This is a genomic window from Reichenbachiella sp. (genome assembly GCF_039941815.1).
In the GTDB taxonomy this organism is placed as follows: domain Bacteria; phylum Bacteroidota; class Bacteroidia; order Cytophagales; family Cyclobacteriaceae; genus Reichenbachiella.
In genome coordinates, this window is record NZ_JBDVDW010000059.1 from 1 (window position 1) to 115343 (window position 115343).

Here is a 115343-nt window from a genome sequence, read left to right on the forward strand (position 1 = left end):
CAATCATAAAGCACTTTGAAATAGACACTTAACATATATTTATTGAATCACCATAGCGGTGCTATGCCTCTTCAATATAAGTGCCTCTTTCTTTGCGCTTTATGCTTTCATCACGATTCCTAATGCATAATCCAGGTTTAATACGCTCAAAAAAGGCTGTCAACGCTTGCATTTGAAGCGATACACACCAATTTCAATTCGTATCAGTGACTTTAATTTACTGGTAAGCTATGCTGAAAGAGTCTTCTATACCATGACTTCGGTCAAAGGGCATTCTGATCATTGTCACCGAAAAATACCGAGCCTCATAACCTCTGAGATGGCTAACCAAAATCCTAAACTAGATTGATAAATGTCATTCGTTTTAAGGTGCGACAGTTGTAATTTGCCCGTGTCTGATAACAATCTTAATTCCTCCTAGGAATACAACAGACTACATAATTATCAAATGGAGATGGACTACAAGGACTACTATAAAACACTGGATGTAGCAAAAAAAGCCAGTCAACAAGAAATAAAGAAAGCCTATCGAAAACTGGCCGTGAAATACCATCCTGATAAAAATCCAGACAATAAAGCAGCTGAAGAAAAGTTCAAAGAAATCAGCGAGGCTTACGACGTGTTGGGTGATGCGGAAAAGCGAAAAAAAATATGATGAACTCGGACAAAACTGGCGTCATTTCCAACAAGGCAACTCACAAGGTGATTTTGACTGGTCTCAATGGCAGCAGAATCAGCCTGGAGGAGGAAGTTATTCGTTTGAGGGTGATCCTACTGGTTTTGGACAGGGTGATTTTTCTGACTTTTTCAATAATATTTTTGGAGGACGTGCAACGGGAAGAGAAAGAAGTCAGTCTGCAGCTTTTAAGGGGCAGGATTATCAAACGAAGATGGACCTGACACTAGAAGAGGCTTATCACGGCACCACAAAAATTCTCCAACTACATGACCAAAAAATAAGAATGACACTGAAACCAGGTGTGAGAGATGAACAAAACCTTCGCGTAAGAGGCAAAGGAGCTCCAGGTATCAATGGTGGGCCAGCAGGTGACCTTTATGTTCGAATCCATATTCCGAAACATCATCTCTATCAGAGAAAAGGTGCTAATCTCGAACAAACCGTAAATGTCGATCTATACACCGCGATTCTCGGGGGGAAAGTGCAGGTAAATACATTTACAGGTAGTTTGAATGTTACTATACCTGCTGGTACGCAAAATGACAAACTGCTCAGGCTCAAGGAAAAAGGGATGCCTGTTTATCAAAAGAAAGGAAAATTTGGAGATATGTTGGCGAGAGTAAAAGTAAAAATCCCAACTTCTCTTAGCTCTCAAGAAAAAGAGCTTTTCAAAGAATTGAAAGAAATTTCTAACCCAAAATCTAAAAGTTATGTTTAAAGTAGAATTTTATGATGATCTCACCAGGCACTTATATTCACCGTGGTGGATGTATTTGGTTTTGGGATTGAATTTTATGCTTCTGGCAGTATTAATTTTCATGTTTCCAGAATTTCTTTCCTGGCTGGTGGCTGCGTTTTTACTAGCCAACGGTTTCATTTTTTTGGTTATTGCCTGGAACGTTTGGCGTATTCGCCGCAGGTATCACAACTGGAAGAGAAAACATACTATTCCTGTGGAACAATAATCAAGAATCTCTTCACTCTTAACTATTTAGGAACTTGGTATTCTGATTTCTTTCATCCGGTGAATTGATGAAAGTCATTCCCATCCTACATGGTGTTCAATACATTTGAATAGAGTTAAAAAAGACGATTATGGCTACCTATCCGATTATCCCTACATCAAAGTCTTATGGCACGCCAAAAGCCATTGAGCATTTCATGGAGGCGGTCAGTCAATCCTACCTCATATTTTATGCATCTGATCTGTTATCGGATTTAGGATATTCTGAACTGTCAGAACTGAATGAAGGCCTGGCACGAGCAGTTGCCATTTGTGAAACTGTAGATATACCAGTCGATGAGAATATAAAATTAGTATTTAGAGATAATCAGGCCCAGCTCTTTCAAGATTGGAAACTGTCCAGGTTGAGTCGCTATCTGCTGATGGTAAATGGTCAACCATCCAACCCTACTGTAGGACACACCCAGGTTGATATGTATTACAAATTAGACAAACTCAATAAAACACTATCAAAATGAAAAATTTAAAGCATGCAGGCTATGATTATCTTCTTGAAGAAAGCCTGGAAGCCCTTCACAGAGAAAGCCAAATCTGGTCATCAGAATTGAAGCTGTGGGAAATTGAATTGGCATTTTTCCAAAAGTTATTGGATAGAAACTCTCAAAATTTCACTTCTAACGAGGAGAAAAAAAAGATGGGTCATTTTCAAAATCTGGTCTCCTACTATACTGGAGAGGTCTTAGACAGGTTTGACCAAAAGATAAAACAACACGAAAAATACCTGGCCGGAGAATTGGCAAACAAGGAACAACTCGATGAGTCGGTTTATAGAAAAAAGCATGCCGAGATTGCCAGCCATATTGGTGCTTTTCGTATTGAGTTTATTATGTACAAACGTGAGTTTTTCAATTTTATAGAAAGGGTCATGTAGCGATTAATTCATTAAAATATTGCGTCATGCAACGGATCATATTCATCAATACTCTCGCAATCGTATGAATAGGAATTCGACATTGAAACATGGCTGAAAATGTAAATTATACACTCATGAAAATTAACAACATACTAGTACCTACAGATTTTTCTGACTGCTCTATTCGTGCACTCAAATTTGCCATAGAATTGGCCAAAAAAGCTGATGCACACGTTCAAGTCGTTCACGCACTCTCCATGTCTATTGCCTATAATGAAATTGCCATACCACAAGAATACGAGTATACCGAGGCTCAGGCGTTTGACAGGTTCAACGAACTGAAAGAAGATTTGACTGAGCTGGATTCGATCACGCACAGCTTTTTAGTGAATAGCGCAGCTACGGCTGAAGTCATCGGCGAAACCGCGGAAATGAGAAAAGCAGATCTGGTCATAATGGGAACTTCTGGTGCATTTGGCTTAGATGAAATTCTACTTGGAACTAATGCCTTTAATGCAATAAAATCCACTGACTGCCCAGTAATTGTTATTCCCGAAAAAGCCAGTTTCACCTCACCGTCGAGTATTGGTCTGGCAGCTGACTACCACAAAGTGCCTGTAAAATCAGTATTTGAACCGATCATTGTTCTTGCCAAAATGTATGGCTCACAAGTACATATATTGAATGTGAGCAAGACCAACAAAATAGGTAATCAGGAATCTCATCAAGCCAAAAAATTCGAACAGTACTTCAAGAATATTCAACACACGTACCACTTCGAAATAGAAAAGAACGTGGAAGAAGGTATCAATAATTACTTATCAAATCACAAAATTGACTTGATGGTGATAGTAAAGCGCCAACACAGCCTGATGGAAAAACTATCCAAAACCAGTGTACTGAAAAAAATGGTTTTTCATACCCATATCCCTTTACTCATATTACCTGATCGTCCAGAAGATTAGGTGTTTTGTAGGTCGACATTCGGCCTCAATGCTGATATCAAAACAGTAATATGATGTTTAGAATTTTATTTGCATTTGTGCTTTTAATACACGGCATGATCCATTTTTTGGGCTTTGTGAAGGCCTTCGGTTTTTTTCCGGTGGATCAACTTTCTCAGCCTATCTCCAAACCTCTCGGTCTGATTTGGTTAATACTAGGTACGCTTTTTCTAGTCGGTATATTCAGTCTTCTGACCAATAAGGAGTGGTGGATGTTGTTGCCAGTAGTCGCCGTACTTTCGCAAATATTGATCTCTATCTATTGGCAAGATGCTAAATATGGGACCATTATTAATGCACTGATCCTTTTGGTTTGTATAGTTGCGTATGGATCATGGAGCTTTGATCGTAAGGTGGACAATGAAATAAGTATACTTATGGACCCGAACGGTAACTCAGAAAAGGTGATTACGAAAGAAAGTATAAATCACTTACCTCCTATTGTCCAAAAGTGGATGGACCGCTCGAAGACGCTTGACAAGCCTCCAATACAATTGGCATATATGAGGCAAACAGGAAGAATGAGGACTACTCCAGACGGCAGATGGATGGTTTTTTCGGCCCGACAATTTATCAACGCCGAGAAGCCGGGTTTTGTCTGGCAAGCCCATGCCAAGGTCTTACCGCTTCTTCATATTTCGGCACGAGACAAGTATATCAACGGCCGTGGTAACATGCTAGTTAAATTTCTCTCATTGGCTAACCTTGCCGACGTAAATGGAAATGAAATAGACCAAGGGGCCTTGTCCAGGTTCCTTGCTGAAATGATCTGGTACCCATCGGCTGCTCTAAATGAGGCGATCACTTGGAAAGCAATTGACCAGCATACTGCTGAGGCGATCATAAAATACAAGGATGGGTCAGCATCCGGTATATTTAGTTTCACACCTCAAGGGGATGCAATAAGTTTTGACGCGCTTAGATACTACGTTAACAACAATCAATCTTCACTAGAGAAATGGCACATCGAAATAGATGAAAACAGCTATCAGGATTTTGAAGACAGAAGAATACCAACAAAGGCCTCCGTCACCTGGAAGCTGAATTCAGGAGATTTTACATGGTACAAACTTGAAGTGGAAGAGGCCATATATGATGTCTCCTACGACGACTAAGCGTACTCATTGTATCTAAAAGCTCTGATCATAATCATCCCTTCACTTGACAGTTATCCTTCAAGAGAGGGTTTGCATTTCCTAGCTTTAAGCTAAAAAGTCATGGACAATATCAACCACTTAATCAAGCAATCAGAATCACCGGTCTTGGTAGATTTCTATACCAACTGGTGTCAACCGTGTCATCATATGACCCCGGTAATAGATGAGATAGCCCATGAAATGGCTGGTAAAATAGAGGTTCTTAAGGTCGATGTGGACAGAAATATGACCTTAGCTACGGAGTACAAAGTGAGAAGTATTCCTACTTTCATCCTCTTCTACAAAGGAGCCATATTGTGGCAGCAATCCGGCATCATCGCCAGACACGTGATGGAGGCAGAAATTCGGAAATCCCTTATCCCACAATCATGAATAGAATATTGATACCTGTTGATTTTTCCTCTAGCTCGGATAAGGCTGCAGCATTTGGCATTCGAATAGCCAATGCCATCAAAGCGGACGTTACCTTCATCTACGTAAGTCCTGTTCCGGCTGGAGGGGATGTCACTTTCTTCATCGATGAGCCTATCTATGAAGCGAGTAAATCCAGAGCCACACAAGAATTTGAAAAACTGAAATCAAGAATACCCGAGTTAAAGGGCACGAACTATGATTTCAAATTTGAAATTGGCTTTCCTGTAAAGTCTATTGCTAAAACCGTGGAAGACATTGATGCTGATTTGATCATATTGGGTTCCTCAGGTGTCAATAATAAACTCGATGAAATATTCGGTAGCACTGCCTACAAAACCATGAAGCATGCCCGTTGTCCGGTACTCATTGTCCCTGAGGGTTTTGAGCCCACTGTGACAAAACACATTGCAATTGCCACAAATTTTAAGGCTAAAATTGACTTCGATATTGTTGAAATCATGTACTTAATTGCCAAGGCACTGAATTCAGAAATTCATGTAGTAACAGTTGTAGACGAGCCCAAACCTCATAGAGATAAATTCATCAAGCAGCAAATGACACTATGGGCCGAAATACTAAAGGAGGTTCGCCATCATTTTCACTTTATCGAAAACGGAAATGTGGAAGAAAGAATGCTTGACTATGTGGAAAAAAATGGTATTGAAATGCTTGTAGTAATGCCTTCCAAACTCAACTTTGTAGAAAATCTATTTCACAAAAGTGTCTCCAAAAAGCTGGCTTATCATACGCAGGTACCGTTGCTTGCCTAAATGACAACCACCCCTTGACCACTACCGAATACTTTGATAGTCGATCGGGGCATCGATTTTAGAGAATACAATCTGCCAAAGCTGATTTTGCCCTGCTTTAAAGGTACCAGCACTGCTCAGCAAGTAGAAGTTCCACATTCTCTTAAAACTGACCCCGTATTGGTCTTTAATTTTTTCCCAATTGTTGTTAAAATTTTGATTCCAGGCATGCAACGTTTTTTCATAATATGAGGGAAAATTATGCCAATCCTCAATTTTCATAAGATCCACTGATGCTTTCGTGATCTGATGAGCAGATGGAAGTACGGCATTTGGAAAAATGTACTTATTGATCCATGGATCTAAATGTGTAGACTTCTTGTTGCTGCCAATGGTATGTAGTAAAAATAGACCATCATCTTCCAAACACCGATCTACCGTTTTGAAGTATTCCCGGTAATTTTTATAGCCGACATGTTCAAACATGCCGATAGATACCGCTCGCTCGAATTTCTCATTTAAATCACGATAATCTTGCAGCCTGATGTCAACGTCCAATCCAGCGCAATTCTCTTTGGCCAATGCCAGTTGTTTTTTGGATATCGTAATTCCCGTGACTTTTGCCCCATACTGCTCTGCAGCATATTTTGCAAAACTACCCCAGCCGCATCCTATGTCTAGGACCTTCATACCCGGAGCAAGTTGCATTTTTCGGCATATTAGATTCAATTTGGCCTCCTGCGCCTCATCCAATGTATTGGCGTTTTTCCAATAGGCACAGCTATAGTTCATTCTTTTGTCTAGCATGAGTTCGTAGAGATCATTACCCAGGTCATAGTGCTTCTCGCCTACCTGGAATGCTCTATTCCTACTCTGAAGATTAAACAACCTGGCCTTGATAGTATTCCATATTACCTCTTTCGAGCGTCTTATTTTTTTGTCTAATCTGGCTCGCCAAATACGATCAATTAATTGGTCCAAAGCCTCACAATCCCACCATTGATCCATATAAGATTCGCCAAAAGCCATAGATGATCCAGCCAACAATCTGGAATAGAAGTCCGGATGGTATACCTTTATATCCCAAGGTCTTTGTCCGTCTATTTTCACATCTGAGATCGACAATATGTCTTCAACCGTTTGCTTTACTGATTTATGTTTCATGATCTTCAATAGTCTGTTTAAACCAAATTTAAGCCTGACATTAACACCTTGAAATGACAGAAATCAAACGATTCAATGATTTCTACAAGGTTGATTCCTAATCTGGATGGCAGTTTTATTTGATCAAATGCGACGATTCAATTCCCTACTTGCTATCAACTGATACATCTTGGCTCTCTGCCTGACAACGGTCATTGTCGCTCCTATGATTACATTTTATATTGTATAACAAAATGGAAAAATGTCTACAAAATGTTAAGTGTTAAAAAAGAAGGCATACTGCTTGAAAAAACGAACAATGGATTTGAAAATGAATCGGTTTGCAATCCCGCAGCCATCAGAGAAGGAAATCATGTCCACTTGTATTATAGGGCCATAAGACAGGGCAACTACTCTTCTGTTGGCTACTGTAAAATGGATGGGCCGCTAAGAATTATTGAGCGAAGAGAAAAGCCTATTCTATTCCCCGAAGAACCTTATGAGTCGCAAGGCACCGAGGACTCTCGTATCACAAAAATCGAAGACACCTATTATCTCACCTATTCTGCCTACGATAAAGTCAATGTTTTTGGGGCCTATGCTACTTCACAGGATTTAATCACCTTTGAAAAGCACGGAATCATTACTCCTAAATTTACTTATCGTGAATTCAAACATTTCATCGAATGCTGTAGTGGTCTCAGTGACAAATATCTCTTCCATTATAAACTGTTCAAAGAACACGGATTGGGAGAAGAGCTATCAAGGAAACTGTTTGTGTGGGATAAAAATATCTTTTTCTTTCCAAAGAAAATAAATGGGGATTATGCGATGATACATCGCATCCACCCTGGTATTCAAATTGTCTATTTCAAAGACTTCTCAGAACTGACCTACGACTTCTGGAAGGATTATATGATGAATCTGGAGCAATACATTATTATGGATCCCAAGCTCCACCACGAATCCAGTCATATCGGTGGGGGCTGTCCGCCCATAGAAACCGAAGACGGGTGGTTACTTATTTACCATGCTGCCGAGGACACGCCCGAAGGATTGGTATATCATGCTTCTGCGGCATTATTAGATCTGAAGGACCCTCAAAAAGAACTTGGCAGATTGTCACAACCGATGATCTCCCCTACCTATCAATGGGAGAAAGAAGGTGTAGTGAAAAACATCATTTTCCCGAGCGGTGCAGTCGTTTTTGATGATGTCGTCTACATATACTATGGCGCGGCAGATTCGAGAGTGGCCACAGCGTCTGTAGAGTTGAGTGAATTATTAAATGAATTGAAAAAACCTGAAAATCAAAACCATGAATAACACTAACCTAAACACCGGAAACGAGATACTGTTTATCACATCTTATCCTCCCAGGGCTTGTGGAATAGCCACCTATAGTCAGGATTTGATTGAGGCGATAAGAGAAAAATTTGGTTCTTTTTCCTTGAAAGTATGTGCGCTGCAAGAAGACAACACGACCAGAAATTATCCCGAGGAGGTAAAGTACATCCTCAATTCATCGGATTTTAGCGCCTATCTACAATTGGCTAAAAAAATCAACGAAGATGAAGCGATTAAGATCGTATTTGTTCAGCATGAATTTGGCCTATATGGTGGTCAGTATGGTGAGTTTCTTTTGAGTCTACTACACGCTCTTGAAAAACCTGCTTTGGTTACATTTCATACCGTCCTTCCAAAACCCGATGGCAAACGGAAAAAGACTGTGCAAGCCATAGTTGATGCCTGTGCTCAGTCGATCGTAATGACCAAACACTCGTCAGCTCTCTTGCAAAAAGCCTACGAGATTGGCGAAGAAAAAATCACAATAATACCTCATGGCACGCACATGGTGTCATGGAAAAACAAACTACAAGTCAAAAAAGCTAATCATCTGGAAAACAGACTTGTACTAACAACATTCGGGTTACTAAGCCCGAACAAGAGTATTGAAACAGCCTTGGACGCACTGCCCAAAATCGTCGAAAAATTTCCCAACGTACTCTATTTGATTCTGGGAAAAACACATCCGGGCGTGGTCCGCAATGAGGGCGAAATCTATAGAGAATCTCTGGAATCCAAAGTAGATAAATTGGGGCTTAGAAACAATGTGCAATTTGTAAACAAATACCTCAGCCTTGCGGAATTGTTGGAATACTTACGCCTGACAGATGTCTATCTGTTCACTTCAAAAGACCCCAATCAGGCGGTCAGCGGAACTTTTGCATACGCCATGAGTAGCGCATGCCCCGTGATCTCAACGCCGATCCCTCATGCCGTAGAAATGCTAAATGACAATGCGGGTATCATTGTAGACTTTCAAAATCCGGAACAGTTGTCCAATGCGACTATCCGATTGTTGGAAAACAAGGCCTTGAGGGAAGAATTCGGGCTAAACGCTTTTCATCAGACAAGAGCTTCCGTCTGGGAAAATGCTGCAATTTCTCATGCTAAAGTTTTTAATCGATATCTGGATGACAAAAAGCCTCTTTTATATAATACGCCAAAGATAAATCTCGATCACATCCATTCTCTGACTGATCAAATGGGGATGATACAATTTTCTATCATTAGCGATCCCGACATCAATTCCGGATATACACTGGATGACAATGCCAGAGCACTGATTGCCATTTGCCTACATTATGACCAAACCAGAGATGCTAAAGATCTAGACCTTATTACCACCTATCTAAATTTCATTGATCATTGCCAACAGCCTGAGGGAGATTTCCTCAATTATGTAGATATAAAGGGAAATTTTCACGATCAAAATAATTACACCAACCTGGAAGATTCTAACGGGCGCGCCATTTGGGCACTTGGTACCACGATCGCACATCATGAAGTGCTACCCAGCGCATTAGTCGATCAGGCCGAAGCTATACTTCGAAGGTCACTAGTCGCTGTCTCGAAAATAAAATCACCGAGAGCCATCGCGTTTGCGATAAAGGGACTGTATCAGGCCTATCAAAAAGATAGAGCAGAACAAATCTTGCACTTGCTCGACGGACTGGCCAGCGTGTTGCAAGACAAGTACTTCACGGTATCTGATTCAAAGTGGAAGTGGTTTGAAGAATACCTAACCTATGCTAACAGTGTACTACCGGAAGCTATGTTATATGCATATTTAGCCACAAAAAGAACATGCTATAAAGAAACCGCAATCACTTCATTCGATTTTCTCCTGTATCACTTATTCAAGGCGGGATCTATCAGGGTAATTTCAAATAGAGGATGGCTCCAAAAAGGAAGCATTCCCAATAGGTATGGTGAGCAACCCATCGAACTTTCCTATACGATCCAGGCACTGGACCTGTTCTATCAAGTATTCAACAACAAATCCTATCTAAAAAGATTGGAAATAGCCTTCAACTGGTTTTTAGGTAATAATCACCTGAATCAGATCATTTATAATCCGTTAACCGGAGGGTGCTGCGACGGACTGGAAAAAGATGGTATCAACCTAAATCAGGGAGCCGAATCCACTGTATGCTATTTAATCGCCCGTCTGATTGTTGAAAAGAACAAAAATGCTCTTCGAGACAAGCGAGCAAAAAGGGTTCGATTAAACAAAAAGAAAGTCTTTGGCACTCACCAACTGGTACCTAAAATCCCACAGGAGGCAAAGGCTAACCCCGTAAGAAGAGTATAGACTCTAATGCAGACATCTACGATGCTGGAACGACAGAAGCATTTCAGCTGCTCAGTTTTTCTCATCTCAAAAAGAAAGAAAAACATAAGTCAATACTGGTTTTTGACAGGATAGGAAAATGGCAAATTTATCTTATCAATTTCCATATAAGCATCAAATAAATTAATTTTCATTTTTGACAAAATGCGCATCAGGAAAGATATTAGCTATTCGCAGAGTATCTGACCAATTATCGGAGAAATCGCATAGTCGTCAAACCCTTCTGACGGTAATTTGAGAAGGGATAAAACGATCAAAACACCTTTTTTCCATATTGGCTTATTTTGACAAGATTTTTACTTTATGACACAAAACTGTCATGAGTTTCAATACAACCAAATATGGACTTAGACATAGTTGAGATTATATTAATCACTAGTCTGGTGAACTCTATTTTGCTTATGCTAATGGTATTCCTCAATAAGAGGAAGCAAAATAAAGTCAATATAATCCTTACCCTCTTTATTTTCCTGACCTCTCTCAACTTCGCCAGTTGGATCATTGTTCCTTACCTGAGCTATACTTATCCTTGGTTTTGTCTGGATCACTTTCCGGTCGTGTTTTTTCTAGGACCGCTGTTTTATGAGTTTTCTAGCATTATCAATCCAAAAAATCCCCAAAGAAGGAATTTTTTGAGCTCTAAAATTCTGTTTGTAGGATATTTTGATGTCCTACTGACCAGTGCAGTTTGGATCTATCTATACTTCATTGATCCAGAGAAAAAATTTGAGGTCCTGTTTGACGTTTTCGCCTTGCATATCTACGAAGCACTGGCTGTTTTGTACAATGGATACTTCGTTTATAAAGCCATAAAAACTTTCAACAGAAGTACCAGCAAACCACAGAATCTTAGACACGTGTTTATGGTCATAGTAATCATCTTTTTTTTGTGGATCGGTTCATTCCTTGCTGATCTTTCAGTTTACCCATCTCAGATTCCAGATAGCGCATTTTACCCTTTGTGGTTGATGATGTTTTATCTGAATATATACTTGGTCTATAATTTCCTATTGGGTCCGACGAAGTCCATCCCCTCCGCCTCCAACTCCTCAAGAAAGGAATCTGAGAAAGATGGTGCCCTGGCACATCAGTTGGAAATACTCATGACAACAAACAAGCTCTTTAGAAATCCAAAGATTACACTGGCCTCACTGGGTGCCGAGCTAGGCGTTAGTTCTGCGCGTACTACATCAATCTTGAAGGATCATTTCAAAATGAACTACTATGATTTCATTAACAAATATCGAGTTCTGGATACGATCGAGCGTATTAAAGCAGGAGATAATGAGAAGTTTACGATTAAAACTATAGCGGATGCATCCGGATTTAGATCCAAGACTACCTTCACCAAAGCTTTTAAAAAAGAAACCGGTATGCTCCCAAAGGAATATATCGGTACAATCAATACATAAAAGTCCAACTAAAGATGAACTGGACTTATTCCTGTTTCAGTGGTAAGAAATAATCGATTTGGCGTCTATAGCTTTGTCAAAAAGCAACCAAATGAAAAAGACCTTAGCCACCCCGATTGTATTACTTGCCTTGTTCGTAAATAACATCTCCATATTTGGGCAAGCAATATCAGCCGATCCCGAAATAATTAATGAACTTATCAATCGTACGCTCATTGTAGAACAACTTGAGCCTGATGAAGAAATAGTGGCTTCATTTGATAAAAGGATAGCTAAAGCCAAAAAACAGGTTCTCGTAGACAAATATGCAGCCGAAAAGGAAGAGTACTTATTGTTCGCAGAACAGTATAATGAGCTTATCTCTCGTGCAGCTAGCGAGGTGTTGAAATCTCACGAGTCGATTGAATATAAAACATCATCTGAGGTAAAAAAACTACGTGAAGATGGCTCCACAGATTACACAGTTTTGTATTATTCTCCATACACCATCGCAATTTCCAATCTTCATATTAAGTCATTGAAGTATTCGAGAATAGAAAACAAGAAAACAGACTATTCTTTTTTCTTACCTGCTATTGCTCACCGCGATGAGGCGGAAATAATGAAATACGGTGATTATAAAATTGCCCTAAAACTCATGGTGAATCACCTCGAAGGGATCCGAACGACACAGAAAAAGAATTACCCATTTATTAACTACGCAAAAGATCAGGCAAAACTGAATTGTGAAGAAAAGGCTGGGAATGTCTTGACCATCGATCAGCAAATGATACAGAAGAACCAATCTGAAGAGGCAATGAGCAAGGCTTTTGGAAATTCGGTCAATCTAGGGCCTACCTCTGCTCTCATGGACTTAATCGAAAATGATACAGACCAGTTGGTTGCTCTGGCAATACCTCTTAGTATCGTTACCGGGACATCCCCATCTGGTTCGGCGCTGAATGTATCTACGTCCAAGATAAATGTGATCAAGTGCCTGGTGAATGCCAAGACTGGAAAGATTCTGGCCTCAACAGGGCAAAAGGCATTTGCATATTTCAATGCCAAAGACTTGAAGAAAATGAGTTCCTGTCAATAAGAACTGAAATTGATTTATACTGACTCAGATCAGAAAATGATCTATTTGTAGAGGTCAGAAATTCTGAGGCTAACTCAAATCTTCTTTGGCCTGATGTGAGTGTTTTGAAACCATGACAATAAGGTTATCGAAAACGATATAACAAGCTGATATTCAATAGTTTGAAAGTAATAATATTGATTAACAAGCAACCATCCCAGCTCAAAAAAGCAGAAGTTTTTCTTTTCATTATCCCCGTTGATTTAAGTCATTGAGCCTATTGATAGACGTCATTGTGTGCTATGATTAAGGCCCTTACATTTAAGCATAATTAAACAGTATGTGCTCATATAATTTGAGCTCATTGAGCAGTGAAATGTAAATTAACAATCAATAGATTCTTTAAAATGAAAACTATAGCGCTTCTTATTATGACGTGTTTTTCAACATGGTCGTTTGCACAGTCTGAAAGAATTATTATTCAGAATAAACAACAAGATGATACTTATCGCGCAGGAGAAACCATAAAGGTAAATGCTGCCATACAAGGGGACTTAGTCGTAGCTGGAGGAACTCTTACGTTCAATGATAGTATCAATGGAGACTTGACAGCAGCTGGGGGCGAGTTATTTCTCAACGGCTATATAGAAGATGATGTACGTATAGCTGCGGGAAGGGTAACTATAGACTCAGAAATAGGCGACGACTTAGTTGTTTTTGGTGGAGAGGTCATCCTTGCCAGGGACGCTATTGTACGTGGGAATCTTATTTGTTTTGGAGGGAATATTGAAATAAATGGCGAGGTACATGGAAAACTTGACGTTAGAGGAGGCGATATTTTGATTGATGGAACCATAAGAGAAACCTCAAAAATAGTCGGCGATGGGATCACTATCGGATCGAACGCTAAGTTCTACAAAGAACTTCAGTACTGGAATAGTGAGGGGGAAATTGATTTTGAAGAATCCCTGATCAATACTAATGCCCAGTTCAATGAAGACCTCAAGGAAGAAAAATCAGAATCATCCTTAACCACTTTTGGTACCACTTCGGTGAAACTATGGGTGTTCTATGTTTTGTCCGCCTTTCTAGTTATCCTGGTATTACACGCACTCTTTAGAAAAGCATTTTCAGGTGCAGTCGAAGGTATAGAAAATAACTTATTGAAAAGTTTTGGTTTTGGGTTGATTTATCTCCTTGGAATTCCACTATTAATCATCCTTGCCCTGCTCATGATTGTTGGCATTCCCTTGGGACTCTTCGCGACTGTTATATTCATATTTAGTCTTCTTTTCGGACATTTAATCGCTGCTTTGCTTGTAGTTTATTATTTCAAGCACAAAAATGAAAAGGATTGGGGTTTTTGGAGCATTACGTTCCTAGCCTTGTTGTGCGCTGTCCTATTGCGTCTGCTCACCATCATTCCGCTTGCTGGAATATTACTTTCTGTAGTTATACTTTCAATCACCTATGGTGCATTGACTTTGAAGGTACTGCAGTCTCAGAAAGAACTGATTACAACTTAGTATCGTGAATGCTGAACATCCAAATATCAGTATTTTAAAGAGGTTTGATCCTGCCAGTCCGAGAACTGCTGCTGATTTATTAGCTGAAGATTTCGTCTGGCATTATATCAATCCTAAGCTGCCTGAGATGCAAGGAGACTATTTTGGCCTCGCAGGACTGACAGACTTATTCAAAAGAATAGCAGGTCATACCAGCGGTTCCTTTCAGGTAAATCCTATATCCATAGCTCCAATGGGAGATCATCTGGTCATCACACATGTCAAAGACAAGGTGATACTAGAGGGCAAAAACACGGAAATTGATGCCGTGGTTACCTGGTGCATTATTGATGGTAAGATCAAGGAAGCCTGGGATATCCCGGTGAGTCATACCGCAAAGTTTCTAAAATGATAAAAGAGAGGCCATGAATTTAGTAGAGGTAACACCAAAAAATGTAATTAAAGAAACATTCTTCTGTATAAAGGACACAAAAAAACAGGGGTTTGAAGATAAGCTCCAGTGGTTTGAAAAACGCCACAAGGAAGGTTTGAAAATTAAAATCCTCAAAAATGATGAGGACAAAATGATCGGGTTCATTGAGTACGTACCAGCCAAATATGCATGGCGACCTATAGATGCCGACAATCACATGTTTATTCATTGTGCATACATATACTCTAAATCAGATAGAAATAACGGCTCTGGTTCTATGCTGATAGAAGATGCCGAACAGGAAGCGAAGGCCAAAGATATGGATGGTGTCTGTGTGATGACGAGTAAAGGTGGATGGCTAGCTGATAAGTCTCTTTTTGAAAAGAATGGCTTCAAGCAAATTGAGGCAAAGGACAGGTTTGAGTTAATGTCAAAAACATGGAATGACGGTGCTAGAGAACCAAGATTTCACAATTGGACCAACCAGCAAAAAAGGTTCAAGGGCTGGCATCTACTTTATGCAGATCAGTGTCCGTGGAGTGAAAAGTCTGTTGAAGCCTTACTCAACGTAGCTATGGATCATGGCATTGACTTGAAAGTCTCCAAAATCAATACCGTAAAAGAAGCAAAGATGGCCCCCTCAGGCTTTGGGGTTTTCAATCTTTTGCATGATGGTGAATTATTAGAAGACCATTATTTAAGTGCCACTCGATTTAAAAATATTTTGAAAAAAGAACTCAGTATTTAATAATCAAAAGCAACCTAAGGTCATGAACAATCTTACGGAAAAACAACTGCGACAGAATGCAATAAAGCGTGTTAAGTTCAAACAGCACTTTTCAATCTATGTAGTGGTTATTGCCTTATTGTGGATTATCTGGGCAATTTCGGGAAATCAATATATGTGGCCTGTTTGGCCAACAGGAGGTTGGGGAATCGCAATTTTTTTTCATTACAATGGTTTTTTCAACTCCTTTGGTCTTTTTTCTGTTGAAAAGGAATTTGAAAAATTTAAAAAGGAAAGAGACAAGCAATAATCAGAAATAACGTGATGATTGAAGGCCGCACTTATAGTACCCATTGATGTTGCATATTGAGTAAATAATAATACGTCATGAGAACAGAGAAAGAGTATAAAACGATATTCACATTAATACTTGTCTTCGTTTCAACGTCAGTTTTCTCTCAAGAGATGAACACAATCATTTCAAAAGAAGATTCAAGCTGGACTTCTATTAGCGCTTATGGAGGCCCATTTATTGGCGCAACACAGTTAAACAAAAATTGGGGTGTTTCTATAGGAGGCAAAGGAGGATTTATTCTCAACCGGAAGTTTGCTTTTGGTGGAATAGGTATGGGGACGGCAAGTGACTATAGTTTCGTGGGCAACAATTTGACTGGCAATACGGATGCCTCATTAGAGGTAAGCTACGGTGCCGGAGGAGTTTTTGTTGAATACATTTCTCAAATCACAAAGGCCGTTCATTTTTCTGTGCCATTAAACTTAATGGTGGGGGGAGTTTCAATTAAAGATAGCGATATGGATGTTGAATCATCAAGGGCTTTTATTCTCGAACCTGGTGTCAATCTGGAGTTCAATCTGACAAAGTCTTTTATTCCATGCATCAACTTTTCCTACAGACGATTTTTTGGCAGTTCTTTAGACAATTTGGGAGACCAGGATCTCTCAGGGTTTAACCTGGGGTTAGTATTCAAGTTTGGATACTTCTCGGATGACCAACCATGACGTTTTTCTATTGAAAATTATTTACCTACAGATGTTCTATATGATGAGTCTGAGGTCACATCTGGCTACGCATGCTCCCAGATCATGAAAACGGTGCCTTAGTGCATAATCCCCTTTTCTTTTAGGAGCTTATACTTCTCCCCGCAATTCATACTTGTCAATTCAGAACTACCAGAACCTTTGGCCTTACGATATTGAGCTTTGTTTTCGGCAACGAAAGAGACCCAGAAAGCCTGAGCCTCCTCTCTAAAAATGTCAATCACATGTCCATCTACCTCCTGGTTGTGTGCATCATTGTCAGGATAGGTTTTGATTAGTTTGGTCAGTTCATTGTCTATCTGATTCAGGTCATTTATGTTCAGTTCTCCATGATTAAATCTTGGTACACCAAGTACAAATTTGGTAATATACTGAACGGCATAAATATCTGAAGCGTCCAGCGCAGTTCCTTTTACTTCTAGTTCCTTTTGCATCGGTAGCGCAAATGTTTCTGCAATAAATGAGCGCTCCGTACCATCGAGTACTACTAGCTCATCGTATTTTTCTTGCAACTTCTTTGTTCCCGATAATGGGTCTTTGCCTTTCTGCCTGTTTTCTTTCTTTTTGATTTCCAAAACTTTAGCTGCAGGTTTTAGTTTCGGAGCTGTGACATTCCATGTACTTAGAAATTCATAGAGCGGTTTTCTGATTTTGCTTTTTTCAGAGTGATGAAGTGTGGCTACTTTATCCGAAATGGTCTCCTGTCCGTAACTTTGCCATGCAAAAAGGGAAACCATCAAAAACACTATTGGGGCTTTAGCGCTAATCATGAGTAAACGTTGTGAGATTCGAATGATCAATTTAAAAAAGAATAATAAAAACGTCCTCTTCTTATAAGAAATTTCCTTTCAGACTTCCCATCTTTTCATCAGATGGGAAATGAATGAGAAATTGTCCATACCTATCAAACCAGCAAGATCAAAGGCGTGGCATGCACACGGTTAGCCCAGTAGTATGACAAAGTAGAGAAAGCTGGATTTAAATCATTTCATAGTGTGGCCAGAACAATTCAAAACCACTACATTTCGACCCTCAACTTCTTCTACAACAGAGGTACCAGCGCCTCAGCAGAATCTTTCAATGCTAAAATTAAAGCCTTCAGAGCGCAGTTCAGGGGTGTTACAAATGTGGAGTTCTTCTTGTTTAGACTAGTAAAGAATTATGCATGAATTTTCCAATCTCTCAGAAATACCGACTGATTCGTGCTGCTGCTTAGCGTCATATTTTCTATTAATGCATCAGGAGTTGCCCAAAACTAAAAGACCCTCACCATGCGGTGAGGGTCTTAATCGGAACGAATTTTTATGAACTTGGCAGCTCTATAATTATCCATTCAATTAAACCTATCTTTTATAGTTAGGTAGGTTAAACGAGCAGGTAGTTGAGAAATATAATTATAGCATTTTGAGAGATTCTACCTGCTAATCATAATTCAAAAGTAGGTGGTGTCGTTTTGAAGCGCAATAGGTAAAAACGCCCAAATTCATACTAGGCATAAAGCTTAGAACGGATCTAAAAAAAATCCCTTACTGTGCGAAGCAAGGGATTTTAGATTAACAAGTGGTTGGTGTGATTTATAGTGGTTGTGATTTAGAAGTACTATGCTTATCACTCGTAGACACAAAAGTAAAAATCAATAATACAGCTGTCAATAGGTAGTACTGCCAGAATTGGATCTAGGCAATTGACTTATATCATTAGTGGGTAGTAAGCTATTGTTCTTTTTTTACTGGTACTTTTTGACCCACCTTATGCAAACCTACTTCCGGAGGAGAAAAAGAAGTTAAATACTTGACTATCATTCATTTACTAGAGAATCACCTAATGCTCTTTCTAAGTTTTTTATTGTTTTCAAATTTTCACTGAAATCAAAAATTGTTGTTGGCAAAATGGGTTTGCTGGAAACCTTCAACTGAAGATTTTTTTTACCATTCGATAAAAACTCTACTATCGTTTTGTTCCAGCCATACCAATTAGAGGTTTTTATTACAATCATATTATCAGAAACATGGATTGATTTCTTATTGAAAAAGTTTTCTACCTTTTTTATACTTTCTTCACGAGAATATGAAGTATTAATCATTGTGGTTTGGGAAGTGAGAAGATCTTCCTTGGTTAAATCGTTTATACCAATTTTTAATCTTTTAAGTCTATAGTAATGAATAACTGAAAGCACTAAAGCGACACATGATCCCATAATTAGGGAGCCAAACACGTAGAACTGCCAACTAAACCATTCATTGGAGATCAAAGAAGGAACTAGTTGCGCTGTGGCGATTATTGAAGCCCATAAAAATATGGACTTCAATTGTTTTTTATAAAATTCCATCAGCAACCTCCTAAATAAAATTGGCAAGGCGAAGTGATCAATTGGCCTTTGTAGGTCGTAGAACCGGTTGGTGTAGACGGTTTTATATTTGAAATATTACCCGTTGACAATTGACATCTTATATCATAAGAAGCACAAGCAGGGACAGTATATTCCCAAAGGCCAATAGTCATTTCATTGTGTCTTTCACCTGCATTTTCAATGGTTAATTCTGAATCTAATGACTGTGGATCTAAACTGGACTCGCATTGAAAAAAAATCAAAGAAACCAATAGATAGGTTGATTTTAAAAAAATGTTCATTTTAAAGTTAAAAATTATAGTTTGCCCTACCTTGTTTTCTAGAGTGATCAGGTCAAATTTTTCTCTATTGTCATAGGGGCGATGAACTTAATGAAATACTAGAAACGCGCTAAACCGCTTCAAATAGTCTTCATATTTCAAAAGTAGGCGGTGTTGTTTTGAAGTGCAATAGGTGAAAATGCCCGAATTCATGCTAGGCATAAAGCTTAGAACGGATCTGAAAAAATCCCTTATTGTGAGAAGCAAGGGATTTTAGATTAACAAGTGGTTGGTGTAATTTATAGTGGTTGTAATTTAGAAGTTCTATACTTATCACTTGTAGACACAAAATCAAAAATCAATAATTTATGAAAATCAGACTCACACTACTCGTACTTATTCTTCTCTCCTATTCATCATTTGGCCAGGACCTCTCCTATGCAAAGGAGATTGTGGAGCAACTCGCCTCGCCCGATTTCTATGGAAGAGGCTATGTAGCCAAAGGAGATAAACTAGCAGCTGAGTACATTAGTAATGAATTTGAAGGCTTCGGTCTCCAGACCTTTGGTAAAAATTATTTCCAGAAATTTAAGACTTCGGTCAATACCTTCCCATCGAACATGAAACTGGTGTTGAACGATGAGGAGAAAATTGCCGGCACTGATTATTTGGTTCATGCAGGTTCACCCGCCATTAAAGGGAAGTTTTCTACCGTTAGGTTAAGCATTGATGAGATGTTAGACCCGAATACTCTTTCTCAGAAACTGAGAAGTGCAGCAGGCCAATTCCTTGTAATTCCAGCCTACGATCCAAAGGAATTCAGCAAAGAACAGCAAGATCGAATCACGGAGGTACTCAACTTCATCCAATATCATCCGGACAATCCTGCGGCTGGGACTCTTCTTCTGACCAAGGGAAAACTGACCTGGAGTGCCTCAACTACCGTATACTCCAAACCAACCTTCACTGTGAAAATCAATGATTCACAACAAGGAATTCAAGAGGTCTCTGTGGATGTGACTAACAAGTACTTTGACCAATACCAATCACAAAATATAGTAGGATACATTGATGGTCAGAATACCGATTCGCTGATCGTCTTAGTTGCGCACTACGACCATCTGGGTATGATGGGATCCGCTGCCTTATTTCCAGGTGCCAATGACAACGCCAGTGGCGTAGCCATGCTACTCAACCTAGCTAAGTACTATAGTACTAACAAGCCAAAATACAACACCGTATTTATTGCTTTTGGCGCAGAAGAGCTCGGATTGATTGGTGCAAAATATTTTGTGGACCACCCACTAATTGAATTATCAAAGATTAAATTTTTAATCAACTTTGATATCTCCGGCACCGGTGATGATGGCATTCAGGTAGTAAATGGAAAGGTTTACAAAGACAGGTTTGATCGCCTTGTAGAAATTAATGCCGAACAAGAATTATTAAAGCAAGTAAAAATACGAGGAGAAGCGTGTAACAGTGACCATTGTATGTTTCATATGAAAAAAGTGCCCTGCTTTTTTATCTACACCCTTGGCGGTATACAAGCCTACCATGATATTTACGACAAGTCAGAGACACTTCCGTTGACCGAATTTGAAGACTATTTCAAGTTGATTACCCTATTTGTCGATGAATTGTAAGGTGTCCTATTTCTATTGCAACCAAAATAATTTGATGATCTTCTAAATACAGTTGGTAATAACACACCCATCAGCTGTTTAAACGGACTGTTCCTTAGCCACCTTTCTAACTTCCTGATTCATCTCATCGCTTTCGATCAATCCATCTCGAAGTCGAATTACTCGATGAGCATATTGAGCAATATCCTCCTCGTGTGTCACCATAATAATGGTATTGCCCAAATTGTGCAATTGCTCAAATAGTTCCATTATATCATAAGAAGTCTTAGTATCGAGATTTCCGGTAGGTTCGTCGGCCAAAATAATACTTGGCCGATTGACTAGCGCCCTGGCTATCGCCACCCTTTGTCTCTGTCCACCAGAGAGCTCATTTGGCTTGTGCAATGCACGATCCCCTAAACCGACCCCCTCTAGCACTTCCATCGCTCGCTCCTCTCTATCAGATTTACCCATACCTGCGTAGACCAATGGCAAAGCCACATTCTCCAACGCAGTAGATCTGGGAAGCAGATTGAAAGTTTGAAATACAAATCCTATTTCTTTGTTTCGGATTTCTGCCAGCTCATTTTCATCAAGATCCGATACATCATGGTTGTTGAGAATATATAGGCCTGAGCTAGGCGTGTCCAAACATCCTATGATGTTCATGAGTGTAGATTTTCCTGAGCCAGAAGGCCCCATAAAAGCCACATACTCGCCCTTATTGATAGAGATACTAATCGATTTGAGTGCATGTATGGTCTCTGCCCCCATCACATATCTTCTGGATATCTCTCTGGTTTTAATTATTTCAGACATAAATATTCTTTTTTAAAGGACGAAGTTTAGTTCATTCCGTTACTCCATGTTACCAAGCTCATCGTCGGGTTCGGTAAATCCGGAAATCATACTACCAAGTAGATCATCGATGCGCAAGCCATTCTCTAAAGGATGTTTGCTCAAATAACTGTATTCTACAAGGCCAAACAGAACAAATTCCATCAGAAAAAGTTTAAAGTCTTCATCACGATTATCATGAATCTGCTCTTTCACCAATTCTGCGAGGCCTGGTACTTTGCTCAATTCTTTCTCATATTCTTTATTTGAATAATCATGAAGTAGGTCTAGCATATTGCCATTACCAAACCAGTCAGCAATTGGTTTGAAAGGATCACGCATCTCGCGATTCTTCCTGACCTGATCCGGATCGGTGAAATAGTCTACAAACAAGCTCCTAATCGCCTTACCGATAAGATTCTGAGCGACTATACCAGCACCTTCTTGCTCGCCTTCATAAACCAGCTCAATTTTGCCAGTAATAGATGGTACGACACCCACGAAGTCAGCTATTCGAACGTGTCCTTCAGACTCCTTGTTCTTAAGCATTCTGCGCTCAACAGCACTCACCAAATTCTCATACGAAGATATAGTCAGACGAGCCGAAACACCGCTTTTCACATCTACGTATTCGCTGGATCGAGCCTCGATCGCAATTTGTTCTATGAGTAGCTTCGCCAGTTCATTTATTACAATCGGCCCGGTAGAATTTTTAGCCAGGCTGGCTTCTTGCTGAGTTATCTTCAGTCCAGTTTCCACAGATTTTGGATAGTGCGTAATGATCTGACTACCCAATCGATCTTTGAGAGGAGTCACTATACTTCCTCGGTTGGTATAATCTTCGGGATTCGCAGTAAAAACAAACTGAATTTCCAATGGCAATCTCAATCGGAATCCCCGGATTTGAATGTCGCCTTCTTGTAAAATATTAAAGAGCGCCACCTGAATTCTAGGCTGCAAATCTGGTAGCTCGTTGATCACAAAAATGCCACGGTGAGATCGAGGCACCAAGCCATAGTGAATAACTCGCTCATCAGAATAGGGTAGTTTTAGTGTAGCAGCCTTAATAGGGTCTACATCTCCAATCAAGTCGGCGATAGACACGTCAGGTGTAGCCAATTTCTCGGTAAATCGATCCTCTCGATTTAGCCACTCCACAGGCGTATCAGCCCCCATTTCCTCGATCAGGTCTAGGGCATATTTCGATAGTGGGTCCATAGGGTCATCGTTAAGATCGCTACCTTGTACTACCGGCACCCACTCATCCAATAGCCCCACCATCAACCGTGCTATTCTGGTCTTAGCTTGTCCCCTTAGCCCAAGTAAATTGATATTGTGCCGTGACAATATGGCTCGTTCAATGTCGGGTATTACCGTGTCCTCATATCCCCAAATCCCCTCGAAGACATTGTCCCCAGCTTGAATGGAAGTGATCAAATTAGATCTTAATTCATCTTTTATAGACTGTGGATGATATCCCGAAGACTGTAGCTCGCCCAAGGTACTGATAGCCTGCTTTTCATCGGCTTTCAGGTTTGCATATGCTTTTGCCATTTATAAATTCTTTCTTCTGTTTTTTTTGAAATCTTCGAACACCAGGTTTCCTAATCCCTGCAAGTCGCTATAATACGCGTTGCCATTGTTCACGGCAGTGAATTCTTTTACAAATTGCTTGAGGTATGGATCAGAGGCGATCATAAAGGTGGTAATGGGAATGTTCAACCTTCGGCATGCGGCACTCAAATTCATTGTTTTCTTCAAGATTTTGGGATCCAGGCCGAAGCTGTTTTTATAGTATTTAATTCCGACTTTCATGCACGTGGGTTTTCCGTCAGTGATCATAAAAATCTGTTTGTTTTGATTTTTTCGCTTTCGCAAAATATCCATGGCTAGTTCAAGCCCTGCTACTGTGTTGGTATGATATGGTCCCACGCTTAGATAAGGCAGGTCCTTTATGCTGATTTGCCAGGCATCATTACCAAAGACAATGACATCAAGTGTATCTTTTTTATACTTACTCAAAATCAACTCAGAAAGCGCCATGGCTACCTTCTTTGCGGGAGTGATTCGATCTTCTCCGTAGAGAATCATAGAATGACTGATGTCTATCATCAATACCGTAGAGGTCTGTGTTTTGTATTCATTGTCTACTACCTCAAGATCATTTTCTGTAAGCATAAACTCACCAAAACCGTGATTGATCTGAGCATTACGCAAGCTGTCGGTTACCGAAATATGATCAGGTGAGTCTCCAAACTGGAAATCTCTTATATCCACCCCTTTCTCTTCGCCTCTTCCTGATATAAACGTATTATGATCTCCCTTTCCGGATTTTTTTAATTTGCCAAAGACCTCTTCCAACGCACTCTTTCGAAAATCATTCTCAGTCTTGGCGGTAATTTTGAGCTTACCGGTTTTCCCCTCTTCATCTAGGTATCCCTTCTCTCTCAGTTCAGATATAAAATCTCCAATGCCATAACCTTCACTTGTTATATTGTACTGCTTGTCAAGATTAGTGAGCCAGCTTAGCGCCTCATTTGGATCGCCGGAAGTAATCAGCAGTAGCTCTCTGAAAATATTCCAAAGGTTATCGAACGTATCACTCGATTCCTTCTTTTCTGGTATGTATTCCGTAAATCTGTAGCCTTTCATACTCCTTCTATCAATATAGACACAAAACATTAAACTGGATAAACCATTTAATGTTGGGTAATTTTAATAAATTTAATGAGCCTACCCTGCAAGAAAAAATTCAGATGAGAAAATGGCTGGACGCAGACCTATATTAGCCTCACTTGTACAAGACACGATCTTGTTTATAAGGGATTACACATTTAAGCTCCTGCTTGAACCCAAAAAAAAATCAAAGAAGGACAGCTAATCTAAGTCGAACTACTTAGTCGGCATAGTTTTAAAGATCAAATCCCAAATTGGGGTAGTCACACCAAACGCTCGCTGAGGTTGCTTGTAATGATGGATGCCATGATGAACCCAGAAGAACTTGAAGAATCTTTTGGGTGGTTGAAAAGTATGAATCATGAAGTGCACCCAAAGGTATCCTGCATATCCCATAAGGAAACCTGGCAGGAATCCCCAAACTAACTCTCCCATGATTAATCTAAAGAAAAGGAAAAAGACAAAAGAAATAGTCAAACTCAATGGCACCGGCATAGCCAATCTTTCTTTGTCTTTTGGATGATCATGATGTACACCGTGCATAGTATAAACCACTTTTTTTCTAATCGGTGTGGTTTCAGGCATATGAAACAAAAATCTGTGCATCAGATACTCAACAAAAGTAAAAGCTAGTACGCCACCTAAAAATAATATCATTAGTTGAATAGCACTAAGTCCATATTCCGTACTACCAGTATATATCAAATAAGTCGATACGATAGAAAAGGCTATCAGCGGCAAGGAAATATGCGTTCTGGTCAGCCTTTCCAAAATTGGGTTATTGAATACCCTCCCAGTCCCTGTATTTTTTGCTTTATTTTCCATTAATCCTAAAGACTATTTAAATTGAAATGCAAACATATCTATAAACCTAAAACAAATACAATATCCGACACCCATTTTTGATCCATGATGTTCATCATATTTCACTTTACAGACACTTTATCCTTATAATCCTCCACCACTTTATTGTAAAAATCTTCATACATAGGTAGTATGTTGGACAGTTCAAATTCTTGTGCACGCTTTAGTGCCGCCTTCTTAAATTGAGGTAAATTGTTATCATCAAGTATTATCAAGGCCTTTTTGGACATTGTTTCCACATCTCCGACATCACAAATAAAGCCCGTGATTCCATCCTGATTCAGCTCCGGGAGCCCTCCTGCATTGGTCGAAATCAGTGGAACTTCACATGCCATAGCTTCGAGGGCTGCGAGGCCAAAACTTTCTTTTTCCGAGGTCATCAAAAACAAATCTGAAACGCTAAGCACTTCCTCTACAGCCTCCAACTTACCTAGAAACCTGACATCATCAATACTACAAGTCTGCTCAGCAAGCTTCTCAATAGCCGATCTCTCAGGTCCATCACCCACCAGCAATAGCTTTGCAGGCGTGGTCTTTCTAATTTCATTAAACACTTTGACCACATCATCCACACGTTTTACTTTTCTAAAGTTGGAAGTATGAACGATCAATTTCTCGTCATTTGGGCAAATAGCCTTTTTGAAATGATCTTTCTTTTGTTTTTTAAATCGATCTAAATCAATAAAGTTTGGAATAACCTTGATCTCTTTTGTTACTTTAAAGTGGTCATACGTATCTTTTTTCAGATCACTCGATACTGCGGTAATTCCATCAGATTGATTGATCGAGAAGGTAACCACCGGCTCCAAGGAGGCATCCTTTCCTACAATAGTTATATCCGTGCCGTGCAGTGTGGTAATGAAAGGGATGTGTACGCCTTCGACCTTCAATATTTCTCTTGCCATATATGCAGCAGAAGCGTGAGGCACCGCATAGTGTACATGAAAAAGATCTAGATTTTCTTTCTTAGCCACATCCACCATTTTGCTAGACAAAGCGATTTCATAAGGTGGATACTGAAACAATGGGTAAGGTTTGATATCTACTTCGTGATAAAAAAGGTTCTCATTGAAGAAATCAAGACGAGTGGGTTGAGAGTAAGTGATAAAATGCACTTTGTGTCCTTCTAAGGCCATTGCCTTCCCCAACTCCGTGGCCACCACTCCTGATCCACCGTAGGTCGGATAGCAAACAACTCCTATATTCATAAATGGCTAAATGTTTTGTTCATAATTATGGATTGGTTTGCTCTTCTGCGAAATTATACCTGTTAAACTTAGCAACATCAAAAACACCAACAATAAATCAACTTCCATCGTTCGGCTGGTCCCCCAACTTCAGAAACGATTTGTACATTAAATCGTGAATTTTAGTACGAGTATTGCTTTCTATTAGTTTATAATTCTGAGGATCGGGGTAAATCCTGTTTGAAAGGAAAATGTAAATCAAATTGTATTTTGGGTCTGCCCAAACTAAAGTACCAGTAAAGCCTGAATGCCCATATGACTCATCAGAAGCATAAATTGAGGAATTTCCAACTGATCGATTAGGTTTGTCCCAGCCTAATGCTCGCCTATCTTTTTCGTTATTTTTCGAAGTAAAAACTTTGATCAACGAATCTGAAAAATACTGAACCCCACCGTAGTATCCGTTCTGAATCATCATTTGCATGTACTTTGCCAGATCATTTGCATTAGAAAATAGACCGGCATGGCCGCTTACCCCGTCAAGAAGAGCAGCGTTCTTGTCATGTACCACCCCTTGAAGTAAAGTAGATCTAAAACTCCGATCTCTCTCCGTAGGTGCAATTTGATTTTTTTGAAATTTTTCTAGCGGATTAAAGGAAGTATGATCCATGCCCATCGGCCCATATACCTGCTCCTGAATAGATTGATCCAAAGGACATGAACAATGTTCTTCAACCAGATCCTTCATCGCCATAAATCCCAAATCACTGTACAGATATCTATAGGTGCCATCCTCATTGGATAGGCTATTGTATTGAGACCTCCCTATCCATGACTGAATAGAATCAGACCAATCCACTGAAAGATAATTATGAGTTCTTTTTCTTTTTTTGTAGAGGAAGGTTGCGCTGTCAGCATCGTATTTTGCATATCGCCAAAATGGAATGTAAGATTTAAGACCTGATTTGTGAATCAGCAAATCATTAACGGTCAACTCTGACTTATCCGTAGATCTATAGGCGGTAAGATAATCTCCCAATCGACTTGCTAATGACAAACTACCTTCCTGCATGCGATCCATCAATGCAGGAACTGTCGCGACCGTCTTGGTCACTGAGGCAATATCATACATATGATTCCATTCCACCGGGGTAATACTATCATAAGTCAAATAACCGAAATTTTTGTCATAGAGCACCTTTCCATCCTTTATCATTAGAATCTGACATCCAGGTATCATTCCTTTTCTAATGGCAGAGGCGACTAAGGTATCAATACTGTTGAGACAGGTTGTATCCACGAGGCTGAATCGCTCGCGCTCATAACTGATTCTGCCGATTGCATTTCTTGTATGTCCTCGATTGACAGCACTCTTGTCAAAATATCCTGGCAAAACTCCCTCTATTGTATGCACTCCAAATGCCATTTCCACCATCATGCCTAAGTGATCCTTGGGTGATCGAACTGTCCACATTAAAGCAGGGAGTTCGTCTCGGTTTTTGATGAAATTTGCATTTCCACCGTAAAACAAAATCAGGGATCGGCTTCGATTTAGTGCTACGCATTGAGACTTGATCCGCTCAAACATCTCATCGTCTTCTATCGAAGTCAGATCAATCAAGACTAAGGCATCTGCCGGAAAAACATCAACAAGTGAATCAGTTGGAAGGTCCAATATGGCGAGTGAAAAGTGTTGTGCGGATTGATATCGATCTACTCTAGACTGAAAAATATTATTATCTGCTGAAAGCGTATAAAGCTTTCTGTTTTGTAAATGCTGTATTGGAATCAACTGGTAGTCATCAGCGACCAGGGTGATAGCGGACTTTTCAAAATCATCTCTCAGCTCGACAGGTAGCACTTGCTCTTCTATCGGAAGACGTAATTGGCTTTGAACAAATCTCAACAAACCAAAATACTCTTTTACACTTCGTTTGAAATACCCCTTAGCAAGCATGTTTTCTAATAGGAGGCTATTGATCAGCGATTGTGATTTGGCATGTCCGGATAGGACTGTGAGGTCGACGCCTCTTTCGATTTGTATCAGGCTTAATTCTTCTTGCCTTACCTTATCAATGACCAATCGTTTGTCTTCAGTAAGTTTTCTATATTTCTTAAGTGACTTTTTATCCAATAATCCACCGGACGCCACTCCTTCTACATGCAAAAGAGAAATTTGATCAGTCGATACTAACCCACTCCTATCTAAGAAATCTTGCCAGAGCTGGTCTTGAAAAAAAAAGGATACATTGCCAATTTTCAGTCCATTGAGATAACTCAATACTTTCTGCAAATCATCTGAAGTATAATGTCGGGGAAAAGCTGGAAGCTGAACCAGAGCCACACCCATACTTCGTAAAACGGTGGCGTGAATACGACCCAGCTCATGAGTTTTGGCAGTATCTCTTTGACATTCTACAATAGATTTTGTAGGAAAGTCCAACTCGTCAAAAGGGAGCTCAAAAATGCTTGACATTTTCGTTATGTATAATAGCGGTGACGATCCCAAAGCCTGGTTCTTCTCTATCCATCGTTTGACATCCAGATGATTACCATCCTGCAGCACTATGCCACCAATACCGTAGGTGCGAATCAGACTTTCAGCTTCTATACGGTCTGCAAAGTCGTTAAAATCTTCTATTTGGTATAGCAGTGTAGGCAATCTAGTCTTGTCCTTTGACCATTGGGCGTAGAGACTATCCCCATCCATAGGATTAGGAGTGAATTCGAGTGCCCACGCCGAATAGTTCAAAACAATTAGGCAACTGATGAAACCAACTCTATTCACAATTGTCCGTAATAAATTAGAAACTAAGTAAGTTTGCATAGTGAATAATAAAAGTAGTTACTACAGGTGGATATTTGCAGTCATGCTAAAATTATTCAGATAATATTTAACCAACGAATGCCTTGCATAAAGAGTGCCATTTTTTCCATAAATGGTAATTTATGATTTGATTTGTTGGACACATAGAACCATACTTTATGAAATTACCCTCTTTGATTCGTACCAGTAAATTTAGCCGCTTTCATTACGAGCCTCGCTATTATGATCCGATCAAGGAGGAGATTGAAGGCAAGCTAAGAGCCGCAAGGGCCAACCAAGGCTCAGATAATCAGAATAGTTACGACACCTCCAGTATAAGTGCCGCTTTTAGTAAGAGGCAGAGAAAATCGAGTCATGCATCTGTTGTTCAGCTGCTTTTTGCAGCAGCCATGATAGGCACAGCTATAGGATGGTATTTTTATGGCAATGATATTTTCTATGTCTACCTGGCGCTCTCCCCTATCTATTTTTATTTTAGAATAAAAGGAAGAAATAAACCAAGAGATTAATGCCTGACATCATCAATCTTCTTCCCGACGCTATTGCCAATCAAATAGCTGCTGGTGAAGTAGTACAAAGACCCGCCTCGGTAGTAAAAGAATTATTAGAAAACAGCATTGACGCTGACAGTATGACTGTACAACTGATTATTTCAGATGCGGGGAAGGTATTGATTCAGGTGATCGACAATGGTTTGGGTATGTCTGAGACCGATGCTCGGATGTGCTTCGAGCGACATGCCACTTCCAAAATTTCGACCTCCGAGGATCTTTTCAAAATTAGAACTATGGGTTTTCGTGGCGAAGCACTGGCTTCTATAGCAGCAGTCTCCCGAGTGGAACTCAAATCCAAAACTGCGGAAGCCGAATTGGGCACCTTTCTCCACATTGAAGCTTCAGAAACAAAAAAACAAGAACCTGTCTCCACAAATCAAGGCACTTCTATTGCTGTTAAGAACCTATTTTACAACGTACCAGCCAGGAGAAATTTTCTTAAAAGCAATCCTGTTGAGATGCGCCATATCCTGGACGAGTTTCATCGAGTAGCTTTATCCAACCCTAATGTCGCATTTACCCTGACGCAAAATGATAAGGAAATCTATCAGCTGCCAGCTGGTAAACTAAGCCAACGCATTGTTTCAATCTTTGGTAAGAACTATCAGAAACAATTGATTACTTGCCAGGAAGAGACTCATTGGCTAAAAGTTCAGGGTTACATCGGAACACCAGAGTTCTGTAAGAAAACACGCGGTGAGCAATTTTTCTTCATCAACAATAGATTTATAAAAAGCAGCTATCTCAATCATGCGGTGCAAGGAGCCTATGAAGGCATGATTCAGGAAGGTCAATTTCCTTTTTACGCACTATTCGTTGAAATGGACCCCATTCATATCGACATCAATGTGCACCCGACCAAAACAGAGGTTAAATTTGACGATGAGAGAAGTGTTTATGGAATTATAAAGGCGGCAGTCAAACAAGCCCTTGGTAAACACAACGTCACTCCGAGTCTTGATTTTGGATCAGATGTAAACTTTAAAAACCTCGCCATTGACAACTCCCATTTCAATACTCCTACACGTTCGGAGAACAGTTATGGAAGCTTCAAATCCTTAGACAAACAAGGCAAGAGTACGAGATGGGATGAAATGTATGAGCAAGCCATAGATGAATCCAAACCCACTCCGGCCGAAATCAGACAAGAGGAATTGGCAGGATTGGAAAATCAAATGACATTTCAGAGTGAGGCCAACCAACAACAATCCGTTGAACTCGACCTCGAAGAATCAAGTGCGCAACCGATGCTTATGCATGAACGGTATGTTCTAAAGCAGGTGAAAAAAGGCGTGATGGTGGTGGACGTTATTTTGGCTCATGAACGAATCCTGTATGAGAGATATTTGGAGCAACTTCGTAAAAAATCCGGCGCGTCTCAACGCAGCCTATTTCCCGTGAGTCTAGAGCTGAATCCTGCCGATTATTCGCTGGTTGTGGAACTGCAAGATGAAATCGGTGCTTTAGGATTTGAATTCGAAGAGTTTGGAAAAAATACTATTGCCATCAATGGGATACCAGCCGAAATAAAAAATGTAAATGAGAAAGAGCTTTTCGAGGGCTTTCTGGAGCAGTTCAAATTCAACAAATCAGAATTATCACTCAGTACTCAAGAAAATATGGCGCGTTCTATTGCAAAACGCTCCGCAAGTAGAACAAAAATCTCAAATGACAGTATAGAGTTAAGGACATTGATCGATCGATTATTTGCCTGTCATCAACCCAACTATACGCCGAGCGGCACCCCAACATTTATTATATTGGGACTTGAAAAAATTGTAGAGTTTTTTAATCAGTAACTCATGTTTCAACTGACACCTATTGTCAAAAATATTCTAATTATCAATGCGGTTCTTTTGCTGCTGGAGACTATTGTCAACATCAGTCTTGCTCCAATATTTGGAGTACACAGCCTGTATTCTGACCAGTTTTTTATATTTCAATATGTGAGCTATATGTGGCTCCATGCTGGTTTATGGCATTTAATTGGCAATATGATCGTGATATTTTTCTTTGGTCCAATGCTCGAACGCATTTGGGGACCCAAGCGATTTCTTACTTTTTATTTGATTGTTGGTATCGGAGCCGGACTAATCTATGGCATCGCTGATCTAATCGACAAAAATGGGATAAAAAACGATGCCATCGAGTTTTCTGCCAATCCCAATCCAGATGATTTTTATATATACATTCAAAATTATGGCGAAGGATACGATATCGCTGCGCTAACAGATATTGCAGACACCTACTTTGACAATGCAGAACATCCAGGCAGAATCAACGAGGCTGTGATGATCGTAAATAAAATCTACGACAACAAGTTGAATAATCGAATGATCGGCGCGTCTGGTGCTGTTTTTGGCGTGCTGTTGGCTTTCGCCATACTATTTCCAAATACAGAGATCATGTTGTTGTTTCTTCCTGTGCCCATCAAAGCAAAATATTTAGTGTTTGCGTATGGCTCTTGGGAAATTTATTCCGAAATTTTTAAGAAGACAGGAGACAACATTTCGCATATCACGCATTTAGGTGGGATTATTGTCGCTTTTATCGTATTAAAAGTTTGGCAAAAACAGCGTGGTGATTTTTATTAATACTTTATTTGTATAAGAATATGATGGACAATATGCTATACGAGTTTAAAGATGCATGGCGCAAACCCAACAACGCCCTGCCACAAATTATCATCCTCAACGTGGTGATATTTTTGTTCTTAGTCATATTAAACTTGTTTGGAAAGATTAGCGCACTAGCCGAAATCAATCTATTCATCCAAAGACAATTTGCAATTCCTGCTCAATTTTCAGAATTCATCTATCGACCTTGGACAATTATTACATATGCTTTTGCTCACAGTCTCAGTGGAGTGATGCATATTCTGATGAACATGCTTTTTCTATACTGGTTTGGTAAACTGATCGTGGAGTACCTTGGCAATCAGAAGCTTATCAATATCTATGTAATGGGTGCAATAACAGGTGCTCTCTTATATTTATTAGCCTACAACACCATCCCTGGACTTGTAGGAACCAGAGCACAGATGGTAGGTGCATCGGGTGCTGTCTATGCAGTAGTTCTAGCCGCGGCTACCTTGATTCCAAACTACACCTTCTTCCTTTTCTTCTTTGGACCTGTAAAGATTAAGTACATCGCTCTTTTCTTCCTGGCCACGTCGCTCATAGACTTAAATGGTCCCAATATTGGTGGTAACATCGCACATATTGGAGGGGGATTGATTGGAATCATTTACATCAAGCAACTTCAAGCAGGAACGGATTGGGGTGCCTGGGTGGGTGTAGTCATGAGATTTTTCAAAAGCTTCTTCGTCACCCAGCCGAAGATGAAGGTGTCGAGTCAAAAAAAATCAAAAGCTTCCCGAGGTACATTTACAGGAAGCTCAAGTTCGACCGCCAGCAACATAGCTGATCAGGCAGAGATCGATAAGATTCTAGACAAAATTTCACAATCAGGATACGACAGTCTGAGCAAGGAGGAAAAGCAAAAACTCTTTAATGCTAGTAAAAAAGGATGACCTTCTTTTTTGAAATCAGAAATCTGTCAATCGCAATTTTCCTTTCAGGAGTAATAGTCTTGTCATTTTCTTCTTGTAAAGAAGAAGGCGATGTGATCTTCCATGACAGTTTCGAATATTATGACATAGGTGTACCCCCCACTGGTCCCTGGACAGGATCTGGTAAGGGGGTAATCAGAGTAGATTCGACCAGGAGTCATACTGGAGACTTAGCCATATATTTTGAATCTGGCGAAGGTTTTAGTGAGCGGGCTTTTCTGAAATTGGTAGGCACGCCTGTGTTTCCTTTTGCATACAATCGAATGAGAGGGTCATTTTACCTCTGGTTGGAAGAAGCCTCTCCAGACGGCATACATTGGACGATGATTCAAGCGAGTGGCCCAAATAAAGATGGGTATAGCAGTGATGTTCGCTACGGTGGTCAGCACGAAAAAAGACTAATGGCTAACTATGATACGAAAGGCCGCAATACTGACTGCTGGCAGCACTCGGCTGTTTCGATTCCTGAAAGGCAATGGATCAAAATAGGTTGGCAATTTGATGGATCAAAAAATTCTGCCAGATTTTGGCTGGATGATCAATTGATTGAGGATCTTTCAATAGATGGCAAAGGACAAGACTGTCTTGCTGATGACTTAGCAGGTGATTGGGTATTTCCGAGGTTTGATGAGCTGTTGATTGGATGGGTGGACTACCAAACCGGTGGCGGGACTCGACGATTTTGGATAGACGATGTGAAGCTCTACCACTGAGTTTTCGGTTTGATCCGAACAGTAAATGTAAATTTGGTACCTGCTCCGAGAGAGGATTCTACCCATATATTGCCTCCCGCCTCATTGATGATCTTCTTTACCGTGGCTAGTCCTACACCTGAACTGTCCTTGGCTTTATCTTGATTGACTTTATTGAATAGTTTAAACATTTCTTCCTGATGCTTTTCAGCCACCCCAGGCCCATTATCAGCTATTGATATATGGTAGTAATGATCATCCATTCTACTAGAAAATTCAATCGTACATTGTTCTTTATCATTAAACTTGATGGCATTGCTCATCAGGTTGGAGATGACCTGTCTCAACACGGTAGTGTTATAACTAATTTCTGGCAGATCATTCTTAAAGATAATTTTCGCATTGCCTTTGGCAGTAAGCGTATCCCCCACTTCTTGAATGAAGGGCTGCAAGTCGATCCTATCGAGTTTGGCATCTCGTCCGCTTGCCTTAGAATATTGCAATATCCCGTCTATCAAAGAGCGCATCTTATCATTGGTCTCATTGAGTAAGCTCAGGTATTGTCTCACTTCTTCGGGTTGATCTTCTCCTAGTGAGCTTTCGATAATGGATACCAGGCCTTTGGCGTTATTGAGTGGGGATTTTAGATCGTGCGAAACGGTATGAGCAAACTGCTCCAGGTTCTTATTGATGCTTTCGAGCTGCAAATGGTATTCCTTGGCCTCCTCTTCCTGTAGTTTGCGCTTTGTTATATCATGGCCCATCGAAAGGTAGTTCACAATTTTTCCCTGGCTATTAAAGAAGGGCACTATTGTAGTATCTACCCAATAGCCGATACCCTCTTTATTCAGGTTCATGATTTCGTTGTGCCAGATATTGCCTTGACTGATAATCTGCCACATCCCATCCCAAAACATTCTTTTGTGATGATCTGATTTCAGCAGGTTATGATTTTGGCCAATCAACTCACTTTTGGTATAGCCAGATATCTGGCAGAACATATCGTTGACATAAGTGATATTACCGTTTTCATCCGCAATACTTACAATGGATGATATGTCTAAGGCAGATTGATAGCGGCTGACTTCCTGTAAGGAAAGCAGTAAATCCTTGTTGGTTTCTTTCAGGTTGTCAATGTCCGACTGTCTGTCTTCGAGAGCCACAGTGACTATATTGAGCGCATCAACAATAGAAGCGCTGGCATCATTTTTATCAAATTGGGGGATCTCCTTTTGGGATCGAACCACCTCCATATTGACTATGATATCAAACACCTCCTTTATCGTCTCTTCGCTCATTCCGAAATAATTAACCCATTGAAGCCTCACCAGGAATGGCGCGTCCTTGCAACTTCTTTTATACCTACCCTAATTACCGCATTTTTTGAAAGCTTTCAAAAAGAAACATTCAATTCTTTACTAGCGACGTTCATTTTCTTTCCAGTACTCAGTAGCGTATCTATCCACACATAACCCTAAAGTAAACTGAATCCAAATAAAGGCGTCCAAAGCCAATACTTTATAAACATTGCCTTCCTGAAACCTTCGAGCCGACGTCAACACCTTTGATTTTATCAATCCTACTCTTCCGTATTTTCGCATTGCTCTACAGAAATATGCGGCTTCCATAATTGGTTTGGATGGGAAGCCTTTCGTCTTCTCAAATACACTCTTATTACAAAAAATGGCTTGATCACCAAAATATTTACCATCCAGTCGATATCGAATTCTATTCAGCCATTCTGTGAATCGATAAATTACCCCTTTGCCGTCCATTTCAAATTCAAAGGCTCCACCCACCGTGTTTGGACGATTGAGATACTCAGAGATAAGCAAATCAAAATCTATAGGCACGTGGCTATCAGCATCCAAGAATAGGAGCACTTTCCCATTGGCTAAATTCCCTCCTCTGTTCAGAGACTTGTATTTGGCACCCTTCAATGCAGGGTCCTGATCTAGGATATCAACTTTGCCCTTTACCATACCCATGGTATCATCGCTACTCCCGGCATCTATTACTATTATCTCTAAATCAAGTTGTCCGGATTTCTTCTGATGAAGCGTATCAAGAGTTTTCCCGATATAACCAGCTTCGTTCAACGTAGGAATAATGATACTTAGATCCATGTAATAAAGATAATCAAGATAAATAGAGATTGATCAAACAAGGAGAGGTCTTAAAGAGTTGATAGCAGTTTCAGAGAATAAATCTCATTGTCATTAAAATGATTTAGTTGTATTAGGTTTGCCCAGATGACTAAGGCAACGATACTGGATCTGGATAAGGTAGAACAGGAAGAAAAATCCGGCTCAATATTCTGCCTCCGTGGATCTCAAAAATTCGATTCTGTTCCTGAACTTGAAGATGGATTAATCAAGGCGATAAACTATGAAGTCCGCGAGGAACTTTTGAAACTACCTGAGCAAAAACTCGATGGGCAATCTTTTCTCAGAGCTTTAGGCTGGAACAACACCAGTATTTGGTTTTACCACAAATTTAGATTGTATTTTGATGTTAGAAATGTGCTTTATGACATAAGGAGAATTGAAATATTAGCAGAGAAATTTGATTCATTACTGATTATCACGGAGCAGTCACTATTCAAAGAATATAACTTTCCAAATCATGTTGTTGTAGAGTATCGTCCAAGAAAAAACAGAATCAACAAGGTCGCATTATTCAACTTTCTTTTTACCTCTTTCCTAAGATTGTTATTGGGGTGGGTAAATCAGAAGACGATTTCCAATAAAACGGTACTTATTGACAATAGAGCTAGCTATCGACATACGCTATCAAGTAAAGGCACGACCGCATTCCTAAACTCATATTTTTTTGAATTAAGCTCACTTTTTAAGAAAAGTGAATTGATCAATCTGGATATTTTGCCTATACCCAAATTTGACAAGGTTTTTCCGTTCTCTTGGAAGAATATTATTGCACCTGATGATCGTCATAGAATTTTTGAAGAATCAATACTGTTTAGAGGTTGGTTTAGCGCGTCAGTCAATCAGTTAACTGAAAGTACAAGCAGTACAATAAAAAGTCAGCTTGAAAGTGCTAAAGAAACGGTTTCTTTCACGTCTATACAAAAATTATTTATTGCTCGATTGCTAGAATTACAGCCAACCACTCGTCTATATCTAAAAAAATACTTTTGCTATGATAAATATTTGAACCGAAAAAGACCGAAAAAGATTGTTGGCATAGATGAGTATAGTCCCAACATGAGACTGATTCATGAGTCGGCAAAACAAAATGGTTCTACTTCTATCGGGGTTCAACATGGCACTATGCATGAACTACATCCAGGCTATTTGTATTCAACTATTGAAATGGATATGATGCCTATTCCTAATAAAACTTTGGTTTGGGGGGATAGATGGAAAAGATTTCTTACTTCTGATGGAAATTATCCTCCGGACAGACTATCAATAGTTGGTCAGTTGAGAACTGACCTCATAAGCACTCTTCCCGAATCCGAACACAAGGATCAGTTGGTGGTACTTTTTGCCAGTCAGCCTCAAAGAGATTTCAGGCTAAGAAGGCTGACTGCTGAAAGTGTCTTTAAAGCCGCTAAACAATTCACCAATTGTACGCTGATCCTAAAACCACACCCATTGGAAACTGACCTTGACTACTATAGACAAATTGCAGATAAGTGTGGATGTCAAAATTATGAAATAGACCAGAAAACCGATTTGTATGTATTATTAAAAAAATGCGACGTGCTTATTACAAGTTTTTCGACTGTCGGAACAGAGGCAGTATACTTCAAAAAACCACTTATTATTTTTGATCCTCTGGATCAGGATGTAATGAAATACATGTCAGATGGAGTTGGACTACAGGCCAAAAATGCATTTGACATCGAGCAACACCTTCAACACATTAGTGACGGTAAAATAGTTGTTTCACCGACTAGTCAGAATATTTTCATAAGCGAAAACGCATATAAAATAGATGGCAACGTTGGCAATCGTGTGGTTCAAGAAATCAGCCTTATCTGATTTTCATTACTCTTGATAGTGCTTCTTCTAAGAGTCCGTGTTCTTCCAGGAGCGACTCAACAAATTCCCTAAACACGCCCTCTCCTCCTTTTTTGGTCAAAACCTTATCTGCAAATTTTGCAAAATATTTAGGTGCACTTGAAGGCAGGGCAGAATATCCAACCTTTTCCAAAACCTTTAAATCGTTGAAATCATCTCCTATATAAGCCACATTTGAAAGGTCTATTTTAAGATCATTACACAATTTGGTCAAAGTTTCCAGTTTGTTTTTCTGTGCTTGAAATACGTAGTCTATTTTGAGCTTTGCAGCTCTATTCTCTACTATGGTAGTATGTTCTCCTGTAAGGATACAAACTGGAATATCCATCACTTTGGCAAGAAGGACACCTCCTCCATCGTAGACATGGAATTTTTTAAGCTCTCCGCCTGCATTATCATAATACATTCCACCATCGGTCCATACCCCATCAATATCAGTTGCAATAAGTTTAATATTCATACTACTGGATTTGATCCTTATATATTATTTCATCCTTTTCAATGTCGTCAAGTGCAACTTTACCTATAACCTGATCTTTGTCAATCCATTTAAATCCATCTCCTGGGCTCAAAAGATGTAAATCACTTTTTTCGATTTTCTCGCCCTTCCTAATTGGCCGCTTACTTGCTATAGAACGCTCAAGTTTTGTTCGAGTAGACTTGATGGAATTTTCCACATACATTTCATGTTTTCCAAAACTCATTTCTAGATTTCGAATATCTCTCATCATCCGATGAATTCCATCTGGGGCAAGGGAGCCTGCCTGATCTGATCCCTTCATTGATCTATCCAAAGTGATGTGTTTTTCAACAATCTCTGCCCCCATAGCAACCGCTGCCACCGGCACCATTATTCCAATAGAATGATCGGAATATCCAATCTTATATTCGGGGTAATTCTCTTTTAAATAGGGAATTGTGTTCAAATTAATATTTTGGTACTCTGAGGGGTACTGAGACAAACAGTGCAGTATTGAGATTTTTTCGTGAAACTTATTAATTACTTCCAAGGCCTGATCGAGTTCTTCTTTACCGGCCATTCCTGTCGACAGAATTATTGGAATCTCAGTCTGCGCGAGTGCCTCAAGGAGAGGTAAATTGGTTAGGTCACGTGAGGCCACTTTCAAGAAATCTGGTTGGCACTTATCTAGTAAACTTAAGCATCCAATTGCACAGAACGTTTCGATGAAATCCAAACCTTTTGACTTGGCATATTGATAAAGTTCATAGTGTTGGACATCGTCCAATTCTAACGCCGCTCTATGCTCACCATAAGTATTACCAAAAGAGTGCTCAGATGTATAAGGTTGGCGCATTGCACTACCAGACAACTCTTCTTTGAGATCTCTTTTGGTCAACTTGACGGCATCCATTTTCTTCAGTTCTCTATTGAAGAGATCATCTATCACAGGTCGTGCCGCTACATCAATGAGCTGGCGTGCCACATCCATAGAGCCATTGTGATTTTGTCCGATTTCGCCAATTACATAGGTCATAATTATTTCTTATTCCTTTCGATTTCAATTTTCATACGTGACGACAATTCCGGACTCTGATTTACTAGCTGACAAATCTCTGCAGCTGTGGCCTTCAAAGGAGTAGTAAAGTTTTGCAATACTTCTTGAATGTTTATCAAATCTATTTCTGAATCAAAGGTAAGTCTGATTCCTCTATCTTGATCTATGAACAATGGGGTATTAAGCCATTTAACCCTGAACCTTTCAGGATATTCATAAAAATAATTAGTCACGTGTTCCAGATAAATTACTTCGTTAGTATCGTGCATGATCTTTTCCAGTCCTTCTCTAGATACAAATTCTGCAAAAAAACCATAATGCGATTTTATAGCAGGTAAATCTCCTTGTAGCTTGTACCCCAGATAATCAACTGGGTCCGATTTTCCGTGGTGAAATAAATCTTTGAGCAAATCCACATCCAAAAAAGGATTATCCGCACAGACCCTGATGGCATGTGTGAGTTTTTTCGAATCCATCGCCATAGCAAATCTTTGAAGTACATTGTGCTCACTTCCCCTATAAACATCAACCTCCATTTTTTTGGCTATATCCACCAATACATCATCCAGTTTGTTGACTGTGGTGGCTAGTATAATGGGAAGCTTCTTGTCGACTCTTCTAAGCTTATCAATTATTAGCTCGATCAACGTTTGGCCAGGAACAATTTCCGTAAGCATTTTCCCTGGAAACCTGCTTGATCCCATTCGAGCCTGGATTACAAAGCCGTAGCTAGTTTTCATTAGATGATTTAACCTGCATGAAAATTGATCCAAAAAAAGCAAGAATAATCAATACACTAAATAGGAGTGTGATTGTATTTCCTATGGCATAAGAGCTTGGCTCAAATCTGAATTCAATAATGTGTTCACCTTCAGGTATTTCTAAGGCTCGTAAAACGTAATTAGCTCTTAAAATGGGTGCTTCCTTACCATCAATGGTAGCTATCCAACCTTCAGGATAGAAAATTTCAGAGAACACTGCCAATCCATAACCTGTATTATTCGATTGATACTTCAGGTAGTTGGTTTGATATTCCAGGAGGGAAATTTCTCCATCGACTGATGTGACCTGGTCTGATATACTAAACTTCGAAACATCAATCACGGCAGTAGTTTTTGTGTTCAAATGACTGAGTTCATTGATTTCCTCGTCAGCAGATTCCACTTCTAATATTTCTTCAACAAACCAAGCATTACCATTAGCTGAAATATTTGGCAAAACAGCTTCAGCAGAAGTTCCTGCAATTAAATACTTCGTATTAAGCATATTCAACACACCAAGATTGCCGAAGTTGTAAGATCCTGATTGCAAAGCGCTTATAATTCTTGATTGTTCTGGAGCGATGCATCGCTCAATGAGTTCTTGATACCGACCTAGCTTGGCACCGTGATACCCCCCTATTGATTTATGATAGTATGAAGTTTTTGCATCATTAAAAGGGTTAAGAAGATTCATTACTCTGTAGTTTGAATCTGTATCTCTCAATATGGATTTGTCGGCTTCGGTTAGCTGGAATTCATTGTTAGCAGTCTTACGAACATATGAGTCGCTATCAATAAATCGCTTCGCAACCCCGAACATATCAATAAATACCAATAGAATCAAAATTGGAAAGGCAACCGATTTCGAGATTTTATTTTTTATCATCAACCAAACAACTCCGGCAAATAATAAAACGAAAATCAAACTTCTTAGCGCATCCATTCTTAAGAGGCTTGCCCTATCTGCTCTCAATGCAGTCAAATACCAGTCAGGGTAATTTGCAAGTTGAACATCTATTGCTCCACGATAGCTACCCAGACCCGCAAACAATACACATAGCATAGCAAAACCTCCCACTACTGCTATTGATAGAAAAAAGTACTTTTGATTTCGTTTATTAAAATCTGAAAGGACTTTCTCTAGCCCTAAAGCACCTCCTAAGATTATGGCAAAAACAGCCATTATAATTACGAAGGTCACCGAGCGGAATTTATTGTACCCTGGTAAATAGTCAAATATTACATAGTTGAGGTTAAAGTTGCTACCCCATGATAGGATAATCGCTATTAGAACGACAAGTCCCAACCATATTCTGTATTTGTTATCCAACACAAATAAGCCAAGCACAAACAAAAATATGACTATAGCTCCGGCATAATATGGGGCAGTCAATGGCTGATCTCCCCAATAAGCTGGAGCAGACTTTACTTGTTGTTTGATTTGTTGGCGATTAGCTCCGTTTTTCCTCAATGCCTCCTCTAGGTTCGAATTTTTACCAAGGTCCTCGCTCGCAGAGCCACCGTAAAAATTTGGTATAAATAGAAAAAGGGGTTCGAAAATTCCGTTGCTGTATTGAAACGCATAATCCTTATCCAGACCTGATTTTGCATCACCAGCTACCGTCAATTCTGATTTGCCTCTTGTGGAATATTTACCGTATTCAATTGTAGTAATTAATCTTCCAAAATTAGCTCCCACTGCCATCAATGCAGCAATAATTAGCACTACAGATGTCTTAGCAAAATCTGGAAGTGTCTTTTCTTTTATTGCATAAATTAATTGAGATACCCCAAATGCCAGCACCATCAATAATAGATAATACGTAATCTGAAGGTGATTTGGCCTGAGATGTAGGGCTAATCCCAAGGCGGTGACTGCTAATCCCCACAGTTTTTTTCCATCAAAAGTCCATTTCATACCAGCTAAAACCAGCGGCATATACGCTACTGCTACCACTTTTGAATTGTGACCAGCCATAATTCCTATTATCGAAAAAGCAGTAAACCCAAAAGCCAACCCTCCAATAATTGCTATCCATGACCGAACTCCAAAGGCAATCAACATAATGTAGAAGCACAGACATGCCACAAATACAATACTGGCAGGATGAGGAAGGTACAAACTGACTAGTTTATGTATTGGTTTTGTAAGCTCACCTGAGAATTGGGTATTGACCATGTAGCCAGGCATTCCTCCAAACATGGAATTAGTCCATAGCCCCTCCTCTCCGGTCTTCTCTCTGTAATCCTGTAATTCTTTTGCTCCACCTTGCCACTGTGTAATGTCATGTTGGGGCAATACCTTGCCTTCGAAGACAACGGGTGCAAAGAAAATAATGGAAGCAAAAAGAAATATTAATGGACCTAAAAGGTGCGATAGAATTGTTTTATAATTGCCAATCATTGAACTGTATTGAATGAAAAGCAATAATAACTTATGTTCTTTAAAGATCAATATCAAAAGTAGATTGATTGTACCTCTACAAAGCGGCTATATATTTCTTCGTTTATTGTTATTATTATTTTGTCTAAACGGTTCTCTTAAGACTTACTCGCAATCCAGTTTTCTTCGTAGTATTGGAGATAGTCAAGACCAGGAAGCTTCTATCGTCAAAGTTGGATCCGACGTCTTTGCTTTCGGTATTCAAGGAACAAATCCAAGCTTATTTGTAAGTAAACTTGATGCTAATCTCCTTCCCATTTGGACGAAAACCTATTCTTCAAACAATGCACTTCATCGTGATTTTGTCCTTTTACCTGATGGAAACCTCTTGTTTTCAGGTCTCGAGAACAATAATTTTAGTACTAGTCTTATAAAAATTGATGAAGACGGCAATGTACTCTTAAGTCAGAGCTATGGCTCGTTTGCTGACCGGCTAAAAAATCTGCTTGTCTCAAGTGATGGTTTCATTTACCACTCTGGAGAGTTAGAGGGGCTCGTCTCGGGTAGAAATAAGGTTACAGTACAAAAACTGAATTCCAATTTAGAACCGCAATGGGGGTTCTACTTGAACTATGAAGATGTCGAGTCAAATGTGGTTGACTCTGAAGCGTATGAAAGAGATATGGTTGAGCTGTCAGATGGGTCTCTAATCTTGGTTTTTACCTATTCTAATATAAGTGGAACCAATAGAAAAATTAGATTGGCCAAATTCAATTCCGACGGAGACGTGGAATGGGTCAAAGGCTATAATGGAGGTATATATGACCTACCACAAAGAATGGTCCGATCCGACGAAGATGATTTATACATTGTTTCGACCAGCAGCAGTTTTTCGCCTCAATTAAATATTTTACTCACAAAAGTAGACTCCAATGGCAATCATTTATGGTCTAAAGAATATCAATATGCCGGGGATCAAAATCCAGTGGAACTCATAATTGATTCTAATGATAATATTGTGCTAACCGGTAATACCACGAGTGGCACCCCTTTCTGGATGGGTATCAACCTTGAAGGCGTTCTACAATTTGCTTATCAACTCGAAACGGACGAGCAGGTCCAAGCAACGAAGATCATCGAATATGACCCTGGATACATTATATCAGGATCAATCTCTGATGGAGACGAGGATGTGCTATTGATAAGATTGGATGAAAATGGTGAGCTCACTACTCGTTGTATTTCGAATATTCTAGGAAATATCACTACAAACTCTGTCAATCTCACCACTGTAAATCTTAACTATACAAAAACTGATATTTCAGTGGCTGCAACTTCATCGTTAACTACCAATACTCTAACATATACTGATTCAGATATAGAATGTAAACTTTGTAATCAGCCGAACTATCTTGAGTATAATTTTTGCGAAGGAGAATTTGTTGAGTTGGATTATTCCATTTACGGATCCGACGTTGAGTGGAATGATGGCTCTACTCTAAAAATAAGGAAGTTATATGATCAAGGCTTTTATTGGGTCGAATATACTAATTCAGGTTGTTTGATTCGTGATGAAATTGAACTAATAGTCGCAAGTGTCGTTCCTGATTTCACTTTAGGTAATGACATCACATTTTGCACAGAAGGCACTATCATTCCCGATCTTATCAGTAATCCTTCTTTTACATATAATTGGAGCACCGGTTCAAATCAGGAAAACATCAGCGTTTCAGAATCTGGTGAATATTGGTGTAAGGTGACAGGTGAGTGTAATTCTAATTCGGACACCATTATAGTAACTGTGATTGATCCCATAAACTATGAACCATTAGAAGATACATTTTTATGCAAAGGTGATCTTCTAAATCTAACCCTGCCAAATGAATATAATTATGAATGGAGTAATGGCTCATTCTCATCATATCAAATATTCGATTCAGAAGGGAATTATTGGGTTGAAATTAGTACAGTCTGCCAATCAATTGTTGACAATTTTTCAATCAGTTTTAACCCAGAGGTTCCTTCGTTTTCATTAGGCAATGACACCACCATATGCACACAAGGCATAATCAGTCCGACCTTAGACAATGAGCCATCATTTTCATATACGTGGAATGTTGGCTCAAATCAAGAGAGCATTTCTGTGACTGAATCAGGACAGTATTGGTGCAGGGTCAGTGGTGAGTGCAATTCAATGGCTGATACGATCTCGGTTGAGGTCATTCCTCCAATTGTTTATTCTGCAATTAATGACACTCTCATCTGCAATGTTGATGAATACCGCCTCGACTTGCCAAAAGATTATAATTATTTATGGAGTACCGGATCTGTTAGTTCTGAAGAACAATTTGAGTCCAACGGAATGTACTGGGTTGAAATTAGTACTTATTGTGAAACAGTTTACAATGAATTTGAAGTTAAAATCTCCAACACCAAAGAAATCATTTTACCAAATGCCTTTAGTCCTAACAGTGATGGGATCAATGACTTCTTTGAGTTGCCAGAAGATTTATCCGGCTCAGATTTTACTGTTATTAACCGATATGGTAAAGTATTGTACAAGTCTGGGGACTATCAAAATGACTGGAATGGTAAAGAATTGGAATCAGGCAATTACTTTATTCTGATTTCGCACATTTGCCTTGAAAAAGACATCAAAGGGTCGCTCAATATATTAAAGTAATTGATCGATCAAATAATTAATATCCCCCTCATCATTATAAAAGTAGGCTCCCAACCGGATCAACCCATGTCGATGGGTAAACTCTACATCAGCATTCTTTAACTTCTCAATACGATCATCTGTCGCTTCTATCATAAGAATATTTGCACTTGCAGGATTGGGACTCATTATCTCTACGCCATTGGCCAGCAACTTCTCTCGAAGCAGGTTTCCAAGCTGGGCAGTTCGCTGCAAGATGTTGCTAAAACCTATGGCCTTAAGCTCGAGTAAGGCATTTTCCAACGCAAGGACTTGTTGGATTTTTGCATGACCCAGCTCAAAGCGCTCTATCCCCGCTCTATAGTTGGATAAGTCGTTGGCCTCCTTTTCAGCACTGATCATTGTGTTTTGCCCTGCGGCAATCACTTCATATCTGGAAGTGAATTCATGACTTGCAATGGCCAGAGCGATCCCATATCCTGCCACCATCCATTTGAATGCTGAAGCGAGTAGTACATCCAGATGCACTTCTGTCAGATCCAATGGGTTGGCAGCCAGTCCCTGAGTGGCATCAACAATAAATACAACGTCATATTTCCTACACAGCGTGCCAATGGCTCGTAGGTCAAGAAGGGCACCTGTATTGTACATCACCCAGCTCAGTACCAATACCTCCGCTCCATTTATGATCGCCTGCTCTATATCTTCGATTTCATATCCGAGCTCGTTTCTCTCAATCCACTCGATATCAAATCCGCGTAACATCCATGGCGCACTAGTCGCAGGATAGTCGGATTTCAACAGGGCCACTTTCTTCTTTTCGCTAAGCATTTCAGCCAGGTGATTCATGGCCGTACTTACATCAGGGATAATGGCAATTTCGTGATGCTGAGCGTTAGTCATTTCATGCATAAGTTGCCTCACGACTTTGGATGCTTCAGCAGCTCTTTCATTCAACTGGTTGCCTCGCGTCTGCAATAAATCGATACAGTCCTTCTGGACCTTTGCAGTCTGATCCGACATGGCACCAAAGGATGGTGTATTAAAATATATGCGTTGATTAGCCAACTGGTATTTTGCTCTAATTTGTTCCCAATTTGTGGTCTGCTGCATTAGGTATGTTATTTGATGGCCGTTTGCTGCCGTTGATAAGTCAAATACGGTTGTACATCACGAAGAAATAAATTTGCAGGCTCTTTTTCTTATATTTATTGAGATATTTTAATCAATAATTAATTGCACAAAGGTAATATGACTCAAAAATTCAGGATCGTCGGCAAATACAATTACTTGCCTGCACTAGTTTCTGTGATATTACTTTTCGCAAATGTGATGATCAGTCAGGCTCAGACTTTGAAGGAAAGTATGGCTCGGGGCCAAGAAATATATGGTAACGAATGCATGGTTTGCCATATGGAGAACGGGCAAGGATTGTCAGGCGCCTTTCCTCCGTTGGCATCATCAGATTATTTTGCAGACGACGTTTCCAAAGCCATAGATGCAATTGTAAATGGATTAGAAGGTGAGCTAACTGTAAACGATAATACGTACTTCGGTGTAATGGACCCGGTAGAGCTATCTGATCAGGAAATAGCCGACGTGCTCAATTACATTAGAAATAGCTGGGGTAGTGCCTCTTCAGCCATTTCAAGCGAAGAAGTAGCAAGCATTAAGCAAAATTTATGAGCAAAAAATCGAATTGGAACTAACATATGAAGGAATTTAAAACCATACTAGAAGCATATAGCAAGATAGATTTCTCTCAACGCAAGGCTGCCCTTGCTACAGTAGTTCAAGTGAAAGGATCATCCTATCGAAGTCCTGGGGCCCGAATGCTCATGATGGACAATGGCCGATGGGTAGGCTCTATTAGTGGAGGCTGTCTTGAAGGCGATGCGCTAAGAAAAGCACGGCAGGTGATTTTGAATAAGACCTCACGTACGGTGACCTACGACACCTCGAACGACGATGACAATCAATTAGGTATTGGGCTGGGTTGCAACGGGATCATCGATATTCTAATAGAACCTATCGACCCAGAGGATGAGAACAACCCCATATCTCAACTGAAGTCCTTTTTAGAATATGGGAATCTCGGAGTCAGTGCTTCCATCTTCGAATCCGACGATTCAGAATTGCCGGTCGGCACCAAAATAGATTTAAATGACAAGAACGAGATCGTAAGCAGCTCAATGCTTCTCAAGGAACTATTGGCCAACGATCTCACCAAGGTGGCCATCAATCAAAAGCCAAAAGTAGAGACCTACAAAACAGAAAGAGGAAATGTAAAAATATTTCTAGAGTTGATTCAACCGGGAATAGATCTACTTGTATTTGGTGGTGGATTCGATGCTCAGCCGGTGACCGAGCTGGCACATGTGCTCGGGTGGAATGTACGTGTCACCGATGAATGCGTCGCACACCTTGTACCCATTAATTTCCCTAAAGTAGATCAGATGCAATCTTGCAAGCGAGAGTATGTACAAAAGGAAATAAAAATCACTCCTTTCACCGCGGTGGTGCTTATGTCTCACAATCTCAAGTATGACGAAGAAGTGCTAAGCCAAATCATAGATAGTCCGGCCCCATACATAGGGATCCTTGGTCCAAAAAAACGGGCAGACAAGCTCTTTATAACACTAAAGGAAAAGTATAAGATAGAAGTCACTAACGAACAATTGGATAAAATTCACGCACCCATTGGATTAGATATAGGTGCTGAAACACCAGATGAAATCGCAGTTTCTATTATCAGTGAGATTCAAGCAAAATTCACCAATCGATCCGGTGGGTTTATCAAATATAGAACCGGCCCAATCCACCAGCGCGATGGAAAAGAGGATCAAGTATTCAAACAGGTCTATTTAAAGAACTTTTTTCCAAAACGAAAGACTAATTAATCAAGCACCAACCATATTGATACTAGCCGCAGGCAGCTCGAGCCGATTGGGTCAACCCAAGCAGTTGCTCCATTTCAAAAGCAGAACGCTCATTGAAAATGTTGTGGATATTGCAACCGGCTTATCAGATAAAGTCTTTGTTGTATTGGGATGTCACCACGAGCAAATTGCTCCAAAAGTCTCCGGTAGCAAAGCTACACTGGTCTGCTTTGATGATTGGGAGTTGGGTATGGGAAGCACCATTTCATATGGAATTCAACAAATACTCAACAAGGATCGATATACCAAAGAGGTGCTCATCCTACTCTGCGATCAGTTGCATGTGACATCACAGATGCTAACCGAGCTGATCTTCTTCCATGATGAGTCTGATCATCTTATTACAGCCTGTGGATATGATCAATCCTATGGTGTACCGGCTATCTTCAACAGAAAGACATTCATCGATCTGTTAAATCTAAGTGGTGAAAATGGGGCTAAAAAAGTTATTCACAAACACTTCAAGAATGTACAGGTCATTTCCTACCCAGACGCGCAAGTAGATATCGATACGCCTAAAGATTTGGCATTACTGAAGTAGTCATCATTTCTGTTTTTAAAGAATTGATTATTTTCACGTCGAACTAAATCCGATCTAAAATGTCGAAATGGGATAGCGATAAAATATTTAGTGTATCAGCCTTTCTAATCAGTGTAGCCACCTTGGCCACCTTAGTATATCAATCGCAGATCATGCGTGAACATCAGGAGAAAACCTCTTTTCCCAAGTTGGAATTGTGGAACAACAATAGTGACACTAGATATCAGCTAGAGCTAAAAAATACAGGGATGGGGCCGGCTATTCTCGAAGAAATTAAGGTAGTTTTCAATGACTCCACCTACGAGTTGGATCCGGCACAGTTTGCCCACCGATACAAGGACACACTCAATGCATTGTATCCGTTGGGCACCTCATCGCTAAGAAAGGGCAGAGTAATCGAGCCTGGAGTTAGAGCGTGGCCCATCAACATCAGTTATGATTCTATCAGAAATCATCCTATAGCCAATATTTTTAGAAGCGAAGAGGCAACTGTAATTATCAGATACTCATCGGTCTATCAGCATCAATGGGAAATCATAGGTACAGGTACCGCTCCTACCTTGTTGGACGAAGAGCCTCAAGTGATAAAAAAGCTATTGGGTGACTAAAAGAACCAAAGCTTGACAGCCATAATCAGGACTGTCACGATCAGAAAGTACCGAATCCATCGATCCCCTTTGTCCACAGACCATCTGCTCGCAGACCACCCGCCTATCGACGTCCCTGCTGCAAGTGTAATGCCCAGCACCCAATCTACCTGACCTTCCCATGCAAATACACCTAAAGCAAAAATGGTATAGATCAGAGCTACAAAAACTTTAATACTATTCGTCTTTACAAGTGAGATATTATTGATTAGTGTCAGTGAAGCTATAATAATAAACCCTACACCCGCCTGAATAAACCCACCATAGATGCCTACGAAAAAGAAGGCAAAGACACTTAATGCTTGTCTACCTCTGCTCATAAGCTCATGGCCTGAATTATTCTTCTTCAAAGGATTCGCTACCGTAATTCCTATCACCATGACCATGACAATCGCCAGTATTCGATTGAACAATTCTCCACTGATGTCAACTGCAATCTTTGCACCTATGATTGCGCCGACTAATGCTGATATCGAGAGCCAGATAGAGAATGGGAAAGCGGACACTCCTTTGCTTTTGAATCCACCTACAGCAAATACATTTTGAAGGAAAATACCCACTCGATTAGTTCCATTGGCTGTCGCTGGTGGGAGTCCCAAGAATATCAAAATGGGCAAAGTAAGCAGTGACCCTCCGCCAGCCACTACATTGATGAAACCAGCAATCACTCCAGATCCGAAAATCAGTAGGTACTCATAGTAGGCTAAATCTGTTGCTGCTTCCATATTTTATTGTTTAGTCACTGTGAGAAGGTCTGTGCAATCTTCAAGCAGCGTTAGGTTTGTTTTTTTCAATTTCGGGTGATAAAAATCTGGCGCTATTTCTACCAAAGGTACAAGTGTGAATCTTCTATTTTGGAGTTCCGGATGCGGAATAGTCAAATCATCCTGAGCCACTACCCTATCTTCAAAATATAAGATATCAATATCAATAAGTCTCTCACCCCATCTTTCAAATCTGATTCGACCCAACTGTTTTTCTATATTGAGGCATGCATCAAGTAGTTCTTCTGGTTTGAGTATGGATTCAATACAAATTACCTGATTAAGAAAATCCTCCTGATCCTCTTTCCCCCATGCAGCAGTTCTATATATAGAGGAGACCCTTTTCATGGTCCCAACCGTATTAGATAATAATTCCTGTGCTTGTAATAAATTAAGCTCTTTGTTACCAATATTGGTACCCAACAGCAAGAAGCATTGGCTCATAAAATAAAATTGAATAAGAGTAAGCGTAAAGCTGAAATTAATAGTTTTGCAATAATAGAAAATAAAAGAATTTAACATCTATGTCCTTCTTTAAATCTGTCTTATCGACAATCACTGCGCTGATTATTTTCAGCTTCCTTTTCCTAGTTCTAATCGTTCCGGTAACCATTGGAATATTAGCGGCTGGGTCGGATGAGGTGCCAACTGTAGAAGCTAACTCAGTGCTCTACATTAACCTGAGCGGCATGATCGTCGAAAGAATACCGGAAGACCCACTGGCAGATCTATTTCCTGATGAAGGAGATACTCAAATCGCATTGCTGCAAACGTTGGAGACTATTGAAGCGGCTAAGTATGATGAAAACATCGAAGGTATCTACCTCGAACATGGTTTTGTCTCAGGCGGATACGGCTCATTAGAAGAAATCAGAATGGCTCTGGAGGACTTCAAAAGTAGTGGAAAGTTCATCTACAGCTATGGTGAATATATATCAGAAGCCAACTATTATGTGGCCTCGGTAGCAGATGAAATCGTCCTTAATCCTATCGGTTCACTGGAATTTAATGGACTTGCGGCCAATGTCACTTTCTTCAAGGGACTTTTTGAGAAATTGGATATAGAAGCACAAATATTCAGAGTGGGGACTTATAAAAGCGCCGTCGAGCCATTCTTTAGAAAAAGCATGAGCGAGGCGAGTAAAGAACAAACTGCTTCTTTTATCAACAACATATATGATCACGTACTACAAAATGTGAGTGCTTCGAGAAATGTCGAGATCGATCGATTAAAGACTATTTCGAATCAAATGATGGTGAGAAAGGCTGAAGATGCAAAAGAGTTCGGATTGGTCACGAAGATCGCCTATGAAAATGAAGTCAAAGATATGATCAGACTACAGATCGGTCTCACATCCGATGATGATATCAATTTCATAAACATAAATAACTACATGAAAACTGTAAGTTCAGGCTATTCTTCCAACAAGGTAGCTGTTATTGTGGCGGACGGAGAGATCGTTTCCGGCAACGGGGATATAGAAAGTGTAGGGTCCGACAAATTTGTAAAGGCTATAAGAAATGCAAGAGAAAGCAAGCGGGTAAAGGCAGTAGTCATCAGGGTAAATTCACCTGGTGGGTCTATGATTGCTTCAGATGTAATCTGGAATGAAATCATACTTACCAAAAAAGAAAAACCCGTAATCGCTTCGATGTCCTCTGTGGCAGCATCAGGTGGCTATTATTTATCCATGCCTTGTGATACCATTGTCGCACAGCCCACCACGATCACCGGATCAATCGGTATTTTTGGAATGATTCCAAACCTGGGAGGTTTTCTTGAAAACAAATTGGGTATCACCAATGACGGGGTGTCCACAGGAGAATTCTCCGATATCTATCGAGTCTCCAGCGCACTAAGCGACTATGAAAAAAGCATCATTCAGACTTCTGTTGAGCGTGGTTACGAGACCTTCACATCCAAAGCTGCAGAAGGTCGGGGTATGTCTCAAGACGATATCAAAGAAGTAGCATCAGGGCGAGTTTGGACTGGCAGTCAAGCCAAAGAAAAAGGATTGGTAGATGTGTTGGGTAGTTACAAAGATGCCGTGGAGTTAGCTGCAAATGCAGCAGGTATAACTGATGACTATGCTGTCTCATATTATCCTCAACTCAAATCTAAATGGGCAGAATTATTTAGCAATGTGATGGAAGAAACAGAAAGTCGGATCTTCCATAAAAACTATGGCGAAATGGCTAAGTACGTAGACGCCATCAAGCAGATAGAGAAGTATCAAGGTATTCAGGCTAGAATGCCCTATGAGCTGGAACTGAGATAAATCATTCCGATTCATTTTTAAACCTGAAATCTGCATTAGATAATCTATTCCAATCATAAAGCACTTTGAAATAGACACTTAACATATATTTATTGAATCACCATAGCGGTGCTATGCCTCTTCAATATAAGTGCCCCTTTCTTTGCACTTTATGCTTTCATCACGATTCCTAATGCATAATCCAGGTTAAACCAAAAATTGCTTAATCCTCTCGGCCATCAACCTTGATCAAAAAGGCAATCCGTATCTCTGATTCTATAAAAAATACTCTTAATGAATTGGAAGATGCCTTTCCTCCCTGTGTTTGTCCAGATGAAAATCTAAATGATGATATAAACTCAGTCTGAAAATATGGCGATTTTCATATTTGTATGGAGCTCCATAGTGCCTAAAGCTATACATATATCCGGCCTGGACCTGTAGTTGCTCGCTCAGGTTGTAACCCAAACCAGCGAAAAGTCGGTTATCCTCGAGGTGATTGTAGACTATTGATTTGCCCGCCTGAATAAATATCTCCTCATACATACTCAAAAACAACGTGTGATTTTCGAATGCAGGTTTGTTGAGAGGCACATACAAAGTAAGCTTATATCTAAACCTATGCGTCAATTTAAATTCTGAGCCCTTTTCATAATCTCGTTTAAATCGTTGCTCGATTCGAATCTGATGAAAGAGCTTGATATGATCAAAAGGAGTAGCAAAAACCATCTGCTCCCAGGTTCTAAACTGCGGAACCACATTGTCTACATTTGGATCATCCTGATCTGGTGCCCAATAATAAGGATTCACAAACCCAACTGTGACATCAACATATTTGGCAAGTGTATAGGTCGCTCCAAATCTTAGATAGATTTGAGCCATGTCATTAAATCCGTCGCGCTTACGAATATGATATTCGCCGTAGTAAGCCCATTTATCATTGAAATGGTATTTGGTATAGAAGCCTAGCCATACACCATTGCTTGTAATCTTTTCTTTTTCATCAGGCAGCGAGCCTACTTGTGCTTTCGTAGTAAGGGCAATTGCAAAAATTAGAGTTATGGTAAAGAAGTGCTTGAGTGAGTTGATCATCTAAGAATAGCTGGAAATATTCTAATGTTAGTTTGACTTATTTGAAGTAAATAAATCAATAATTAAGTGATAAGAAAGCAATTCAGTTATAATGTCGCATTTCGGCTAACCAATACATTACAATTCGCCCAGGACAAGATGGTCTTGCTAATCCGATTACTTGAACCTAGAAAATCTGGATTGAATCTATAAAACCTAATTTGACCAGGGAACAAGAATAAAAGATTGTACCGGTCTTGAAATTCTGATCAACGTCCCCAAAGAATTAGATTCTCTCGGTGCAAGAATCAGCTCATGCTAGTGTAATTCAAAATATCTACATAATCTTCATATTACAAGTAAGGAATCAGGCAAGATTAGGACTTGAAATAAGCAAAATATTCTAATTTAGCGCAACCATAATATTAATCCTCAACAAAAGAATTTTTAGCATGATCATACGAAACGACTGGACCAGAGAAGAAATTAGCGAGATATACAATACATCCATCATGGATTTGGTCTATCGTGCTGCCACAGTGCACAGAGCCTATCACGACCCAAACGAAGTGCAGGTATGTACGCTTCTCTCTGTAAAAACCGGTGGATGCCCTGAAGACTGCGCCTACTGTCCTCAAGCTGCCAGATATCATACAGATGTAAAGGTGCACAAGCTGATGGAAGTCGATGAGGTCCTAGACTCTGCCAAAGCTGCAAAGGACAGCGGAAGCACTAGATTTTGTATGGGAGCTGCATGGAGAGAAGTCCGTGACAATCGCGATTTCGACAAAGTGCTAGAAATGGTAAAAGGTGTGAATGGTATGGGCATGGAAGTATGCTGCACACTCGGAATGCTGACCGAAGATCAAGCTGAAAAGCTTAAAAATGCAGGACTATACGCCTACAATCACAATTTGGATACCAGTGAGGAACACTATGAAGAAATCATCTCTACGAGAACGTACGACGACAGATTAGATACGCTTAACAATGTAAGAAAAGCCAAAATTTCAGTTTGCTCTGGTGGAATTATTGGGCTTGGCGAAAGCCACAACGACCGTGTAGGCATGCTGCACACTCTGGCCACACTTGAAGAGCATCCTGAATCCGTGCCAGTCAACGCACTCGTGCCTGTAGAAGGCACTCCACTGGAAGACCAACCGCGAGTGTCAATATGGGAAATGATAAGAATGATAGCCACCGCTCGTATTATTATGCCCAACGCCATGGTGAGGCTATCTGCTGGCCGGGTAAGAATGAGCGTAGAAGAACAAGCGATGTGTTTCCTTGCAGGTGCCAATTCAATATTTGCCGGTGACAAACTGCTCACAACTCCAAATCCTGAGGAAGATATGGACAAGCAAATGTTCCAAACCTTAAATCTAAAGCCAAGAGCCTCTTTCAAAGACAACGAAGCACCTGTAGAATTTCAGACTATTCCGCAGTAAAAATGAGACCTCTGCTCGTAGTACTTTTCTTGACTTCACTGATTTCCTGTAATGCGAAAATGGAGACGAAAAGTACAGTTGATAAATATGAAAACATCAAAAAAGGCCGCTACAATGTGGCCTTTTTGGTAATGGATGGTACATTCAACACCGAATTGACTGCACCATTTGATATCTATCATCACACCATATTCAGGGATAACATTAAACCCATGAATGTGTTCTTGGTTGCAAATACCTCTAATCCTATCACTACATTCGAAGGCATAAAACTGTTGCCGGATTTCAACTATCTACAGGACAGCTTGCCTCCTATCGACATACTGGTGATACCCAGTGCTGATGGGCATCTTACCACGGATTTGGAAGATGAGAAAATGCTAACCTTCGTAAAGAATGTTTCTAGTGAGGCAAAGTTTGTCACCTCACATTGTGACGGAGCATTTGTACTTGCCGAAGCCGGATTATTGGATGATGCTGCTTCTACGACTTTTCCGGCAGATATCGATGCCTATAGGGCTAAATACCCGAAGCACGTTGTCCACGATTCTGTACTTTTTGTTCATGATGGAAAATACATTACCTCAGCCGGCGGAGCTAAATCTTTTGAAGCGTCCCTTTATCTTTGTCAAGTGCTTTATGGTAAAAGTGTAGCCATGGAATTAGCTGAAGGATTGGTCATCGAGTGGGACCTTAGTAAGGTGCCACATCTCGTAGTGGAGTAATACTGTCAGGATTCTATTACTGAGGCTACTGATACTATATAACTATCAAAAACCGACTTATTATCTTCTAGCGGAAGTTGATAAAAGATAGCATATTCCCCTGATTCCGGGTTTTCAATATGTAGCGTATCCACAATTTCTTCTTCGTCAAAATTGATTTCTACGGTCGTTTGTTTCTTGGCTCCCGTCAGCTGTTTTGCTGAAACGTAGGGATAAAACTCTGTGCCTAAGGGTATAAAATACTTCACGCTCAAATAACGAATTACCAATTCAAAAACCTTATTCGCAAGAGCAACCATCTGCAGAAATATCGCGAGCAAGACAATTTCTGAAAATGATTGAATGAGACGGTAGTTCGATTTGTCCATTAATAATCATACTGGCACCAATTTTAATATGGTTATTCATTTCTCAGAACACATAAAATTCAGTACCTTATTATACCGTCCAAAAATGAGCTCAGAATATAAGTCAGCTATGAGAATTCTCTTTGTCCTCCTATACCTAGTTTCCATACTACCCGCACCCGCCTATGGTCAGGAAAGTGGCCTTAAAAAAGGGTTCAACCCTAAGTATCGGATCAAAGATCTAGCCATGGATACCTGGACCAACAAAAATGGACTGATATCCAACAATGTGATTTCTGTGCTACAGGCGGAGGATGACTATCTATGGATTACCTCCTACAACGGTCTTCAAAAGTTCGATGGTGATAAGTTTGAAATTTACGATCAGACCAACGTGCCCTATTTGTCCTCCAACACAATTTATGAAGGCACACAGGATAAAAATGGCAATCTATGGTTTTGCACCGGATCTAGCGGAATCGTAGGCTACAACGGCAAGTCCTTTATCAAACTGCTTCAACAGGATTCCCTTCCCATATCTGTCGTTTCCATTTTTTCCGATAGCAAGGATAATCTTTGGGTTGGCACCAAAAACAATGGATTGTATAAGATTAACACATCAGGTGGAACCAACAAGATAAACCAAATACCAGATCTAACCATTCATGATATCGCTGAAGATGAGATGGGAAACATCTGGGTGGCAACAGACACCAAAGGTGTGTTCAAAATCACAAGCAAATCCATCCATCGATTTGCTCAGTCCAATGGAATGTCAAGCAATCTCATCAGTACCGTATTTCCGAAAGAAGGGACCCTATATGCCGGCACTCTCAGTGGAGTGAACCTTATTCGGAATGGCCAAGTCGAAAATTTGAAAATTCTAAAAGGAGAAATTATCAATGATCTGTTGGTGGATGATTATGGTGTCTTGTGGATAGGGTCAGAGCGTGGCCTGATCCGACATATGCTTGGATCTGATACGTATGAGCTATTCTCCGAAGAAGATGGACTTCCCAGCAAAAGAGTCGTAGATCTGTTCTTTGACAACGAAGGTAGTCTATGGGTCTGTACCTATGAAGGTGGGCTTGTTCGGTTCAAAGCAGGGATCATTACTAATCTCACCATCAAGGACGGTCTTCCGACCAATCAGGTACATATTATCAACAAGCAAGATGACATACATTATATAGGTACTCAGGATGGTTCAGTAAATCTGTATGACGGCGAAAAAATAAGCCAACTGAAACTGAATGATGATTTCAAAAAAGATGTGATAAGAGATATTCTATTTGAAGATGACGTCACCTGGATAGCTAACTACAAGGGATTAGTAAAGATTCAAAATGACAAACAGACCTATTTCAATGAAAAATCTGGTCTTCCCGACAATAATATCAGAACCATATTCAAGGATTCGCAAGGCATAAAATGGCTAGGGTCGAGAACTGGAGGCTTGATTAGATTTGACGAAGCGGGCAACCACGAGGTCTATGACAAAGATTCAGGGCTCTTGACCAACTATGTCTTGTGCGTGGATGAAGACAGCAAGGGCAATTTGTATATAGGTACAAATGCCGGTGGACTCAGCATACTATCCAGATCGGGTGAGTTGGAACAGCATGCTATTTTAAAGGATAACTCCGGTACCCTGATTTTCAATATGCAAGTGGACGAGAATGACAATGCCTGGCTGTGTACAAATCTGGGACTATTCCGCTATGCAAATGGAAAGATCGAAAAGGTGAACTTTGATCCCACCCTTAAAATGGAGAAGTTCTTTGATATCGTGAATGATCAGGAGCAGCACTTTTGGCTGACCTCACCAATAGGAGTATTAAAAGTCAAAAAATCAGCACTAAATCAGTTCTTTGATAAAGCCGAACCATTCGTCGGTTATGAATTATTCGGAGAAGAAGATGGTATGGAGAGTCAGGAGTGTACTGGTGCTACAAAAGGCTACTATGACCCAGAAACCAAGAAAATATGGGTACCAACCTTTGAGGGCGTGGCGATCATAGATCCAAATCAAAAAATCCTGAACCAAAAAGTACCAAAAGTTTATATTACGAAGGTGCAAATTGACAACAGTTCCATCTTTCCAATTGAAGATGGTGTGAAAATCAAACCTGGCACCTTTAGATATCTATTCGACGTAACAGCACTAAGCTTTCTTGCTCCGTCAAAAGTAAATTTCAAATACAAGCTTGAGGGTATCGATGAGCATTGGAGCGAGCCTACGAAGAATAGGAGAATAGAATACACCAATCTTCCTTATGGTGACTATACCTTGCTGGTCCAAGCTTCCAATAATGATGGTATATGGAATTCTACTGGTGCAAAGTTATCCTTCACCGTCCTGCCCCACTTTTTTGAAGCGTTCTGGTTCAGATTTGCCGTAGTCGTCTTCCTAATCCTGCTCATATGGGGCCTTTACACCTGGCGTGTCCACGACATCAAAAAAACCAATCGCATGCTCAGAAAGATGAATAGCGAGCTCGATCGATTTGTTTATAGTGCCTCTCACGACTTACGAGGCCCGCTGACATCCACCATGGGACTGGTAAACTTGGCCTTGGACGAAGACGATCCTAAACAAAACAAAGAGTATTTTAGACTCATCAAGCAATGCACAGATAAAATGAATCATTTTATCAACGAGCTTATTAACTATTCAAAAAATAAGAACGATGCCGTAGAGTACCGAGAATTCAAACTTAAGACACTCGTCGACAATATATGGAGTGGCTTGAAAGAGCGTGGAACACTTCAACAAATATCACTTGAAAGTGAATTCAATGAGGAAGAAAGCGTAACTGGAGACGAAACAAGAATAAAAGTGATTCTAAGAAATTTGATGCACAATGCAATCATTTTTGCTGATCCCAAAAAACCTGATCCAACGGTGAAAATTGAGCTCAGTCAAACCGATCGCTTCGTAACACTTTCTGTATCAGACAACGGACTGGGAATTCCTAAATTCGCAATCGAAAGAATCTTCGATATGTTTTTCCGAGCCAACGACAATAGCATTGGTTCGGGACTCGGACTCTATGTAGTTCAAGAAACTGCACAAAAACTTGACGCCTTGGTTGAAGTTAAATCTGAAGAAGGTAAAGGCTCAACTTTTACAATCAATATTCCTAAGCCAAAAAAGCGATAATCCTCACTTATGAGTCGTACAAAAAAACACTATCTGGTCGCTGTTTTTATAGTGACGGCACTGTCAATGATTACTCGAATTGGATCAGCTCAGCAGTCTCCCTTGTGGAAAATTGTGGTACTAGGTATGGCTCAGGATGCCGGATACCCTCAAGCAGGCTGCAAAAAATCCTGCTGCGAATCATATTGGACCGGAGAGCAGGAGAAAAGAAGTGTCACATGTTTAGGCCTACTCAATACGGCGTCAAAAAAAGCCTGGCTGTTTGAAGCTACACCTGATATTAAACATCAGCTGCATGTGCTGGATACCCTGGGTTATGAGCTAGAGGGTATATTTATTACGCATGCGCATATTGGTCACTATGCAGGCCTCATCCATCTTGGTCGGGAAGTGATGGGCGCGAACAATATTCCAGTTTATGTCATGCCCAAAATGAAGAACTTCCTTGAGAGCAATGGCCCTTGGGACCAACTGGTCGCCCTACAAAATATATCCCTGATTCCGCTTCAAAATGAGCGTGCTGTAAGGCTGGCCAGCAACATGAACGTGACTCCAATACTAGTGCCACACCGGGACGAGTATTCGGAAACGGTCGGATACAGAATTAGCACGAGCAACAATAACCTACTTTTTATTCCCGATATCAACAAATGGCAGACCTGGGACAAATCGCTGGCTGATGAAATCAATGCAGTAGACTATGCGCTGCTAGATGCAGCCTTCTTTGCAGATGGAGAGCTACCAGGTCGGGATATGAGTAAGATTCCACACCCATTTACTACAGAAACCATGAATCTTTTGAAGGAGCTGCCAAAAGAGCAAAAATCCAAAGTCCACTTCATTCATTTCAATCATACCAACCCTGCAATGTTTGAATCTCCACAGAGAAGTCAAGTACTGAACCGAGGCTTTAATATAGTCCTTGAAGGCATGGTTTTCGATTTGTAAAAACTGCCTTTCATATTCACAGCATTTGAATTTTCAATGATCGTCCTTGAGTAGTTCAGGAAATTTTTGTTTGAATCGATTCAATCGCGGAATAGATACGCCTCTGATATATCCCTGGTTGGGATGCAGCCTTTCATAGTTTTGATGGTAGTCTTCCCCGATCCAAAATTTATCAAATGGCATGATCTCGGCGGCAACCTTTTGAGGACTTAATTGGGCATTGAGCGCCGCAACTTTTGATTCGATGATATTTTTTTCTTCCTCAGACTGATAGAATATAATCGAACGATACTGCGATCCTCGATCAGGTCCTTGTCCATTGACCTGAGTGATATTTTGCGATCCAAAGTAGACATCTACCAGTGTACTAAAACTCACGATCTCCGGATCATAGTATATTTCTACTGCTTCCGCATGACCTGTTCTTCCCGTGTTGGAGTCTTCATAGCTCGGGTTTTTAGTGTGCCCACCAGCATATCCAGATATGGATTCCTCTACTCCTTTTACACTTTCGTAAACAGCTTCCACGCACCAAAAACATCCAGAGGCAAAATAGGCCTTCTTCAGCTTGGAGTTCTTGGAGAGTTTTTTAGCCACTTGCGTAGTTGCAACATTGCTCGCTTGATTTTGTGCCTGTGTACAACTAGATGAGACAGCAAAAATTATTAGGAGGACAAATGTGGAATATTTCATATCTATTATAATTTCAAAAAAGGTAAAATAGTTAATTATGAGGCAAGAATACTTTCAAGCGTGCCTTTCATACGGTCATAATCAGAATATCCCATGCTCACAGCGAAGTACTCATCACCCTTTTGCATGACAACAGCTGGAAACCCACGAACACCCATTTGCTGTGCTCGAGCAAAATCCTGATAAACTAGCTGTTTATAACCTGCGGAAAGAAACAGTGACTCAAACGTCACATAGTTCAATCCCTGTTCATTGCAAATAAGCTCATAAGTTTTGAGATCATGAACGTCCTTGTTCTCAGCGTAGAATGCACTTTGCAGTCGCTTATAAAACTTCCATTCTTTCGAAGCATCCAAATCTCTGACCACACGTACTGCCCTTGCCGAAGGTTCTGTGTCATAGTCAAATTGCTCACGATCAAAAAATCTGTAATCAAACGGTTGGCCAGAAGCCGACTCAACATGCTCCCAATGCGACCTGATCATGCTTTTGAATTCATCAGTCCACTCTTCTCCTCCGCCTGGGCGTAGTCCACCCATCACAAGTTCAAAGTCCAGCACATCAGCATATTCTTTTTTTATTTGATCCAGATGATTCGTAATACCCCAACACCAAGAGCACATCGGATCTCCGATGTATATAAGCTTATTTTTTAGAGAATCATGATTAGCCACTGTAGACGTAGGTGCCCCGTCAGGCACTTCGCACGATCCATCTTCGCAATTCAATTTTTTTTCTTTCACGGGTTCTTTTATTTACTAATCAGAATACTTCTAAATCGAACTAAAAGTTCATTTCTGTAAGAAAATTTACCAATTCGCAACCAATCATAAAAATATTTTAGTACTCATTGTAACCGCACCCTACCGCAGGCGTCTCCTTAGCAACATGACTACAGAACAGTTTAAAAAAGAAGTCTTATCAGGCAAGAACAAATTGTATCGATACGCCCTGAGTATCGTGTGCAATGTGGAATTGGCTGAGGACATTGTTCAGGAGGTATTCATGAAGCTTTGGAACCAACGTGAAAAGCTTAGCAAGATTCATAACATAGAAGCCTGGAGCATGACGCTTACTCGCAATCAATGTTTGGATAAGCTAAGAAAAAAGAAGCTGCAAGTGGTGGATTTATCAGAAGCAAAATACCAGATTTCAGGGCATCAGGTAGCCGACCACCTCAGCATCAACAATGATTTAATGGAAAAAATTGAATCTACGTTGGCACTGCTTCCCGAAAAACAAAGAGAGATTTTTCGGCTGCGGGAATTACTGGGATACTCCAATCAGGAAATAGAAAAAATCCTGAATCTGGACGATTCACAGGTAAAAGTGTACTTGTTCAGGGCAAGGCAAAAAGTAAGGGCATCATTGAGCAAAATATTGGACTATGGAGTGGAAACAAATCAAGCAGCTGGCTGATAAATATTGGAAGGCTGAAACAACGCCGGAAGAAGAGCGCGAGCTAAAAAAACACATCACATCCTCTTACGATTCTACAATGGATCAGCGGGAGGTCGAATACTTCAAGACATTAAGTCAGTTCTCTTCTCAAAAGCTTACAGATGATTTTGACGATCGCTTTTTCGCAAATATCGAAAAAGAATCAAAAGTCAGAAATATCTATCAGCACAAATGGTTTCAATTAGCCGCCTCCGTACTTCTGGTTTTAGGAGTGGTTGGTGGATTCGAATTCCAAACCTATAGAAGCGAACAACTCGCTCGGCAGCAAGAGGCTCGTGAAGCCTTCGAAGTTGCAAAAAGTGCCCTTTTTATGGTTTCTGAGAAAATGAATAAAGGCAGTCAATATACCATGGACGGTCTTAGCAAATTCGAAGAAACCCATCAAAAAATTAAGATTCAGAATTATAACAATTAATAAAGATGAAAAAATTAACGGTAATAGCCATAGCTATGATGTGGAGCGTATCCAGCATGGCACAAGACAATGCCATCACTAAGTACTTTTCAAAGTACGTGGCTGACACATCCTTCACTAAAGTGACTGTCACAAGTAAAATGTTCTCTTTGTTTACAGAAATAGAAGGTGAGGACGAGGCAGAGAAAGAAGTCTTGGAAGCATTAAGCAAATTGAAAGGCATCAAAGTGCTAAGAAGCGAGAATCCAACTAATCCTAAGTCTTTGTACATGGGAGCCGTAGGCACCATTGATAAAGACAGCAGCTATGAGGAACTGATGTCGGTAGAAGATGGAGATGAGAACGTGAAATTTCTAATTCGGGACAAAGGCAGCATCATTAACGAGCTACTCATGGTCGTAGGCGGAAAAGAAGAATTTATTATCATGAGCCTCTTTGGAGAAATAGATTTGAAGCAAATAGCCAAGCTTTCCAAAGTAATGAAAATGAAAGGAATGAATCATCTAAAAGTATTGGACAGCGACGATGAATAGAATTTTTAAAGGTCACTCACTCATATACTCTGCTCTTTATAAAAGGGGCAGAGTATGCCTGCTTATGGCACTTTTTATCATTATCGCTCAAGGATCGCAAGCCCAATGCGATATCATAACTGATCTCAAAAAGGATAAGCTTACAGAATTGAGTTTATATTTCTACCCAAGCACACTGAGAATGGCTAACCTCGACAAAAACGAGGAGTTTAACCGACTCATTCAGGACATCAAAAAACTGGTTTTCTATCGTATGAATGGGAAGTTCGAAATGATAGATCTTTATAACATTTATCAGGAGCTTCAAAGCAACGACTTTGAAGAATATGTGGTAGTAGACGGCCCAAAGCAAAAATTTTACCTACTCGGACGGGAAAAGCCCACCGAGACTATCGGGCTTGCCCTTATAGAAGGTCAATATTACATATTTGATATCGCAGGTAGCCTGGAGGTAAAAGAGATACCGAAGCTCTATAAGTATATCTCACAAAACGACTCAACATTCAAAAACAAGTTTTCGCAACTTCTAGATCTGGCCGCAGTTGGTCAGAACATGGCAGAAAACAATCACAGATAAAATCAACATCTTTGGATTACATACTCGAAACAAAACAACTCACCAAGCAGTACGGCAGACTCACCGCGCTCAATCAGCTGGACCTGAGCATCAAAAAAGGAATGGTCTTTGGATTGCTAGGGCCCAATGGTAGCGGCAAAACAACTACGCTGGGTATGATACTCGATGTCATAAAACCTAACTCAGGCAGCTACGAATGGTTCGGTAAAGCTCCCCATGCGGACAGTAGAAAAAAAATAGGTGCCATTCTTGAAACACCCTGTTTTTATCCATACCTATCAGCAGAGAGGAATCTTCAAATCATTGCAAAAATCAAGGAATGTCCGACCTCTAGAATAGATCACGTCCTGAAAGAAGTAGGTCTATTTGAGCGTAAAAATGACTCATTCAAAACCTACTCACTCGGCATGAAACAAAGGCTGGCGATTGCTTCTGCCCTGCTGGCAGACCCACCAGTAATGATCCTGGACGAACCTACAAATGGATTGGATCCACAGGGCATTGTAGAGATCAGAGAAATCATCCAACAGATCGCAGCCACTGGCAAGACCATTGTGTTGGCCAGCCATCTACTGGACGAAGTTCAAAAAGTATGCACTGATTTTTGTGTGTTGAGAAAGGGAGAAAAGCTATATCAAGGAAGCGTAGAAGAAGCCCTGTCTGATCAAAAAACCATAGAGGTAGCCGCCTCCGATCTTTCATCGCTAGCTCAACTACTGGAAAACCTTGAAGGTGTAAAAAAAATAGAAAAACTGCCAGAGTCGTTATCCTTGACCACAGATCCATCAATCACCACTGAGCAGATCAACGCCTACCTATTCGAACATGGAATCACCGCATCTCTCCTGGCCAAAAAAGGCGGCAGTCTCGAAAAACAATTCCTCAAAATACTCAACGAAAATGATTAGACTCTTACAGATAGAATGGCTCAAATTAAAATACAACAGAGCCTTTTGGATCCTGATAGCCATGTATACCATCAGTGTCACCATAGTATGCTCAGGAGGGATGCTCTTTCTCGAATTTCTAAAAAATCAGGGAGCAGATTTTAATGGCATAGACCCGACCATCATTCCGCTATACGATTTTCCCGATGTGTGGCACAATATTACCTACGTTGCCAGCTTCTTCAAGGTGCTGCTCGGATTCATTATGGTCATATCAATAGCCAATGAATCCGTCTATCGCACCATGCGGCAAAATATCATTGATGGACTCAGCAAGAGAGAGTTTTTACAAACTAAGCTACTGATCAGTTTCATAATAGCATGCAGTGCCACTCTCCTTCTGTTTCTAATCGGCTTAATCACCGGAAGTATTTATTCACATGTGATTGGCTGGAGTTACATCTTCTCCAATTTGGAATTTCTACTCGCCTATGGGTTTGAGGTATTCGTCTATCTCACTTTTGCTCTGATGATCGCATTGTTTGTAAGAAAGGCCGGATTGGTTATCGTTGGGCTTCTGATGTACACCTTGATCTTCGATCCTGTACTCTCCAAGTTGCTGGAGCACTTTCCCTACTTCTGGGATGAAATACGATTTCTTAAGGACTACTTACCTGTCACGGCACTCAACAACTTGATTCATGTCCCATTCTTGAAATATGTCTTTCAGGAAATACAGGATTATATCTCGCTGAAAGAGTTTGCCATTGTCACTGGATGGTTGATAGTAAATGTCAGCATGAGTTATTGGATATTGAAAAAAAGAGATTTGTAATTAAGAGCCTTTGACAACGATCATACTTGTAGATTCTTGATCAAACAAAGAATGAGGGATACACGGACATTCTATTTATTATTCTAAGTAGACCAAAGGTGGCCATCCTTTGTCAGGAGGTAAACAAAAGATAAAAAACTTATTTGACGTCTCTGAGGAAGATTTTGCGGTTTACCATATTGGAAGAAACTCTAATAGCCGAACGACCAATTTTTTAACCTAAATTATGCATTAGATAATCTATTTCAGGTTTAAATTCAGATCACTCATAATCTTGTAGACTAATATCAAATCATAAAAAAACCAGCAATTCGATTGCTGGTTTTCAAATTCTTTAATTTTGGTTTTGCTTTAATTAAGCAGCTACACGTTGAAGTTTGCGGTATTCTCTAAAAGTGATCATCCGCTGAGAATCTTCATCCCAAAGCTTATGATTCATGTATTTCAAGCTTTCCCAGAAGGTAACTATTGTGGTATACTTACTAAACTGTGGATTCTCTTTGATGCATCGAATCAGATTGTAATTAGGAATGGCAGCATACAGATGATGGATATGATGTACACCAATATTACCAGTGAGCCAGTTGACCAGTGAAGGTAGTTTGTAATAGGTGCTTCCTTTGACAGCCGACACAAAATGATCCCAATTGTTTTCCCATCTCTTGTACCCATCTTCATGCTGGTGCTGAACAAAGAAAAACCAGATAGCTATGATGGAGAATAAATAAAGTACAGTCACATACGTGGCCAAAATTGCCTGCCAATCAAAGATCAGACATAAAGCAATTAACCCTCCTATGACCACCACGTTGTTGATCATTACGCTCCAAAAGGCCCTGCCTTTTTTCCCATCCAGTACCACCAACGGAAGTCTCATATTTCTTACAAAATAGATGATTGGGCCTATAAAAAATGTGACTATCGGGAATCTGAAAATTTTATATTTCATTCTATCCCAGCTTCCCATCTCTTCGTACTCCTTTACCGTGAGTGTATTGATGTCTCCTATATCTCTAGTCTCAAGTTTGCCATTGTGATTGTGATGGAAAGCATGAGCATCCGCCCAATACTTATAGGGCATAGCGCTAAACACACTGCACAGGAACCCAATAGCATCTCTCCACTTTTTGGACTTTACAAAAGAATGGTGTCCGCAATCATGTTGAATAATGAAGATCCTGACCAGGAAAAACGAATTAATTATTCCCAATCCAAAAAACAACAACAAATTGTAAGAGAAAGCCCAATACATAGCAATCCATATGCCCACGAAGGGAATCATAGAATTGCACATTTGCCAAATAGCCTTACGATAAGACGTCTGCTTATACTTCTGAAGTGATGCCATCATCTCCTTCGCAAAAGCCTTAATTTCAATATCACTCATATTTAAAAATTCCTATTAATCAGTCAATATCAAGGACAAGATTGCCCCTTTGTTGTGACAAAGATCGCACTTTTTTTTATGCGTACTTAAATTTCATCAGCCTATATAACCGTTTATATGAAATATATTGGTTCAGTTTAACAAAAGTAAATTGGACTCATTTTTGCAAAGCCCTTTGCATCCTAAATTGAAAAGAATAAAAAAGATGAAAAAGTTAATCCTACTCGCTCTAATCGGTTTTCTAATAAACCCGGCTTTTGCTCAGCTCAATATCACCGGCACAGCAACTATGAATGTCGCCCCGGAAGAGACAATCGTCAGCTATAGCATCAGCTCTACTCATGACAATTATGAAGAAGCGATTGGCACCATGACTTCCCGAATTGATGCACTAACAAGAGCATTGAGCAGAATCGGATTCAAAAAAGAAGAAATCAAAACCGCAAATTTCAATATCAGACAGAGTAGAAAGTACAAACAAGGTGAACTTAGAGGTCATGAGTACACGGCTTCACAGCAACTGGAAATTCAATTCGACTACTCTACCAAGCGACTGCTGGAAGTACTTAACAGCACGGCAGCAGACGATGCATCCCCTGCTGTATCTATCACCTTTGGCATGTCCGATGCTCAAGAGAAAGAAGTAAAAACTCAACTCCTAAAGTTAGCTGTTGCAGATGCGAAGGCCAAGGCGGAGCTACTTGCTCAAGAAACAGGCTACAAGATCACTGGAATCCGTGAAATCAACTACGGTAGCTCAAGTCCACAGGTCCCAAGGCAGTCAGCCAATGTAGGAATGATGAAGACCTTCGCGGAAAGTGATATGTCTAACTTCGAAGCCAAGGACCTTACTGTATCTGATCAAGTCTATATTTCCTATCAGATCGGCAATGAATAGCGTTTGTCAATCAGGATGGTGAATCAAGGATTTCATTCAAAGGTCGGATTACCTGGCGTAATCTGACCTTTTTTATCCTAAAATTCTTCGGATATCATATATTTCGGAATTCGAAAGGAGCTCGCAACCAAATTCAAAATTTTTATTTTTTCCACCCTTCTATTGCGAATCGTCTAATTTTTATTCAAAATGTTGTTCGCACAATAGATTCATCTATCTTTGTCTCACTTATCAAGAAAGACTGAGGGACTGGGCCCGATGACGTCTTGGCAACATATCCAAAGCCGCAATACTGGATGTTGTGCCAAATCCCATTCCAATTGAAAAATCAATAGGAAGAAGATAGGTTATCTCAATAAGATTTCTTTTTTGATAAGCAGCGTGCCAGAAGGCAGGCTAATGGTATGAAAATGAGTTGGGCTTTTGGCTAAGCTTTGGTTGAGCTTTTGGTCGGACTCTTATCATTTGAAAGAATTGAAAATTATGAATATTCAAGATATTCTAAAAGAAAGAATATTGGTATTGGACGGAGCCATGGGCACGATGATCCAGCGATATGATCTGTCAGAGGAAGATTTTCGAAACGATAGTCTGAAAGATCATCCCTCCTCTTTGAAAGGCAACAATGATTTGCTGGCACTGACCAGACCAGATGTACTATTCGAAATTCATTGTGAGTACCTCGAGGCCGGAGCTGATATTATCGAAACCAACACTTTTAGCAGTACGACCATAGCCCAAGCCGATTATGGATTGGAACATTTGGCCTATGATCTAAACTTCGAATCAGCCCGTATGGCTAAAAAGGCCTGCGATGAGTATAACACCAAAACGCCTAATAAACCTCGCTTTGTAGCCGGATCAATTGGGCCGACAAACCGTACAGCCTCCATGTCTCCGGATGTAAACGATCCTGGTTTTAGGGCTGTGTCGTTCGACGAGCTCAAAGTCGCCTATTTGGAGCAGGTAAAAGGGCTCATCAAAGGCGGTTCGGATATCTTGCTGGTAGAGACCATTTTCGATACACTCAATGCCAAAGCAGCCCTCGTTGCCATACAAGAAGCGTTCGATGAACTGGGAACTGAAGTTCCAATCATGGTATCAGGGACAATTACGGATGCCAGTGGGAGAACGCTTTCCGGCCAAACCACTGAGGCATTTCTCATTTCTGTTTCGCATTTCAACTTATTAGCCGTAGGCCTCAACTGCGCCCTGGGTGCTAGTCAGCTGAAACCCTACCTCGAAATTCTGGCCAAAAATGCTGACTTCAATGTAAGTGCGCACCCTAATGCAGGACTGCCCAATGAATTTGGCGAATACGATGAGACCCCAGAAATATTAGGTAAACAGATTAAGGATTTTCTGGACGATGGGCTAGTCAATATAATCGGTGGGTGCTGTGGCACTACTCCTGATCATATCAGGGTAATTGCTGATCTGGTGCAGAGCTATCAACCAAGAGCAAGTGAGAGTCAAAAACTAGCAGAAACGAATCCAGAAAGTATCATTGATACTTGAAAAAAGAAAATAAACGGTTAGCTCTGCTAATAACTCCGCGAGATAAATAAAGCTACTAAATGGCATACAAATTCGAAATATTAGACACTTGGCAAAACACAAATCACTATTCATTTGAGGTGTGCCAATTGACTGAAAAAACAATATGAGTCTACATCCAGATTACAACGGGAAATATGAATTCAAATGGCAAAATTATGCGCCATTAAAACTGAGCGGATTAGAACCGCTCATTTTCACCCCAGAGACCAATTTTGTCAACGTTGGTGAAAGAACCAATGTGGCAGGATCAAAAAAATTTCTTCGCTTGATCATAGATGAAAACTATGAACAAGCCCTTGAGATAGCCAGACATCAGGTCGATGGTGGAGCACAGATCATAGACATCAATATGGATGAAGCCATGCTGGATGGAGTGAATGCCATGCGAGAATTTATCAATCTAATCGCTGCCGAACCGGACATTGCACGTGTACCAATCATGATTGATTCATCCGATTGGGAGATTATTGAAGAAGGACTAAAATGCACGCAAGGCAAATGTGTAGTCAACTCTATAAGCCTGAAAGGCGGCGAAGACGAGTTTATCCGTCAGGCCAAAACGATCAAACTATTTGGCGCCGCAGCCATAGTAATGGCTTTTGACGAAGAGGGACAGGCTGACAACTATGAGAGACGGATAGAAATAACCAAACGATCCTATGAAATATTGACTGGTCCGCTGGTCAACTTTCCTCCACAAGATATCATATTCGATTTGAATATTTTCCCTGTGGCTACAGGTATGGATGAGCACAAGCTCAATGCGCTAGATTTCTTTCAGGCGACTCGGTGGGTACGAGAAAATCTACCTGCTGCACACGTAAGCGGCGGAGTAAGCAACGTGTCCTTTTCGTTTCGGGGCAATAACACGGTTCGTGAGGCCATGCACTCAGCTTTTCTGTATCATGCAATCAAAGAGGGGATGGATATGGGTATCGTAAACCCAGCCATGTTAGAGGTCTATGATGACATACCCAAGGAGCTCCTGGACAAAGTAGAAGACGTACTACTCAACCGGACTGAGGATGCAACAGAAGTGCTACTCGAATATGCCGAAACGGTGAAAGGTTCGAAGAAGGACGAAACTAAGACGCTGGAGTGGAGAAATGATTCTGTAGAAAAAAGATTAGAACATGCCCTTGTCAAGGGGATCATTGAATTTATCGAAGAGGATACCCTCGAAGTCTACCAGCAGTACAAGGATGCATTAAAAGTGATCGAAGGGCCTCTAATGGATGGAATGAATGTCGTGGGAGATCTTTTTGGCTCAGGTAAAATGTTTTTGCCTCAGGTAGTGAAAAGTGCACGCGTTATGAAAAAATCAGTCGCTGTACTCCTGCCATATCTAGAAGAAGAAAAGAAGAAATCTGGCGATTCCGCTAAAGCCAAAATCTTGCTGGCTACAGTTAAGGGAGATGTGCATGACATTGGCAAAAATATAGTCGGCGTCGTCATGGCGTGCAACAACTTCGAAATCATTGATTTAGGAGTGATGGTACCCAAACAGAAAATTCTTGAGACTGCCATTAGTGAGCAAGTAGATGTGATTGGCTTGAGTGGGTTGATCACCCCGTCGCTCAAAGAAATGGTGGAAGTGGCCGAGGAGATGGAAAAGAGAGGAATGAAAACTCCGCTGTTGATCGGTGGAGCCACCACGTCACGTATTCATACTGCCGTAAAAATCGACCCGGTTTACTCTGGCCCGACTGTACATGTACTGGATGCATCGAGAGCTGTACCTGTGGTGAACGATCTCGGTAAAAAGAACAGTACCTTCGCCGCCGATGTCAAGGAAGAGTACATAGGTTTGAGAGAAACGCACCAAAACAAGCAGAACGAAAAAAAGCTGATCCCGATAAGTCAGGCCATTAACAACAAATTTCAACTGCCTGCTACAAGCATCAAGCACCCAAACTTTCTCGGAAATCTAACATTCAAAGATTTTGATTTGAGTGAAATCAGGAAATATATCGACTGGACGCCATTTTTCTCAACCTGGATGCTGAAAGGAAAATATCCAAAGATCTTTCAAAACGAAACGATTGGTTCAGAAGCTAAAAAACTCTTTGATGATGCTAATCGGCTATTGGATGAAATCATAGAAAAAGAGTTGCTGCATGCAAACGCAGTGATAGGTATCTATCCTGCACAGAATGTAGGTGAATCAGTCAAAATATTTGACCCCAAAAACCCGGAACAGGAAGTCGAAGTATTTCACTTCCTAAGACAGCAGGGCAAAAAATCCTCCAGGCTGCCTAATCTATCCCTTGCTGATTTTATTTCATCTGAGGCGCAAAACGATTATCTCGGATTCTTCGCTGTTACTGCCGGACTGGGCATAGAGCCTCTGATTGAAAAATATCAGGCCGACCACGACGATTACCACACCATCATGATCAAGGCGCTAGCAGATCGACTAGCAGAAGCCTTCGCTGAGCTGATGCATGAAAAAGTCCGAAAGGAGCTTTGGGGATATGCTGCTGATGAACATCTCGACAACGAAGCACTTATCAAGGAGGATTATAGCGGCATCAGACCCGCACCTGGCTATCCAGCCTGCCCTGATCATACCGAAAAGGCTAAACTTTTTGAATTGCTGAATGCAGAAAAAGAAGCCGGTATCATTCTAACTGAGTCCTACGCGATGTACCCAGCTGCCGCGGTATCTGGGTTCTATTTCGGAAGGCCGGAAGCAAAGTATTTTGGGTTGGGCAAAATTGGGCAAGATCAGATTACTGCTTATGCAGAACGAAAGAAAATGAAAGTGAATGAAGCTGAAGATTGGATGAAGGAGAACTTGGGTTACTAATATATATCCTCACTTCTCAGACTGAAAAAGCATTTTAAAAAATAACAAAGGAAGGCCTTATAAGCTGCTATAGCATGAAAGTAACGGAACATATTAAACAAGCCAACGGCAATACGCTCTTTTCATTGGAGATAATTCCTCCTAGAAAAGGAGAGAATATTCAAAACATTTTCGATCATCTTGATCCGTTGATGGAATTCAACCCGCCGTTTATCGATGTGACTTATCATCGTGAGGAGTATGTCTACAAAAAGCACCCGAATGGCCTACTTGAGAAGAAAACAACTAGAAAGCGACCAGGAACAGTAGGAATTTGTGCGGCTTTAAAACATAGATATAATGTGGATCCCGTACCTCACATTATCTGCGGAGGATTTACAAAAGAGGAAACTGAAAATGCGCTAATCGATCTTAACTTTCTGGGCATTGACAATGTATTGGTTTTGCGTGGAGATGCCATCAAATCTGAACCTAGTTTTATACCTGAACCAGGGGGCAACAATTATGCAATAGACCTTCTACATCAAGTACGTGGAATGAACGAAGGGTTCTACCTGGATGATGAAATGGAAAATGCAAACCCAACAGATTTCTGTATTGGTGTGGCCGGATATCCAGAAAAGCATTTTGAAGCACCCAGCCTTAATTCTGATTTAAAATTTTTGAAGCAAAAGGTAGATGCAGGTGCAGAATACATAGTGACACAAATGTTCTTTGATAATCAGAAGTTTTTCGATTTTGAAAAAAAATGCAGAGCCATTGGCATCGAGGTACCCATTATACCAGGATTGAAGCCCTTTAAAACCAAAAGCCAGCTTAGCGTACTCCCTAGTTTTTTTAAGATAGACTTACCGGATGCGCTTGTGGATGCAGTGGAAAACTGCGAAGACAATAAGGAAGTACAGCAGGTCGGTGTCGAATGGGGTATTCAGCAGTCCAAAGAGCTCAAGGCTCACGGAGTCCCCGTACTCCACTATTATTCAATGGGCAAGTCTTCAAGTGTTCAAAAAATAGCTGCAGAGATTTTCTAATTTTTTTTAGATATTTACTCGTGATGAAAACGACTTGTAATTTTTTATTATTTTGTGTACTAAGCCTTTTGTCGTTCCAAACAATGGCTCAAAATCCAGATTCACTGGATCAATTGTCCTTTACCGGTGATTTTAGAATCAGAGTTGAAGAAGACTGGAATTCTCGGAAGTCTGATGGCTCCTATCGAACAGACCGAACCAGACTACGATATCGAATGAGGTTTGGTGCGGCCTATCAATACAATGAGCACTGGAAGCTAGCGACTAGAATCAGGACCGGTAATCCACGTAAGCAACAAGACCCGCAACTAACGCTTGGTGACGAAAGTGAGTTTGGCACACTCTCCCTTGGTTTTGAGAAACTCTATGTTAGTACCGTGTATGGAGGTTTTGGTGCTTGGGCTGGGAAAAATACTTTTCCTTTCACTAAGCAGAACGAGCTTTTTTGGAGTGATAATGTATATCCAGAAGGACTATTTGCCTCACAGTCCATCGATCTGCAATCAGCTTGGGTGGATAGAATCAAATTAGGGATCGGCCACTTTATAATTACCTCAAATAATGAGTCGTTGGGTCAAGACAACTACTTCCAGGGCATCCAATTTACCACCTCACATTTCAACGAACGTCTCGAATTATTCCCTTCCTTTTATTATTTCAAAAACACACCTGACCTGCCCGATGGAGGTGCAAACTATACGTTTAATTATAGTTTCTTTCATTTTGGATCTTCCGCTAAGATTTCAAAAAAGCCCATAATAGAAGTTGAACTGGACTATTATTTAAACTTACAAGATTATGAGTCTAACGATTCCATTCCCCAGGTCCTCAAAAATCAAAAAACGGGATTTACGGCAGCTATCAGTATAGGACAACTCAAAGAAAAAAACGACTGGAAGGTCAAACTCACATATATCTATTTGGAGCGATATGCAGCTGTAGATTTCTTGGCTCAAAACGACTGGGCACGCTGGGATTATTCTGCTGATAACTCGCCAGATGGCCGTCTGACTAATTTGAAAGGTTTAGAGCTCATGATGGGTTATTCATTCAATGAAAAGTTCACCCTCAACATGCGCAGTTTTTTCGTAGATCAGCTCATAGCCATGGGACCGGTCAAAGAATCCAACAGTCGTATCAGGCTTGATCTTGATATTGGATTTTAATTGCTAAAATTTTGATCAAAGAATGAGCAAGAAAGACCAGTTAGAAATGTACAAGCCACTCATTTTCACTCCATTCCAAAATGGGATCCGCATGAATTTTCCAGCAACATACTGCTGAAAAAATAAATCGTTGTTGCCATGGCACATCGAGTCATTTTGAACAAACAAGCGCAGTTTTTCGAATATCTGCTTATTTTACTTCCAAGTCAATAGGAAAACAACACACAGAATGGATAATGAAAATACCTATCTCTTTGAATCGGAAAGGCTTGGTTTTCGAAACTGGAAGGATAGTGATTTACCTCTTATGTCGGCCGTCAGCGCAGATCCAGAAGTCATGGAATTTTTCCCTTCAATAACTACCACTGAACAAAGCAAGGAGTTTATCTCTAGAATGAATACCATGTTTGATGAAAGAGGCTATTGCTACTTTGCGGTAGAGGAAATTAGTAGCAGTAGGTTCATTGGATTTATTGGACTCTGTTACCAAAATTATGAGTCAGAAATTACTCCATGCGTAGATATTGGCTGGCGATTAGACAAGAGATTTTGGCAGAGAGGTTATGCTACGGAAGGTGCTCAGGCTTGCCTTAGATATGGATTTGAGGTCTTGAAATTGGAAAGCATTAAATCCATCGCCTCGCTCATCAATATCAAGTCGATAAATGTCATGAAAAAAATAGGCATGAAAAAGATTACGGAATTCAATCACCCCAACTTGATCGAACATGAAAAATTGAAGCGTTGCGCTTGTTATGAAATACATAGATAACATACCAGCCAATATGTAATCCAAAACACCACTGTCTATCTCATCTCATAAATAGAAAGCGTACTAACTACTTCGCCCCTATTTCTCCAATCATTTTAAAAGAGACAAAAGCGAGTATCAATCCTACAGCACCTATGACCACCCAGATCAAATAAGGAGAATTGAGCAGGCCATCTTCGGTGTTCTCTACTACTTCTTCCTTGAGACTTATCATATTTCCATGTGTTATCCGCTTTGCATCATTAGGTATTTGATTTGCAAATTTGATTATATCATAATCCGGAGATTTTAAATTCTGATCACCAAATTTCAGTGTATACTTTTCTCCAGGATTCAGCGCTACTACTAAGTAGCGGTTCAGAAAAGAGCCTTTGATACTATCCACTTTGAGTGGTTGATTGTCACGATTTTCCATTTCAACGTACAAAGTTTTGACCGATTCACCACCGAGATCAACTTCGTTTATACTGTTGGAGTTGAGATTAAATGAGCCTAAAGTTTCAAAGTATTGGATGGTCTTCTTTTTTCTATTCAGACGCTCCTTTTTCATTTTGATAGTCGTATGTCTGGAAAAAAAGTCCGCCTCACTCACTTCAAAATTGAGTTTTTCCACATAGGTATCTTCTGGAAATTCTATAGTGAAATATGATTTTTTCAGGCTGTCCTTTTGCTCTGAGATAGGACATATAAAACTAGTCGTCAGTCCTTTTTCTCTTCTAGTATCATAGTTGCCAACTTTGAGAATATTGATTGGCAATTTCCAATTGTCATTGATCTCAAGTTTAAAATATGAATAATCACTCATGGGGAAATTAAGGATTTTAAATTCCGAGGTCTCCTCTTCGCTCCTCATGGAATGAAGTAAGTAGTTGTTCTTTATCACAAACCAACGCTCTCCATCCTCGCTACCGCTAAGTCTCGCTCGTTTTTGTACGTCTGTATTTTTCACCAAAAATGTGATATTATCGATAGGTTCATTGTCAGGATTTTTGAAAATGAGATGGGAAATTTGATCCTCCTTATAAATCTTCTCAGTAATCTCATATTCGTTGAATAGCGAAGTAGTCGATACAGCTTGTTCTTTTCGCAAGAGATAAGGTTGCTCTTTGCCATCTGCTGTATAAATTCTAATATCAGAAAAGTCTGCCCGTAACTTTGCCAGTAGCTCAGGGGACAAGACCACAGAATAATAACCTGAAGCAGATACGGGTTCAATACCAGCCTCGTAGGTAAACTCTTGTGCTTGAGAAGAAAAACTTATTAATAGTCCAAACAGCCAGCTAATCTTTCTTTTCATCATCTTCGATAATAAATTTTAGTTTCTGATATAGGAAGGAGATCAACAATAAAATGACTCCCAATAAAATGAAGGATATGATTTTTCCTGTCGAATTTCCGGCCAGGTCGTACAAAAATAATTTGAGGATGGTAACAGAAAACAAAACCAATGATCCTATCCTGATCGGTTTGAGTCTAAACTTCATCCCGGCAATCATCAGGATCAGCGCAGACAGTGCCCATACTGCCGGATAAACTGACCTTACGGCTGCTTCATGAGCTGCAATTTCGGAGCGACCCGATCCAAATTGATACAACATAGAAAGATGTCCTATTTCGGCAGAACACACAAAAACACCAATAAATGCGAGGATATAAAGTGCTATAGTTCCTTCTTTTGATTTAAATGAATACTTCTTCTGAATGTGTTGATACAATCTAATCAGTATCACAATAAACAATATCAGCAAAACATAGTGCCAATAAAATCCAGTATTCCCTCCTTCGGTCAAAAGATAATAACTCCGGGAAATGCTGACCTGATTTAGATAAAAAGTCAAATAAGAGAAGACGGCAAGGACAGACAAGACGAAACTAGCCTTATTCAACCATTCACTTGGTTTAACTCGATTCGCAACCAAGACCAAACACACATATGAAAAGTTGTAAATCCCAAGGAGTATGATTCTAGAAGAGTCTAAATATTCGAAACGAATAAATTGATAATTCAACTCCAAAAGAAATCCAAGGTAAAGAACCACTGCGAAAATCACCCTGGTATTGATTCGCTTCCATAGAAGACTTATTCCTTTGAACTCTATGGTTATGTCTTCTTTCATTAAAAACATTGAACTCAATAGTGAGCCTACAGCTACCAGTGAGGTAATAAATACCTTGTTCAGGAAGACATGGAGGACTACATAGTCGTACCTCGGAAAGTAACTTTGTTGCCAATCCATGCTAAGACTGATCAGCATCAATAGGGTAATAATTAACGAAGCAGTCGCCATCAGTTTGATCCCTGACTTCTGAGAAAGCCAGAGGAGTAATACACTTTCAATCGCCCAAAATAAGGTGATGTAATTTCCTTCTAGTTGGATGGGTGCTATCAGACTGACAAAAGTCAATACGAGACCTATTAATAGGAATAACAGATTCCTGTCTATGTCTTTTCTTTTATAAAGAACGAAGGCAAATCCAAAATTAAATACGGCCACGAGTGTAGTAAAAAGTCCGCTCAGTAAGCCGTCTTTGTAGCCATGAACCAACGCCAGCCCTAATCCAAAATACAACCCTGAATTGGTGAGTAACATCCCGATCTCAGGTGCTCGGAATTTTATGGCATTTCTTACATTGTGAACAATGGTCATCAAAAAGAAAATCAAATAGAAACCAGTCAAAAATAGAAATAAGGGCACTCGCGTATGCTCTTCATTCTCAATAAACTTGGAGAAGAAGACACCTAAAAATAAAATGTAGGTAAACCCATAGGCCAGATAGTTAATTATATTCCACTTCTTGAAATAGACGAGCGTGAGCATGCCAATGTCAAGAATTAAGATGTAGGTCAATAACACAATGAAATTTCCAGATCCGGTACTGATGAAAAAAGGTGTCCCGAACCCCCCGATGATGGCCAAAACCGCAAGCTCTTTACGATCATAAGCAATAGAAAGTAGCACGCCAAAGGAGGTAATAATCACCATGATAATGAACGCAGCAGTTTGCGGCAATAAAGCATATTCGTGAAAAGCCAGCGCAATGGTAAAATATAGCACTGACAAAGCACCTCCGATTAGGATAGAGCTAAATTTCGCAAAAGAAGTCCTTAAATAATGAGCTAGACCAATCATGCCTCCACCGATCAATACCCCTATCACCACACGCATGCTTTCTGTGATTATCTCATTGTCAATTCCTAGTTTCACCAGAAACCCCATGCCTATCACAAAAATCACTATGCCAATTTTGCTTAATAAGTTTTCTCCGATGAATTTCTCTAAATCTGGATTGCGTTCCATAAAAGACGGTCTTGGAGGCCTGTCAGGCTTGGTCTTTTTTGCAACAGGAGCAATATTTCTTGCCTGAGATTGAGCGACTACTTGTTTTTCAACCGCTCGTGTTTTCTGCTCTAGAGGTTTCTTCTCTTCATTTGGAACGTTCTCTACTACCCGAGGAGCAGACGATTGATTCGTAACCTCAATGCTTTTAGATACACCGGGCACAACTTTTTTGGTTGATACGGCTTCTCCTCCGACTTCTTTTTGAATGGTTTTGACTTTGGAGTCAATTTGGTCGACTTTGTCCATCAACTTGACAACCATAATCAAGAGAACAATTAAAAGCAGTATAATAAATCCTTCCATACTATTGATTTTATAGGTGTCTTTAAAGAAATAACCGTGTGATCAAAACTTCAAATACTCCTATTTAAAATTGAATTCGACAATTTAGCTTTTTCTTCGTAATTGTTGTGCCACGTCGCTTCCAACTCTTCCCCTTTTGGCGATCTGTCCTACAATTAATATCGCTAGCTTTGCCAGCTAATAGCAACACGTACCATGGATAAGTTTTCTTCGAGCAATATTAATTCGGACATCAAAAAAGCAATAGACGAAAAAGGCATAGATGTACCCAGTGAAATCCAAGCCCAAACCATTCCCGTTCTGATGTCCCACGAAGGAGACTTTATTGGAAGATCAGCGACAGGGACAGGAAAGACCTATGCCTATGGAGTGCCTCTGCTCTCCAGAATCGATACTACGGTAGGCAAAGTGCAAGCGGTCGTATTGGTGCCTACAAGGGAGCTGTGCGAACAAGTGGGAAAAGAGCTCAGTTTTCTTTCAAAATACATTCCAGAGCTAAAGACAGAATCCATCTATGGAGGTGTCTCGTTGAAAACACAAATTCATGATTTGAGCAACGGCACACATGTAGTGGTCGCGACGCCTGGTAGACTCATGGATCTGGTCCAGAGAAATGTAGTACATCTGGAAACACTCAAGTATGTGGTCTTTGATGAGGCTGATGAAATGCTCTTTCGAGGATTTCAGGGTGATATTGACAAAATTTTGGCTACAGCCAGCCGCAGTTACTCGTCCTGGCTGTTTTCAGCTACAATGCCGGATGAGGTGAATACCATCATTAAAAAATATCTCAATAAAGACCTTGTAAAGGTGCTCGTTGGGAAAGCCGAAACGCCAAATAAAGGAATCAAACATCAGATGATAGAGCTGCCCGCAGAGGCAAAACTGGATGTATTGTTGCACTATCTGAAAAAGTATAGCAACGAAAAAAGCATCATTTTCTGTCGTACCAAATCTGGTGTTCAAAAATTGTACAAGCAACTCTCTGCGAATAAGTTTAGCAGTGGCGCCATCCACGGTGATTTGCCACAAGGCCTTCGAAACAAAGTGATGGATCAGTTTAGAGCAGGGAGTATCAACACACTCATCGCCACAGATGTAGCCTCGCGTGGGGTGGATGTAGATAATGTTGGCGTGGTCTTCCAATATCACCTTCCCGACTCCAAAGAATCATATACGCATCGTAGCGGACGAACATCCAGAGCTGGCAAAACAGGCGTGAGCTTGAGCTTTGTTTTTCCAGAAGAAAAAGAAAAACTCAAACTGATTGAAAAGGAATTAAACCTAGATTTTCATGTTCTTGCGCTGCCCAGTGCCAAAGATCAGTTGGTCAACAAAGCAATCTTATGGGGTCGGAAAATTGCAAAATCAAAACCAGTAGGTGACAAATTAGATATCCAAACCAGGCAGGAGTTCAAAGATCAACTCAAGCATCTTTCTAAGGAGGAGCTGCTAGAAAAACTATTAGCCACCTATCTAAGAGAGCAACAAGGGTAAGCATACGATGGCAGGCAAAAAGAAAAAGGAAAAGAAGGCAATATCACGCTTGCATGTGCGCAACAAACATGTGGGACGATATGATTTTGATGCACTTACAGCATGCGAACCTGACCTGAGTGCATTTGTAAGGCCGAATCTATATGGGGACGATTCTATTGATTTCGCCGATCCGGCTGGGGTGAAAATGTTGAATAAAGCGTTGCTCAAATATCATTATCAAGTTGAAGGTTGGGATATTCCTGATGGCTATCTCTGCCCACCTATTCCAGGACGAGCAGACTACATCCATCACATGGCGGATCTTTTGTGTAGCCACAATTTTGGCAGAATCCCAACAGGCGATACTGTACTTGCCTTAGATATAGGTGTAGGTGCCAGCTGCATCTATCCAATCCTTGGACAAAAAGAGTATGGTTGGTCGTTTATCGCTACGGATATTGATGAAAATGCGCTCGCGTCCTCTGGTCAGATTATAGAAAAGAATCCTACTTTGAAAAATAGGGTTGAATTCAGGCTCCAGAAGGAGCCGAAGGACATTATTTATGGAATTATCACTAAAGAGGAGCGAGTAGATTTGACCCTTTGCAATCCGCCTTTTCATGCATCGGCTGAGGAAGCGCAAAAAGGATCACTACGAAAGGTAAACAATTTGGGCAGCAAAAAATCAAAGGTTCCTGTGCTCAACTTCGGAGGTCAAAGTAACGAGCTTTGGTGTGATGGTGGCGAGAAGAAATTTATCCGTGAGATGATACGCCAAAGTAGTAAATTTCCTGAATCCTGCTATTGGTATTCATCTTTGGTGTCTAAACAGTCCAGCCTTACCAGCATCTATGATGCACTCGACAAAGCCAAGGCGACAAAAGTTGAAACCATACCAATGGGTCAAGGCAATAAATCAAGTCGCATCGTAGCCTGGAGCTTTCTTACAAAAGAGCAGCAGAAATCGTGGAAGGAGTTAAGATGGAAAAAGAAATGAAGTTGGCCCTATTGACTATCTGTGATCACTCTATTAACGCCAATCTCATTCGTACCCGATTGGAGCACGATGGTATCCCATGTTTTCTATTCAACGAACATTTTACTAATCTGATGCCTACCTACTACCACATGCTCGGTAGTGGTGTGCGAGTCATGATTCCCGAAGAGCGTCTGGATGAGGCCAAACAACTACTGCAAATATCGGATGGTAGAATCACTTGTCCGAATTGCCATTCAGAAAACGTAGTCAACGAAAACGAATCATTCTTCAAAAAGGTGGTTTTGTTATTCATTGGTATATTTATGGTTTCACCAATAGGCAATCTTATAAATGACTTCTTTTGTAAAGATTGTGGTTGTGCATTCAAAAAATAATTATGATTATTAGCTACATTTTCAGTGTTGTGCTGGCTTTGACTATAGCCCCTACTCAATCAATCTCTACAGATCAGGACACAAAAGACTGTGCCAGATTCAAAACGGGCACGTTTGACAATATCGATCCTGAAGATGAAATTGTAAACACTCGAATCATTAGATCCGAAAGATATCAACTCGAAAAATACTACAAATATGAAGCTGAGTGCAGATTTAAGATCAAATGGTTGGATGAATGCACTTACGAATTGGCATTCGATTCGGGTAATGAAGGGTGCTTGAAAATAGTAGATCCAAATATAAAAGTGATAGTTGAAATAGTCTCTACCTCGGAAGATTCTCACATCGCTGAGGGATGGCTTGATGGCTCTACACAAAGAATGAGAAGCAAACTTGTGACGGTCAAAAAATAGTGTGCACTCTACGCCTAGAGTGGACTGAGGCGGTCGTCATTTGTGGAAATAAGTTCGCTTGAGATTTGTAATATCTGAGCACATTTCTTCAGCAATCCTTTACTTGTAAATGGCTTGTTTAGATATTCGCTGGCTCCTAGTTTCAGTGCTTTGGCTCGATTTTCATCATCTGCCAGAGAGGTCAGCACAATCACTGGAATGGCTTGCAGCTGAGGGTCGGACTTCATATGCATTAGCAGCTCAAAACCATCCATTTCAGGCATTTTTGCATCGGTGATTACCAAATCCATGTTTCCTTCATTGGCTTTTAGTAGTTTCAATGCCAGTCTGCCATTAGACTCAGCCAATACTTCGTATTCGTCTTCTAACACATCTGTGATGTATTCGAGCATTTCGAGGTCGTCATCGACAACTACTACTTTGGGTTTTCCTGACCCCAGCTTGTCGGTTGCAGGCTTTATTTCTCTTACTACTTCCTGGTTTTCCTTGACTAATTCTATCGAACGAGCCTCCGGTTCAAAAATGATTTTGGGCAATTTTACAACAAATGTTGAGCCCTTACCCAGCTCACTTTGCAATTTTAGTTTGCCTCCCAGCACTTCTGTAAGCTCCTGCGCTAAAGACAACCCTATCCCTACACCTCCCCGCAAGAGTTCTTTGGCATTTTGAGCTTGATAATATCGCTTGAAAACATGTGACTGATCCTTACTCGGTATCCCAGGACCGGTATCTTCTACTTCGAATACCATTTGCTCACGATCTTCTCTCACCCTGAGGGTAACTGTATCTCCTCTACTGCAATATTTCATGGCATTGCTAATGAGTATAGACATGATCTTTTCAAATTTGATTTTGTCCATCACCCAAATAAAGTCCTCTTCTATCTGCTGATCAAAGAAATAGGAAATTTGCTTTTCTTCTGCTTGCATTTCAAAACTGACATAGATACTCTCCAACACCTTCCTAAATGGTATTTTTTGCGAATGCAGTACCACTTTGTCTGTTTTCATTTTAGAAGTCTGAAGTATTTCTTCAGCCATCACAACCAACTTTTCACTGTTCTTGGTGATTCTGTTAAAACACCTTTTTTGATAGTCAGTAAAATTATCTCCGTTCTTAATATCTTTTAATGGCCCTAAGAGCATGGTAAGCGGCGTGCGCAGTTCATGCGCAATATTGAGATAAAAATCAGATTTCATCTCCTCCAGCTTTTTTCTATCCTGGATCCTATTCCAAATGTATACGAACCCGCCCATCGCAAAAAACAAAACCAGGGCTGCAATTGATAAAAATATATTTCGCTGAAATTCTGAAAGTTGTTTTTCTTTTTCAACCAGCAACTTTTCACTGGCAAGCAGATCAATCTCCCTTTTCTGCTGGACTAAAGTATGCGCAGATTCCATTCTGCCTATCGCCTGTGATTTGTTAGTGCTCAGCACTTGTCTTTTCAACGCCATAAGCCTTCGATAGGAACTGAAAGCGCTATCTATCTGCCCCATCTTCTCAAAGATTTTGATGCGATGGTTCAGAATCGTAGGCATCTTTTCCTGCGAATGATTTTTCTTTGCCGCTTGATAGGCCGTATCAGAATAAATCAGCGCTCTAGAGTAATCCTTCAGAGCAAAATAAATCCTTGAGGTTTGATACCAATATTCCGGTTCTCTACGAAAATTACGATTCGATCTCGAAACTATTATAGCACTATCAAAATACATCAGCGCCTTTTGATGATTGCCTAGCTCAAAATTAAACTTCCCAAGAGCAGCCAACGTCGAGGCTGTTATCTTCGGATTGTTTAAAGAAGTACCCAAAGCCAGAGATCTATTTAGATATTGTTCTACCAGATGATACTTCTTATTTTCATTATGCATCTTAGCTATTCTAAAAAACAATTTTGCCATTTGTTTATGGTTGCCAATTTCGTTGGATAGGGTAAGTGCCCGATCATAGAGCTTTAGTGCCTGATCCAGGTTGTTTAAATAAAATTGCAAGTTGCCACATTGAATCAGGGAAGAAACTATTTCCGGTTTATTGGTGATCTGGTTTGTGGTCTCCAATGCATAATTAAAATAGGTCTCCGTCTTCACCGAATCACCTAATTTTTCTTGAATCCTGGATAGAATAATCAGCGCCTTGACCTTAGCTATATTATGGAAAGCGTTGGACTCTGCTATCGATAGGGACCGCATCAAATATTGGTTAGCTTCTAAAAAATAACCTTTTCTCTTGTACAAGACTCCCACATGAGTGCATATTTTTGCCTCTTCCATTCTCATGTCATATTTTTTGCATAGTTCTAGCGCCAAGTTATACTTCCCAAAGGCCTCTTCAAGAAGGTTTAACCTTTCATATTGTCTACCCACTTGGAATAAGGTATGAATCTTACCCCGATGATCGCCCAGCTCTTCCGATAGAGCCAATGCTTTCAAACCATAAACCAGTGCTTCAGCCAATTCATTTTCACTATACAAAAAATGGCCGATATGAAAATTGCCTAAAAACATTCTTGATTTTTCTTTTCTGGATTCATAGATCAATAGCGCTTTCTGGAATAGCTCAAGGCTATGGTCCTCATTGACTCTGTAGTAAATTCCCTCCATAAACGTAGCATCCGCCAGTGCCCCTGAATTATTGTTTCTTTTGCCCCATGTCCTGAGGGACTCTGCTTCGATCCGAATCGAATCATAGATACCTAACTCATAGTAGGCTAGTGCACGATATAGGCCAATATCTCGCACCCCATTAGAATCGGACGGGTTGGCTGTTAATAGTTTGGCTTTTTCTGAATAGACTATTGATTTTCGAGGATAGTTTTTGTAGCTGGATTTCATCAGACCGATGAGCTCCTCCATCTTTTTTTGACCCATATGATCCACAGCGGCTGCTTGTGAAGTTTCTACTCCTGCAATGGCGACATGCTGCGAATCATATGGTCCATACTGAAGTAGACCAGACAAAATTATGATGGTTACTACAACGATAATAACCAGGAGGTACAACGAGTTCTTAGAACCGTTGAATGCTTGGGGGCTTTTAATCAATTTTCTCAAAATTGCTTTTCCAAATGACCTATGTATTGAAATCTCCGGGCTGCAAAACAGAGATTTCAATCGTTACTTAAGTTAGACAGGTTTTTGGTTCATACCTGGCTCTACCAGCCTGGATTATTGTTTTTCAAATTAGGGTTTAAATCCAATGCTGATTGAGGAAGAGGTAATAGGTAAAATTTTTCATCCCACAGTCTTGTGGTATTGGCAAAGGTGGTTCTCGGTCCTGTCAAATCTCCAGGAAGAGCGGCATCTACGGGCATTCCTTCTACTATCCCATATACTTGATCACCCAGTCGGTAACGCCATATATCCAACATTCGGAATGGAGCCTCGCCTGCAAATTCATAACGTCTCTCTAATAACACGGCGTCAAGGAGAATCTCCCCTGTAGTACCATTCATTAGATTTGTGGGGACATCTGATACTGATCCGTATCCGGGCATTCCCACTCTCTCCCTCACCTGATTGATATAGTCCAAAGCTTCCGGATTGTTATCAGCGGCCAATGCCTCTGCCATCATTAATATGACCTCTGCCAATCGGATAACTTTAAAGTCAGCATGAGCCAGATACAAGTTGGTGTATTCCTGCGTAACATTGTCATCGACACTCAATCCTGAATACTTCCGTATTAGATATCCTGTATCCATGCCCTTGTTATTGTCACCCTGATCTTCCTTCACGGTAGCCAAATCGGGGTGCGGTTGGAAAGAATAAAGGCCTGTGCCGCCGCCTTCTAAAGATTGAAGTTGATCTCCCGGTAAAATCAACGACCCTGTCAATCTTGGATCTCGATTGACAAATGGGTCTGTCTCATCATATTCGGAATCGTCTGCAGGTGCCAATCCGTTGATGGTCTGAAAGGCTTGCACCAGATTCCAGGTAGCACCGTATTGTGCCTGATTCTGATCAGCGGACTCACCAGTGCCGATATATGAGCCCTGAGGTAGACACTTAACCGCAATCTCTCCTGAAGGAAGCTCAACATCTATATAATTGCGGGATAAAATTACCGCATTGGAAGGCGAACTACCGCCCACATCTGAGTGATGAGTAAATAAACGCCTGAATCCCTCCACTCCACTGTCAAGACTCAACCCACTATTGGTCAATATTTCTTGACAGGCGGCTTCGGCATCATCATACAATTTTTCAGTGCTCGGATGCCAACCTACAGCATTTAAATTAGCTCTGGCTAGTAGTGCCAGAGCAGCCCACTTTGTAATTCTGCCCTCATCCTCATTCTCATATTGTTCTGGGAGGATTTCGGATATTTCGGTTAAATCATTGATTACAAAGTCGAACACCTCTAATCGGGCTGTCTTTGATGGAAAGAAATCCAAATCTTGAGTTTCTGTTACCAACGGGACATCACCATGCACAAAAACCATTCGCTCATACAACATGGCTCTGACAAACCGCGCTTCTGCGATGAGTCGTTCTGACAATGCATCAGAAGAAAAGGTAACATCGGCAATTCTACTTATGAATTCGTTACAATCCCTTACTTCTTCGAAGTGATAAAAATTTAGAAATGCATCATCAGAAAGCCAATTTAAATCCGACCCTTCACGTCCAGCATTTCTACGCCATCCATCATCTGTCCAGAGCCACAATCGTGACTCACCATATCGTTGATCCAAATGAGGTAGCAATGAATAAAGATGATTAGACGCCATAATCATGTCATTTTCGCTAGTGAATACCGAAAAAGTCGAATAGGCATCTTTGGGTTCCTGATCTAAAAAATCATCAGTAGTACAGGAATTTGCGAATGTAACAACTGCCAAAGACACGAACAGGATATGTAATGTTTTAGATATATTCATTTTTAGGTTTTTAAAATGTCAAATTCATTCCAAGAGAAGTAGTGAGGGGCATAGGATATCGAAAATTTCCCGTCCCCAATTCAGGATCCCATCCTGATTCGTGTGCTGGGTTATTGGTCCAAAGGACACCCAGATTTTCTATCGATAAATAGACGTTTAAGTCTTTGATCACCTTTGATTTATTCAGCGCTTCAGGCCCAAAGGAATAAGTCAGGTTAATGTTTTTGACCTTGATATAGGCATTTTTTTGTATCAGGTCCGAAACATCTTGTTCGAACGGGATGATATTTGAAGCGGAAGATTGTGGAAAAGTGGCGTTGGTATTATCAGGAGTCCAGGTATCCGTTTGAAATACAAACGGGGCCAGATCGCCAGTAAATTGATTCAGATGTCTGCCAGAATTCCACCATTCATATGACTTGAGCACACCAAATAATCTGACCGAAAATGAAAAGCGTTTATAGGAGGCACCCAGATCAAATCCAAATCGATAATTATCGACCGCATTTCTCATTAGAACGACACGGTCATCGGCATTTATAATTCCATCTCTGGCATCCGCGATTCCATCACCGTCGGTATCTACAGTAATTTGATCCATATACCGGTAGCCTCCTAAATATCGACCTAAGTCATCGCCTGTCGATACTGCCGACTGATCCAAAGGAACTCCCTGCTCATTGGTATGATTGTCTATATCTTGTTGAGTATTAAAAAAACCATTGGTCTCATATCCATACCAGTTGCCGAAGATGGGTAGCCCCTTATCTTGATAGTTGCTTGCATTAGTACTAATTGGACCCAAACCATCAGTCTCTGTTATTTCACTGTCATAATAGGACAGATTGAAATTGGAGAATATTTCTACTGGACCGAGATGGTTTTTATGGCCCAATTCCATTTCCCACCCCCAAGACTTTGCACCATACACATTGTCCAAAATACCAGTCGCCAAGCCCGATTCTAAGGATGTCAATCTAGTGGTAATTATATCCTCTCGCTTGTCAATAAAATAATCGAGTGCAAAACTGAACTTGCCTCTCCAAAGCGAAAGGTTGACTCCAAGATTCATTTTCTTGGAAGTTTCCCATTTCAAATCCTCATTTACCGCATTACCAAGACTGATTACGGGCACCACTGTTCCTCCTAAAGAGGCACCGTTGGGTGAAAAATTCGCTCTTTCTACTACGCTTACGCTACCGTCATCACCGCTCAGTCCCCAAGAGGCCCTTACCTTCAGCATGTCCACCAGGGATAGACCGGACATAAAGCCCTCTTGGTCAACATTCCAACCCACGGAAAATGCCGGAAAATATCCCCAACGGTTGCTCTTTGAGAAATTTGAGCTGGCATCGGCTCTCATGCTGAATTCAGCCAGATATCGACTATTGTAGTCATAACTGATCCGCCCGAAATAGGAAAGTGTCGTTCGGTTATCCCATATTCTGGAGGTATTGCCACTTGGGTCCACGGCACCTTCAATATTATCCAAGTCGCTGACATCCAAAGTAAGCGGTTCCCTACCTAAGGATAGGTCCTGCACATTTTCAAGAATAAAGTTTGATCTCCCTGCACGTTGCTCGCGCTTCTCTTCGATAGTGGTTTGAATACCCACCAAGGCTTGTATATTGTGATTTTGATTAATCTGCTTAGTGATCTGCGCAGTCGTCAGCGTGTTGATGGCGTAGGATCTGCCTGATCGAATTTCAAGATTTCTATCTGCCGGGGAAATTGGTATTGTTTCTCCTACCTGATTTAGCTCCAAATCCAGAATCACATACTCATAAGGATTGTTCCAGATATCTCTACTGGTATTTTTTCTGACGTACGACAGTCTCTCCTCCAAAACCAGCCAAGGAAGAGGTTTAATCTGTGTGTACAATTGAAGGTTGGCCACATCCTGTGTTTGTCTATCGTATGATCCTGAGTTGGTCATTGCTATCGGGTTGGGTATCCCATCAGCGGCTCCTTTTTGCACATAGCTGCCGTTGGGCAATTGCACCGGGAAAAATGGCCTGCCTCTAATCGATCTATCCTCTATGGTGGGTACATTATTTAATTTTCTTTCCACTACGAATAGATTAGCTCCGAACGTCAACCAATCTGTGAAATCAGTTTCGATATTCAAGCGCAGATTAGATTTTTTCAGATTGTCGGCTCCATTTAATAGTCCGTTTTGATTCATCTGATTAATGTTGATGAAGTAGGCGGTCTTCTCCGTTCCTCCGGTAATTGCAATGTTGTGAATGATTTGTCTTGCCCGTTCGTTGTATAATTTATCCACCCACTGGTTTTCTGGATAGAATCCATTGGAAGCTCTATCTAAGTCTGCTGATGAAAACGGAAGCTGAATAGACTCGGGAAGTGTTTCAGGCGAATTCCTCAAAGTTTCATTTAGTGTAGCCTGATTCATCGATTGCATAAACTCCTCTGAACCTACAATTTGTGCCGTCTGTGCCGGGCGCTGTAAGGCATAGTTAAGGCTATAGGTAACAGAAAGTGGCTGATCACGCTTTGGGCTTTTGGTTGTGATCAGTACTACCCCATTAGCTCCTCGTGCGCCATAAATGGAAGTAGCTGCTGCATCCTTAAGCAAGGTAACTGTGGCAATTGCAGCTGGAGCTACATCAGCCATTGAACCTTCAAACCCGTCGATTAAGATCAAAGCCCCGCGCTCTGAAAGAGCGCTTGTCGCTCTAACCATGACATTTACGTCTGAGCCCAGTTTACCGCTATTTTGATTGATGATCAGTCCAGGCATGGATCCGACAAGGGCAGACTGAATATCCATCACTGGCCGCCGATCGATTTGCAACTCCTGATTGTTTGTTTGGACAATTGCCGAACTTACTTTTTCGTTTCTTCTGGTGCCATATCCAGTAACTATCACTTCAAATAACTGAGATATATTTTCAATCAGTTGAACATCAATAACTGATCTGGCACCTACAGTTTCAACTTGCGTGTGGTAACCTAAATAGCTGAAGGAAAGAACCGATTCTTCTGGTACTTCAATAACATACTTACCATCCAGGTCCGTGATGACTCCAATATTTTGACCCTGAATGGCCACACTAGCTGAAGCCAGGGCCTCACCCTTTTGGTTAGTCACTGTGCCAGTCACTTTTATGTTTGGTGGTATTTTCTGATTCACAATGAGTGGCTTTTTTATTGGTAATTCACTCGAAATGTGTACTTCTTTTATCTTGAAGACCTTTGCCGTGCTTGATGACAGGGCGTACGAATAACTCAAGGAACTAAGTATGAGAAATATTGGAAATAAAAAAAGAAAAGTAGTGTGGTGTCCTTGAAATAGACGATTTGATATGATTAATTGTGTTTGTCGAGATTTTCTTATCCATAGAAAATCTAACGTTTTTAGTTTTCGCTGAGCCATATTGAACTTTCCGTTTGTTTGTAGCAACGACCCATAAAAGTTACATCAGGACTCGTACGAATAACTGCAGTTAAATTATTAACAGTAGGGACAAAAAAACTTAAGTTGCTCTAGCAAATCTTAACCATTGAAAATCAAATGGCATCTCTCAATTCTGCTGCTGAGGCAAAAAGAATAAAATTAACCAGAAAAATAAATAAGGAGAGGCGGCTGAATTAGGAGAGGTGGCTGAAAATGAAAGTAAACGCTGAAGACCAGATTCGTTCAGCATAAACTAATACCTTATGCCATTACCGAATAGTGACGCATAACACGTTCATCAATATACTTATTTAAATCGAATTAGTTAATATTAGTAGATAAATAATTCAAAAAAAAATAATTTGACAAATGAATACTGCGAAAATAATATTCCAATTATTTAAATGTTAGGTATTATATATCAATAAAAAACAGCAGCCTCATCCAGCGATTTTCTAGTAAGTCTGGGTACATAGACTTCCTCTTCTGCATAGCCTACGGGGAGCAGCAAAAAGGGTCTTTCATTATCGGGTCGATCAAGGATATTCTGAAGGAAATTCATCGGGCTTGGTGTGTGAGTAAGAGTTACTAATCCAGCATTATGAATTGCAGATATCAAAAATCCACTTGCAATTCCAACTGACTCATTTACATAGTAATTATTGTGCTTTTTACCCTCTTCATCTCTTTCGAATACACGCTTGAATACCACAATCAAATATGGAGCTTTTTCGATAAATGGCTTTACATCATCCGTACCGATTGGCTTCAAATCATCGAGCCATCTATCACTCATTCTATTGGCATAACTCTCTCGCTCCTCTTCCTCAGCTGCTGCGCGAATTTTGCCTTTAATAACATCATTCGATACGACACAAAAAGTCCAAGGTTGCTTGTGCGCACCTGACGGCGCGGTAGAGGCCGACATTATTATATTTTCGATAACTTCCTTTGGCACTGGTCGATCTGATATTTCACGGACCGTTCTTCTTCTATCTATCCACTGATAATGATCCTTACTGCGTTGGATCATCTCTGCCTCTTCGTATCTATCCGGGTGATACTCTTCGTGTAGATAACCGTTTACGTTTTTAGTTTTCATGATTCCAATTTATAGGCGGTTGTGAATTTATCTCTGGACAATACAAATTGACTTTTTACGTGCGCTATATTGGAGTTCACAGACAAGTTGGCCAATATGAAAGTTTGAAAAGTCTCGATATCTCGGGTAACTATTTTCAGCATATAATCAAAATCACCAGCTATATGATAGACTTCCTGTACCTCTCTATGCTGATTCATTTCTTCTATGAATTTCTCCAAATACGAACGTGTATGGTTCTTGAGCGAAATGGAAACAAATACGGTCAGCTTACGATCAATTTTCTTATGATTCAGTAAGGCTACATATTTGGCTATTACTCCATCTTTCTCCAACCGTTTCATTCTTTCGAAGATTGGAGTGGTAGATAGACCCAACTTTTCGGACAAGGCCTTGTTGGTTATTCTTCCCTCCTCTTGCAAAACATTCAATATTTTGATGTCCGTCGCGTCTAAGTGAGCCATTATCCTTTAAATATTTGATTATTTATAATTTTAAATCAATACAATGATATATCATAAAATTATATTCTACAATACCATACATTTTATAGAATTATACTACTTTATCATTTAGCGCATATACAAGTGATATAGGCGTGTTTTTATGTTTGGAATGGAAATTGTATCGCTCTCGATTTTCATTATTCATTTAACCAAATCTTTAACTATGAATTCAGCATCATTGATTACCAGGCCTAATTATCTTATCATTTTTACGCTTCTTACTCTTCAACTATTCACAATCGGATGTAGCGAAGACGATCCAATCGAACCTACTATCTCTTCAATTGAACCAATACAAGGAGAAAAATATACTCTGGTAGAAATTACCGGAGCGGACTGGCCATTTACCGAAATCGGAGAGTTGAAAGTTTTATTCAACGGCATCGAATCGACTAGCATCACATATTCAGACAATCAAATAACCGCGACTGTTCCTAGAAAAGCCGGCACTGGCCCAATCACAATTGAGTTCGGTGATCAAGTCGTGATTGGGGATACATTTAGTTACCTGATTGGCGACGTAGCCCTGCCGTTTAGTGGAAATGTTTGTGACATATATGGACCAAATACTGCATCCCCAGGTGATCAACTGGTCTATGAGCATGAATCAAATAATGAAAATGAAACTTTCACATGGGAAGTCATCTCCGGAGATATGCAAATCATATCGGGAGCCGGTACCGAATTTGTAGGAGTCGAGTTTGGTAGTGAATTTGATGGTGGCTCCCTCTCAGTCACTGGCACAAGTGACATAGAATGCGGCAATGTTCTAGACATTTCACTTGAGTAGTTGAATAGCCTATATTTAACTACAGTAGGTTATTTATAGCTTGTAAAGAATAATATATTAATTCAGATTTGATGTAAACCCAATTAAAGGATTTATACCTGCCCATCTACTCAAATAAATATTAATATTCTATTTTTATATAAAATAAAAGAATATTATCATATAGGATAGTGCGCTATCATAACTTCGTGAATCAAACCACAAGATCGATTCTCCATGTGGTAGAAAAAGAAACGACAGATAGATAGATGAAAGAATTGCTAGACAAATTTGAATCAAAAAGACCTGAGATAGTCTTTGAATGGAAAGACGCTGAGACAGAAGCAGAAGGTTGGGTAGTGATCAATTCACTTCGTGGCGGAGCAGCTGGCGGCGGCACCCGAATGCGAAAGGGTCTTAATAAACGTGAGGTAGAATCTCTAGCTAAGACAATGGAGATCAAATTTAGCATTTCAGGTCCTCAGATTGGCGGAGCAAAATCTGGAATCAATTTCGATCCAGCGGACCCGCGTAAAGAAGGTGTACTGCAGCGATGGTATGCAGCAGTGATGCCATTACTCAAATATTACTACGGTACCGGAGGTGATTTGAACGTGGATGAGATTCATGAAGTCATTCCTATCACAGAAGACAATGGAATCTGGCACCCGCAAGAAGGCGTATTCACCGGGCACTTCCACCCGACTGAGGCACAAAAAGTAAATCGTATAGGTCAGCTCAGACAAGGGGTAATTCAAATCATTGAAAATGAAAAATATGCTCCTGATCTGACCAAAAAATATACTGTAGCTGATATGATCACAGGATATGGTGTATCCGAAGCGGTCAGGCATTATTACTCCTTATGGGGAGGAAATATTGCAGAAAAAAGAGCTGTGATTCAGGGCTGGGGCAACGTGGGGGCAGCAGCCGCATTCTACCTTGCTCAGATGGGCGTAAAAGTAGTCGGCATAATCGATCGTGCGGGCGGACTGATCAATGAGTCTGGTTTTTCGTTCGAAGAAATCACCGAACTATTTGTAAACAGAAATGGCAACCAGCTGAACAGCCCCGATGTCATTCCGTTTGATGAAATCAATGCCAAAGTATGGGATCTAAAATCCGAAATATTTATTCCGGCCGCAGCTTCAAGACTAATCACCCAAGATCAACTAGATCGCATGGTCAAGTCCGGGCTTGAGGTGATCTCCTGTGGTGCCAACGTACCATTTGCAGATGAAGCCATATTCTATGGGCCTATTAGTGAATATGCAGACAAAAATGTTTCTGTGATTCCTGATTTTATTGCCAACTGTGGTATGGCGCGTGTATTCGCCTATTTGATGTCGGGAGAAGCGGACATGAGTGATTATGGTATTTTCAATGATACTTCTGAGATAATAGGTAAGGCACTGAAAAATATCCATGATAGAAATCAAAACAAGGTACTACTCACTAATACAGCGTTTGAGAATTCGCTGGGACAGCTGGTGAACTAGTATCAGAGTTTGTAAATTTAAGAGACGGATGAAAAACTTGCCGTCTTTGTGAGTAGCAAGTACAGATGGCAAAGCAAAGAGCATAAAGACCTCATCAGTTTTGCTACGCCGAAAGAATGAATAAGAAACGATAAATAATTAGCCATGCCTCAATATCATCAACTGGGAAAGATTCCGCATAAGCGTCACACCATTTTCAAAAAGGAAGATGGCAGCATTCATTATGAACAGCTATTTGGCACTGTTGGGTTCGATGGGATGTCGTCTTTGATGTACCACTTGCACCGTCCGACTATGGTCAAGGAGGTCACCAGGTCTTATAGCGTAGCGCCGAAGATTGCTGAAGAGAAAAATATGCTATCGATAGCTTTAGAGGGATTTAAGGTGCCAGCCGAAAATGATTATCTGGACAGCCGCAAAACTATACTGGTAAATTCGGATTGTCATATCGTATTGGCTTCACCGAAACAGAGTCAAACTGGATATTTCTATAAAAATGCTGACTGTGATGAGCTTATTTTCATTCATCGTGGGACGGGTACGCTAAAGACTCAGTTGGGAAATATCGATTTCGGATATGGAGATTATCTTCTGGTGCCCAGAGGTATGATCTATCAAATGCACTTTGATTCTGATGACAATCGCCTGTTTATAGTAGAATCTAAGCGACCTATCTACACGCCAAAGCAGTACAGAAATTGGTTTGGACAATTGCTAGAGCACTCGCCCTTCTGCGAAAGAGATTTTAGAAGACCATCCGCCCTGGAAACGTTCGATGAATTGGGCGACTTTACTATCAAGGTCAAAAAGGAGGATATGATGCATGAATATATCTATGCGAGTCATCCTTTCGATGTGGTGGGTTGGGATGGGTACAACTACCCATATGCATTTTCGATTCATGATTTTGAACCAATCACGGGACGGGTACACTTGCCCCCTCCTATTCATCAGACTTTCGAAACAGATGCGTTCGTGGTCTGCTCGTTTGTACCCAGACTATACGACTATCATCCTGAATCGATACCTGCTCCTTACAATCATAGCAATATTGATTCGGATGAGGTATTGTACTATGTGGACGGTGATTTTATGAGTAGAAACAATATCGAACAGGGCAACATTACATTACACCCGGCGGGTATACCCCATGGCCCGCATCCGGGAGCTACTGAGCGAAGTATTGGTCAAAAGGAGACGCAAGAACTTGCGGTGATGGTCGATACCTTCAAACCACTGAAGGTGACAGAAGAAGCAATGAAAATATTAATTAAAGACTACCACAAAAGCTGGTTAGATTAAAAAAACAACACTATGGCAACAGGACTTGAAAATACAAACTTTGGGCTTGAGAAAATTTTTGCTGACGCAGAAGACTTTCTCCCCTTGAATGGTACGGACCATCTGGAATTATATGTAAGCAACGCCAAGCAGGCAGCGCACTACTACAAAACAGCCTTTGGATTCCAATCTTTGGCTTATTCCGGATTGGAAACGGGCAACAAGGACTATGAATCTTATGTACTAGTACAGGATAAAATTAGACTTGTGCTCACTTCTCCACTGAAACCAGGCACACCTGTAGGTAAGCATATCGATGAGCGAGGTGATGGGGTAAAAATGGTGGCACTCTGGGTAGATGACGCGGAGTACTCATTCAATGAGACTGTAAAACGGGGAGCGAAGCCTTATATGGAGCCCGAAACCAAAACTGACGAGCATGGCGAGGTAAAAATCTCGGGCATTCACACTTATGGTGAGACCATTCACCTGTTTGTAGAAAGAAAAAACTACACTGGTGTATTTATGCCTGGATTTATAAAATGGGAAACCACATATAATCCTGAGCCAATCGGGTTGAAATTCGTCGACCACATGGTGGGCAATGTCGGATGGGGAGAAATGAACACCTGGGTAGATTTTTATGCCAAGGTCATGGGTTTTACCCAGCTGATCTCTTTTGATGACAAGGACATCTCGACTGACTATACCGCTCTGATGAGTAAGGTGATGAGCAATGGAAACGGGAGAATAAAATTCCCAATCAATGAGCCAGCAGAGGGCAAGAAAAAATCGCAAGTAGAAGAATACCTGGATTTCTATGGTACTGCCGGAGTTCAGCATATCGCTGTGGCCACTGACAACATCATAGAGACTGTCACTGCTATGCACGAAAGAGGTGTAGAGTTTCTCAGAGTGCCTGCTACCTACTACGAGACGGTACTCGATCGCGTGGGTGAGATCGACGAAGACTTAGAGCCCTTAAAAGAGCTTGGCATCCTGATCGATAGGGATGACGAAGGCTATTTGCTACAAATATTCACTAAGCCAGTTGAGCCAAGACCTACGATGTTTTTCGAAATTATTCAAAGAAAAGGAGCTCAGTCGTTTGGAAAAGGCAATTTCAAGGCACTCTTTGAAGCGATTGAAAGAGAACAGGAAGTGAGAGGAACGCTATAAGGTTTGAGATTGGCTTGCCATTTCGATGAAGGAGAGATCTATATTCGGCTTTTCGCTGATAAAATTTCTCCCTTACGGAAATAATAAAGTGATTTGAATAGGCTGCCAAATTATAGGCAAAAGCCAATCCTAATATTACCTTTGATTCTAAATAAAAATTACCCAAAAATTAAAAAATACAAGTAGATGAAAAAATCCTGGATTGCGGTAACTGCTGAATCTGACTTTCCTATTCAGAACATACCGTTTGGAATAGTAACTAGTGGCAAAGGCTGGTACGCGGCCTCTAGAATTGGTGATTATGCCATCAACCTTGCAATCCTACAGAAGGAAGGATACTTCAAGGGGCTTGCTCTGCCAGATGGTATTTTCGAACAGCAGTTTCTTAACGATTTTATTGCTTTGGGAAAACCGATTACCAACAAGGTACGAGAAAGGATTCAGGATATTTTTGAAGATAGCTCTAACATGGGGTTGCGAGAGAATACGGTTCATCGCAACAAAATCATGAAGGGTGTCAAAACAATTGAATTGAGCCTGCCCGTGCAAATCGGAGACTATACTGATTTCTATTCTAGCGAGCAGCATGCGTTCAATGTGGGGTGTATGTTTAGAGATCCAGACAACGCCTTGATGCCCAATTGGAAACATATTCCTGTAGGCTATCACGGACGTTCTTCGTCTATTGTGGTCTCGGGTACAGATTTTCATCGACCTAAAGGGCAACAAAAACCGAATGCCGAAGAACCTCCCGTTTTTGGGCCATCTAAACTGCTAGACTTCGAACTGGAAATGGGTTTTATCGTCGGTAAGGGCACCGAACTGGGTGACTCGATCAATACGGCCAACGCCTCTGATCATATTTTCGGCTTGTGCGTATTCAACGATTGGTCTGCCAGAGATTTACAAAAATGGGAATACGTTCCTCTAGGGCCGTTTTTAGCTAAGAATTTCGCTTCGCATCTCTCTCCATGGATTGTGACTTTAGAGGCCTTGGAGCCATTTAAAACATCAGGGCCTGTTCAGGACCCGAAGGTACTTCCCTATCTGGAGTATCAGGGTGAGCATCATTATGATATCGAACTTGAAGTGTCTATTGAGACGGCCACTGGTGAGAGCAAAACGGTGAGTGAATCAAATTTCAAATACATGTATTGGAACATGGTTCAGCAGCTTGCCCACCATACCGTAAATGGCTGCAACGTAAAGGCTGGAGATATGATGGCTTCTGGTACAATCAGTGGACCCGAGCCGCATCAGTACGGATCCATGCTGGAAATCGCATGGCAAGGAACCAAACCGGTTCAAATGCCTGATGGGACAGAACGGAAATTTATTCAGGATGGAGATACCGTGGTGATGAAAGGGTTTAGCAAAAAAAATGGAGTTAGAATTGGCTTCGGTGAGGTCAGAGCAAAAGTTCTTCCTGCCAAATAAGATCACGTTAAATTATTAAATTATAATCCCTAATGGCTTCCATTGATCCAAAATCCGTATCTACAGCTCATTTTCATTCTATCCTATTGGGTGCAGTTGCCCCCAGACCCATTGCATTTGCCAGTACGATTGATGAAAAGGGCCATGTGAACTTAAGCCCGTTTAGTTTTTTCAACGCCTTTAGCGCCAATCCTCCGATTCTCATTTTCTCACCTGCGAGAAGGGTACGTGACAATTCCACTAAGCATACGCTGGAAAACATGTTGAAGGTACCTGAGGTAGTAATCAACATTGTGGATTATCCTATCGTGGAGCAAATGTCGCTTGCTAGTACAGAATATGGAGACGGTGTGAATGAGTTTGTAAAAGCTGGTTTTACGGAAGTGGCCTCAGAAAAAATCAGACCGCCGCGGGTGAAAGAATCACCTGTATCGTTTGAGTGCAAAGTGCTGGAAGTAAAACCTATGGGCGACCAGGGAGGTGCCGGAAATCTGGTTATTTGTGAGGTGGTGATGGCCCATGTCAAAGAAGAGCTGCTCACGGATGATAATAAACTCGACCCGACACGGTTGGAGCTAGTGGCGAGAATGGGTGGAAATTGGTACACAAAAGCAGATAGCAAAAGCATGTTTGAAATACCTAAGCCTTTGACAACCATGGGTATAGGATTTGATCAGCTACCTAAGCATGTTCGCAATAGCGAAGTCTTGACCGGCAACAATCTCGGCCGACTGGCGAATGTCGAACAGCTCCCTACCAAAGAGGAAGTAGCGATTATGGCTAAGGAGCCAGAAGTAAGCGCTATCCTCCAGAGTTTTGCTGATGACGATGTGGAGCTGGAAAAAGAACTGCATTTGCATGCACAGAAGTATCTAGACGCAGGCCAAACCCATGAGGCCTGGCAGGTGATATTACAAGGAGAGTACTTGTAATTATTGCCTAGTGCGAAACCTCTAATTCATAATATTTAACCTTCGCAAAAGCACCCTCATCAAGGGTAGTTAGATAGTTGCCTGCTTTAAAGTAGTTTTCGAATATCCCCCATCTTTCTATGTGAATGTCATCGTAGACCATGGTTTGATCGTCATTAAGCGTGATTTCCATTTTGCCCTCAGAGACCTCCACCTCAAGTGTGAATTTGTCGAAGTCTACCTTTTCGTCAAAGTTGACACCACCTACATCACCCCAGGCATCAGTTTCCAACGCTTCTGTGTCGGTAGCATCCAAATCTTTTAGATACTTGAGATGGACACGTACATATCCATCGTTCCAATAAATCTTCAGAATAGGAGGTGCATTATTGTCATCTTCTCCGATCAGATCCCGCTGATCGTTGGTCAATCGGCCATGGATTTGCATAATGATCGTTCGGTGATAATCACCGTCAGATTCCTTGGTGATTTCTTCTAAGGCCAATGTACCTTTCATGTAAGCGCCTTCGGCAAAGGTCCAGTTGGTATCGTTGCTACCTGGCACCATTTGCTCCCGTAGCTCTGTACGCGAATAGCTAGTATTGGCGGTGGTGGCACCTGGGTAGGTATAAAACACTAAACTGCCGTCAGTAGAGTCATTGTACATAAAGGGCAGCAGCGTCTCGTTTGTCGCATAGTCCAAAATCTCCGGAGGCTTCACTTCTGTAGGATTTCCTATTGGCAGGGTCACTTTCCAATTACTCAAATCGATATTTGGCAAGAAATAATCCACACCTTCCACTAATTCCGATTCCTCTTCTTCCTCTTCCTCCTCCTCTTCTTCCATTTCTTCCTCTTCATCGACTTGTTCCTCCTCTTTTATCGGATCATCCTCCAAGTCATCTCCTCCACATCCAACACCCATAGTCATAAGCATAAAAAATGCTACATAAATAAAGTACTTCATCCTCTCAATTCTTATCATCTTCAATCTTTTTTTCTTTCACTCTGGCTTCAAAATTTCATAGACTATATTAAGTCTACTCATTAGCTTTTCTCTTTTTTTTCTTTCTTTTTTCTGGTATAGTAATATCGCTGTGTGAAATTTCCAAGGCATAGTATTTCACCTTTGCAAAGCCATTAGGGTTTTTGGTTTGCAAATAATTACCTGCCTTAAAATAATTCTCGAATACTCCCCACTTTCGCATGTGAATGCCTTGATATACCTTCGACGTTTTTTCATTAAGAATTACTTCCAATCTCCCTTTGGTTACTATAACCTCCAGCGTGAATGGTTTGTTCCCAACGTATTCGGGAAAATTATATCCCTTATCATCTTCCCAGGCTTCTTTAGGTAAAAGATCCTTACCTATACCGTTGATATCTTTGAGTTCTTTGGTCTTGACACGTATATATCCATTATGCCAGTATATTTTCAAAACAGGAGGCGCATTATTATCATTTTGACCAATAGATTCCTTTTGTTCATTGGTCAACCGACCATGAATTTGCATCACTATTGTGCGATCAAATTTGCCTTTAGAAGTTTTAGAAATTTCTGCAACCGCTAAAGTGCCTTTCATTCTTGCCCCTTGTTCGAAGGTCCAGTTCACCTTATTGCTCCCGGGAGTCATTTGCTCACGCAGTTCGGTCCGGGAGTACTTCGTGTTTCCGGTCACGGCACCAGGGTAGGTGTAAAATACCAAACTTGCATCGGTAGAATCATTGTACATGAAAGGCTTTAATTCCTGAATTGAAGCGTAATCCAAGATTTCCGGTGGTTCTACTTCCACTGGTTTGCCCTGACCAATCGGTAGGGTCACCTTCCAATGCGAAAGATCAATGTTAGGCAGCAGGTAATCATTGTTTGACTGCGCTACTACGATCTGGCATGCAAGAAGCCAAATCAACATACAAGTAACGCTCAGGGCAATATGCCCTGAGTGATTTCCTATTGGTTTGTTGCGCATTGACTTATGAGAAAAATAGACCCCCATTGATATCAATATTGGTACCTGTCACAAATGAGGTCTCTGCGGAGGCCAAACAGGCCACCAGATTAGCTACTTCACCGGCTTCTCCCTCTCTTCTTAAAGGTGTCCCTGCTGCTACATTTTTACGAACTTCATCTTTGGTGAAGGTGTCGTGAAAAGTGGTAGAAATCATTCCGGGACACAAAGCATTTACTCGAATATTTTTAGGCCCTAGTTCTTTAGCCAGGCCTCTGGTAAATGTCATTACAGCTCCTTTTGCAGTCGAATAGGCTACAGCTCCAGGTCCACCACCGTCTCTTCCTGCTTGAGAGGCAAAGTTGACAATAGAAGATCCATTCGGCATATAAGGTACGATGGCTTTAGTGACTAAAAATGTACTTGTAAGATTTAATCTTAGCACAAAATTGAAGAAGTCTTCGTCCATTTCTTCGATTGTCTTTCGGCCTACCAGGCCTCCTGCTATATTCACCAAACAGTGAATTTCGTCTCCGTAAGCCTCTCTAGCCTCGTGCACCAGCTTATCGATATCTGCCTGCTTGGTCATATCACCCTGAACAAGAATTGCTTCTCCTCCTTCAGCTTTGATCTCGGTCAGTGTTTCTACTGCCTGATCTTTGTTATCGAAGTAATTGATGACAACCTTAGCTCCTTCTGAAGCTAATTTTTTAGACACAGCTTTCCCAATATCTCTAGCACCACCAGTTACAACAGCTACTTTATCTTTCATCATGATATTAATTTTAAATTCCAGTTATAATAATTTATTGACCTAAGTCCCTTTTCCCCTTCCAGGAAAATGGATCATTGTCACACACAAGTAGGACGCCTATCTTTCTTAAGTTTCACCAGCCTAAAGGATCGGCATCTAAATAGATCCTTTGGCTTTTTGATTCGGTATCACCAAATCAAGTAGTGAAACTCAAACACATATGCTTCCAACCATTGGTTGAAAACCAAAAAGAATAATCATTTCTTCTGTAAACATTTTGAAACTTATTGGCCTAAGCCTCAATCAGCATTCAGAACAAACGAATAATTCCACCAATACATTTAGCAGCCTTCTTCCAAGGCCACTGTTCTCTTTAATATTTTTAATCTACTCATCCACAGGTTTAATTTCCTTGGCAAAAAAGTAGATAGATAATATGCACATAGGTACAAATAGTGCAATCATTATGAAGATCGGTGTATAGGAATACCTTTCGGTAATAACCGGCACCAGAAAGTTCATAATGATCACAGAAAAGATCCCAACAGTCCCCCCCAGTCCAGCTAGTGAGCCTACAGATTTGCCACTAAACAAATCACTCGGAATAGTCTGAATGTTGCTGATCACAAACTGAAAGCCGTATAGCACAAATGCAACAATGGCTACAAATTTGAGTGCCGTGTCTCCGGCAAGAATCGTCGCGACCAGACCTAAGAACATGATCACACAGCCTATCAGTATTGTCTTTTTTCTAGCTTGATCTACTGAGGATCCTCTGATCAGCAGTTGTCCGGAAAAGTATCCACCAGACAGACTACCCAAAGCGGCTCCTACATAAGGTACCCAGGCAAAAAATCCGATTTCCTTTACATTGAATCCGTACACATCGGCCAGGTAGATTGGCATCCAGCCAACAAATAGCCACCATATGGGCTCCACAAAAAATCTTGATACCAATACTGCCCACGACTCACGTTTGGATAGGATCTCAGTCATGCTCAGACCTGGCTTGTTGTCTGCGGCGCTTGTCTCACTGAGTCCGGACAATATGTGTTCTTTCTCTTCATCAGTAATCCAAGGATGTTTTGCGGGAACGTTTTTATTCATCATCCACCAGGGTATGATCCAGATTAGACCTAATAATCCAAGTAGGACAAATGTCATTTTCCAACCGATCATCACCCAAACAATAGCGATCAGCGGAGGGGCTACAATAGAACCCAATGCGGCCCCGGAGTTGAATATCCCTTGAGCAAATGCTCTCTCTTTCACTGGAAACCATTCTGCATTGCTCTTGACGGCTCCTGGCCAGTTTCCTGCCTCGCCTAAACCCAATAGGACTCTGAAAAAACTAAAGGTCAATACTCCTCTGGCAAAAGCATGAATGGCTGTAGCCAACCCCCAAACGGTAATCGAAACGACAAATCCGAGCCTTGTTCCAATTTTATCAAACATTTTGCCTGATAAAGACTGACCTACCGCATAGGCGACGAGAAATACATTTAAAATGATTGCATAATCAGACTTAGTCATTCCTAAATCTTTTGAAATATCCGGCCACATAATCGCCAGCGCGGATCGATCAATATAATTGATCACTGTAGCCAGGCAAACCAGCCCTACTATCCACCATCTAAGTCCTTTTATTTTCATCATCTTTGCATTTAGTCTTTATCTCCAAAATACGATACGCCTCCACCACTCAGAAAATCTTCTCTCACCGGACTAAACGTGTCTATCAACACTCCTTCTTCCAGGCATACAGCGCTGTGCAAGAGGTTAGGCTCTATATAGACCCCATCTCCTGCAGTTATTACTTGCTTTACACCGTCGATTTCAAACTCAAATTTTCCTTCTGTACAATAGGTGGCCTGTGTATGAAAATGACTATGAGGAGCTCCTAAGCCTCCTTTTTCAAATTTCACAAGCACCATCATGATCTGGTTGTCATAGCCAAGCATTTTTCGAGAAACACCTCCTCCGAGTTCTTCCCACTCCATTTGCTCAGTCAAAATGTACTTTTCACTTTTTCTTTCCATTGCCTAGTTAATATTTTTATTCAAGTCATAAATCCCCTTCCATTGCAGCTTTCCCGTGGTCGTTTCAACAGCATGGTCAGCTGCCTTGCTATCATCCGATAGGGAAAATGCAAACTGATACTTCTCACCTGTTTTTACCTCAAACTGTACTACAACATATGCTGCAGATTGATGCAAAACTTTTATATCCTTAATGGATGTGAATGAGTTCAACGGGCGTTCTGAGGCGTAGTCATAGCTTCCATGTATTTCGTAAATACTTGCAAAAAGGGTATTGCCACCAGTTCTACGATGTATCAGTCCGGGATCACGACGAAGGTTGAAATTGGGATCATTGGCCCCAATTCGAGTCAAAATCATTTCATCACCTTTTTTGACAATAGAGGAAACAGTATAAAACCTCTTCTTATTGAACCAGGTCATTCGGTACACATCACCCTGAAGGTCTGTTTGCGCTTCTGCCCACAGGTGTTGATAGCCTGATTCTCTACCCATCGGGGTTAGGTCATTGTTCGTTTCAAATTTCTGATTTGACGACATGAATTCACCTTGGTAATACAATGGTAAATCATACCTGGTTCCTGCAGGTGCCCGGACCGAAAACAGGTCTAGTACGAGTGGCTTTTCTAGTTCTTCAATGGTCAACACTGCCATTGTTCTTTGCATTTGGATACCATCATAGGCTTTCAGTTCTTTGGCGCTTACAATCTGCACTGTATCGTCGGCCATGAAGTAATATGGTGTGCCGGCGGTCATATCTGCTTCCTTGACATTCCCATCAAAATGTGAATCTTTATCTACCACTAATGTGTTGTGCGCCACCGTCTCTTTGGCCCAGCTGTGGTTTTCTTTGAGATATCCTCCTCCATCTTTATGTTCGATGTTTACCCAGCGAGCAGAACCGTAATCCTGAATGACTTCACCGGTTTCATCATAAAGCAAGAAGCTTAATCTATCGAAATGCCCATGCCCCATGCCGTGTTTGGCATATTTCATGACCAAAGTCAAATCATCAGTCCGTATTATTCCCAGAGCTCCCTCATCTCCCGCAGCTCCATCTGAAAGCTGCATGCTCATGTATTCAAATTCCTCAGTTTTATTGTCGGCTATTCCTTTAGCGGCTGCAAGGCCGGAATCGTTCAACGGGACTCGGCCCTGGTCCTTCACTATGGATAACAATCCCGGATCATTTCCACCAAAGTGATAAGCCATACTGACTGCATTCACCAGCTCTCTGGAGGCAAGTGACATCCCCTTTTGTGAGTCACTGATTGGAAAAAATTCTCCTGCAGAATTGGTTTGATTGATCAAGGCTGTGATTGCCCTGATTAGTAGTTCGTCTCTATATTTCAGAATTTCTAATTCTGGTTTCATGTTGGCCAATGACTGTGCAAAAATAAGGAACGGATAGATGGCGTATCGCTGATAATATGGTCCCTCGGTATAGTAGCCATCAGGAGAAAATGAATGATCAATCTGTGCGAGAAATCCTGCTTCCTTTTGTCCTTCAAGCTGAATATCTCCTCCATCATTGTCTTTGATCACGTCACCTGGAACTTTAATATCCAGTCCGTAGAGCGCCCACTGTACTAGCTCCTGGTCACCCATGACGAGTCCGATCATACCTACGGCAGCATTGCCCCAAGTGCTGTGGTTATGAATTCGATTAAAAAACTGCGGGTTCTCAATAGAAATGTACTCTGCATAGGGGCGAAATAACTCCTTGTTCAGCTTTTCTCTGGTGTCCTTATCCAACCAATCATATATACAATCATATCCCTGACTGGTATAGACCAACCAATTGGCGTCATTCAGACATTGCCAAAAGATCTTGCCACGTGCATAGGATCGCTGAGCTGGATGTTTATCAATCGTCGGCCACATTTTGGCATATGCCAACAGCATGTCTCGAATATAAATCGCATACTTTTCCTTTCCTGTAATTTGAAATAGGACACCCGCTTTTTGCATTGTAAAGAAGTTGGACTTGTGCCTTTCGTGCGTATATCCTCCTGCCAGATCTTTTGGTACCGGCACTTCTATGCCATTGGAAATTTCAGTATCAACTTCTTGAATGGCAAGATCTAATGTTTGATCGAACAACGGCACCTTACCTAGCTGGGCTCTGATGTCTTCTACTCCATTCGGCGTCAAAACCAGGCTGGGGTGTACATCAGAAAGAGGCTGTTGCTCTGCGGACGCTACTTTTCCTACACATGAAAAAAGCGCCAAGGCCATTGCCACACCAAAACTTATGCTGATATAGTAAAGTTTATTATTCATAGTTTATATCCCACTATTTTACCATCACTGCCTTTAGCATTTTTTGCCAGTTTCAGATTTGACAACTTGGCTGTCTTGTCACTGATCACGAGTTTGGATAGATCCATACTACAATCTGATATTTTGGTAATTGGCTCTCCCACTGTGTGATAGATGTCGAATGTTTTGATGTCGTCAAAAACAGAATTTTTTATAATTGTTTTTTGCACGCCATGTAGTGTAAATGCTTTTCCTCCTTTGTTTTTAGGTCCATATCCAACCCGCTCAAAAGAGCAATGATCTACGAAAAGCAAGGGGCCAAACGTGCTTTCGTCGCTTCCGCCTCGATGTAGATTTACCACCTCTTTGCCAATGTTTTTGAAAGAATTATTTTCTAGAATTACAAACTCAGCATTATAGATTCCTATGTCATCAGATTCCTGATTCAATTCGAGAATAGTCCCGCTCACGTCACTGAATATCGAGTTTTCTATCATAATACTATCAGCGAAGGTGTTTTTATAAACTTTTAAGATATTGAATGAATGATTGACATCCAGATCTCGGAATTCACAATTATTGATGAATAGTTTATAATTTCTATTCATAGAATATCTACTCGTGGAGATGACTGCATTGCCGGCATAATCCGGAGAATCCGCCCCGTCTATGGTCAATCCGTCCAATTGAAGCGCTCCACCATTTTCAATGACAAACAGGTTTGATTTTTCAAACTTAATAATTGCTGCTTCTGTTGATTGCACTGTAATAGGGACTGACACAGGCACTTTCTTTTCTAATAGGTACTCTCCGCCGGCCAGCGTATAGACATCACCGGCTTGAGCATCCGCCATGACTTTGAAAAGGTCCGCTCCAGCCTCTACGGCTATTGCTCTACCATACCCAAAGGTCTTCCCATTTGTAGGCTTTTCGTACCAAGATGGGCCTGCCGCGTCTTTCGATACCACTGAAAAATCCTTAGTTATTCCGGCTGTAATGGACTGATCCTTTAGGCTGTAGATCCCTGCATTTTGCACGAGTTCGGATTCAACGGCTTCAAAACCATCTCCTAATGATTTGATATTGGAGCTTAGAATATTTCCGTCAAATGTAATCCCGGAAATATCATCGTATGCTGTGAATACATCATTCTTGGATTCATTCCAGAAAATGTTATTTGAGATGGAAGTAGTTTGTGGAATCGCACTTCTTTCTGCATCACTACCTGCACATAGCTGCACATAATCACAGTTTATGAAGGTATTGTTGTTGATTTCTGAGTCTTTGACCGGGTGGTATCTGTTGATAGGTGAATTAGGCACACCATTCATTACGACCAAAGCTCCGCGGAATCTATGTCCGGTCAGGCCATAGCCATAATTGTTCAATACTTTTTGTTTTTCATTGATGACCCTGATTCCTCCGGTGTGTGGTTTGCCATTTCCGATGAAAGCATTGCTTTCGACAGTATTTTCATTGCCATGTCTGAAGGTCAATGTTCCAACACATTCTTCAAATACATTGCCTTTGAATAGGTTTCCACAGGATTTGTTAGAGATGATTTCATGCTCTCCGTCACATCGATCGAAGTAGTTGTTTAGTACTTGGGTATTGGAAAAGGAAAGTGAATAGTGGCTGGTACCGATTCTCAAAGTTTCGCCTCCGTTGGCACCTAAATTCTCTCGGGGGCCAAAATAATTGTGGTCGATCAGGTGACTATTCTCCAAACTTTCTTCTGAGTTTAATCTGACAGCCATAGTCACTCCCTTGTTGCCTTTGCCGACGAGTGCGTTATGATCAAATCGATTGTTTTTGCCATACATGCCTACCCAATAGTCACTTTCATGTCTCTCCGGATTAGAATAATTGCTTATAACGGTTTGGGTGACTCTGCAATTATTAGCCAAATCATTCTTCTTAATTTTGAAAGAAATTACTTCGGCTGTTGGGGTGTATCCATCTGTGAAATGTAATCCACTCACTACAACATACTCTCCCCCAAGTTTCAGGTTAGAACTGCCTGTCAGTTTTACTCCGCCAAAAGTCTCCGCCATTACTACAATGGGAGCCTCTTTTGATCCTTGTGCTTTAATGACCAGTTCTGCATTTTTCCATTCTCCGTTAGCCAGTTTTATGGTATCGCCGGGATTAGCAAGAGCAAGTTTGGTCTTCAACTCTGCTGCATTTCCGATAGTATCCTCGGCTTTAGCTTTGTAATCACATTTGGTGCTTATCATTCCAAGTAATAGCATGAGGCAGATTACTATTGGATTAACCCTCAACCGTATATTTGTGTAATTCATTCTTTCTTTCAACTTAAAATTTTATTCAGCTATAGCAGTAGCGTAGCCTTGGTTTATGCCAATTTTTTACACCAACTAATCAAAAGTTTAAAATAACTACCCGGAATAAATCCGGGTAGTTGATATTATATAAATCGATTGATTTCTCAATCAGCATCGGTAATAGTTATGTTATCAAAGAAGGCCTCCGCCACATCATCTACAACGTCTATGTTCCTCACATAAATCACGATCTCGTTTGTAGATGGTGTGAAATCAAATGTGTTAGTAGCATAGGCATCACCACTTCCTGCGAAAATATTCGGTATTGCGAAGTAATGATCAATAGCTGCGTCAGATGTAGAGGCATTGATTCCTGTCTCATCTGCGATTTCGGTGTTTAGTATAAATACCTCAGAGGTTATCCCTGCAGCGGTGGTCATGGCATCGATGGAGAATGTATAGGTCTCTCCCGCTTGAACCTCAACTACCTGATACAATCGACGACCTTTCTCATCCAATTTAGCACCTCTGGTTCCATTATTTCCATCACTAGAAGATCCTGCTTGTTCGCTGTCGTCGCCATACTCGGTATCAAGCCAACTATCCAAATCTCCATTATCCCATAGCGGATCATATGGGCTATCAATGGTATTCCCATTATTGTCGACCACAGTACTGTTAGGTGTCATATCCCACGCGTCTGCGTTGTCACCAGTTTCAGTTGTATACTCGTCAAAAGTTCCGTTTAGAACCTGGACAATGAATCCTTCGGCTACAGTCACCTGAGCCGTTTCAACATCTTCAAAACCTGTCAGACTGGTAGCGGTGAGCGTAACCGTATAAATACCATCCTCTGCATAGGTATGTGTTGGATCCATTCCAGTAAACTGGAATCCATCTCCAAATTCCCATAACAACGAAACCGCATCTTCGGAAGCATCCGTAAATAAATAGGTTTTGTAGTCAGCATCGTCCTCCTCGTAGGTGAAAGCGGCTGTGACCGGAGCTTGAATATCTATATCAGCGGTATATTCAGCTGAAAGTCCAGCATCATTGGTTGCTACAAGTTTCACTGAATATACATCAGCCTCTTCGTACACATGTGTCGGCGTCTCCTCTGTCGAGGTGTTTCCATCACCAAAATCCCATTCATACGAGGTAGCATTTACAGAATTATTAGTGAATGTATAAGAGAGATAATTTGCATCACTCTGCTCACTAGTGAATGAAACTGAAGGAGCTACTGCACCTTCTGGTGCAATATCTATTGATATGTCGTCCAATCTTGTTTCAACTGATCCACCGTTGTAAAAATATATGGCAATCTCAGTACTCGTACCAGAGTTGAATGATACTGACGCTGATTCATACGTTTCCGGATCATCCTGATTATTGACAGTAATAGAACCAATCGTAGCTTCGAGTGCATCGTCATGTGATGAAACCGGACCGGACAATATCGCAACTGTCAACCATCCAATCTGATCATCTTCCATTGTATAGTAGAAATTAACATCATAATTTGATTCTGCTTCTACCGTTACGAGCTGATAACCAATTCTCTGATCTGAAGTCAAGCCTGTTAATTTCGCAGCTTGCTCACCACTCCGTACCGGGCTTTCGGTAATCTGAATTACGCCACCCAAATCTGAATTTCTCCAGGAATCGCGACCATCACCTGTGCCGTCTGGCAAAGAAAGATCTTCAAAACCTAGTTCTAAAACAAATGGCTGATAAGGCCCTTCGACCACCTCAACATCTGAAGTCGTGGTAGCAGATACACCCAACTTATCTGTGGAGACAAGAGTAACTGTATAGGAGCCAAAATCAGGGTAAGTGTGTGAAGGGTCCTTTTCATCAGAACTCTCTCCATCTCCAAAATCCCATGTAAAATCAGTTGCACTCTCCGATTGATTTGTAAATACCAACATCAACTGATCAGTTGGGTCCGAACTATATGAAAATCCAGCATTTGGAGGAGTAATATCTGGTATTGAACCTGCACCTGGTAGGGTTTCATCCACACATGATGTGATGAACAATGCACCTAACGTTAATGAAAATCCAGTTAGCAGGCTCATCACTTTGATGAACTTGCTTGTTTTTATATTATGTAGTTTCATTGATTTCAATTTTAGTTGTATCCAGCGTTTTGACTCAATGCTCCTTTGCTCAAGTTGATTTCTCTTTGAGGAATGGGTAGCAGCAGGTCATTGGCTGTAAATGAATGCCCGTTAGCAGTAGCAAATGCACCAAGTACACTTTCGGCCAAGTCTAAACGAATCAAATCAAACAGTCTGTGATTTTCGAAAGCAAGTTCTACCCTTCTTTCGTTTGCCAGATCTTCTTTCGAAATGCTTGTCACAGGCGTCGTAAGTCCCGCACGATCTCGTACCTCCTGGAATGAATTAATAGCGGCTGCCGTGCTAATTGGTCCATCTCGTCCAGCCAAAATAGCTTCTACATGCATCAATAATACATCTGCATATCTCAATACTATCCAGTCGTTGCCTGCCAAGGTAGGGTCACCTGAAGTCGGTTCTATGCCCAGTGCTTCATCACCATTTGGCAAATACTTAACTACTTGATATTGGGTGGTCTGAGCAGCATCTAGTCGGTAGGAATAACTTGTTCTCATCGCACCTCCGTACGTCGTAAAAGCTGTTCTTACATCACTGGTTACATAATTCAAGCCACTTGATCTTCCGACTGAATTCAACCACTCAGCCGAAAAGTTCTGACTGTCGTTTGAATTGTCCGCTACATATCCAATGGCAAAAATGGTTTCACCATTGCCTTCAGAATAGAAGATGTCCTGAAAATTAGCTTCTAAACTGAATTCGTTAGATGCAATGATCTCCTCAAGCAAATCTTGCGCATCAGAGTAATTACCTATGGTAAGATGCACCTTAGCCAATATCCCCTGAGCTGCTGCTTTAGAAGCTCTGTTTTTGTAGGTATTATCCAAATTGGTAACAGCTGTATTCAAGTCGCTTACAATCAACTCATATACCTCACTGGTAGCCACTCTTGTAAAAGCTGTGGCTTCATCCGTTGCTGATATAACCTCTGTTGCCAATGGAATGTCGCCAAACAATCTTACGAGATTGAAATATGCATACCCTCTAACAAATTTAGCTTCACCTTCAAACTGAGCTGCTTTGGCATTAGAGGCGTTCTCCAAATTCTCTAAGATGGTATTAGCTCTAAAAATTACATTGTAAAAGCTTGCATAATAATCCGCAACAACACCATTGGTAGACTCAACAGTAAAACTATCAAATTGAGAAGCTTCTCCTTCACCACTTTTGGTTCGGGTATTGTCACTTCTCATTTCTGTAAGTTGATATTCGATCTGAATTCCGTGTAAGTCACTTGTCGTTGTGGAGTTGATGCCTTGAATACCGTCATATAAACTAACGACTCCAGCTTCCAACTCTGTATCATTTCTGTAGAATTCATCTGCACTAATAGCTGAATTAGGCGCTGGTGATAAGAAATCGTCTTGACATCCATATAGATGCATTGCAAGTACGAACAGCGCTATGATTCTTATATTTTTCATGATATTTTCTTTTTTGTTAATGATCTTCACCCTGATTAAAATTCAATGATTACACCTGTCACCACAGATCTGGCTATAGGAGCTCCAGCTCTCTGGTACCCATAGGTTGTAGGTGATGTAGTAGTCAATGATTCAGGGTTAAATCCTGTATAGTTATCTCCTTTGATATACATCAAATTCGATCCACTTACATATAACCTTGCACTTGTTATCCCAATTCTAGATATAATTCTAGAAGGTAAGTTGTATCCCAAATTCACGTTTCTAAGTGCGATGTACGAAGCATCTTGTACGATTGAATTGGTGAAAATTTTCTGTTGGATAAATTCCTGATCTGGAGTAGTCAGCGGGTCAAAACCTTGCGAGCTATTAAAATGATTGTACAGGTATTGGTCACCCATATTTCTCACTTCTGCGCCATGGCTTCCCTGAAACATAAAAGACAAATCAAAATCACCTAGAGAAAATGTATTGGTGATACTCCAAATAAAGTCTGGATATGGGCTTCCCAAGATGGTCTTGTCATCTTCATCAATCTGACCGTCACCGTTCAAATCCCGCACATAAACATCCTGCGCTTGCCCACCTATAGGGTGATAAGCATCTACCAGATATTCCAATGGAATCTCTCGATCAACTACATAACCATAGAATGAAGAAATAGGATTGCCTACTGAACTTATCCACTCGGCGGCTCTTTTCTCATCTACACTCTGAATTAGTCCATCCGAATTGGCAAAATCTGTCAGCGTGTTTTTGTTTCTAGATCCTAAAAATGTAGTTGTCCATCTGAACTTATCAACTCTAATGTTGTTGGTTCTCAACTCAACCTCTACACCCTCGTTGGTTACCTCTCCGATATTGACCAATGCGTTGTTGAAGCCAGTAACTCCTGAGACATCCACGTTCAACAACAAATCATCACTCGTTCTTTTATAGTAGTCAATAGAACCAGAAATAATATTGTCGAAAAAACCAAAATCAACTGCTGGGTTAAATTCAATGGATCTTTCCCATCCTAATTCTGGATTCGCAATGTTTTGAGGATTAAAGGCAGTGACTGTACTACCTCCTACTATTGCTGTTCTTGAGCTAAGTAGAGCAGTAGGTGAATACCAGTCGTTCAATCTGTCGCTAGTCTGGTTCCCTGTAGAGATTTGATCGTTACCTGTGATACCAAAACTTGCTCTAAACTTCAAATTGTTGATGATGTTAGATCCTGCCAGAAATGATTCTTCAGAAACTCTCCATCCTACAGATACAGCAGGAAAATTACCATACTTATTATTTGGCCCAAAGACCGAACTACCGTCTCTTCTAAAACTGACAGAAGCCAAGTACTTGTCGGAGAATGAATAATTCACTCTTGCGATAAAGGACAAGAGTCTTTTTTCTCTTTCGAACGATCCCCATGCCGAAGCTTCTGCTGCTGCATCAAGAGTAGGTACAAAATCGAATTCATATCCCGTACCAGACACGTTAGAATATTTTTCTTCATATCGTTCTGCGATAACACCAGCTGTAGCAGAAATATCATGATTACCAAAAGCTTGCTTGTAATTCAAAAACCCTTGAGTTACCACATGCACTTTATTCTCATTATTTACATCCAATGAAGCAGCTGAAGCGCCATTTCTATTGGACTCTACTCCTTGCCATCTCTGTCTTTCTGTATTCTGAATATCTCCTGACAATGCGGCTTGAACAGAGAAATTATCAGTCAATTTGTATTTAGCATAAAACTTACCAAACATCTTGAATTGAAAATCTCTTCTATCTCTTTCTAAAACTTTCGCAGCTGGATTAGTATTGGAGGTATTACTTATATCGATCAGGGTGCCATCACCATCCAAATCATAGTTATCGAAGTGTCGTTGCAAAGCATAGTCACCTACTTGCACATCAGGATATACCGTTCTATCTACATACTGAATTGTATTTTCATCGTGATATACAGGCAACCAAGGTGTTTGTCTCAAAATATCATGAGTAGATCCATCAAACCTTCTTCTTTCGGTAAAAGATGGATTTAAGCTTACACCAAAGGACAAATCATCATTTACTTTGGTATCAACTTTTGCTTTCAAGTTATATTTTTTGAAATCATCTGTGAGTAACACACCCTCATCGTGCGCATAAGTCATTGCTGTACTAAAAGTAGTTGACTCATTTCCTCCGCGAGCACTGATTGTATGGCTTTGTGTATTGCCACCATCAAAAATGATATCCTGCCAGTTATTATCCACGCCGATCAGCTGCTTGTATCTTGACCTTGCGGTCAATCCATCGTTAGCTGCCATTTCCGCAGCAATACCGTCAGCAACTGAAGTGTTGTAATCAGGATTCTTCTGCACGTCTTGCCACCCGTAAAATCCGTTATAGGCAAATTTGGTTTTACCGGATTCTCCTGTTTTCGTAGTAATCATTACTACACCGTTGGCTCCCCTCGACCCAAAAATTGCAGCGGAAGCGGCATCTTTCAATACTTCTATTGAAGCCACATCATTCATGTCAATATTGGTCCAAAAATCTGAATCCACTGCCACTCCATCGATTACCAAAAGTGGTCCTGAACCGCCAGTAATGGATCCAACTCCACGGATTTGGATGGTAGGCGCACTACCAACTCCATCAGGACCAGTAGATTGTACATTCATACCGGCTACTCGACCTACTAAAGCCTGATCGGCTCTGGACATCGGTATTTGGTCTATATTAGTATTCTCTACTTTGGAAATTGCTCCCGTGAGATGAGACTTCTTCTGCGTACCATATCCAATTACAACTACTTCCTCTAGTTGCTCTATATCCGGTGCCAGAGCTATATCAATGGAAGATCTTCCACTTACATTTACACTTTGTTTTAAATACCCAATAAAAGAAAAGTCCAAAACTGCATCAGAAGCTACTTCCAATGCATAGTTTCCATTAATATCTGTAACCGTTCCTTGCGTGGTTCCTTGTATTATGATCGTTACCCCGGGTAATGGCTCGT

Annotated in this window: 96 protein-coding genes, 1 pseudogene and 1 riboswitch (1 of these 98 running past the window's edge); of the genes and pseudogenes, 57 read left to right on the forward strand and 40 right to left on the reverse strand. The window is 40.7% G+C overall.

All coding sequences use genetic code 11. From position 1 onward, the window contains the following. Positions 1-454 precede the first annotated feature (454 nt). The 9 genes from ABJF11_RS12700 (at position 455) to ABJF11_RS12740 (ending at position 5901) form a co-directional block, all read left to right on the forward strand. Positions 455-655, forward strand: a complete 201-nt coding sequence (locus ABJF11_RS12700) for a DnaJ domain-containing protein (protein ID WP_348120244.1) — start codon at positions 455-457, stop codon at positions 653-655. Then, positions 630-1397 (forward strand): DnaJ C-terminal domain-containing protein, encoded by a 768-nt coding sequence (locus ABJF11_RS12705; protein WP_348120245.1) that lies wholly within the window; start codon positions 630-632, stop codon positions 1395-1397. The genes ABJF11_RS12700 and ABJF11_RS12705 overlap by 26 nt, the downstream gene beginning before the upstream one ends. Continuing rightward, the gene (locus ABJF11_RS12710; RefSeq protein WP_348120246.1) at positions 1390-1644 is read left to right on the forward strand and encodes a hypothetical protein; all 255 of its coding nucleotides are present in this window, start codon (positions 1390-1392) and stop codon (positions 1642-1644) included. Before ABJF11_RS12705 ends, ABJF11_RS12710 begins: the two co-directional genes overlap by 8 nt. Positions 1645-1774: 130 nt before the next feature. After that, on the forward strand, positions 1775-2161 hold the full coding sequence (locus tag ABJF11_RS12715) for a hypothetical protein (protein ID WP_348120247.1): 387 nt from the start codon (positions 1775-1777) through the stop codon (positions 2159-2161). Continuing rightward, positions 2158-2574: a hypothetical protein gene (locus tag ABJF11_RS12720; protein WP_348120248.1), complete on the forward strand. Its 417-nt coding sequence runs from the start codon at positions 2158-2160 to the stop codon at positions 2572-2574. The genes ABJF11_RS12715 and ABJF11_RS12720 overlap by 4 nt, the downstream gene beginning before the upstream one ends. A gap of 116 nt (positions 2575-2690) precedes the next feature. Further along, positions 2691-3521, forward strand: coding sequence for a universal stress protein (locus tag ABJF11_RS12725; protein WP_348120249.1), 831 nt, complete (start codon positions 2691-2693; stop codon positions 3519-3521). A 50-nt stretch (positions 3522-3571) separates the two neighbouring features. Next, positions 3572-4675 carry a DUF6544 family protein gene (locus ABJF11_RS12730; RefSeq protein ID WP_348120250.1) on the forward strand — a complete coding sequence of 368 codons (1104 nt, stop codon included), beginning with the start codon at positions 3572-3574 and terminating at the stop codon, positions 4673-4675. 102 nt (positions 4676-4777) lie between these two features. Further along, the gene (gene trxA / locus ABJF11_RS12735) at positions 4778-5089 is read left to right on the forward strand and encodes a thioredoxin (protein WP_348120251.1); all 312 of its coding nucleotides are present in this window, start codon (positions 4778-4780) and stop codon (positions 5087-5089) included. Beyond that, positions 5086-5901: a universal stress protein gene (locus tag ABJF11_RS12740; protein ID WP_348120252.1), complete on the forward strand. Its 816-nt coding sequence runs from the start codon at positions 5086-5088 to the stop codon at positions 5899-5901. The genes trxA and ABJF11_RS12740 overlap by 4 nt, the downstream gene beginning before the upstream one ends. Positions 5902-5922: 21 nt before the next feature. Here the strand turns inward: ABJF11_RS12740 and cfa are convergent, their stop codons facing one another. After that, positions 5923-7044: a cyclopropane fatty acyl phospholipid synthase gene (gene cfa / locus ABJF11_RS12745; protein ID WP_348120253.1), complete on the reverse strand. Its 1122-nt coding sequence runs from the start codon at positions 7042-7044 to the stop codon at positions 5923-5925. Positions 7045-7296: 252 nt separating this feature from the next. Here cfa and ABJF11_RS12750 point away from each other — a divergent pair, with 252 nt between their 5' ends. From ABJF11_RS12750 to ABJF11_RS12785, 8 genes are all read left to right on the forward strand, one after another. Further along, positions 7297-8349 (forward strand): hypothetical protein, encoded by a 1053-nt coding sequence (locus ABJF11_RS12750; RefSeq protein ID WP_348120254.1) that lies wholly within the window; start codon positions 7297-7299, stop codon positions 8347-8349. Next, positions 8342-10681, forward strand: a complete 2340-nt coding sequence (locus ABJF11_RS12755) for a glycosyltransferase (protein WP_348120255.1) — start codon at positions 8342-8344, stop codon at positions 10679-10681. Before ABJF11_RS12750 ends, ABJF11_RS12755 begins: the two co-directional genes overlap by 8 nt. Positions 10682-11061: 380 nt before the next feature. Then, positions 11062-12132, forward strand: coding sequence for a helix-turn-helix domain-containing protein (locus ABJF11_RS12760; protein ID WP_348120256.1), 1071 nt, complete (start codon positions 11062-11064; stop codon positions 12130-12132). A 91-nt stretch (positions 12133-12223) separates the two neighbouring features. Continuing rightward, positions 12224-13210, forward strand: a complete 987-nt coding sequence (locus tag ABJF11_RS12765; RefSeq protein WP_348120257.1) for a hypothetical protein — start codon at positions 12224-12226, stop codon at positions 13208-13210. A gap of 386 nt (positions 13211-13596) precedes the next feature. Then, positions 13597-14715, forward strand: a complete 1119-nt coding sequence (locus tag ABJF11_RS12770) for a polymer-forming cytoskeletal protein (RefSeq protein ID WP_348120258.1) — start codon at positions 13597-13599, stop codon at positions 14713-14715. Positions 14716-14719: 4 nt separating this feature from the next. After that, the gene (locus ABJF11_RS12775) at positions 14720-15106 is read left to right on the forward strand and encodes a nuclear transport factor 2 family protein (protein WP_348120259.1); all 387 of its coding nucleotides are present in this window, start codon (positions 14720-14722) and stop codon (positions 15104-15106) included. 13 nt (positions 15107-15119) lie between these two features. After that, on the forward strand, positions 15120-15875 hold the full coding sequence (locus tag ABJF11_RS12780; RefSeq protein ID WP_348120260.1) for a GNAT family N-acetyltransferase: 756 nt from the start codon (positions 15120-15122) through the stop codon (positions 15873-15875). Between the two features lie 366 nt (positions 15876-16241). Then, entirely contained in the window at positions 16242-16874 is a 633-nt protein-coding gene (locus ABJF11_RS12785; RefSeq protein WP_348120261.1) for a hypothetical protein, read from the forward strand. A gap of 98 nt (positions 16875-16972) precedes the next feature. Here ABJF11_RS12785 and ABJF11_RS12790 read toward each other — a convergent pair whose 3' ends face one another. After that, positions 16973-17683, reverse strand: coding sequence for a hypothetical protein (locus tag ABJF11_RS12790; protein ID WP_348120262.1), 711 nt, complete (start codon positions 17681-17683; stop codon positions 16973-16975). A 144-nt stretch (positions 17684-17827) separates the two neighbouring features. On the opposite strand from ABJF11_RS12790, the pseudogene ABJF11_RS12795 reads away from it, so the two are divergent. Beyond that, positions 17828-18082: pseudogene (locus ABJF11_RS12795) on the forward strand (transposase); the annotation flags it as partial. Positions 18083-18711: 629 nt separating this feature from the next. Here ABJF11_RS12795 and ABJF11_RS12800 read toward each other — a convergent pair. Further along, entirely contained in the window at positions 18712-19242 is a 531-nt protein-coding gene (locus ABJF11_RS12800) for a hypothetical protein (RefSeq protein WP_348120263.1), read from the reverse strand. 649 nt (positions 19243-19891) lie between these two features. Between ABJF11_RS12800 and ABJF11_RS12805 the strand changes: the two genes are divergently transcribed. Then, positions 19892-21169 carry a M20/M25/M40 family metallo-hydrolase gene (locus tag ABJF11_RS12805; RefSeq protein ID WP_348120264.1) on the forward strand — a complete coding sequence of 426 codons (1278 nt, stop codon included), beginning with the start codon at positions 19892-19894 and terminating at the stop codon, positions 21167-21169. A gap of 78 nt (positions 21170-21247) precedes the next feature. Here the strand turns inward: ABJF11_RS12805 and ABJF11_RS12810 are convergent, their stop codons facing one another. The 6 genes from ABJF11_RS12810 to ABJF11_RS12835 all read right to left on the reverse strand — a co-directional run bounded on the left by ABJF11_RS12810 (position 21248) and on the right by ABJF11_RS12835 (position 29464). Next, complete coding sequence (locus ABJF11_RS12810; protein WP_348120265.1) at positions 21248-21967, reverse strand: ABC transporter ATP-binding protein; 720 nt, start codon at positions 21965-21967, stop codon at positions 21248-21250. 39 nt (positions 21968-22006) lie between these two features. Beyond that, positions 22007-23539 (reverse strand): magnesium chelatase, encoded by a 1533-nt coding sequence (locus ABJF11_RS12815; RefSeq protein ID WP_348120266.1) that lies wholly within the window; start codon positions 23537-23539, stop codon positions 22007-22009. Continuing rightward, on the reverse strand, positions 23540-24637 hold the full coding sequence (locus ABJF11_RS12820) for a hypothetical protein (RefSeq protein WP_348120267.1): 1098 nt from the start codon (positions 24635-24637) through the stop codon (positions 23540-23542). Positions 24638-24877: 240 nt separating this feature from the next. After that, positions 24878-25486: a sterol desaturase family protein gene (locus tag ABJF11_RS12825; RefSeq protein ID WP_348120268.1), complete on the reverse strand. Its 609-nt coding sequence runs from the start codon at positions 25484-25486 to the stop codon at positions 24878-24880. Between the two features lie 101 nt (positions 25487-25587). Further along, a complete protein-coding gene (bshA, locus tag ABJF11_RS12830) occupies positions 25588-26733 on the reverse strand; it encodes an N-acetyl-alpha-D-glucosaminyl L-malate synthase BshA (protein ID WP_348120269.1) in 1146 nt (381 codons plus the stop codon). A 97-nt stretch (positions 26734-26830) separates the two neighbouring features. Then, positions 26831-29464 (reverse strand): serine hydrolase, encoded by a 2634-nt coding sequence (locus tag ABJF11_RS12835; protein WP_348120270.1) that lies wholly within the window; start codon positions 29462-29464, stop codon positions 26831-26833. 233 nt (positions 29465-29697) lie between these two features. On the opposite strand from ABJF11_RS12835, the gene ABJF11_RS12840 reads away from it, so the two are divergent. The 5 genes from ABJF11_RS12840 to ABJF11_RS12860 are packed head-to-tail and all read left to right on the forward strand — an operon-like array spanning position 29698 to position 34377. Continuing rightward, a complete protein-coding gene (locus ABJF11_RS12840; RefSeq protein ID WP_348120271.1) occupies positions 29698-30048 on the forward strand; it encodes a hypothetical protein in 351 nt (116 codons plus the stop codon). Continuing rightward, positions 30048-31892, forward strand: a complete 1845-nt coding sequence (gene mutL / locus ABJF11_RS12845) for a DNA mismatch repair endonuclease MutL (RefSeq protein ID WP_348120272.1) — start codon at positions 30048-30050, stop codon at positions 31890-31892. The genes ABJF11_RS12840 and mutL overlap by 1 nt, the downstream gene beginning before the upstream one ends. A 3-nt stretch (positions 31893-31895) precedes the next feature. Beyond that, on the forward strand, positions 31896-32687 hold the full coding sequence (locus ABJF11_RS12850) for a rhomboid family intramembrane serine protease (RefSeq protein ID WP_348120273.1): 792 nt from the start codon (positions 31896-31898) through the stop codon (positions 32685-32687). Between the two features lie 20 nt (positions 32688-32707). Then, positions 32708-33625: a rhomboid family intramembrane serine protease gene (locus tag ABJF11_RS12855; RefSeq protein ID WP_348120274.1), complete on the forward strand. Its 918-nt coding sequence runs from the start codon at positions 32708-32710 to the stop codon at positions 33623-33625. Continuing rightward, on the forward strand, positions 33622-34377 hold the full coding sequence (locus tag ABJF11_RS12860; RefSeq protein WP_348120275.1) for a hypothetical protein: 756 nt from the start codon (positions 33622-33624) through the stop codon (positions 34375-34377). The genes ABJF11_RS12855 and ABJF11_RS12860 overlap by 4 nt, the downstream gene beginning before the upstream one ends. Here the strand turns inward: ABJF11_RS12860 and ABJF11_RS12865 are convergent. Further along, positions 34368-35654, reverse strand: a complete 1287-nt coding sequence (locus ABJF11_RS12865) for a PAS domain-containing sensor histidine kinase (protein WP_348120276.1) — start codon at positions 35652-35654, stop codon at positions 34368-34370. The two genes, ABJF11_RS12860 and ABJF11_RS12865, sit on opposite strands and share 10 nt — an antisense overlap. A 120-nt stretch (positions 35655-35774) precedes the next feature. Then, positions 35775-36482 carry a glycosyltransferase family 2 protein gene (locus ABJF11_RS12870; RefSeq protein WP_348120277.1) on the reverse strand — a complete coding sequence of 236 codons (708 nt, stop codon included), beginning with the start codon at positions 36480-36482 and terminating at the stop codon, positions 35775-35777. A 126-nt stretch (positions 36483-36608) separates the two neighbouring features. Here ABJF11_RS12870 and ABJF11_RS12875 point away from each other — a divergent pair, with 126 nt between their 5' ends. Continuing rightward, positions 36609-38363 carry a CDP-glycerol glycerophosphotransferase family protein gene (locus tag ABJF11_RS12875; RefSeq protein WP_348120278.1) on the forward strand — a complete coding sequence of 585 codons (1755 nt, stop codon included), beginning with the start codon at positions 36609-36611 and terminating at the stop codon, positions 38361-38363. Here the strand turns inward: ABJF11_RS12875 and ABJF11_RS12880 are convergent. From ABJF11_RS12880 to ABJF11_RS12895, 4 genes are read right to left on the reverse strand one after another with little or no spacing between them, the layout of a single operon-like run. After that, a complete protein-coding gene (locus ABJF11_RS12880; protein ID WP_348120279.1) occupies positions 38356-38862 on the reverse strand; it encodes an HAD hydrolase family protein in 507 nt (168 codons plus the stop codon). The genes ABJF11_RS12875 and ABJF11_RS12880 overlap by 8 nt on opposite strands. A gap of 1 nt (position 38863) precedes the next feature. Then, positions 38864-39898 carry an N-acetylneuraminate synthase family protein gene (locus ABJF11_RS12885; protein WP_348120280.1) on the reverse strand — a complete coding sequence of 345 codons (1035 nt, stop codon included), beginning with the start codon at positions 39896-39898 and terminating at the stop codon, positions 38864-38866. A 2-nt stretch (positions 39899-39900) separates the two neighbouring features. Next, positions 39901-40659, reverse strand: coding sequence for a hypothetical protein (locus ABJF11_RS12890; RefSeq protein WP_348120281.1), 759 nt, complete (start codon positions 40657-40659; stop codon positions 39901-39903). Then, positions 40649-43084, reverse strand: a complete 2436-nt coding sequence (locus ABJF11_RS12895) for a YfhO family protein (protein WP_348120282.1) — start codon at positions 43082-43084, stop codon at positions 40649-40651. The genes ABJF11_RS12890 and ABJF11_RS12895 overlap by 11 nt, the downstream gene beginning before the upstream one ends. A 13-nt stretch (positions 43085-43097) precedes the next feature. Here ABJF11_RS12895 and ABJF11_RS12900 point away from each other — a divergent pair, with 13 nt between their 5' ends. Next, positions 43098-45746, forward strand: coding sequence for a gliding motility-associated C-terminal domain-containing protein (locus ABJF11_RS12900; RefSeq protein ID WP_348120283.1), 2649 nt, complete (start codon positions 43098-43100; stop codon positions 45744-45746). On the opposite strand, the gene ABJF11_RS12905 is transcribed toward ABJF11_RS12900, so the two are convergent. Next, positions 45738-46838, reverse strand: coding sequence for an aminotransferase class V-fold PLP-dependent enzyme (locus ABJF11_RS12905; RefSeq protein ID WP_348120284.1), 1101 nt, complete (start codon positions 46836-46838; stop codon positions 45738-45740). The genes ABJF11_RS12900 and ABJF11_RS12905 overlap by 9 nt on opposite strands. A gap of 138 nt (positions 46839-46976) precedes the next feature. Here ABJF11_RS12905 and ABJF11_RS12910 point away from each other — a divergent pair, with 138 nt between their 5' ends. Genes ABJF11_RS12910 through ABJF11_RS12925 form a run of 4 tightly spaced genes read left to right on the forward strand, consistent with a single transcriptional unit; the run spans position 46977 to position 49813 of the window. Continuing rightward, the gene (locus ABJF11_RS12910; RefSeq protein WP_348120285.1) at positions 46977-47411 is read left to right on the forward strand and encodes a cytochrome c; all 435 of its coding nucleotides are present in this window, start codon (positions 46977-46979) and stop codon (positions 47409-47411) included. Between the two features lie 26 nt (positions 47412-47437). Further along, positions 47438-48625 (forward strand): XdhC/CoxI family protein, encoded by a 1188-nt coding sequence (locus ABJF11_RS12915; protein ID WP_348120286.1) that lies wholly within the window; start codon positions 47438-47440, stop codon positions 48623-48625. Positions 48626-48641: 16 nt separating this feature from the next. Beyond that, complete coding sequence (locus ABJF11_RS12920) at positions 48642-49205, forward strand: nucleotidyltransferase family protein (RefSeq protein ID WP_348120287.1); 564 nt, start codon at positions 48642-48644, stop codon at positions 49203-49205. Between the two features lie 59 nt (positions 49206-49264). Then, entirely contained in the window at positions 49265-49813 is a 549-nt protein-coding gene (locus tag ABJF11_RS12925; RefSeq protein WP_348120288.1) for a hypothetical protein, read from the forward strand. Here the strand turns inward: ABJF11_RS12925 and ABJF11_RS12930 are convergent. Both ABJF11_RS12930 and folK read right to left on the reverse strand, forming a co-directional pair. Beyond that, positions 49810-50577 carry a sulfite exporter TauE/SafE family protein gene (locus tag ABJF11_RS12930; RefSeq protein WP_348120289.1) on the reverse strand — a complete coding sequence of 256 codons (768 nt, stop codon included), beginning with the start codon at positions 50575-50577 and terminating at the stop codon, positions 49810-49812. The two genes, ABJF11_RS12925 and ABJF11_RS12930, sit on opposite strands and share 4 nt — an antisense overlap. Positions 50578-50580: 3 nt before the next feature. Continuing rightward, entirely contained in the window at positions 50581-51060 is a 480-nt protein-coding gene (gene folK / locus ABJF11_RS12935; RefSeq protein WP_348120290.1) for a 2-amino-4-hydroxy-6-hydroxymethyldihydropteridine diphosphokinase, read from the reverse strand. 80 nt (positions 51061-51140) lie between these two features. Here folK and sppA point away from each other — a divergent pair, with 80 nt between their 5' ends. Continuing rightward, positions 51141-52895 carry a signal peptide peptidase SppA gene (gene sppA, locus ABJF11_RS12940; protein ID WP_348120291.1) on the forward strand — a complete coding sequence of 585 codons (1755 nt, stop codon included), beginning with the start codon at positions 51141-51143 and terminating at the stop codon, positions 52893-52895. A 270-nt stretch (positions 52896-53165) separates the two neighbouring features. Here the strand turns inward: sppA and ABJF11_RS12945 are convergent, their stop codons facing one another. Next, positions 53166-53966 (reverse strand): DUF2490 domain-containing protein, encoded by an 801-nt coding sequence (locus ABJF11_RS12945; RefSeq protein ID WP_348120292.1) that lies wholly within the window; start codon positions 53964-53966, stop codon positions 53166-53168. Between the two features lie 431 nt (positions 53967-54397). On the opposite strand from ABJF11_RS12945, the gene bioB reads away from it, so the two are divergent. Both bioB and ABJF11_RS12955 read left to right on the forward strand, forming a co-directional pair. Further along, positions 54398-55393 (forward strand): biotin synthase BioB, encoded by a 996-nt coding sequence (bioB, locus tag ABJF11_RS12950; protein ID WP_348120293.1) that lies wholly within the window; start codon positions 54398-54400, stop codon positions 55391-55393. Positions 55394-55452: 59 nt separating this feature from the next. Continuing rightward, positions 55453-56118, forward strand: a complete 666-nt coding sequence (locus ABJF11_RS12955; protein ID WP_348120294.1) for a DJ-1/PfpI family protein — start codon at positions 55453-55455, stop codon at positions 56116-56118. A 5-nt stretch (positions 56119-56123) separates the two neighbouring features. On the opposite strand, the gene ABJF11_RS12960 is transcribed toward ABJF11_RS12955, so the two are convergent. Continuing rightward, positions 56124-56486, reverse strand: a complete 363-nt coding sequence (locus ABJF11_RS12960) for a hypothetical protein (RefSeq protein WP_348120295.1) — start codon at positions 56484-56486, stop codon at positions 56124-56126. An 85-nt stretch (positions 56487-56571) separates the two neighbouring features. Here ABJF11_RS12960 and ABJF11_RS12965 point away from each other — a divergent pair, with 85 nt between their 5' ends. Together ABJF11_RS12965 and ABJF11_RS12970 are read left to right on the forward strand one after the other, a co-directional pair. After that, positions 56572-59628 carry a two-component regulator propeller domain-containing protein gene (locus tag ABJF11_RS12965; protein WP_348120296.1) on the forward strand — a complete coding sequence of 1019 codons (3057 nt, stop codon included), beginning with the start codon at positions 56572-56574 and terminating at the stop codon, positions 59626-59628. 9 nt (positions 59629-59637) lie between these two features. Further along, on the forward strand, positions 59638-60576 hold the full coding sequence (locus tag ABJF11_RS12970) for an MBL fold metallo-hydrolase (RefSeq protein WP_348120297.1): 939 nt from the start codon (positions 59638-59640) through the stop codon (positions 60574-60576). 33 nt (positions 60577-60609) lie between these two features. On the opposite strand, the gene msrA is transcribed toward ABJF11_RS12970, so the two are convergent. Both msrA and ABJF11_RS12980 read right to left on the reverse strand, forming a co-directional pair. Beyond that, positions 60610-61269, reverse strand: a complete 660-nt coding sequence (gene msrA / locus ABJF11_RS12975; RefSeq protein WP_348120298.1) for a peptide-methionine (S)-S-oxide reductase MsrA — start codon at positions 61267-61269, stop codon at positions 60610-60612. Between the two features lie 35 nt (positions 61270-61304). Then, positions 61305-62012: a DsbA family protein gene (locus ABJF11_RS12980; RefSeq protein ID WP_348120299.1), complete on the reverse strand. Its 708-nt coding sequence runs from the start codon at positions 62010-62012 to the stop codon at positions 61305-61307. A gap of 145 nt (positions 62013-62157) precedes the next feature. Here ABJF11_RS12980 and ABJF11_RS12985 point away from each other — a divergent pair, with 145 nt between their 5' ends. Genes ABJF11_RS12985 through ABJF11_RS13010 form a run of 6 tightly spaced genes read left to right on the forward strand, consistent with a single transcriptional unit; the run spans position 62158 to position 65977 of the window. Continuing rightward, the gene (locus ABJF11_RS12985) at positions 62158-62688 is read left to right on the forward strand and encodes an RNA polymerase sigma factor (protein ID WP_348120300.1); all 531 of its coding nucleotides are present in this window, start codon (positions 62158-62160) and stop codon (positions 62686-62688) included. Further along, positions 62657-63145: a hypothetical protein gene (locus ABJF11_RS12990; RefSeq protein WP_348120301.1), complete on the forward strand. Its 489-nt coding sequence runs from the start codon at positions 62657-62659 to the stop codon at positions 63143-63145. The genes ABJF11_RS12985 and ABJF11_RS12990 overlap by 32 nt, the downstream gene beginning before the upstream one ends. A gap of 5 nt (positions 63146-63150) precedes the next feature. Beyond that, the gene (locus ABJF11_RS12995; protein ID WP_348120302.1) at positions 63151-63678 is read left to right on the forward strand and encodes a DUF4252 domain-containing protein; all 528 of its coding nucleotides are present in this window, start codon (positions 63151-63153) and stop codon (positions 63676-63678) included. Then, on the forward strand, positions 63671-64255 hold the full coding sequence (locus ABJF11_RS13000; RefSeq protein ID WP_348120303.1) for a hypothetical protein: 585 nt from the start codon (positions 63671-63673) through the stop codon (positions 64253-64255). Before ABJF11_RS12995 ends, ABJF11_RS13000 begins: the two co-directional genes overlap by 8 nt. An 11-nt stretch (positions 64256-64266) precedes the next feature. Beyond that, the gene (locus ABJF11_RS13005; protein WP_348120304.1) at positions 64267-65163 is read left to right on the forward strand and encodes an ABC transporter ATP-binding protein; all 897 of its coding nucleotides are present in this window, start codon (positions 64267-64269) and stop codon (positions 65161-65163) included. Further along, positions 65156-65977: an ABC transporter permease subunit gene (locus ABJF11_RS13010; protein ID WP_348120305.1), complete on the forward strand. Its 822-nt coding sequence runs from the start codon at positions 65156-65158 to the stop codon at positions 65975-65977. Before ABJF11_RS13005 ends, ABJF11_RS13010 begins: the two co-directional genes overlap by 8 nt. Before the next feature lie 355 nt (positions 65978-66332). Here ABJF11_RS13010 and ABJF11_RS13015 read toward each other — a convergent pair whose 3' ends face one another. Then, on the reverse strand, positions 66333-67364 hold the full coding sequence (locus ABJF11_RS13015) for a fatty acid desaturase (RefSeq protein WP_348120306.1): 1032 nt from the start codon (positions 67362-67364) through the stop codon (positions 66333-66335). 205 nt (positions 67365-67569) lie between these two features. Here ABJF11_RS13015 and ABJF11_RS13020 point away from each other — a divergent pair, with 205 nt between their 5' ends. The 6 genes from ABJF11_RS13020 to ABJF11_RS13045 all read left to right on the forward strand — a co-directional run bounded on the left by ABJF11_RS13020 (position 67570) and on the right by ABJF11_RS13045 (position 75600). Continuing rightward, positions 67570-68262: an SIMPL domain-containing protein gene (locus ABJF11_RS13020; RefSeq protein ID WP_348120307.1), complete on the forward strand. Its 693-nt coding sequence runs from the start codon at positions 67570-67572 to the stop codon at positions 68260-68262. Between the two features lie 225 nt (positions 68263-68487). After that, positions 68488-68611, forward strand: a riboswitch (SAM riboswitch). Between the two features lie 134 nt (positions 68612-68745). Then, positions 68746-69780: a homocysteine S-methyltransferase family protein gene (locus ABJF11_RS13025; RefSeq protein ID WP_348120308.1), complete on the forward strand. Its 1035-nt coding sequence runs from the start codon at positions 68746-68748 to the stop codon at positions 69778-69780. Between the two features lie 145 nt (positions 69781-69925). After that, positions 69926-72631: a methionine synthase gene (gene metH, locus ABJF11_RS13030; RefSeq protein WP_348120309.1), complete on the forward strand. Its 2706-nt coding sequence runs from the start codon at positions 69926-69928 to the stop codon at positions 72629-72631. 74 nt (positions 72632-72705) lie between these two features. Beyond that, the gene (gene metF, locus ABJF11_RS13035) at positions 72706-73662 is read left to right on the forward strand and encodes a methylenetetrahydrofolate reductase [NAD(P)H] (protein WP_348120310.1); all 957 of its coding nucleotides are present in this window, start codon (positions 72706-72708) and stop codon (positions 73660-73662) included. 83 nt (positions 73663-73745) lie between these two features. Next, entirely contained in the window at positions 73746-74828 is a 1083-nt protein-coding gene (locus ABJF11_RS13040) for a putative porin (protein WP_348120311.1), read from the forward strand. Between the two features lie 229 nt (positions 74829-75057). Continuing rightward, complete coding sequence (locus ABJF11_RS13045) at positions 75058-75600, forward strand: GNAT family N-acetyltransferase (protein WP_348120312.1); 543 nt, start codon at positions 75058-75060, stop codon at positions 75598-75600. A 67-nt stretch (positions 75601-75667) separates the two neighbouring features. On the opposite strand, the gene ABJF11_RS13050 is transcribed toward ABJF11_RS13045, so the two are convergent. Further along, positions 75668-76900: a hypothetical protein gene (locus ABJF11_RS13050; protein WP_348120313.1), complete on the reverse strand. Its 1233-nt coding sequence runs from the start codon at positions 76898-76900 to the stop codon at positions 75668-75670. Then, a complete protein-coding gene (locus ABJF11_RS13055; RefSeq protein WP_348120314.1) occupies positions 76881-79244 on the reverse strand; it encodes a DUF2339 domain-containing protein in 2364 nt (787 codons plus the stop codon). The genes ABJF11_RS13050 and ABJF11_RS13055 overlap by 20 nt, the downstream gene beginning before the upstream one ends. Before the next feature lie 195 nt (positions 79245-79439). Between ABJF11_RS13055 and ABJF11_RS13060 the strand changes: the two genes are divergently transcribed. From ABJF11_RS13060 to ABJF11_RS13075, 4 genes are read left to right on the forward strand one after another with little or no spacing between them, the layout of a single operon-like run. After that, a complete protein-coding gene (locus ABJF11_RS13060; RefSeq protein WP_348120315.1) occupies positions 79440-80741 on the forward strand; it encodes a DEAD/DEAH box helicase in 1302 nt (433 codons plus the stop codon). Between the two features lie 7 nt (positions 80742-80748). Further along, entirely contained in the window at positions 80749-81720 is a 972-nt protein-coding gene (rlmF, locus tag ABJF11_RS13065; protein ID WP_348120316.1) for a 23S rRNA (adenine(1618)-N(6))-methyltransferase RlmF, read from the forward strand. Beyond that, positions 81690-82097, forward strand: coding sequence for a DUF2007 domain-containing protein (locus ABJF11_RS13070; RefSeq protein ID WP_348120317.1), 408 nt, complete (start codon positions 81690-81692; stop codon positions 82095-82097). The genes rlmF and ABJF11_RS13070 overlap by 31 nt, the downstream gene beginning before the upstream one ends. 2 nt (positions 82098-82099) lie before the next feature. Further along, positions 82100-82513 (forward strand): hypothetical protein, encoded by a 414-nt coding sequence (locus ABJF11_RS13075; RefSeq protein ID WP_348120318.1) that lies wholly within the window; start codon positions 82100-82102, stop codon positions 82511-82513. 14 nt (positions 82514-82527) lie between these two features. Here the strand turns inward: ABJF11_RS13075 and ABJF11_RS13080 are convergent, their stop codons facing one another. From ABJF11_RS13080 to ABJF11_RS13100, 5 genes are all read right to left on the reverse strand, one after another. Further along, positions 82528-85554 (reverse strand): ATP-binding protein, encoded by a 3027-nt coding sequence (locus ABJF11_RS13080; RefSeq protein ID WP_348120319.1) that lies wholly within the window; start codon positions 85552-85554, stop codon positions 82528-82530. 110 nt (positions 85555-85664) lie between these two features. After that, positions 85665-87392, reverse strand: a complete 1728-nt coding sequence (locus ABJF11_RS13085) for a RagB/SusD family nutrient uptake outer membrane protein (protein ID WP_348120320.1) — start codon at positions 87390-87392, stop codon at positions 85665-85667. A gap of 10 nt (positions 87393-87402) precedes the next feature. Then, on the reverse strand, positions 87403-90546 hold the full coding sequence (locus ABJF11_RS13090; RefSeq protein WP_348120321.1) for a SusC/RagA family TonB-linked outer membrane protein: 3144 nt from the start codon (positions 90544-90546) through the stop codon (positions 87403-87405). 685 nt (positions 90547-91231) lie between these two features. Next, entirely contained in the window at positions 91232-91912 is a 681-nt protein-coding gene (locus ABJF11_RS13095; protein ID WP_348120322.1) for a nitroreductase family protein, read from the reverse strand. Further along, positions 91909-92376, reverse strand: a complete 468-nt coding sequence (locus ABJF11_RS13100) for an Lrp/AsnC family transcriptional regulator (protein WP_348120323.1) — start codon at positions 92374-92376, stop codon at positions 91909-91911. Before ABJF11_RS13100 ends, ABJF11_RS13095 begins: the two co-directional genes overlap by 4 nt. Positions 92377-92581: 205 nt before the next feature. Here ABJF11_RS13100 and ABJF11_RS13105 point away from each other — a divergent pair, with 205 nt between their 5' ends. The 6 genes from ABJF11_RS13105 to ABJF11_RS13130 all read left to right on the forward strand — a co-directional run bounded on the left by ABJF11_RS13105 (position 92582) and on the right by ABJF11_RS13130 (position 99515). Next, the gene (locus tag ABJF11_RS13105; protein WP_348120324.1) at positions 92582-93208 is read left to right on the forward strand and encodes an IPT/TIG domain-containing protein; all 627 of its coding nucleotides are present in this window, start codon (positions 92582-92584) and stop codon (positions 93206-93208) included. A gap of 248 nt (positions 93209-93456) precedes the next feature. After that, positions 93457-94686, forward strand: a complete 1230-nt coding sequence (locus ABJF11_RS13110) for a Glu/Leu/Phe/Val dehydrogenase dimerization domain-containing protein (protein ID WP_348120325.1) — start codon at positions 93457-93459, stop codon at positions 94684-94686. Between the two features lie 144 nt (positions 94687-94830). Next, complete coding sequence (locus ABJF11_RS13115) at positions 94831-95988, forward strand: homogentisate 1,2-dioxygenase (RefSeq protein WP_348120326.1); 1158 nt, start codon at positions 94831-94833, stop codon at positions 95986-95988. A 12-nt stretch (positions 95989-96000) separates the two neighbouring features. Then, positions 96001-97146, forward strand: coding sequence for a 4-hydroxyphenylpyruvate dioxygenase (gene hppD / locus ABJF11_RS13120; protein WP_348120327.1), 1146 nt, complete (start codon positions 96001-96003; stop codon positions 97144-97146). Between the two features lie 186 nt (positions 97147-97332). Continuing rightward, positions 97333-98583, forward strand: coding sequence for a fumarylacetoacetase (gene fahA, locus ABJF11_RS13125; RefSeq protein WP_348120328.1), 1251 nt, complete (start codon positions 97333-97335; stop codon positions 98581-98583). A 32-nt stretch (positions 98584-98615) separates the two neighbouring features. Then, a complete protein-coding gene (locus ABJF11_RS13130) occupies positions 98616-99515 on the forward strand; it encodes a flavin reductase family protein (protein ID WP_348120329.1) in 900 nt (299 codons plus the stop codon). Positions 99516-99522: 7 nt separating this feature from the next. Here the strand turns inward: ABJF11_RS13130 and ABJF11_RS13135 are convergent, their stop codons facing one another. The 10 genes from ABJF11_RS13135 to ABJF11_RS13180 all read right to left on the reverse strand — a co-directional run. After that, a complete protein-coding gene (locus ABJF11_RS13135) occupies positions 99523-100479 on the reverse strand; it encodes a polysaccharide lyase family 7 protein (protein ID WP_348120330.1) in 957 nt (318 codons plus the stop codon). 55 nt (positions 100480-100534) lie between these two features. Beyond that, entirely contained in the window at positions 100535-101464 is a 930-nt protein-coding gene (locus ABJF11_RS13140) for a polysaccharide lyase family 7 protein (protein ID WP_348120331.1), read from the reverse strand. A 4-nt stretch (positions 101465-101468) separates the two neighbouring features. Further along, positions 101469-102218: an SDR family oxidoreductase gene (locus tag ABJF11_RS13145; RefSeq protein WP_348120332.1), complete on the reverse strand. Its 750-nt coding sequence runs from the start codon at positions 102216-102218 to the stop codon at positions 101469-101471. Between the two features lie 366 nt (positions 102219-102584). Then, positions 102585-103853 (reverse strand): MFS transporter, encoded by a 1269-nt coding sequence (locus ABJF11_RS13150; protein WP_348120333.1) that lies wholly within the window; start codon positions 103851-103853, stop codon positions 102585-102587. A gap of 8 nt (positions 103854-103861) precedes the next feature. Next, entirely contained in the window at positions 103862-104236 is a 375-nt protein-coding gene (locus tag ABJF11_RS13155; protein ID WP_348120334.1) for a cupin domain-containing protein, read from the reverse strand. 3 nt (positions 104237-104239) lie between these two features. Next, the gene (locus ABJF11_RS13160) at positions 104240-106519 is read right to left on the reverse strand and encodes a heparinase II/III family protein (protein WP_348120335.1); all 2280 of its coding nucleotides are present in this window, start codon (positions 106517-106519) and stop codon (positions 104240-104242) included. After that, positions 106516-108735 carry a polysaccharide lyase 6 family protein gene (locus ABJF11_RS13165; protein ID WP_348120336.1) on the reverse strand — a complete coding sequence of 740 codons (2220 nt, stop codon included), beginning with the start codon at positions 108733-108735 and terminating at the stop codon, positions 106516-106518. The genes ABJF11_RS13160 and ABJF11_RS13165 overlap by 4 nt, the downstream gene beginning before the upstream one ends. 212 nt (positions 108736-108947) lie before the next feature. Next, a complete protein-coding gene (locus ABJF11_RS13170) occupies positions 108948-110906 on the reverse strand; it encodes a PKD domain-containing protein (protein ID WP_348120337.1) in 1959 nt (652 codons plus the stop codon). Between the two features lie 11 nt (positions 110907-110917). Continuing rightward, the gene (locus tag ABJF11_RS13175; RefSeq protein ID WP_348120338.1) at positions 110918-112348 is read right to left on the reverse strand and encodes a RagB/SusD family nutrient uptake outer membrane protein; all 1431 of its coding nucleotides are present in this window, start codon (positions 112346-112348) and stop codon (positions 110918-110920) included. 35 nt (positions 112349-112383) lie between these two features. Beyond that, positions 112384-115343: the 3' portion of a TonB-dependent receptor gene (locus ABJF11_RS13180; protein WP_348120339.1), read on the reverse strand. It continues 139 nt past the right edge of the window; the window shows 2960 of its 3099 coding nt (coding positions 140-3099); its start codon lies beyond the right edge, outside the window — the gene reads right to left on this strand; its stop codon occupies positions 112384-112386.

Bases quoted from the DNA above. Each gene is read 5' to 3' on its own strand.
- ABJF11_RS12910 (WP_348120285.1), top strand. From the start codon at position 46,977: ATGACTCAAAAATTCAGGATCGTCGGCAAATACAATTACTTGCCTGCA.
- ABJF11_RS12785 (WP_348120261.1), top strand. From the start codon at position 16,242: ATGAGAACAGAGAAAGAGTATAAAACGATATTCACATTAATACTTGTC.
- metF (WP_348120310.1), top strand. From the start codon at position 72,706: ATGAAAGTAACGGAACATATTAAACAAGCCAACGGCAATACGCTCTTT.
- ABJF11_RS13055 (WP_348120314.1), bottom strand. From the start codon at position 79,244: ATGGAAGGATTTATTATACTGCTTTTAATTGTTCTCTTGATTATGGTT.
- ABJF11_RS13170 (WP_348120337.1), bottom strand. From the start codon at position 110,906: ATGAAACTACATAATATAAAAACAAGCAAGTTCATCAAAGTGATGAGC.
- ABJF11_RS13145 (WP_348120332.1), bottom strand. From the start codon at position 102,218: ATGATGAAAGATAAAGTAGCTGTTGTAACTGGTGGTGCTAGAGATATT.
- ABJF11_RS12770 (WP_348120258.1), top strand. From the start codon at position 13,597: ATGAAAACTATAGCGCTTCTTATTATGACGTGTTTTTCAACATGGTCG.
- ABJF11_RS13060 (WP_348120315.1), top strand. From the start codon at position 79,440: ATGGATAAGTTTTCTTCGAGCAATATTAATTCGGACATCAAAAAAGCA.
- ABJF11_RS13085 (WP_348120320.1), bottom strand. From the start codon at position 87,392: ATGAATATATCTAAAACATTACATATCCTGTTCGTGTCTTTGGCAGTT.
- ABJF11_RS12780 (WP_348120260.1), top strand. From the start codon at position 15,120: ATGAATTTAGTAGAGGTAACACCAAAAAATGTAATTAAAGAAACATTC.
- ABJF11_RS13020 (WP_348120307.1), top strand. From the start codon at position 67,570: ATGAAAAAGTTAATCCTACTCGCTCTAATCGGTTTTCTAATAAACCCG.
- ABJF11_RS13130 (WP_348120329.1), top strand. From the start codon at position 98,616: ATGGCTTCCATTGATCCAAAATCCGTATCTACAGCTCATTTTCATTCT.
- ABJF11_RS13175 (WP_348120338.1), bottom strand. From the start codon at position 112,348: ATGAAAAATATAAGAATCATAGCGCTGTTCGTACTTGCAATGCATCTA.
- ABJF11_RS12820 (WP_348120267.1), bottom strand. From the start codon at position 24,637: ATGAAAGGCTACAGATTTACGGAATACATACCAGAAAAGAAGGAATCG.
- ABJF11_RS12875 (WP_348120278.1), top strand. From the start codon at position 36,609: ATGACTAAGGCAACGATACTGGATCTGGATAAGGTAGAACAGGAAGAA.
- ABJF11_RS12945 (WP_348120292.1), bottom strand. From the start codon at position 53,966: ATGATCAACTCACTCAAGCACTTCTTTACCATAACTCTAATTTTTGCA.
- ABJF11_RS12730 (WP_348120250.1), top strand. From the start codon at position 3,572: ATGATGTTTAGAATTTTATTTGCATTTGTGCTTTTAATACACGGCATG.
- ABJF11_RS12880 (WP_348120279.1), bottom strand. From the start codon at position 38,862: ATGAATATTAAACTTATTGCAACTGATATTGATGGGGTATGGACCGAT.
- ABJF11_RS12740 (WP_348120252.1), top strand. From the start codon at position 5,086: ATGAATAGAATATTGATACCTGTTGATTTTTCCTCTAGCTCGGATAAG.
- folK (WP_348120290.1), bottom strand. From the start codon at position 51,060: ATGAGCCAATGCTTCTTGCTGTTGGGTACCAATATTGGTAACAAAGAG.
- cfa (WP_348120253.1), bottom strand. From the start codon at position 7,044: ATGAAACATAAATCAGTAAAGCAAACGGTTGAAGACATATTGTCGATC.
- ABJF11_RS13150 (WP_348120333.1), bottom strand. From the start codon at position 103,853: ATGATGAAAATAAAAGGACTTAGATGGTGGATAGTAGGGCTGGTTTGC.
- ABJF11_RS13095 (WP_348120322.1), bottom strand. From the start codon at position 91,912: ATGAAAACTAAAAACGTAAACGGTTATCTACACGAAGAGTATCACCCG.
- ABJF11_RS13045 (WP_348120312.1), top strand. From the start codon at position 75,058: ATGGATAATGAAAATACCTATCTCTTTGAATCGGAAAGGCTTGGTTTT.
- ABJF11_RS12755 (WP_348120255.1), top strand. From the start codon at position 8,342: ATGAATAACACTAACCTAAACACCGGAAACGAGATACTGTTTATCACA.
- ABJF11_RS13050 (WP_348120313.1), bottom strand. From the start codon at position 76,900: ATGATGAAAAGAAAGATTAGCTGGCTGTTTGGACTATTAATAAGTTTT.
- ABJF11_RS12985 (WP_348120300.1), top strand. From the start codon at position 62,158: ATGACTACAGAACAGTTTAAAAAAGAAGTCTTATCAGGCAAGAACAAA.
- ABJF11_RS12860 (WP_348120275.1), top strand. From the start codon at position 33,622: ATGACCTTCTTTTTTGAAATCAGAAATCTGTCAATCGCAATTTTCCTT.
- ABJF11_RS12865 (WP_348120276.1), bottom strand. From the start codon at position 35,654: ATGAGCGAAGAGACGATAAAGGAGGTGTTTGATATCATAGTCAATATG.
- ABJF11_RS12970 (WP_348120297.1), top strand. From the start codon at position 59,638: ATGAGTCGTACAAAAAAACACTATCTGGTCGCTGTTTTTATAGTGACG.
- ABJF11_RS13160 (WP_348120335.1), bottom strand. From the start codon at position 106,519: ATGAATAATAAACTTTACTATATCAGCATAAGTTTTGGTGTGGCAATG.
- ABJF11_RS12870 (WP_348120277.1), bottom strand. From the start codon at position 36,482: ATGGATCTAAGTATCATTATTCCTACGTTGAACGAAGCTGGTTATATC.
- ABJF11_RS12995 (WP_348120302.1), top strand. From the start codon at position 63,151: ATGAAAAAATTAACGGTAATAGCCATAGCTATGATGTGGAGCGTATCC.
- ABJF11_RS12715 (WP_348120247.1), top strand. From the start codon at position 1,775: ATGGCTACCTATCCGATTATCCCTACATCAAAGTCTTATGGCACGCCA.
- ABJF11_RS12800 (WP_348120263.1), bottom strand. From the start codon at position 19,242: ATGGAATTTTATAAAAAACAATTGAAGTCCATATTTTTATGGGCTTCA.
- ABJF11_RS12895 (WP_348120282.1), bottom strand. From the start codon at position 43,084: ATGATTGGCAATTATAAAACAATTCTATCGCACCTTTTAGGTCCATTA.
- ABJF11_RS13000 (WP_348120303.1), top strand. From the start codon at position 63,671: ATGAATAGAATTTTTAAAGGTCACTCACTCATATACTCTGCTCTTTAT.
- ABJF11_RS13165 (WP_348120336.1), bottom strand. From the start codon at position 108,735: ATGATAAGCACCAAATGTGATTACAAAGCTAAAGCCGAGGATACTATC.
- ABJF11_RS12960 (WP_348120295.1), bottom strand. From the start codon at position 56,486: ATGGACAAATCGAACTACCGTCTCATTCAATCATTTTCAGAAATTGTC.
- ABJF11_RS13115 (WP_348120326.1), top strand. From the start codon at position 94,831: ATGCCTCAATATCATCAACTGGGAAAGATTCCGCATAAGCGTCACACC.
- ABJF11_RS13105 (WP_348120324.1), top strand. From the start codon at position 92,582: ATGAATTCAGCATCATTGATTACCAGGCCTAATTATCTTATCATTTTT.
- ABJF11_RS12765 (WP_348120257.1), top strand. From the start codon at position 12,224: ATGAAAAAGACCTTAGCCACCCCGATTGTATTACTTGCCTTGTTCGTA.
- sppA (WP_348120291.1), top strand. From the start codon at position 51,141: ATGTCCTTCTTTAAATCTGTCTTATCGACAATCACTGCGCTGATTATT.
- ABJF11_RS12840 (WP_348120271.1), top strand. From the start codon at position 29,698: ATGAAATTACCCTCTTTGATTCGTACCAGTAAATTTAGCCGCTTTCAT.
- ABJF11_RS13100 (WP_348120323.1), bottom strand. From the start codon at position 92,376: ATGGCTCACTTAGACGCGACGGACATCAAAATATTGAATGTTTTGCAA.
- ABJF11_RS13075 (WP_348120318.1), top strand. From the start codon at position 82,100: ATGATTATTAGCTACATTTTCAGTGTTGTGCTGGCTTTGACTATAGCC.
- ABJF11_RS12890 (WP_348120281.1), bottom strand. From the start codon at position 40,659: ATGAAAACTAGCTACGGCTTTGTAATCCAGGCTCGAATGGGATCAAGC.
- ABJF11_RS12915 (WP_348120286.1), top strand. From the start codon at position 47,438: ATGAAGGAATTTAAAACCATACTAGAAGCATATAGCAAGATAGATTTC.
- ABJF11_RS12790 (WP_348120262.1), bottom strand. From the start codon at position 17,683: ATGATTAGCGCTAAAGCCCCAATAGTGTTTTTGATGGTTTCCCTTTTT.
- fahA (WP_348120328.1), top strand. From the start codon at position 97,333: ATGAAAAAATCCTGGATTGCGGTAACTGCTGAATCTGACTTTCCTATT.
- ABJF11_RS12930 (WP_348120289.1), bottom strand. From the start codon at position 50,577: ATGGAAGCAGCAACAGATTTAGCCTACTATGAGTACCTACTGATTTTC.
- ABJF11_RS12805 (WP_348120264.1), top strand. From the start codon at position 19,892: ATGAAAATCAGACTCACACTACTCGTACTTATTCTTCTCTCCTATTCA.
- msrA (WP_348120298.1), bottom strand. From the start codon at position 61,269: ATGAAATATTCCACATTTGTCCTCCTAATAATTTTTGCTGTCTCATCT.
- bioB (WP_348120293.1), top strand. From the start codon at position 54,398: ATGATCATACGAAACGACTGGACCAGAGAAGAAATTAGCGAGATATAC.
- ABJF11_RS13140 (WP_348120331.1), bottom strand. From the start codon at position 101,464: ATGCGCAACAAACCAATAGGAAATCACTCAGGGCATATTGCCCTGAGC.
- ABJF11_RS12850 (WP_348120273.1), top strand. From the start codon at position 31,896: ATGTTTCAACTGACACCTATTGTCAAAAATATTCTAATTATCAATGCG.
- ABJF11_RS12855 (WP_348120274.1), top strand. From the start codon at position 32,708: ATGATGGACAATATGCTATACGAGTTTAAAGATGCATGGCGCAAACCC.
- ABJF11_RS13155 (WP_348120334.1), bottom strand. From the start codon at position 104,236: ATGGAAAGAAAAAGTGAAAAGTACATTTTGACTGAGCAAATGGAGTGG.
- mutL (WP_348120272.1), top strand. From the start codon at position 30,048: ATGCCTGACATCATCAATCTTCTTCCCGACGCTATTGCCAATCAAATA.
- ABJF11_RS13040 (WP_348120311.1), top strand. From the start codon at position 73,746: ATGGCTCAAAATCCAGATTCACTGGATCAATTGTCCTTTACCGGTGAT.
- ABJF11_RS13110 (WP_348120325.1), top strand. From the start codon at position 93,457: ATGAAAGAATTGCTAGACAAATTTGAATCAAAAAGACCTGAGATAGTC.
- ABJF11_RS12955 (WP_348120294.1), top strand. From the start codon at position 55,453: ATGGAGACGAAAAGTACAGTTGATAAATATGAAAACATCAAAAAAGGC.
- ABJF11_RS13025 (WP_348120308.1), top strand. From the start codon at position 68,746: ATGAATATTCAAGATATTCTAAAAGAAAGAATATTGGTATTGGACGGA.
- ABJF11_RS12725 (WP_348120249.1), top strand. From the start codon at position 2,691: ATGAAAATTAACAACATACTAGTACCTACAGATTTTTCTGACTGCTCT.
- ABJF11_RS12750 (WP_348120254.1), top strand. From the start codon at position 7,297: ATGTTAAGTGTTAAAAAAGAAGGCATACTGCTTGAAAAAACGAACAAT.
- ABJF11_RS12965 (WP_348120296.1), top strand. From the start codon at position 56,572: ATGAGCTCAGAATATAAGTCAGCTATGAGAATTCTCTTTGTCCTCCTA.
- rlmF (WP_348120316.1), top strand. From the start codon at position 80,749: ATGGCAGGCAAAAAGAAAAAGGAAAAGAAGGCAATATCACGCTTGCAT.
- ABJF11_RS13015 (WP_348120306.1), bottom strand. From the start codon at position 67,364: ATGAGTGATATTGAAATTAAGGCTTTTGCGAAGGAGATGATGGCATCA.
- hppD (WP_348120327.1), top strand. From the start codon at position 96,001: ATGGCAACAGGACTTGAAAATACAAACTTTGGGCTTGAGAAAATTTTT.
- ABJF11_RS12700 (WP_348120244.1), top strand. From the start codon at position 455: ATGGACTACAAGGACTACTATAAAACACTGGATGTAGCAAAAAAAGCC.
- metH (WP_348120309.1), top strand. From the start codon at position 69,926: ATGAGTCTACATCCAGATTACAACGGGAAATATGAATTCAAATGGCAA.
- ABJF11_RS12705 (WP_348120245.1), top strand. From the start codon at position 630: ATGCGGAAAAGCGAAAAAAAATATGATGAACTCGGACAAAACTGGCGT.
- ABJF11_RS12815 (WP_348120266.1), bottom strand. From the start codon at position 23,539: ATGGCAAAAGCATATGCAAACCTGAAAGCCGATGAAAAGCAGGCTATC.
- ABJF11_RS12990 (WP_348120301.1), top strand. From the start codon at position 62,657: ATGGAGTGGAAACAAATCAAGCAGCTGGCTGATAAATATTGGAAGGCT.
- ABJF11_RS12825 (WP_348120268.1), bottom strand. From the start codon at position 25,486: ATGGAAAATAAAGCAAAAAATACAGGGACTGGGAGGGTATTCAATAAC.
- bshA (WP_348120269.1), bottom strand. From the start codon at position 26,733: ATGAATATAGGAGTTGTTTGCTATCCGACCTACGGTGGATCAGGAGTG.
- ABJF11_RS12925 (WP_348120288.1), top strand. From the start codon at position 49,265: ATGTCGAAATGGGATAGCGATAAAATATTTAGTGTATCAGCCTTTCTA.
- ABJF11_RS12710 (WP_348120246.1), top strand. From the start codon at position 1,390: ATGTTTAAAGTAGAATTTTATGATGATCTCACCAGGCACTTATATTCA.
- ABJF11_RS12885 (WP_348120280.1), bottom strand. From the start codon at position 39,898: ATGACCTATGTAATTGGCGAAATCGGACAAAATCACAATGGCTCTATG.
- trxA (WP_348120251.1), top strand. From the start codon at position 4,778: ATGGACAATATCAACCACTTAATCAAGCAATCAGAATCACCGGTCTTG.
- ABJF11_RS12810 (WP_348120265.1), bottom strand. From the start codon at position 21,967: ATGTCTGAAATAATTAAAACCAGAGAGATATCCAGAAGATATGTGATG.
- ABJF11_RS13010 (WP_348120305.1), top strand. From the start codon at position 65,156: ATGATTAGACTCTTACAGATAGAATGGCTCAAATTAAAATACAACAGA.
- ABJF11_RS12720 (WP_348120248.1), top strand. From the start codon at position 2,158: ATGAAAAATTTAAAGCATGCAGGCTATGATTATCTTCTTGAAGAAAGC.
- ABJF11_RS13135 (WP_348120330.1), bottom strand. From the start codon at position 100,479: ATGATAAGAATTGAGAGGATGAAGTACTTTATTTATGTAGCATTTTTT.
- ABJF11_RS12760 (WP_348120256.1), top strand. From the start codon at position 11,062: ATGGACTTAGACATAGTTGAGATTATATTAATCACTAGTCTGGTGAAC.
- ABJF11_RS12900 (WP_348120283.1), top strand. From the start codon at position 43,098: ATGAAAAGCAATAATAACTTATGTTCTTTAAAGATCAATATCAAAAGT.
- ABJF11_RS12905 (WP_348120284.1), bottom strand. From the start codon at position 46,838: ATGCAGCAGACCACAAATTGGGAACAAATTAGAGCAAAATACCAGTTG.